General features: G+C 67.2%; 93 protein-coding genes and 18 pseudogenes (2 of these 111 running past the window's edge). 59 read left to right on the plus strand and 52 right to left on the minus strand.

Going from position 1 to position 113706, the window contains the following annotated elements:
* The 4 genes from H0I39_RS13390 to msrQ all read left to right on the plus strand — a co-directional run.
* Nucleotides 1-1357 carry the 3' portion of a cytochrome c biogenesis protein ResB gene (locus H0I39_RS13390; protein WP_308645852.1) on the plus strand. It extends 470 nt beyond the left edge of the window, so the window shows 1357 of its 1827 coding nt (coding positions 471-1827); the start codon falls outside the window, past its left edge; the stop codon is at nucleotides 1355-1357.
* 13 nt (nucleotides 1358-1370) lie between these two features.
* On the plus strand, nucleotides 1371-2720 hold the full coding sequence (gene ccsB, locus H0I39_RS13395; protein ID WP_180550834.1) for a c-type cytochrome biogenesis protein CcsB: 1350 nt from the start codon (nucleotides 1371-1373) through the stop codon (nucleotides 2718-2720).
* Between the two features lie 139 nt (nucleotides 2721-2859).
* A complete protein-coding gene (msrP, locus tag H0I39_RS13400; RefSeq protein ID WP_180550835.1) occupies nucleotides 2860-3855 on the plus strand; it encodes a protein-methionine-sulfoxide reductase catalytic subunit MsrP in 996 nt (331 codons plus the stop codon).
* 172 nt (nucleotides 3856-4027) lie between these two features.
* Nucleotides 4028-4648 (plus strand): protein-methionine-sulfoxide reductase heme-binding subunit MsrQ, encoded by a 621-nt coding sequence (gene msrQ, locus H0I39_RS13405; protein ID WP_308645853.1) that lies wholly within the window; start codon nucleotides 4028-4030, stop codon nucleotides 4646-4648.
* Nucleotides 4649-4851: 203 nt separating this feature from the next.
* On the opposite strand, the gene lysA is transcribed toward msrQ, so the two are convergent.
* Nucleotides 4852-6147, minus strand: a complete 1296-nt coding sequence (lysA, locus tag H0I39_RS13410) for a diaminopimelate decarboxylase (protein ID WP_180550836.1) — start codon at nucleotides 6145-6147, stop codon at nucleotides 4852-4854.
* Between the two features lie 133 nt (nucleotides 6148-6280).
* A pseudogene (lptM, locus tag H0I39_RS24195) lies at nucleotides 6281-6481 on the minus strand (LPS translocon maturation chaperone LptM); the annotation flags it as partial.
* On the opposite strand from lptM, the gene cyaY reads away from it, so the two are divergent.
* Entirely contained in the window at nucleotides 6387-6725 is a 339-nt protein-coding gene (cyaY, locus tag H0I39_RS13420; protein ID WP_180550837.1) for an iron donor protein CyaY, read from the plus strand. The pseudogene lptM and the gene cyaY overlap by 95 nt on opposite strands.
* Before the next feature lie 274 nt (nucleotides 6726-6999).
* On the opposite strand, the pseudogene H0I39_RS13425 reads toward cyaY, so the two are convergent.
* Nucleotides 7000-9398, minus strand: a pseudogene (locus tag H0I39_RS13425) (penicillin-binding protein 1A).
* Between the two features lie 359 nt (nucleotides 9399-9757).
* Here H0I39_RS13425 and H0I39_RS13430 point away from each other — a divergent pair.
* From H0I39_RS13430 to H0I39_RS24205, 15 genes and pseudogenes are all read left to right on the plus strand, one after another.
* The gene (locus H0I39_RS13430; RefSeq protein WP_180550838.1) at nucleotides 9758-10795 is read left to right on the plus strand and encodes a pilus assembly protein PilM; all 1038 of its coding nucleotides are present in this window, start codon (nucleotides 9758-9760) and stop codon (nucleotides 10793-10795) included.
* A complete protein-coding gene (locus H0I39_RS13435) occupies nucleotides 10792-11409 on the plus strand; it encodes a PilN domain-containing protein (protein ID WP_180550839.1) in 618 nt (205 codons plus the stop codon). The genes H0I39_RS13430 and H0I39_RS13435 overlap by 4 nt, the downstream gene beginning before the upstream one ends.
* Before the next feature lie 29 nt (nucleotides 11410-11438).
* Nucleotides 11439-12107 carry a type IV pilus inner membrane component PilO gene (locus H0I39_RS13440; protein WP_373368302.1) on the plus strand — a complete coding sequence of 223 codons (669 nt, stop codon included), beginning with the start codon at nucleotides 11439-11441 and terminating at the stop codon, nucleotides 12105-12107.
* Nucleotides 12104-12645, plus strand: a pseudogene (locus H0I39_RS13445) (pilus assembly protein PilP). Before H0I39_RS13440 ends, H0I39_RS13445 begins: the two are co-directional and overlap by 4 nt.
* Before the next feature lie 17 nt (nucleotides 12646-12662).
* Nucleotides 12663-14806 (plus strand): annotated as a pseudogene (locus H0I39_RS13450) (type IV pilus secretin PilQ).
* Between the two features lie 94 nt (nucleotides 14807-14900).
* Nucleotides 14901-16328 (plus strand): Ig domain-containing protein, encoded by a 1428-nt coding sequence (locus H0I39_RS23745; protein WP_308645854.1) that lies wholly within the window; start codon nucleotides 14901-14903, stop codon nucleotides 16326-16328.
* 112 nt (nucleotides 16329-16440) lie between these two features.
* Nucleotides 16441-16977, plus strand: a complete 537-nt coding sequence (locus tag H0I39_RS13460) for a shikimate kinase (RefSeq protein WP_308645855.1) — start codon at nucleotides 16441-16443, stop codon at nucleotides 16975-16977.
* 42 nt (nucleotides 16978-17019) lie between these two features.
* On the plus strand, nucleotides 17020-18129 hold the full coding sequence (aroB, locus tag H0I39_RS13465) for a 3-dehydroquinate synthase (protein WP_180550841.1): 1110 nt from the start codon (nucleotides 17020-17022) through the stop codon (nucleotides 18127-18129).
* A gap of 200 nt (nucleotides 18130-18329) precedes the next feature.
* Nucleotides 18330-19460, plus strand: a complete 1131-nt coding sequence (locus H0I39_RS13470; RefSeq protein ID WP_180550842.1) for a deoxyguanosinetriphosphate triphosphohydrolase — start codon at nucleotides 18330-18332, stop codon at nucleotides 19458-19460.
* A 121-nt stretch (nucleotides 19461-19581) separates the two neighbouring features.
* On the plus strand, nucleotides 19582-20844 hold the full coding sequence (locus H0I39_RS13475) for an MFS transporter (protein WP_307776820.1): 1263 nt from the start codon (nucleotides 19582-19584) through the stop codon (nucleotides 20842-20844).
* A 35-nt stretch (nucleotides 20845-20879) separates the two neighbouring features.
* Nucleotides 20880-21464 (plus strand): DUF1415 domain-containing protein, encoded by a 585-nt coding sequence (locus H0I39_RS13480; RefSeq protein WP_180550843.1) that lies wholly within the window; start codon nucleotides 20880-20882, stop codon nucleotides 21462-21464.
* Nucleotides 21465-21582: 118 nt separating this feature from the next.
* Nucleotides 21583-22023, plus strand: coding sequence for a putative signal transducing protein (locus tag H0I39_RS13485; RefSeq protein ID WP_180550844.1), 441 nt, complete (start codon nucleotides 21583-21585; stop codon nucleotides 22021-22023).
* Nucleotides 22020-22945 (plus strand): annotated as a pseudogene (locus tag H0I39_RS13490) (class I SAM-dependent methyltransferase); the annotation flags it as partial. The gene H0I39_RS13485 and the pseudogene H0I39_RS13490, both read left to right, overlap by 4 nt.
* Nucleotides 22946-23161: 216 nt before the next feature.
* Nucleotides 23162-23290 (plus strand): annotated as a pseudogene (locus H0I39_RS24200) (SEC-C metal-binding domain-containing protein); the annotation flags it as partial.
* 1691 nt (nucleotides 23291-24981) lie between these two features.
* On the plus strand, nucleotides 24982-25767 hold the full coding sequence (locus H0I39_RS24205; RefSeq protein ID WP_180550845.1) for a YecA/YgfB family protein: 786 nt from the start codon (nucleotides 24982-24984) through the stop codon (nucleotides 25765-25767).
* Here H0I39_RS24205 and prmC read toward each other — a convergent pair.
* From prmC to H0I39_RS13525, 5 genes are all read right to left on the minus strand, one after another.
* Entirely contained in the window at nucleotides 25711-26571 is an 861-nt protein-coding gene (gene prmC, locus H0I39_RS13505) for a peptide chain release factor N(5)-glutamine methyltransferase (protein WP_180550846.1), read from the minus strand. The two genes, H0I39_RS24205 and prmC, sit on opposite strands and share 57 nt — an antisense overlap.
* 216 nt (nucleotides 26572-26787) lie before the next feature.
* Nucleotides 26788-27186, minus strand: coding sequence for a BON domain-containing protein (locus H0I39_RS13510; RefSeq protein WP_180550847.1), 399 nt, complete (start codon nucleotides 27184-27186; stop codon nucleotides 26788-26790).
* 439 nt (nucleotides 27187-27625) lie between these two features.
* Nucleotides 27626-28708 (minus strand): peptide chain release factor 1, encoded by a 1083-nt coding sequence (gene prfA, locus H0I39_RS13515; RefSeq protein WP_180551815.1) that lies wholly within the window; start codon nucleotides 28706-28708, stop codon nucleotides 27626-27628.
* 89 nt (nucleotides 28709-28797) lie between these two features.
* On the minus strand, nucleotides 28798-29199 hold the full coding sequence (locus H0I39_RS13520) for a type IV pilin protein (RefSeq protein ID WP_180550848.1): 402 nt from the start codon (nucleotides 29197-29199) through the stop codon (nucleotides 28798-28800).
* A 44-nt stretch (nucleotides 29200-29243) separates the two neighbouring features.
* Nucleotides 29244-30962, minus strand: coding sequence for a pilus assembly protein (locus H0I39_RS13525; RefSeq protein ID WP_180551816.1), 1719 nt, complete (start codon nucleotides 30960-30962; stop codon nucleotides 29244-29246).
* Between the two features lie 117 nt (nucleotides 30963-31079).
* Between H0I39_RS13525 and H0I39_RS13530 the strand changes: the two genes are divergently transcribed.
* Nucleotides 31080-31313: a hypothetical protein gene (locus H0I39_RS13530; RefSeq protein WP_180550849.1), complete on the plus strand. Its 234-nt coding sequence runs from the start codon at nucleotides 31080-31082 to the stop codon at nucleotides 31311-31313.
* Between the two features lie 256 nt (nucleotides 31314-31569).
* Here H0I39_RS13530 and H0I39_RS13535 read toward each other — a convergent pair whose 3' ends face one another.
* From H0I39_RS13535 to H0I39_RS22350, 4 genes are all read right to left on the minus strand, one after another.
* A complete protein-coding gene (locus tag H0I39_RS13535) occupies nucleotides 31570-32757 on the minus strand; it encodes a hypothetical protein (protein WP_180550850.1) in 1188 nt (395 codons plus the stop codon).
* 57 nt (nucleotides 32758-32814) lie between these two features.
* Nucleotides 32815-33468, minus strand: coding sequence for a pilus assembly PilX family protein (locus H0I39_RS13540; RefSeq protein ID WP_257645791.1), 654 nt, complete (start codon nucleotides 33466-33468; stop codon nucleotides 32815-32817).
* A gap of 134 nt (nucleotides 33469-33602) precedes the next feature.
* Nucleotides 33603-34025 (minus strand): PilW family protein, encoded by a 423-nt coding sequence (locus H0I39_RS23405; RefSeq protein ID WP_308645856.1) that lies wholly within the window; start codon nucleotides 34023-34025, stop codon nucleotides 33603-33605.
* Entirely contained in the window at nucleotides 34025-34453 is a 429-nt protein-coding gene (locus tag H0I39_RS22350; protein WP_373368345.1) for a PilW family protein, read from the minus strand. The genes H0I39_RS23405 and H0I39_RS22350 overlap by 1 nt, the downstream gene beginning before the upstream one ends.
* A gap of 106 nt (nucleotides 34454-34559) precedes the next feature.
* Between H0I39_RS22350 and H0I39_RS13550 the strand changes: the two genes are divergently transcribed.
* Nucleotides 34560-34736 carry a hypothetical protein gene (locus tag H0I39_RS13550; RefSeq protein WP_180550851.1) on the plus strand — a complete coding sequence of 59 codons (177 nt, stop codon included), beginning with the start codon at nucleotides 34560-34562 and terminating at the stop codon, nucleotides 34734-34736.
* On the opposite strand, the gene pilV is transcribed toward H0I39_RS13550, so the two are convergent.
* The 3 genes from pilV to hemA form a co-directional block, all read right to left on the minus strand.
* A complete protein-coding gene (gene pilV, locus H0I39_RS13555; protein WP_257645793.1) occupies nucleotides 34703-35101 on the minus strand; it encodes a type IV pilus modification protein PilV in 399 nt (132 codons plus the stop codon). The two genes, H0I39_RS13550 and pilV, sit on opposite strands and share 34 nt — an antisense overlap.
* Nucleotides 35052-35702, minus strand: coding sequence for a GspH/FimT family pseudopilin (locus H0I39_RS13560; RefSeq protein WP_373368303.1), 651 nt, complete (start codon nucleotides 35700-35702; stop codon nucleotides 35052-35054). The genes pilV and H0I39_RS13560 overlap by 50 nt, the downstream gene beginning before the upstream one ends.
* A 65-nt stretch (nucleotides 35703-35767) precedes the next feature.
* The gene (gene hemA, locus H0I39_RS13570) at nucleotides 35768-37078 is read right to left on the minus strand and encodes a glutamyl-tRNA reductase (RefSeq protein WP_180550854.1); all 1311 of its coding nucleotides are present in this window, start codon (nucleotides 37076-37078) and stop codon (nucleotides 35768-35770) included.
* Nucleotides 37079-37149: 71 nt separating this feature from the next.
* Here hemA and H0I39_RS13575 point away from each other — a divergent pair, with 71 nt between their 5' ends.
* Complete coding sequence (locus tag H0I39_RS13575; RefSeq protein ID WP_180550855.1) at nucleotides 37150-37422, plus strand: hypothetical protein; 273 nt, start codon at nucleotides 37150-37152, stop codon at nucleotides 37420-37422.
* A gap of 27 nt (nucleotides 37423-37449) precedes the next feature.
* On the opposite strand, the gene ugpQ is transcribed toward H0I39_RS13575, so the two are convergent.
* The 5 genes from ugpQ to ugpB all read right to left on the minus strand — a co-directional run bounded on the left by ugpQ (nucleotide 37450) and on the right by ugpB (nucleotide 42871).
* Nucleotides 37450-38187, minus strand: coding sequence for a glycerophosphodiester phosphodiesterase (gene ugpQ / locus H0I39_RS13580; protein WP_180550856.1), 738 nt, complete (start codon nucleotides 38185-38187; stop codon nucleotides 37450-37452).
* Between the two features lie 73 nt (nucleotides 38188-38260).
* The gene (ugpC, locus tag H0I39_RS13585) at nucleotides 38261-39283 is read right to left on the minus strand and encodes a sn-glycerol-3-phosphate ABC transporter ATP-binding protein UgpC (protein WP_180550857.1); all 1023 of its coding nucleotides are present in this window, start codon (nucleotides 39281-39283) and stop codon (nucleotides 38261-38263) included.
* A 127-nt stretch (nucleotides 39284-39410) separates the two neighbouring features.
* The gene (ugpE, locus tag H0I39_RS13590; RefSeq protein ID WP_180550858.1) at nucleotides 39411-40268 is read right to left on the minus strand and encodes a sn-glycerol-3-phosphate ABC transporter permease UgpE; all 858 of its coding nucleotides are present in this window, start codon (nucleotides 40266-40268) and stop codon (nucleotides 39411-39413) included.
* A gap of 120 nt (nucleotides 40269-40388) precedes the next feature.
* The gene (gene ugpA / locus H0I39_RS13595; RefSeq protein WP_180550859.1) at nucleotides 40389-41273 is read right to left on the minus strand and encodes a sn-glycerol-3-phosphate ABC transporter permease UgpA; all 885 of its coding nucleotides are present in this window, start codon (nucleotides 41271-41273) and stop codon (nucleotides 40389-40391) included.
* 284 nt (nucleotides 41274-41557) lie between these two features.
* Nucleotides 41558-42871, minus strand: a complete 1314-nt coding sequence (gene ugpB / locus H0I39_RS13600) for a sn-glycerol-3-phosphate ABC transporter substrate-binding protein UgpB (RefSeq protein WP_180550860.1) — start codon at nucleotides 42869-42871, stop codon at nucleotides 41558-41560.
* A 320-nt stretch (nucleotides 42872-43191) separates the two neighbouring features.
* Between ugpB and H0I39_RS13605 the strand changes: the two genes are divergently transcribed.
* Nucleotides 43192-47073 carry a DUF3683 domain-containing protein gene (locus H0I39_RS13605; protein WP_180550861.1) on the plus strand — a complete coding sequence of 1294 codons (3882 nt, stop codon included), beginning with the start codon at nucleotides 43192-43194 and terminating at the stop codon, nucleotides 47071-47073.
* Nucleotides 47074-47216: 143 nt separating this feature from the next.
* On the opposite strand, the gene H0I39_RS13610 is transcribed toward H0I39_RS13605, so the two are convergent.
* On the minus strand, nucleotides 47217-48464 hold the full coding sequence (locus tag H0I39_RS13610) for an AI-2E family transporter (protein ID WP_257645794.1): 1248 nt from the start codon (nucleotides 48462-48464) through the stop codon (nucleotides 47217-47219).
* A gap of 152 nt (nucleotides 48465-48616) precedes the next feature.
* On the opposite strand from H0I39_RS13610, the gene H0I39_RS13615 reads away from it, so the two are divergent.
* From H0I39_RS13615 to H0I39_RS13690, 16 genes are all read left to right on the plus strand, one after another.
* Nucleotides 48617-48985, plus strand: a complete 369-nt coding sequence (locus tag H0I39_RS13615) for a gamma-butyrobetaine hydroxylase family protein (protein WP_373368304.1) — start codon at nucleotides 48617-48619, stop codon at nucleotides 48983-48985.
* A 105-nt stretch (nucleotides 48986-49090) separates the two neighbouring features.
* Nucleotides 49091-49825 (plus strand): bifunctional demethylmenaquinone methyltransferase/2-methoxy-6-polyprenyl-1,4-benzoquinol methylase UbiE, encoded by a 735-nt coding sequence (gene ubiE / locus H0I39_RS13620; RefSeq protein ID WP_180550863.1) that lies wholly within the window; start codon nucleotides 49091-49093, stop codon nucleotides 49823-49825.
* A gap of 57 nt (nucleotides 49826-49882) precedes the next feature.
* Nucleotides 49883-50884 (plus strand): Tim44 domain-containing protein, encoded by a 1002-nt coding sequence (locus H0I39_RS13625; protein WP_180550864.1) that lies wholly within the window; start codon nucleotides 49883-49885, stop codon nucleotides 50882-50884.
* A 174-nt stretch (nucleotides 50885-51058) separates the two neighbouring features.
* The gene (locus H0I39_RS13630) at nucleotides 51059-51598 is read left to right on the plus strand and encodes a ubiquinone biosynthesis accessory factor UbiJ (RefSeq protein ID WP_180550865.1); all 540 of its coding nucleotides are present in this window, start codon (nucleotides 51059-51061) and stop codon (nucleotides 51596-51598) included.
* Nucleotides 51595-53163 carry a ubiquinone biosynthesis regulatory protein kinase UbiB gene (ubiB, locus tag H0I39_RS13635; protein WP_180550866.1) on the plus strand — a complete coding sequence of 523 codons (1569 nt, stop codon included), beginning with the start codon at nucleotides 51595-51597 and terminating at the stop codon, nucleotides 53161-53163. Before H0I39_RS13630 ends, ubiB begins: the two co-directional genes overlap by 4 nt.
* A 212-nt stretch (nucleotides 53164-53375) precedes the next feature.
* Nucleotides 53376-54836: a high affinity choline transporter 1 gene (locus H0I39_RS13640; RefSeq protein ID WP_180550867.1), complete on the plus strand. Its 1461-nt coding sequence runs from the start codon at nucleotides 53376-53378 to the stop codon at nucleotides 54834-54836.
* Nucleotides 54837-54919: 83 nt separating this feature from the next.
* Nucleotides 54920-55249, plus strand: coding sequence for an FmdB family zinc ribbon protein (locus tag H0I39_RS13645; RefSeq protein WP_180550868.1), 330 nt, complete (start codon nucleotides 54920-54922; stop codon nucleotides 55247-55249).
* A 25-nt stretch (nucleotides 55250-55274) separates the two neighbouring features.
* The gene (locus tag H0I39_RS13650) at nucleotides 55275-56042 is read left to right on the plus strand and encodes a DUF502 domain-containing protein (RefSeq protein ID WP_180550869.1); all 768 of its coding nucleotides are present in this window, start codon (nucleotides 55275-55277) and stop codon (nucleotides 56040-56042) included.
* A 22-nt stretch (nucleotides 56043-56064) separates the two neighbouring features.
* Nucleotides 56065-57855 (plus strand): aspartate--tRNA ligase, encoded by a 1791-nt coding sequence (gene aspS / locus H0I39_RS13655; RefSeq protein WP_180550870.1) that lies wholly within the window; start codon nucleotides 56065-56067, stop codon nucleotides 57853-57855.
* 213 nt (nucleotides 57856-58068) lie between these two features.
* Complete coding sequence (locus tag H0I39_RS13660; protein ID WP_180550871.1) at nucleotides 58069-58395, plus strand: ElaB/YgaM/YqjD family protein; 327 nt, start codon at nucleotides 58069-58071, stop codon at nucleotides 58393-58395.
* 37 nt (nucleotides 58396-58432) lie between these two features.
* Complete coding sequence (locus H0I39_RS13665; RefSeq protein WP_180550872.1) at nucleotides 58433-58816, plus strand: phage holin family protein; 384 nt, start codon at nucleotides 58433-58435, stop codon at nucleotides 58814-58816.
* Complete coding sequence (locus tag H0I39_RS13670; RefSeq protein ID WP_180550873.1) at nucleotides 58813-59139, plus strand: YqjK family protein; 327 nt, start codon at nucleotides 58813-58815, stop codon at nucleotides 59137-59139. The genes H0I39_RS13665 and H0I39_RS13670 overlap by 4 nt, the downstream gene beginning before the upstream one ends.
* A 41-nt stretch (nucleotides 59140-59180) precedes the next feature.
* A complete protein-coding gene (gene nudB, locus H0I39_RS13675; protein WP_180550874.1) occupies nucleotides 59181-59666 on the plus strand; it encodes a dihydroneopterin triphosphate diphosphatase in 486 nt (161 codons plus the stop codon).
* The gene (locus tag H0I39_RS13680; protein WP_180550875.1) at nucleotides 59663-60436 is read left to right on the plus strand and encodes an endonuclease/exonuclease/phosphatase family protein; all 774 of its coding nucleotides are present in this window, start codon (nucleotides 59663-59665) and stop codon (nucleotides 60434-60436) included. The genes nudB and H0I39_RS13680 overlap by 4 nt, the downstream gene beginning before the upstream one ends.
* Before the next feature lie 79 nt (nucleotides 60437-60515).
* The gene (gene folE, locus H0I39_RS13685; protein WP_180550876.1) at nucleotides 60516-61241 is read left to right on the plus strand and encodes a GTP cyclohydrolase I; all 726 of its coding nucleotides are present in this window, start codon (nucleotides 60516-60518) and stop codon (nucleotides 61239-61241) included.
* Nucleotides 61242-61400: 159 nt separating this feature from the next.
* On the plus strand, nucleotides 61401-61823 hold the full coding sequence (locus H0I39_RS13690) for a BLUF domain-containing protein (protein WP_180550877.1): 423 nt from the start codon (nucleotides 61401-61403) through the stop codon (nucleotides 61821-61823).
* 282 nt (nucleotides 61824-62105) lie between these two features.
* Here the strand turns inward: H0I39_RS13690 and H0I39_RS13695 are convergent, their stop codons facing one another.
* The gene (locus H0I39_RS13695; protein WP_180550878.1) at nucleotides 62106-63806 is read right to left on the minus strand and encodes a SulP family inorganic anion transporter; all 1701 of its coding nucleotides are present in this window, start codon (nucleotides 63804-63806) and stop codon (nucleotides 62106-62108) included.
* Between the two features lie 125 nt (nucleotides 63807-63931).
* Between H0I39_RS13695 and H0I39_RS13700 the strand changes: the two genes are divergently transcribed.
* Complete coding sequence (locus H0I39_RS13700; RefSeq protein ID WP_180550879.1) at nucleotides 63932-64558, plus strand: DUF4124 domain-containing protein; 627 nt, start codon at nucleotides 63932-63934, stop codon at nucleotides 64556-64558.
* A 33-nt stretch (nucleotides 64559-64591) separates the two neighbouring features.
* On the opposite strand, the gene H0I39_RS13705 is transcribed toward H0I39_RS13700, so the two are convergent.
* The 3 genes and pseudogenes from H0I39_RS13705 to H0I39_RS13715 form a co-directional block, all read right to left on the minus strand.
* Nucleotides 64592-65929 carry a sulfatase family protein gene (locus tag H0I39_RS13705; RefSeq protein ID WP_180550880.1) on the minus strand — a complete coding sequence of 446 codons (1338 nt, stop codon included), beginning with the start codon at nucleotides 65927-65929 and terminating at the stop codon, nucleotides 64592-64594.
* A 52-nt stretch (nucleotides 65930-65981) separates the two neighbouring features.
* Nucleotides 65982-66980: a Bug family tripartite tricarboxylate transporter substrate binding protein gene (locus H0I39_RS13710; RefSeq protein WP_180550881.1), complete on the minus strand. Its 999-nt coding sequence runs from the start codon at nucleotides 66978-66980 to the stop codon at nucleotides 65982-65984.
* 132 nt (nucleotides 66981-67112) lie between these two features.
* Nucleotides 67113-68077, minus strand: a pseudogene (locus tag H0I39_RS13715) (tripartite tricarboxylate transporter substrate-binding protein).
* Between the two features lie 92 nt (nucleotides 68078-68169).
* On the opposite strand from H0I39_RS13715, the gene H0I39_RS13720 reads away from it, so the two are divergent.
* Nucleotides 68170-68634, plus strand: coding sequence for a MarR family winged helix-turn-helix transcriptional regulator (locus H0I39_RS13720; protein WP_180550882.1), 465 nt, complete (start codon nucleotides 68170-68172; stop codon nucleotides 68632-68634).
* Nucleotides 68635-68924: 290 nt separating this feature from the next.
* Here the strand turns inward: H0I39_RS13720 and H0I39_RS13725 are convergent, their stop codons facing one another.
* Both H0I39_RS13725 and H0I39_RS13730 read right to left on the minus strand, forming a co-directional pair.
* Complete coding sequence (locus tag H0I39_RS13725) at nucleotides 68925-69302, minus strand: glycine zipper domain-containing protein (protein ID WP_180550883.1); 378 nt, start codon at nucleotides 69300-69302, stop codon at nucleotides 68925-68927.
* Between the two features lie 122 nt (nucleotides 69303-69424).
* Nucleotides 69425-70795, minus strand: coding sequence for a CHASE3 domain-containing protein (locus H0I39_RS13730; protein ID WP_180550884.1), 1371 nt, complete (start codon nucleotides 70793-70795; stop codon nucleotides 69425-69427).
* 184 nt (nucleotides 70796-70979) lie between these two features.
* On the opposite strand from H0I39_RS13730, the gene H0I39_RS13735 reads away from it, so the two are divergent.
* Nucleotides 70980-71612: a response regulator gene (locus H0I39_RS13735; protein WP_180550885.1), complete on the plus strand. Its 633-nt coding sequence runs from the start codon at nucleotides 70980-70982 to the stop codon at nucleotides 71610-71612.
* 96 nt (nucleotides 71613-71708) lie between these two features.
* Here the strand turns inward: H0I39_RS13735 and H0I39_RS13740 are convergent, their stop codons facing one another.
* The 4 genes from H0I39_RS13740 to gpmA form a co-directional block, all read right to left on the minus strand.
* The gene (locus H0I39_RS13740; RefSeq protein WP_180550886.1) at nucleotides 71709-72080 is read right to left on the minus strand and encodes a response regulator; all 372 of its coding nucleotides are present in this window, start codon (nucleotides 72078-72080) and stop codon (nucleotides 71709-71711) included.
* A 144-nt stretch (nucleotides 72081-72224) separates the two neighbouring features.
* Complete coding sequence (locus tag H0I39_RS13745; RefSeq protein WP_180550887.1) at nucleotides 72225-72983, minus strand: HesA/MoeB/ThiF family protein; 759 nt, start codon at nucleotides 72981-72983, stop codon at nucleotides 72225-72227.
* Between the two features lie 37 nt (nucleotides 72984-73020).
* Entirely contained in the window at nucleotides 73021-74454 is a 1434-nt protein-coding gene (locus H0I39_RS13750; protein ID WP_180550888.1) for a S41 family peptidase, read from the minus strand.
* A 127-nt stretch (nucleotides 74455-74581) separates the two neighbouring features.
* Nucleotides 74582-75325: a 2,3-diphosphoglycerate-dependent phosphoglycerate mutase gene (gene gpmA / locus H0I39_RS13755; protein ID WP_180550889.1), complete on the minus strand. Its 744-nt coding sequence runs from the start codon at nucleotides 75323-75325 to the stop codon at nucleotides 74582-74584.
* A 150-nt stretch (nucleotides 75326-75475) separates the two neighbouring features.
* Here gpmA and H0I39_RS13760 point away from each other — a divergent pair, with 150 nt between their 5' ends.
* From H0I39_RS13760 to H0I39_RS13775, 4 genes and pseudogenes are all read left to right on the plus strand, one after another.
* Nucleotides 75476-75859, plus strand: a complete 384-nt coding sequence (locus tag H0I39_RS13760; RefSeq protein WP_257646164.1) for a rhodanese-like domain-containing protein — start codon at nucleotides 75476-75478, stop codon at nucleotides 75857-75859.
* A gap of 19 nt (nucleotides 75860-75878) precedes the next feature.
* Nucleotides 75879-76123: pseudogene (gene grxC, locus H0I39_RS13765) on the plus strand (glutaredoxin 3).
* Nucleotides 76124-76231: 108 nt separating this feature from the next.
* Nucleotides 76232-76683 (plus strand): annotated as a pseudogene (secB, locus tag H0I39_RS13770) (protein-export chaperone SecB).
* Between the two features lie 45 nt (nucleotides 76684-76728).
* Entirely contained in the window at nucleotides 76729-77793 is a 1065-nt protein-coding gene (locus H0I39_RS13775) for an NAD(P)H-dependent glycerol-3-phosphate dehydrogenase (RefSeq protein WP_180550891.1), read from the plus strand.
* A 161-nt stretch (nucleotides 77794-77954) separates the two neighbouring features.
* Here the strand turns inward: H0I39_RS13775 and panC are convergent, their stop codons facing one another.
* The 4 genes and pseudogenes from panC to H0I39_RS13795 form a co-directional block, all read right to left on the minus strand.
* Entirely contained in the window at nucleotides 77955-78812 is an 858-nt protein-coding gene (panC, locus tag H0I39_RS13780; protein WP_180550892.1) for a pantoate--beta-alanine ligase, read from the minus strand.
* Between the two features lie 31 nt (nucleotides 78813-78843).
* Nucleotides 78844-79732 (minus strand): annotated as a pseudogene (gene panB / locus H0I39_RS13785) (3-methyl-2-oxobutanoate hydroxymethyltransferase).
* A gap of 304 nt (nucleotides 79733-80036) precedes the next feature.
* Complete coding sequence (locus H0I39_RS13790; protein ID WP_180550893.1) at nucleotides 80037-80888, minus strand: segregation and condensation protein A; 852 nt, start codon at nucleotides 80886-80888, stop codon at nucleotides 80037-80039.
* Between the two features lie 114 nt (nucleotides 80889-81002).
* On the minus strand, nucleotides 81003-81224 hold the full coding sequence (locus tag H0I39_RS13795; protein ID WP_180550894.1) for a DUF3460 family protein: 222 nt from the start codon (nucleotides 81222-81224) through the stop codon (nucleotides 81003-81005).
* Nucleotides 81225-81318: 94 nt separating this feature from the next.
* On the opposite strand from H0I39_RS13795, the gene H0I39_RS13800 reads away from it, so the two are divergent.
* Nucleotides 81319-81840: an outer membrane protein assembly factor BamE gene (locus tag H0I39_RS13800; RefSeq protein WP_180550895.1), complete on the plus strand. Its 522-nt coding sequence runs from the start codon at nucleotides 81319-81321 to the stop codon at nucleotides 81838-81840.
* Nucleotides 81841-81972: 132 nt separating this feature from the next.
* Here H0I39_RS13800 and H0I39_RS13805 read toward each other — a convergent pair whose 3' ends face one another.
* The 3 genes and pseudogenes from H0I39_RS13805 to H0I39_RS13815 all read right to left on the minus strand — a co-directional run bounded on the left by H0I39_RS13805 (nucleotide 81973) and on the right by H0I39_RS13815 (nucleotide 87213).
* Nucleotides 81973-83694, minus strand: coding sequence for a SulP family inorganic anion transporter (locus H0I39_RS13805; RefSeq protein WP_180550896.1), 1722 nt, complete (start codon nucleotides 83692-83694; stop codon nucleotides 81973-81975).
* Between the two features lie 110 nt (nucleotides 83695-83804).
* A pseudogene (gene metG / locus H0I39_RS13810) lies at nucleotides 83805-85917 on the minus strand (methionine--tRNA ligase).
* A 69-nt stretch (nucleotides 85918-85986) separates the two neighbouring features.
* Entirely contained in the window at nucleotides 85987-87213 is a 1227-nt protein-coding gene (locus H0I39_RS13815; protein ID WP_180550897.1) for a patatin-like phospholipase family protein, read from the minus strand.
* Between the two features lie 84 nt (nucleotides 87214-87297).
* On the opposite strand from H0I39_RS13815, the gene apbC reads away from it, so the two are divergent.
* On the plus strand, nucleotides 87298-88389 hold the full coding sequence (gene apbC, locus H0I39_RS13820) for an iron-sulfur cluster carrier protein ApbC (protein ID WP_180550898.1): 1092 nt from the start codon (nucleotides 87298-87300) through the stop codon (nucleotides 88387-88389).
* A gap of 171 nt (nucleotides 88390-88560) precedes the next feature.
* Entirely contained in the window at nucleotides 88561-89337 is a 777-nt protein-coding gene (locus H0I39_RS13825; protein WP_180550899.1) for a DUF2726 domain-containing protein, read from the plus strand.
* 339 nt (nucleotides 89338-89676) lie between these two features.
* Here H0I39_RS13825 and H0I39_RS13830 read toward each other — a convergent pair whose 3' ends face one another.
* Nucleotides 89677-91254: a benzoate-CoA ligase family protein gene (locus tag H0I39_RS13830; protein ID WP_180550900.1), complete on the minus strand. Its 1578-nt coding sequence runs from the start codon at nucleotides 91252-91254 to the stop codon at nucleotides 89677-89679.
* Nucleotides 91255-91420: 166 nt separating this feature from the next.
* Between H0I39_RS13830 and H0I39_RS13835 the strand changes: the two genes are divergently transcribed.
* The 4 genes and pseudogenes from H0I39_RS13835 to boxA all read left to right on the plus strand — a co-directional run bounded on the left by H0I39_RS13835 (nucleotide 91421) and on the right by boxA (nucleotide 97147).
* Nucleotides 91421-92338, plus strand: a complete 918-nt coding sequence (locus H0I39_RS13835) for a helix-turn-helix transcriptional regulator (RefSeq protein ID WP_180551818.1) — start codon at nucleotides 91421-91423, stop codon at nucleotides 92336-92338.
* A 123-nt stretch (nucleotides 92339-92461) separates the two neighbouring features.
* Nucleotides 92462-94123 carry a 2,3-epoxybenzoyl-CoA dihydrolase gene (gene boxC, locus H0I39_RS13840; RefSeq protein ID WP_180550901.1) on the plus strand — a complete coding sequence of 554 codons (1662 nt, stop codon included), beginning with the start codon at nucleotides 92462-92464 and terminating at the stop codon, nucleotides 94121-94123.
* 147 nt (nucleotides 94124-94270) lie between these two features.
* Nucleotides 94271-95698 (plus strand): benzoyl-CoA 2,3-epoxidase subunit BoxB, encoded by a 1428-nt coding sequence (gene boxB / locus H0I39_RS13845; RefSeq protein ID WP_180550902.1) that lies wholly within the window; start codon nucleotides 94271-94273, stop codon nucleotides 95696-95698.
* A gap of 139 nt (nucleotides 95699-95837) precedes the next feature.
* A pseudogene (gene boxA, locus H0I39_RS13850) lies at nucleotides 95838-97147 on the plus strand (benzoyl-CoA 2,3-epoxidase subunit BoxA).
* A 279-nt stretch (nucleotides 97148-97426) separates the two neighbouring features.
* Here the strand turns inward: boxA and H0I39_RS13855 are convergent.
* The 13 genes and pseudogenes from H0I39_RS13855 to H0I39_RS13910 all read right to left on the minus strand — a co-directional run bounded on the left by H0I39_RS13855 (nucleotide 97427) and on the right by H0I39_RS13910 (nucleotide 107739).
* Complete coding sequence (locus H0I39_RS13855) at nucleotides 97427-97990, minus strand: DUF1439 domain-containing protein (RefSeq protein ID WP_180550903.1); 564 nt, start codon at nucleotides 97988-97990, stop codon at nucleotides 97427-97429.
* A 339-nt stretch (nucleotides 97991-98329) separates the two neighbouring features.
* Nucleotides 98330-98548: a hemin uptake protein HemP gene (gene hemP, locus H0I39_RS13860; protein WP_257645796.1), complete on the minus strand. Its 219-nt coding sequence runs from the start codon at nucleotides 98546-98548 to the stop codon at nucleotides 98330-98332.
* Nucleotides 98545-98961, minus strand: coding sequence for an ExbD/TolR family protein (locus H0I39_RS13865; protein WP_180550904.1), 417 nt, complete (start codon nucleotides 98959-98961; stop codon nucleotides 98545-98547). The genes hemP and H0I39_RS13865 overlap by 4 nt, the downstream gene beginning before the upstream one ends.
* 2 nt (nucleotides 98962-98963) lie before the next feature.
* Nucleotides 98964-99680, minus strand: coding sequence for a MotA/TolQ/ExbB proton channel family protein (locus tag H0I39_RS13870; RefSeq protein WP_180550905.1), 717 nt, complete (start codon nucleotides 99678-99680; stop codon nucleotides 98964-98966).
* A 6-nt stretch (nucleotides 99681-99686) separates the two neighbouring features.
* Nucleotides 99687-100445 carry an energy transducer TonB gene (locus H0I39_RS13875; protein WP_180550906.1) on the minus strand — a complete coding sequence of 253 codons (759 nt, stop codon included), beginning with the start codon at nucleotides 100443-100445 and terminating at the stop codon, nucleotides 99687-99689.
* Between the two features lie 66 nt (nucleotides 100446-100511).
* Nucleotides 100512-100625 carry an LPXTG cell wall anchor domain-containing protein gene (locus H0I39_RS13880; RefSeq protein WP_180550907.1) on the minus strand — a complete coding sequence of 38 codons (114 nt, stop codon included), beginning with the start codon at nucleotides 100623-100625 and terminating at the stop codon, nucleotides 100512-100514.
* Nucleotides 100622-100845: pseudogene (locus H0I39_RS13885) on the minus strand ((2Fe-2S)-binding protein). Before H0I39_RS13885 ends, H0I39_RS13880 begins: the two are co-directional and overlap by 4 nt.
* Nucleotides 100846-101139: 294 nt before the next feature.
* Nucleotides 101140-102257: pseudogene (locus H0I39_RS13890) on the minus strand (alpha-hydroxy acid oxidase).
* Nucleotides 102258-102510: 253 nt separating this feature from the next.
* Nucleotides 102511-103206, minus strand: a complete 696-nt coding sequence (locus H0I39_RS13895; protein WP_180550908.1) for a Fe2+-dependent dioxygenase — start codon at nucleotides 103204-103206, stop codon at nucleotides 102511-102513.
* 119 nt (nucleotides 103207-103325) lie between these two features.
* Nucleotides 103326-104575: pseudogene (locus tag H0I39_RS23410) on the minus strand (TonB-dependent receptor).
* Nucleotides 104458-105561, minus strand: a complete 1104-nt coding sequence (locus H0I39_RS23420; RefSeq protein ID WP_307776821.1) for a TonB-dependent receptor — start codon at nucleotides 105559-105561, stop codon at nucleotides 104458-104460. The pseudogene H0I39_RS23410 and the gene H0I39_RS23420 overlap by 118 nt, the downstream one beginning before the upstream one ends.
* A 688-nt stretch (nucleotides 105562-106249) precedes the next feature.
* On the minus strand, nucleotides 106250-106726 hold the full coding sequence (gene bfr, locus H0I39_RS13905) for a bacterioferritin (RefSeq protein WP_180550909.1): 477 nt from the start codon (nucleotides 106724-106726) through the stop codon (nucleotides 106250-106252).
* Nucleotides 106727-106822: 96 nt separating this feature from the next.
* Nucleotides 106823-107739, minus strand: a pseudogene (locus H0I39_RS13910) (amino acid ABC transporter substrate-binding protein).
* A gap of 80 nt (nucleotides 107740-107819) precedes the next feature.
* Here H0I39_RS13910 and H0I39_RS13915 point away from each other — a divergent pair.
* From H0I39_RS13915 to H0I39_RS22360, 5 genes and pseudogenes are all read left to right on the plus strand, one after another.
* Nucleotides 107820-109535: pseudogene (locus tag H0I39_RS13915) on the plus strand (NADH-ubiquinone oxidoreductase-F iron-sulfur binding region domain-containing protein).
* A pseudogene (locus H0I39_RS22355) lies at nucleotides 109532-109882 on the plus strand (2Fe-2S iron-sulfur cluster-binding protein); the annotation flags it as partial. The pseudogenes H0I39_RS13915 and H0I39_RS22355, both read left to right, overlap by 4 nt.
* Nucleotides 109883-110031: 149 nt before the next feature.
* A complete protein-coding gene (locus H0I39_RS13925) occupies nucleotides 110032-112791 on the plus strand; it encodes a molybdopterin-dependent oxidoreductase (protein ID WP_444547279.1) in 2760 nt (919 codons plus the stop codon).
* 22 nt (nucleotides 112792-112813) lie between these two features.
* Nucleotides 112814-113272: a DUF2721 domain-containing protein gene (locus tag H0I39_RS13930; RefSeq protein WP_180550911.1), complete on the plus strand. Its 459-nt coding sequence runs from the start codon at nucleotides 112814-112816 to the stop codon at nucleotides 113270-113272.
* Nucleotides 113273-113276: 4 nt separating this feature from the next.
* Nucleotides 113277-113706, plus strand: the 5' portion of a protein-coding gene (locus H0I39_RS22360; RefSeq protein WP_257645798.1) for a hypothetical protein. 278 nt of this gene lie beyond the right edge of the window; only the first 430 of its 708 coding nucleotides appear in the window; the start codon lies at nucleotides 113277-113279; its stop codon lies beyond the right edge, outside the window.

A 113706-nucleotide genomic window follows, 5' to 3' on the forward strand; every position in this document is an offset into this window, starting at 1 on the left:
CCTGAGCCAGTCCGACGGCATCCTGCTGCAGGAACTGCCCTTCGCGGTCGAACTGAAGAAGTTCATCGTCGAGTACTACCCCACCGGCATGCCCAAGCTGTTCGCCAGCGACATCGTCATCCACGACAAGGAAACCGGCGAGTCGAAGGAGGAGCGCATCGAGGTCAACCACCCGGCCAGCTATCGTGGAGTGCAGATCTACCAGAGCAGCTTCGACGACGGCGGCTCGCGCGTGAAGCTGAAGGCGCTGCCCATGGCCGGCGGCGCCAAATCGTTCGAGGTCGAAGGCACCATCGGCAGTTCGTCGCAGATCACCAACGGCGACGAGAAGCTGACGCTGGAATACACCGCGCTGCGCGTCATCAACGTCGAGAACATGACCAACGACGCCGGCGGCAGCGGTGCCGACGTGCGCAAGGTCGACCTGCGCCAGGCGCTCAACAGCCGGCTGGGCGCGGCCGACAAGACCCCGACGCAGCGCGAGATGCGCAACGTCGGCCCCAGCATCACCTACAAGCTGCGCGACGAGGCCGGCCAGGCGCGCGAGTTCCACAACTACATGCTGCCGGTGGACACCGGCGACGGCACGCCGGTGTTCCTGCTGGGCGTGCGCACCGCCACGTCCGAGCCGTTCCGCTACCTGCGCCTGCCGGCCGACGAGGACGGGTCGATGGAAGGCTTCGTGCGCCTGCGCGCGGCGCTGCACGATCCGGCCATGCGCGAGCGCGCGGTGCGCCGCTACGTGCTGAAGGCCGTCGATCCGCAGCGGCCGGAGCTGGTGGAGCAGCTGACGGCGTCCGCCTCGCGCGCGGTGGGCCTGTTTGCCGGCGCCGAGACGGTGGGCGGCAGGCAGGTCAGTGGCCTGCAGGCCATCTCCGACTTCATGGAAACCGCCGTGCCCGAGGCCGAGCGCGAGCGCGCCGCCGAGGTGCTGCTGCGCATCCTGAACGGCACGCTGCTCGAGCTGAGCACGCTGGCGCGCGAAACACAGGGCAAGCCGCCGCTGGTCGAGAGCGAAGCCACCGCCCGCTTCATGACGCAGGGCGTGCTGGCGCTGTCCGACATCAGCCTGTACCCGGCGCCGGTCACCTTCCAGCTGGACGACTTCACCCAGGTGCAGGCCAGCGTGTTCCAGGTGGCGCGTGCCCCGGGCAAGAACGTGGTCTATCTGGGCTGCCTGTTGCTGATTCTGGGCGTCTTTGCCATGCTCTACGTGCGCGAACGGCGCCTGTGGGTGTGGGTGGCCCCCGATGGCACCGGCGCCAAGGCCACAATGGCGCTTTCCACCAACCGCAAGACGCTGGATGCCGACCGCGAGTTCGAGCAACTGCGTTCCAAACTCTTGACCATCCCCTGAAGGGAGCCCGGCCATGAACACCACGACCCTTGCCCACAATGGCACCCTGACCCTCAACGAAGGCTACTTCGCCCGCCGCACCTGGGGCGACTGGCTGTTCGCGCTGCTCGCCGTCGTCGGCGCCGTGATCGCCTTCCAGCGCTACCACGGCGCGATGGACATCTACGAGAAGTGGATCCTGGCCGGCACCGTGCCGGTCGTCATCTGGCTCGGCTGGTTCTGGCGCCCGGTGCGCAACCTGATTCTGGTGGTGGCGGCGCTGACGCTGCTGGCCATCTTCAGCTACCAGGGCGATGCCGGGGCCGACCTGCGGCGCGGCGACACGGTGTTCTGGCTCAAGTACTTCCTGTCGAGCCAGTCGGCCATCCTGTGGATGAGCATGATCTTCTTCATGAGCACGGTGTTCTACTGGGGCGGCATGTTCATCCGCAGCCAGCAGGACGCGCTGGAAGGCCTGGGCAGCAAGCTGGCCTGGGTGGCCGTGGGCCTGGCGCTGATCGGCACCATGGTGCGCTGGTACGAAAGCCACCAGATCGGCCCCGACATCGGCCACATCCCGGTCAGCAACCTGTACGAAGTGTTCGTCATGTTCTGCTGGATGACGGCGCTGTTCTACCTGTACTACGAGGCGCAGTACAAAACCCGCGCCATGGGCGCCTTCGTGATGCTGGTGGTCAGCGCCGCGGTGGGCTTTCTGCTGTGGTACACGCTGGTGCGCGAGGCGCACGAAATCCAGCCGCTGATTCCCGCGCTGCAAAGCTGGTGGATGAAGCTGCACGTGCCGGCCAACTTCATTGGCTACGGCACCTTCGCGCTGGCGGCCATGCTGGGCTTTGCCTACCTCATCAAGCAGCAGGCCGACGAGAAGCGCTGGTACAAGCTGGCGCCGATCTGGATCTTCGGCATCGCCCTGTGCTTCGTGCCCATCGCCTTCCGCCAGCGTGGCGTGGGCGAGGCCGGCGGCAGCTACTGGCTGGGCTATGCGCTGATCGCGGCGATGATCGTGGGCGGCATCCTGCTGGGCCGCAAGCGCATTGCCGAGCGGCTGCCCAGCTTCGAGGTGCTGGACGACGTGATGTACAAGTCCATCGCCGTCGGCTTCGCCTTCTTCACCATCGCCACCGTGCTGGGCGCGCTGTGGGCGGCCGAGGCCTGGGGCGGCTACTGGAGCTGGGACCCGAAGGAAACCTGGGCCCTGATCGTGTGGCTGAACTACGCCGCCTGGCTGCACATGCGCCTGATGAAGGGGCTGCGCGGCACCGTCGCCTCGTGGTGGGCGCTGGCCGGGCTGGCGATCACCACCTTCGCCTTCATCGGCGTCAACATGTTCCTGTCGGGCCTGCACAGCTACGGTTCGCTGTAAGCGGCTGGCCGGCATGGCTGGCCATGGCGGGCGCTATCAATAACCATAGCTGCCTGCGCTTGCTGTGCAAGGGTTTCAGGTCGATTTGACTTGAAACGATTGTGCAGCCTGCGCAAGCCACTATCAAAAGGATATCGCCATGCCAATCCACATCCCGCGCCACGGCTTTGACCACGCCACGCCCAGCGACATCACGCCGCGCGCCATCTACGAGCAGCGGCGTGACCTGATCAAGCTGCTGGCCGGTGGCGCCGCCGGCGCCGTGCTGGCCGGCTGGGCGGCGCGCGACGCCATGGCGCAGACGCCGCGCCCCGGCAAACTGGCGGCCTTGCCCGGCGCCCGTTCTGCGGTGGCCGGCGCGGTGACGATGGAGAAGCTCACTGACTACGGCGACGTCACCGGCTACAACAACTTCTACGAATTCGGCACCGACAAGGCCGACCCGGCGCGCCACGCGCACGCCTTGCAGACCAGCCCGTGGAGCGTCGAAATCGAGGGCCTGGTGAACAAGCCCGGCCGTTACGCGCTGGAAGACCTGCTCAAGCTCAGCCCGATGGAAGAGCGCATCTACCGCCTGCGCTGTGTCGAGGGCTGGTCGATGGTGATTCCGTGGGTCGGTTACTCGCTGTCGGCGCTCATCAAGCGCGTGGAGCCGCAGGGCAGCGCCAGATACGTCGAGTTCGTCACCCTGGCCGACCCGAAGCAGATGCCCGGCCTGCGCTCGCGCGTGCTCGACTGGCCCTACACCGAGGCGCTGCGCCTGGACGAAGCGCTGCACCCGCTGACGCTGCTGACCTTCGGCATGTACGGCGAGGTGCTGCCGAAGCAGAACGGCGCGCCGGTGCGGCTGGTGGTGCCGTGGAAGTACGGCTTCAAGTCGGCCAAGTCGATCGTCAAGATTCGCTTCATCGAGCAGGAACCGCGCACGGCCTGGAACAAGGCGGCCGCCAACGAATACGGCTTCTATTCCAACGTGAACCCGGACGTGGACCACCCACGCTGGAGCCAGGCCACCGAGCGCCGCATCGGCGAGGACGGCCTGTTCGCCAAGAAGCGCAAGACGCTGCTGTTCAATGGCTACGAGGCGCAGGTGGGGCAGCTGTATGCGGGCATGGACTTGCGCAAGAACTATTGATGCGGTGTGTTGGGTAGCCGAACAGCCGAACAGCCGAACAGCCGGACGCAGAGGACGCAGAGATTTCGCAGAGGACGCAGAAAAACCTTGAAAAATTTTTCTTTGGATTCTTTTGCGTCCTCTGCGAATCCTTTGCGTCCTCTGCGTCCGGCTGTTGATTTTCTGAATTCCCGTGACCCTCCGATCCGCCCTGCTGCACCCGCTGGCCAAGCCGCTGGTCTTCGTGCTCTGTCTGTTGCCGCTGGCCTGGCTGGTGTGGGGTGCCGCCACCGACCAGTTGGGTGCTAACCCGGCTGAGGCGCTGATTCGCGGCCTGGGCGACTGGACGCTGCGATTTCTGTGCCTGGCGCTGGCAGTCACGCCGCTGCGGCTGCACACGCGCACGCCGCAACTGGCGCGGTATCGGCGCATGCTCGGGCTGTTCGTGTTTTTCTACGCCTGCCTGCACCTGCTGGCCTACGGCTGGCTGGACATGGGACTCCAAGTCGCCGACATCGGCCGCGACATCCTCAAGCGGCCGTTCATCCTGGTCGGCTTTGCCTGCTGGCTGCTGTTGTTGCCGCTGGCGCTGACGTCCACCAACCGCGCCGTGCGCGCGCTGGGCGGGCGCGCATGGCAGACGCTGCATCGGCTGGTGTATCTGGTCGCCGGGCTGGCGCTGCTGCACTTCTTCTGGATGCGCAGCGGCAAGAACGACTACGCTGAAGTGGCGCTGTACGCCGCCATCATCGGTGTGCTGCTGCTGGAGCGGCTGTTCCGCTACCTCAAGCCGCGTGGGGTGGCCAGCCGTTAAGTGCTTCTATCTTGATAGTGGCTTGCGCTTGCCACACAATCGCTTCAAGCGAAAAGTGCCTGAAAATGGCTAACGACGAGCGCAAACAGCTATCAAATTAGTATTGATGGGGTTGTGGGAGCGGGCTTGCCCGCGATGCGGCCGTTGTGCTTCACATGCCATTCATCGCGGCCCAGGCCGCTCCCGCGGGCGCCCGTCGCGGCTCAGACCGATTCGCCGCGCCACAAGTCCTGCACCGCCTCGCGCTGGCGGATCACGCGGGCGCTGGCGCCGTCGACCAGCACCTCGGCCGCGCGCGGCCGGGTGTTGTAGTTGCTGGCCATGCTCATGCAGTACGCACCGGCCGACAGCACGGCCAGCACGTCGCCTTGCTGCACCACCGCCAGCGCGCGGTCGCGTCCCAGCCAGTCGCCGCTTTCGCATACCGGGCCGACGACGTCGTAGGTGGTGGTCTGTGCGGCCGGGTTTGCTTCAGCCAGCGGCACGATGCGATGGAAGGCCTCGTACAGCGCGGGGCGCGGCAGGTCGTTCATGGCGGCGTCGACGATGCAGAAGTTCTTCTGCTCGCCGGGCTTGAGGAACAGCACCTCGGTCAGGCACACGCCGGCGTTGCCCACCAGCGAGCGGCCGGGCTCGATCATGATCTTGCGGTTGCCGAAGCCGCGCGCGTCCAGCTTGCCCAGCAGCTGTTGCCACAGCACATCGGCCGCGGGCGGCGTGTCGCCGTTGTAGTCGATGCCCAGGCCGCCGCCGAAGTCGATGTGGTGGATGGGGATGCCCGCCGCCTCGATCTGCGTCACCAGGTCCAGCACGCGGTCCATGGCCTCCAGGTAGGGCGCCGATTCGGTGATCTGCGAACCGATGTGGCAATCGATGCCCACCACGCGCAGGCCGGGCAGGCTGGCGGCGTGGCGGTAGGCGGCCAGCGCCTCGTCGTGCGAGATGCCGAACTTGTTGCCCTTTAGGCCGGTGGAGATGTAGGGGTGCGTCTTGGCGTCGACGTTGGGGTTGACGCGGATGCTGACGGGCGCCGTCTGGCCGCAGGCCACGGCCACGTCGCTCAGCACGTCCAGCTCGGCCATGCTCTCGATGTTGAAGCAGCCCACGCCGGCTTCCAGGGCGCGGCGCATCTCGGCGCGCGTCTTGCCGACGCCCGAGAACACGATCTTCGACGGCGTGGCGCCGGCGGCCAGGGCGCGCTCCAGTTCGCCGGCCGAGACGATGTCGAAGCCGCAGCCGGCATCGGCCAGCAGCTTGAGGATGGCGAGCGACGAGTTGGCCTTCATGGCGTAGCAGATCAGCGCCTCGCGCCCGGCCAGCCCGCGCTGGTAGGCGGCCAGCGCGGCCAGGATGGCGGCCTTGGAATAGACGAACAGCGGCGTGCCGTGCTGGCGCGCCAGCTCGGACAGGGCCACGCCTTCGACCATCAGCTGGCCGTTTTGATAGCACACGAAAGGCGCGCCGGGCAGGGGTGCGGCGTTGGCGGACAGGGAGGTCATTCGATCTCGGGCAGATTCGGCAGTGCCAGCGGCGGTGCCTGGGTGGGGAGGAGGCGGCCTGAGCGGGGCGCGAGCCTCCGAAGACCGTTTGCGGCAGGGTGGCGCGCTGCGCCGCCGCGGGTGTTTCAGGGATGTAGAGCGGCCCTTTCTGGCCGCAGCCGCCCAGCATGGCCGCCAGCGTCAGGGCGCTGACTAGAATGGATCGATGCAGTGGCTGGAACGACATGGGTGAAATTGTAATGACCGACCTGGAATACTTGGACCGCGCCGAGGCGCTGCTGCGCGCCATCGAATCGCGCTGCGACGAACTCAACGACAGCACCGACGCCGACATCGACAACCAGCGCGTGGGCGGGATGATCACGATGGTGTTTCCGGACGGCAGCCAGATCGTCGTCAACCTGCAGAAGCCGCTGCACGAGGTGTGGCTGGCGGCCCGTTCGGGCGGCTACCACTACACCTTTGCCGACGGCGCCTGGCGCGACACCAAGACGGGCGAGGAGTTCTTCGCGCGCCTGTCGCTGGCCGCCAGCGAGCACGCGGGGCAGGCGCTGCGCTTCGACCCGGGCGCGGGGTGAGGGCGGGGCGCAACGCCGACGCTCTATATACTCCCTATATGCTGCCGGCCAGCGCCCGTCCATAAAGCGTTGCGCAGTGATACTCCCCTGATTCTGATTTGACGGCTGCCGGCAGCACCGCGGCCGCGGCACCACCACGTTCCAATTCCCGATCAAAACAGCAAGAAATTCGTCATTCCGGCGAAAGCCGGAATCCAGGCGACGTGTGCAAGAACACATGGAGCCCGGCATTCGCCGGGATGACGGTTGTTCGCGTTTTGAAGTGCAGGCGGCATCAGTTCTTGAACAGGTCGAGGATGCGGTTGCGTTCTTCGGACGCCGCGGGCGTGCCGTTCTCGGGCGCCAGTTCGGGCTCGGGCCGCGGTGCCAGGCCGGCCCCGCCCAGGTTGCTGATGCCGCCGCCGCGGGCGTATTCCTCGTAGTACCAGTCGCCGCCCACGCGCACCACGCCCTCGGGCGGTTTCGGCTCGGCCACCGGCACGCCCTTGAGGGCGGTGCGCATGTAGTTGATCCAGATCGGCAGGCTCAGGCCACCGCCGGTTTCGCGCGCGCCCAGGTTGCGCGGGGTGTCGTAGCCCATCCACACGGCCGCCACCAGCGTGGGCTGGTAGCCGGCGAACCAGGCGTCCATCGAATCGTTGGTGGTGCCGGTCTTGCCGCCCAGGTCGGGCCGGCCCAGCGCCGCGCTGGCCTTGGCCGCCGTGCCGCTGCGCACCACGTCGTTGAGCATGGTGTGGGTGATGAAGGCGTTGCGCGCGTCGATGGCGCGGTTGGCCTCGCTGGGGCCGGCGGGCTGGCTCTCGACCAGCACGCGGCCGGTGTGGTCGGTGATGCGGGTGATCAGGAACGGGTTGACGCGGTAGCCGCCGTTGGCGAACACGGCAAAACCCGTGGCCAGCTGCATGGGGGTGACCGAGCCGGCGCCCAGCGCCATCGTCAGGTAGGGCGGGTGCTTGTCGGCGTCGAAGCCGAAGCGCGTGACCCATTCCTGGCCGTACTGCGGCGTGATGGTCTGCAGGATGCGGATGGAGATCATGTTGCGCGAGCGGGCCAGGCCGCGCTTCATGGTCATGGGGCCTTCGAAGCCGCCTTCGTAGTTCTTCGGCTCCCAGGGCTGGCCGCCGGTGACGCTGCTGTCGAAGAACAGCGGCGTGTCGTTGATCATGGTGGTGGGCGAGAAGCCTTTTTCGAGCGCGGCCGAGTAGATGAAGGGCTTGAAGCTGGAGCCAGGCTGGCGCCACGCCTGCGTGACGTGGTTGAACTTGTTCTTGTCGTAGTCGAAGCCACCCACCAGCGCCTTGACGGCGCCGTTGCGCGGATCGAGGGCCACCAGCGCGCCTTCCACTTCGGGCAGTTGCGTCAGCTCCCAGTCGCCGCGGCTCGTCTTGAGCACGCGCACCACGGCGCCGGGGCGGATGCGGATGTTCGGCCCGGCCTTGGCCGCCAGGCCGGACGACACCGGGCGCAGGCCTGCGCCCGTGATGTCGACCACTTCGCCGCCGCGGCGCATCACGGTGACCTTGCGCGCGCTGGCCTGCGTGACCACCGCTGCAAACAGCTCGCCGGCATCGGGGTGGCTGGCCAGGGCATCGTCCACCGCTTCGCCCAGCTCCTGCGCATCCTTGGGCAGATCGATGAACTTCTCGGGGCCGCGGTAGGCCTGGCGGCGGTCGTAGTCGAGGATGCCCCGACGCAGCGCCGCGTAGGCAGCGTTCTGGTCGTCGGTGGCGATGGAGGTGTAGACGTTCAGGCCGCGGCTGTAGGTTTCTTCGCCGTACTGCGCGAACATCATCTGCCGCACCATCTCGGCCACGTATTCGGCGTGCACGCGGGTGGCATCGCTGCTGGGGCGGATCACCAGTTCCTGCTGCTTGGCGGCGGCGGCCTGCTCGGCGGTGATGAAGTTGTTTTCCTGCATGCGGTCGATGATGTGGAGCTGTCGCTCACGAGCGCGTGCAAAGTTGGCGATGGGGTTGACGCTGGACGGAAACTTGGGGATGCCGGCCAGCATGGCGGCCTCGGCCACCGTCACGTCCTTCAGCGGCTTGCCGAAATAGGTTTCGGCGGCCGCGGCAAAACCATAGGCGCGGTTGCCCAGGAAGATCTGGTTCATGTAGATCTCGAGGATCTGATCCTTCGTCAGCATGTGCTCCAGCTTGAAGGTCAGCAGCACCTCGTAGATCTTGCGGGTGTAGGTTTTCTCGGAAGACAGGTAGACGTTGCGCGCGACCTGCATCGTGATGGTCGAAGCGCCCTGCGCCTTTTCGCGCCCCAGGTTGGCCAGCGCGGCACGCGCCACGCCGACGTAGTCGACCCCGCCGTGCTCGTAGAAGCGGGCATCCTCAATGGCCAGGACGGCGTCCTTCATCACCTTCGGGATCTCGCGGATGGGGTGAGGTTGCGGCGCTCCTCGCCGAACTCGCTGATCAGGTTGCCCTCGGCGGTGTACACGCGCAGCGGCAGCTTGGGCCGGTAGTTGGACAACTCGGACACATCCGGCAGGTTGGGGTAGGCGATGGCCAGCGCCATCAGGCCGGCCATGGCCACGCTCAGGGCGATGGCCAGCAGCGTCCCACCCATCCACGCCAGACCCTTGAGAACCCAGACCAGCCAGCGCGAGCCGGCGGGGCTTGTGCGCTTGTTCACGGCACCGGGCGAATTTTCAGTGGACATAAGACAACATTGGTAAGTTAGTGGGTACTTTCATGAGACATTCGCTGCTGTCTGTAGGACACAAGCGGTAGCATTTGTCGGTGCCGGTACCCGGTGACGCATTGTCCCGCGAGTCGCCAAGGGCCGCCAGCAGCCGGGCAGATACGGTGTTGGCGCGTGCTGCGCGGCGTAACCAAGTGTCGGCAAACGTTAGTTTTTGACAACGAGCGGCCCAGCTTGCGACGGGCTTTTTCTTTGCCCGACAAGGGGCTTACTGCTAGCATTCAAGTGAATTCTTAAGTGTGTTCGACTTCTGCAATAAAAAGTAACGGGATACTGTCTTGAACACTGGGTCGTTGTTCAGCCGTCAACCGGCGCCCATGATCGGGCTCGACATCAGTTCCTCCAGCGCCAAGCTGGTGGAGCTGGGGCAGGATCGTTCCGGCAATCTGACGCTGGAGCGGTGTGGCATCGAGCCGCTGGAGCGCGGCTGGATCAGTGACGGCAATATCGAGAAATTCGACGAAGTCGTGGAGGCGACGCGCCGCCTCGTGGGCAAAAGCGGCACCAAAGCCAAGCACGTGGCCATGGCGCTGCCTGCGTCGGTGGTCATCAGCAAGAAGATCATTTTACCGGGCGGCCTGAGTGAGCGGGAGATGGAGGTCCAGGTCGAATCCGAGGCCAACCAGTACATCCCGTTCTCACTGGACGAAGTGAGTCTGGACTTCTGCGTCGTTGGCCCCAGCACCACGTCGGCGGGTGATGTCGAGGTGGTGATTGCCGCCTCCCGCAAGGAAAAGGTGGAGGACCGTCAGGGGCTGGCCGAAGCCGCCGGCCTGGTGCCCGTGGTGCTGGACGTGGAAAGCTATGCGTCGCGCCTGGCGGCCAGCCGCGTGATCGGACGCCTGCCGGGTGGCGGCGTCGATGCGCTGATCGCGCTGTTCGAAATCGGCGCGATGACCTCCACCATGCAGGTGCTGCGCAATGATGATCTGATCTATGAGCGCGACCAGGTGTTCGGCGGTGAGCAGCTGACGCAGATGCTGGTTCGCCAATACGGCTTCACGCAGGACGAGGCCGAAACCAAGAAGCGCGCCGGTGAACTGCCCGACGACTACGGGACGGTGGTGCTGCAGCCCTATGTGGAATCGCTTGCCCAGGAACTGGAGCGGGCGCTGAAGTTCTTCTTCACCAGCACGCCGCACAACCGTGTCGACTACATCCTGCTGGCAGGCGGCACCGCCGGCATTCCCGGCCTGACCGAAGCCATCACGCGGCACACCTCGTTCCCGTGCCAGGTGGTCAACCCCTTCGACGGCATGGAGGTCGGGCGCGCCGTGCGCGAGAAGAAGATGCTGCGTGAGGCGCCTTCGTACCTGACAGCCTGTGGCCTGGCCATGCGGAGGTTTCTGCGGTGATACTGATCAACCTGCTCCCGCACCGGGAGATGGCGCGCAAGCGGGCGCGCCAGCTTTTCAATGCATCGCTGGGCATGTCGGCGGTGCTGGGCGCCCTGATTGCCGGCGGCATCTACCTCTGGTACCAGAACGAGATATCGACGCAGCAGGATCGCAACGCCTTCCTGACCAGCGAGATCAAGAAGCTGGATGAGGAAATCAAGGAGGTGGCCACGCTGCAAGAGGAGATCGCCGCCCTGAAGGCGCGGCAGCAGGCCGTGGAGAACCTCCAAGCCGACCGCAACCTGCCGGTGCACCTGCTCAATGAATCCGTCATGCAGCTGCCGGACGGCATCTACCTGAAGGGTATCAAGCAGGAGAACCAGAATGTGCTGCTGTCGGGCGTGGCGCAGTCCAACGAGCGCGTGTCCGAATTGCTGCGCAACCTGTCGCGCAACAGCGAGTGGGTGTCGAAGCCCGAACTGATCGAGATCGTGGCTTCGAACCTCGCGCTGAGCCCGCGCGAGCAGCGCCGTGTCTACAACTTCACGGTGCGGGTGCAGTTGCAACGCGCCAGCGATGCGCTGGCGGCAGCCTCTGCGGCGTCGGCCGCGGCGCGCGGCGCCAAGTCATGAGCGGGCGGTAGACGATGGCTCGAAAGAATATGGATGTTTCCCAGTCGTTCCGGGATCTCGGGGCGCAGTTCCGTGGCCTGGATTCGCGTGACCCGTCCTCGTGGCCGGCGATTCCGCGGTATGTGCTGCTGGCGGCGGTGGCTTTGCTGGTGCTGGGCGCCCTTTGGTATTTCTGGGTGAGTGGTGCAGCAGAAGAGCTGGAGGGCGAGCGTGCCAAAGAGGTCACGCTCCGCGCGGATTACAAGACGAAGCTGCAGCGCGCCGTCAGCCTCGAGGAGTTGAAGAAGCAGCGCGCCCAGGTGATGCAGTACGTGAACCTGCTGGAAAAGCAACTGCCCAGCAAGGCGGAAATGGATGCCTTGCTCTCCGACATCAACCAGGCTGGGTTGGGCCGCAGCCTGCAGTTCGACCTGTTCAGGCCGGGCCAGCTGGTGGTGAAGGACTATTACGCGGAATTGCCGATCGCACTGAAGGTCACGGGTCGGTATCACGACATCGGCGCCTTCACGGCCGATATCGCCAATCTTTCGCGCATTGTGACCCTGAACAATCTGTCGATTGCACCGAGTTCGGACAAGGACAAGGTGGGAGCCTTGACCTTGGAGGCAACGGCCAAGACCTATCGTTACCTGGATCCTGAGGAAATCGCCGCGCAGCGGGCTGCAGCGTCCAAGACCCAAGGAAAGGGCAAGAAATGACCCGTTCTTTCTGGATCATGCTGCTGGCGGCTGGGGTTGGCGGGTTGACGGCCTGTGCGACCAGCCACGAGGACTTGCAGCAATGGATGGCGGAGCAACGGCGCCAGACTGTTCCCAAAGTCACGCCCTTGACCGAGCCGACGCGCTATGTGCCGCTGGCGTATGTCGGTGGCACAGCGGCAGATGCATTCGGCAGCGACCGCCTGACGCAAGTGTTGCGCCGCGAAACCGGGCCATTGAGCGTGAGCGCCTCCTGGTCGCCCCGGAGCTGAATCGCCGCAAGGAGCCGCTGGAGGCGTATCCGCTGGACGCCATGACGATGGTGGGCAGCTTGGACCGTGCGGGCCAGAAAGTGGCACTGGTGAAGGTCGATCAACTGCTGCACCAGGTCCGCCAAGGCAACTACCTGGGGCAGAACTACGGGCGTGTGATGCGAATCTCGGAAAGCGATATCACCTTGAGGGAAATCGTTCAGGATGCGGCCGGTGAATGGATAGAGCGCAGCACGACTCTGCAGCTGCAGGAGAATACGAAATGAGGATGTGGGTCAAATCAATGGTGCGCCGTGTGGGCTTTCGGGGGATTGGCGTCCTTCTGCTGGGCGTGGCGAGTTTGAGCCATGCCGAGCCGCGCATTCAGTCGATCAGCAGCTCCATCCAGGGCGGTGCCGAGGTGGTCAGGATCGACCTCAGCGAGCCACTGGCGGCGGTGCCGGCGGGCTTTGTCGTGCAATCGCCGGCACGCATCGCGCTGGACTTCCCCGGCGTGGGCAGCGAGCTTCAGCGCAACGCCGTGGAACTCAACCAGGGCAACCTGCGCATGGCGCATGTGGTTCAGGCAGCCGACCGAACCCGCGTGGTGCTCAACCTGAACCAGCCCACCAACTACCAGGCCGAGGTGCAGGGCCGCTCGCTGCTGGTGTCGCTGGCGCCGGTGGCCTCGGCCGCTGCGGTTGCGGCAGCACCCGCCAGTGTGTTTGCGGAAAGCCGCAACGACGGGGCGCTTCCGCTGCGCGACATCGATTTCCGCCGGGGCGTCGAGAATGCCGGCCGCGTGATCGTCGACCTGGCCAACAACCAGGTGGGTGTCGACATTCGCCAACAAGGGCAGAACCTGGTGGTCGAGTTCTTGCGCACCAGCCTGCCGGAGGGCTTGCGTCGCCGTCTCGACGTTACCGATTTCGGTACGCCCGTGCAGACCATCTCCACCGTGCAGTCGGGTGATCGGGTGCGCATGGTGATCGAACCGAAAGGCCTGTGGGAGCACAGTGCCTATCAGAGCGACAACCAGCTCGTGGTCGAGGTGAGGCAGCAAAAACCAGCCCTGACAAGCTGACGCAAGGGCCCGGGTACCGTGGAGAAAAGCTGTCGCTCAACTTCCAGAACATCGATGTGCGTTCGCTGCTGCAGGTGATCGCGGACTTCACCAACTTCAACATCGTCACCTCCGACACGGTCCAGGGCAGCCTGACGCTGCGGCTGAAGGACGTCCCCTGGGATCAGGCCCTGGACATCATTCTGCAAGCCAAGAATCTGGGCATGAAACGCAGCGGCAACGTGCTGCAAATTGCGCCCAAGGACGAACTGGCGGCGAAGGAGAAGGCTGAACTGGAAGCGCAAGCGGCCATTAGGGATCTGGAGCCGTTGCGCACGCAGTCTTTTCAGTTGAACTACACCAAGGCGCCCGAAATCGCCGCGCAGCTGACGGCCAACACCGGTTCGAGCGGAGGTGGTGGGGGCGCCGCTGGCGGTCGAACAAGCAGCCTTTTGAGCCAAAGAGGCTCGGTGATCGCCGAGCCCAGGACCAACCAACTGTTCGTGTCGGACATTCCGTCGCGACTGGTGCAGATCGAGGAAATGATTGCCAAGCTCGATGTGCCGGTGCGCCAGGTGCTGATCGAGGCGCGCATCGTCGAGGCGACCGACACCTTCGGCAAGTCGCTTGGCGTCAAACTGGGTACCGCGGACATGCGTGGCATTCGCGGTGGCGACGCTGGTTACCACGTCGGCGGGGGCAATCGGGTTGCTTTTGGCGGCAACTACAACGCCATCGGTGCCACAACGGGTGCGTTTGAGGCTTCGGGCCTGTCAACACTGACTTCCCAGATGGTCAATCTGCCGGCGCAAAGCCTCGGCGGCATATCGCCCACCAACTTTGCGATCTCGTTGTTCAGCTCGGCGGCTAACCGCTTCCTGAACCTGGAAATATCCGCATTGGAAGCCGATGGCAAGGGCCGGGTGGTGTCGAGCCCGCGCGTGGTGACCGCTGATCAGACCAAGGCACTGATCGAACAGGGTACGGAGTTCCCGTATCAGCAGGCGACGTCGAGTGGCGCCACCTCCATCGCGTTCCGCAAGGCCGTTCTCAAGCTTGAAGTCACGCCTCAGATTACCCCCGAGGGCAACATCATTCTTGACTTGGACGTCAACAAGGACAGCCCGGGCACGCCCGTGGAAGGCGGCATGTCGATCAACACCAAGCGGGTCAGGACGCAGGTGCTGGTTGAAAATGGCGGTACCGTGGTGATCGGTGGCATTTTCGAGCTGAACGAGCGCGAGAGCGAAAACAAGGTGCCGGTGCTGGGTGATATTCCGGTGGTCGGCAACCTGTTCAAGCAGCGGACCCGCCAGGCGGAAAAGCAGGAAATGCTGGTGTTCATCACGCCCAAGATGATCTCGGACCGCGGTTCCGTTCGCTGATTAGATTTTTTAGCCCTTCTTTTAATACATAGGTTGGTAATATGCGAAAGCTAGGCTTGGCTCTCGGATTTGCGGTTGCGGCATTGGTGACTGCGTGTGGCGGTGGTGGTGGCAGCCCGGGGATACCCACGAGGCATACAGCATTACGCTGCGCGCGGACAAGAAGCAGTTGCCGATCAATATTCAGCATTACCCGGCCGGGATCGGTGCGTACGCGCCTTACACGACCACGCTGTACGTGGAAGCCCGAGAAGGCAGCAGGCCGATCCAAGGGGGCGAGGAGATCTTTGCCTGCAACATCGTGCAGGGGTTCGAGTCGGGTGCCTTGTACTACCTAGATGGTGACGAAGACCATGAGGATGACGACGGCAACCCGCTGGCTTATCGCTCGGTCGTGCTCGGCTCCAACGCAGGAGCTGCCACATTCCACTTCCATGCCAGCAACAAGGCCGGTACGGCACGTGTGATGTGCTCCGTCACCAATCCGCGCGATAACCAAGTGAGCAGCGCCGCGGTGGATATCGTGGTGGGGGCCAGTACAGGCATGCCGGCCAGCGTGAACGCCATTGCCCAGCAGCCTGGCTACCTGGGCTCGCAGTTCAACCCGAACAGCATTCGCAACAACGTCGGCATCCAGGCGTTCGTGATGGACGACGCCAATCAGCCCATTCCCAATCCTGCGGGCGGCGCGCCCAACCTTCAGGTGAGGATTGTTCCGACGGCAGCGTCCGAGGGCGCGCGCATCATGGCCGGTAGCCAGCCCTACATCAACCTGCTGCACATCAGCACCAACGGCGGCGTTGGGTTGCTCTCGCTGTCGAGTGGCCCGAACAAAGGCGTGATTCTGCTGGAGTTCATGACCGACCGTTACGACAATAACGTCAGCAATGGCATCCAGGATCCTGTTGTGCAACTGATGGCGGTGCCCGTGGTCGACGCCGTTGCGCAGACACCATTGACCATCGCGGATGCTGAGTTGTCTGCAACAAACGGCGTGCCGTATGCGTACGCACTTCAGGCAGAGGGCGGCGTGCCTCCGTACACATGGACCGCGCTTGGTGGTTTGCCTTCGGGACTTACCTTGAATCCTTCAGGTGTCATCAGCGGCACGCCGAAAGCCCCTGCCGGCGATTACACGGTTGCTGTGCAAGTGACAGATGCAACGGGCAAGCCCGTGACTGCCAACCTGACGCTCACGTTGGGTGGCGCGATGCCCTTGGATCCGTTGGCCATCGTGGGTTGCACCGGTGCGATTAACGAGCCGTGCAAGCTGCCCGAGGCTGAAAAAGACGAGCCCTACACTTACATTCTGTCGACCTCGGGTGGTGACTCTGCTCAAGTGCCGGCCTGGACGTTTACGCTGCCCGGGCCCACAAATGGCTTGACGTTTGCGGACACAGGCATCATCCACGGAACGCCAACCGCCTGTGGCGTCCATACCTTTGTCGCCTCGGTCAAACAAGGCACGCTGACCGTGACGCGCCAGATGTCCATTGAAGTTGTGGGCACCACTTGCCCATGATCGGGAAACCTTTCGAACCTGAGCGGTCATCCCGCTCAGGTTTTCGAAAGCTCGGCATCGTGAATCAAACTGCCGTTTCAAACGAAGCCCCGGCCAGCCTGGGGCTTTTTCCGTGGTCGTGCTTGTGGGCATGCCGGGCAGTGGCAAGTCCACCATTGCGCGTGCCCTGTCGCGCAGACTGCAACTGGCGCTGGCCGATTCGGATCAGGCCATCGAGCAGCGGCTCGGCTGCACCATTCGCAGCTACTTCGACAGCCATGGCGAGGCGGCTTTCCGGGACGTCGAGGAGGCGGTGATCGACGAACTGACCCGGGGCGGCGCGTCGCAGGTGCTGGCCACCGGTGGCGGCGCCGTGTTGCGGCCGATCAACCGCCAGCGCCTGCGTGAACGCGGCACGGTGATCTACCTGCGCTCGTCGCCCGAGCAACTGTTCAAGCGCCTGCGGCACGACACCAAGCGGCCGCTGCTGCAGGTGGCCGATCCGCTCAAGCGGCTGCGGGCCTTGTATGACGAGCGCGATCCGCTGTACCGCGAGTGCGCGCATTTCGTCGTCGATACGCACGGCTCGTCGTTGCCGATGCTGGTCAATCGCATCATGATGCAGCTCGACCTGATGCCGCCGCCTGCGCCGCCGCCACCGGCACCCTGAACGGCGGGCGAGGGTGGGGCCCAAGGCTCTACACTCGCCGACATGCACGGTTTCTCATCTTCTGAGCGCGTCCGTATTCCGCTGGACGACCGCAGTTACGACATTGCGATTGGCACCGGCCTGCTGGACGATCCGGCGGCCTACGAGGCGGCCCGCCCGGGTTCGCAGGCGCTGATCGTCACCAACACCACCGTCGGCCCGCTGTACGCCGAGCGGCTGGCCAGCGTGCTGGCACGGCGGCACGCCAAGGTGTTGCGCATCGAGCTGCCCGATGGCGAGCAATACAAGACTTGGGAATCGCTCAACCTGATCTTCGACGCCCTGCTGGGCGGCGGCGCCGACCGCAAGACCACGCTATACGCGCTGGGCGGCGGCGTGGTGGGCGACATGACAGGCTTTGCCGCCGCCTGCTACATGCGCGGCGTGCCCTTCGTGCAGGTGCCGACCACGCTGCTGGCGCAGGTCGATTCCTCGGTCGGCGGCAAGACCGCCATCAACCACCCGCTGGGCAAGAACATGATCGGCGCCTTCCACCAGCCGCTGGCGGTGGTGTGCGATCTCGACGTGCTCAAGACCCTGCCGCCGCGCGAGCTGTCGGCGGGGCTGGCCGAGGTGATCAAGTACGGGCCGATCGCCGACATGGCCTTCCTGGACTGGATCGAAGCGAACATCGACGCCCTGCGCGCGTGCGAACCCGCGGCGCTGGCGCATGCCGTCAAGCGCAGCTGCCAGATCAAGGCCGACGTGGTGGGCCAGGACGAGCGCGAAGCCGGCCTGCGCGCCATCCTCAACTTCGGCCACACCTTCGGCCACGCCATCGAGGCGGGCATGGGTTATGGCGCTTGGCTGCACGGCGAGGCGGTGGGCGCTGGCATGGTGATGGCGGCCGAGCTGTCGCGCGGGTTGGGGCTGGTGGATGCGGCCTTCGTGCAGCGCCTCACCCGGTTGATCCAGCGCGCCGGGTTGCCCACGCGCGGCGCCGTGATCGACACTCATGACAACGCCGGCCGCTACCTGCAGCTGATGCGCGTCGACAAGAAGGCCGAGGGCGGCGAGATCCGCTTCGTCGTCATCGACGGCCCGGGCCGGGCCGCTGTGCGTGCGGCGCCGGATGCGCTGGTGCGGCAGGTGATCGACCGTTGCTGTGCATGAGCGGGCAGGGCGGGCCGGCGGCGATGAGGCGCGCAGCGTGGATGTCCGTTCAACCCGGCTCTTCAATAAAAGTAGCTGCCTGCGCCCGTCTTTAAAGGATTTCAGGTTCGAATGCATTTGAAATCCATGTATAACAGGCGCAAACAGCTATTAAATTCATTGCAGCCAAGCCGCCGCAAGGCGCACCGGGTGCCCCGCCCATGACCCTGGCCCCCTACGCCTGCGACCCTGCCCAGTCGCGCGGCCGGCGCCATCCGGTCACGCCGGCGCCCACGCGCGACGACTTCCAGCGCGACCGCGACCGCATCGTGCACTCCACCGCGTTCCGCCGGCTGGTCTACAAAACGCAGGTGTTCCTGAACCACGAGGGCGACCTGTTCCGCACCCGGCTCACGCATTCGCTGGAGGTGGCGCAACTTGCCCGCTCCATCGCCCGCTCGCTGCGGCTGAACGAAGACCTGACCGAGACCATCGCCCTGGCGCACGACCTCGGCCACACGCCCTTCGGCCACGCCGGGCAGGATGCGCTCAACGACTGCATGGCTGCGCACGGCGGCTTCGAGCACAACCTGCAAAGCCTGCGCGTGGTCGACTGGCTGGAGCACCGCTACCCCGACCACGATGGCCTGAACCTGAGCTTCGAGACGCGCGAAGGCATCCTCAAGCACTGCTCCGCCGCCAACGCGCGCCTGCTGGAGGCGGCCGAGCCGGGCGGTGTGGCGCGCCGCTTCATCGACGGCACGCAGCCCAGCCTGGAGGCGCAACTGGCCAACCTGGCCGACGAGATCGCCTACAACGCGCACGACATCGACGACGGCGTGCGCTCGGGCTTGCTCACGCTGACGCAGGTGGCCGAGGTGCCGCTGTTCGCCCGGCACCTGCGCACGGTGCGGGCCGAATACCCGCGGCTGGCCGAGCGCCGCACGCTGTACGAGGCCATCCGCCGCATGCTGTCGGCGCAGATCTACGACGTGATCGACGCCACCGGCGCCGCGCTGGCCGCCGCCGCGCCGCGCAGCGCCGACGATGCGCGCCGTACCGGCCGGCTGGTGCAGTTCAGCGCCGAGATGCGCGCGCAGTCCAGCGCGCTCAAGCGCTTTCTGTTCGCCAACCTGTACCGCCACCCGCAGGTGGTCGACACCACCGCGCAGGCGCGGCAGGTGGTGCGCGAGCTGTTCGCCGCCTACCTCGACCGGCCCGCCGAGCTGCGCCCCAGCTTCGCCGAGCGCCCCGACCGCGAACGCGCCGTGGCCGACTACATCGCCGGTATGACGGACCGCTTCGCCCTGCGCGAGCACGAGCGGCTGACCGGCCAGCGCCTGCTGGCATGAAGCGTTTCAATGTGGGAGCGGCCATGGCCGGGATGGCAGCCATTGAAGAGCGAGACGCGCTGATCGCGGGCAAGCCCGCTCCCACAGTCTGGGTCAACGCGTGCTGGGCAGGGCACGCCTCATGAGCATGTCGCCCGCGTCCCAGCCGCACCCCCACGCGCCGTGGATCGTCATCCTCGCCGGCGTCAGCGCCGCGCTGCACGTGGGCAAGCTGCCGCCGGCCATTCCGGCGCTGCAGGCCGACCTGGGCATCACGCTGGTGCAGGCGGGGTTCCTGCTGTCGCTGGTGCAGCTGGCCTCGATGGCGCTGGGCATCGTCGCCGGGCTGATGGCCGACGGCATCGGCCTGCGGCGCAGCATGCTGGCGGGGCTGGGCATGCTCACCGTGGCCGGCCTGGCCGGCGGCTGGGCGCACGATGCCGCCAGCCTGCTGGTGCTGCGCGCCGTGGAGGGCGTGGGCGTGCTGCTGGTCACCGTGCCGGCGCCCAGCCTAGTGCGGCGCACCGTGGCACCGGCGCAGATGACGCGCATGCTCGGCTTCTGGGGCGCCTTCATGCCGTTCGGCACCGCCGTGGCGTTGCTGCTGGGGCCGCTGGTTATCGGCACCTGGCGCTGGCCGGCGTGGTGGTGGCTCACGGCGGCGCTGACGGCGGCGATGGCGCTGTGGGTGCGCGCCGTCGTCCCGCGCGATCCGCACGCGCACCAGCGCCGCGCCGCCGATGGCGAGCGCTGGCCACAGCGCCTGGCCGCCACGCTGGGCTCGCGCGGGCCGTGGCTGGGCGCGCTCACCTTCGGCGTGTATTCGGCGCAGTGGCTGGCGGTGATCGGCTTTCTGCCGGCGCTGTACCAGCAGTCCGGCTGGGGCGGCGCGCGGGGTGCGGTGCTGACGGCGCTGGTGGCGGCCGTCAACATGCTCGGCAACATCGCCGCCGGGCGCCTACTGCACCGCGGCGTGGCGCCGCAGCGGTTGTTGTGGAGCGGCTTCGGCGCCATGGCACTGGGCGCCTTCCTGGCCTTCGGCACGCTCACGGCCGACGCGCCGGTGGCGCGCTACGTGGGCGCGCTGCTGTTTTCCAGCGTGGGCGGGCTGATCCCCGGCACGCTGTTCGGCCTGGTGTCGCAACTGGCGCCGGGCGAGCGCACCATCGCCACCACAGTCGGCTGGATGCAACAGCTTTCCGCCGTCGGTCAGGTCAGCGGCCCACCGCTGGTGGCCTGGGTGGCGGGCGTGGCGGGGGCTGGCAGCACACCTGGGTGGTCACGGCCAGTTGCTGCGTGGCCGGCGCGCTGCTGGCGGCGCTCATCGGGCGGCAGCTGCGGTCTTATGAATGAAATCGGCCTCTGGCGCCCGTCCACGTTGCGTCAGCAGCTATCATTAGTGTAGTAAATGCCACTCCTAGTCCAAGGCACAATGCCGTCATGAGCACAGCCCGTGATCCCGCTTCCGTACCGCCCGACACTGTGATCGCCGACACCCGCCGCTGGCTCGAGCGCGCGGTGATCGGCCTCAACCTGTGCCCCTTCGCCAAGGCGCCGCACGCCAAGGGGCAGATTCACTACGCCGTGTGCGAGGGCGACGACCGCCAAGCCCTGCTGACGATGCTGCGTGCCGAGCTGCAGGCCCTGGCCGACGCCAGCCCGGATGAGCGCGAAACCACGCTGCTGATCGCCCCGCGCGGCTTCGACGACTTCCTCGACTTCAACGACCTGCTCGATGAGGCCGACGCGGTGGTGACGGCGCTGGACCTGGACGGCACGCTGCAGGTCGCCCCGTTCCATCCGCGCTTTCAGTTCGCCGGCACCGACGAGGATGACATCACCAACGCCACCAACCGCGCGCCGTACCCCACGCTGCACCTTATCCGCGAAGAAAGCATCGACCGCGCCGTCGAAGCCTTCCCCGAGGCCGAGGCGATCTACGAGGCCAACATGGCCACGCTGGAGAAGCTGGGCCATGAAGGCTGGGCGGCGCTGGGCGTGGGGCCCTCCACCGAGGCGCAGTGATGATCGAACTGCGGCTGATGTGCTCTTGATTTGAGAGCTGTTGGCGCCCGATTCATAAGCGCAGCAGCCCGTCATTCTTCAAATTCTCTGGCATGCCACCGCGCACCGTCGGCCCGACATGCTGATCACCGTGCACCGCGAACTCAACCTGCTGACGGCGCACACCGTGCGCGGTCTGCTGGTCAGCGAAGGCATCGCGGCGACGCTTTTCAGCGAGCACATGATTGCGCTCGCATGGTCGAAATCGCTGGCCTACGGCGAAGTTCAGATTCAGGTGCCTTCGATCCAGGCGGACCAGGCCCGCGCCGTGCTCGCGGACTGGCAGCAGGGCGTGTTCGAGGAGGCCCTGGAGGAACAACTGGCGCTGCCTGCCGACCTTTGCCCACGCTGCGCCGCCCGCGATTGGCGGCCTGTGCGTGCCCAGGGCGCACTCTTGGCGTTGCTGGCCTGGACGGTGCTCATGCTCACACTGGTCCCTGCGCCGCCGCCGCTCACCGGTCGCCGCTGCGGTGCCTGCGGCCATGCCGAGCCCTGTCGCGCAAGCGAGAATGCCGCATGAACAAGCGCCACGCCTCACGCAGCCTCTCCTCGAGCGCTTCAAAAACAAAAGCGCCTGGCGCCCATCCAGCAAGCGCCGGCGCCGGAAAAGGTGCTGGGAACCCCGTGCTTGCCGAACTGCGCCCCGGCCAGTCGGTCGAACTGCTGAAGGAACTGCACATCCTCACCCGCGATGGCCGACTGAACCAGGATTCGCGCCGCAAGCTCAAGCAGGTCGAGCACCTGGTGCAGTTCATCGAGAAAATCGTCGCCGAAATCACGCCGCATGCCGGCGAACTGACGCTGGCCGACCACGGCGCCGGCAAGTCGTACCTGGGCTTCATCCTGTACGACCTGCTGCTGAAGGGGCAGGGCAGCGGCGTGGTGCACGGCATCGAGACGCGGCCCGAACTGGTGGAGCGTTCGCGTGCCCTAGCCGGGCGGCTGGGCTTCGAGCGCATGCGCTTCTTGAACATCGCCGCCGCCGATGCCGCGCACGACAGCGCGCTGCCCGAGCGCTTCGACATCGTCACCGCCCTGCACGCCTGCGACACGGCGACCGACGACGCCATTGCCTTTGGCCTGGTCAAAAAGCGCAGGCCATGGTGCTGGTCCCCTGCTGCCAGGCCGAGCTGGCCGCCAACCTGCGGCAGTCGAAGGCGCTGCAACTGTCGCGCACGCCGCTGGCCGAGCTGTGGCGCCACCCGCTGCACACGCGCGAAATGGGCAGCCAGCTGACCAACGTGCTGCGCTGCCTGTACCTCGAATCGCAGGGCTACAGCGTGACGGTGACCGAGCTGGTCGGCTGGGAACACAGCCTGAAGAACGAGCTGATCATTGCCCGCTACACCGGCCACAAGAAGCGCCGCGCCGGCGAGCGGCCGCGGGCATTGCTGGGCGAGTTCGGGTTGGCGTCGTTGCTGCCGCTGCGCTATCCGGCGCTGGCGGATGGCCCATCGTCCCAGGATGCAACCCCGCCACGCAGGATGGAGCATGAGCACTTTCGAGAACCCGCGCCCAGACTCCGGCAAGTTGCTGGAGACCATGGTCAGCCGCCTGCTGCAGGGCGAATCACTGGCCGCGTTCAGCGACTGGTTTGCCAGCCCCGATGGCCCGCTGGCTACCGTGGCCCCCGCACCGACCCGCTGGGTGCCCGGGCCATGGCACGCGCGTTGTGGGCCGCCGTGCCGCTGCCGCAAAACCGCTGGCGCCCGCGCGGGTTGCCCAAGCTGGAGCGCAACGACCCGTGCTACTGCGGATCGGGCCGCAAATACAAGCACTGCTGCGCCGCCTGGGCCGATCTGCCGCTGCCGATCGAGCCCGAGATGCTGATGGCGCTGGCTATTCAGCACGCACCGCCGCAGGCGCTGGATCTGGGCAACCTGCGCACGCTGCCGCCGCACGCGCTGGCGCAGGCGGCCATGTTCTGGATGGAGCAGGGCCGCCCCGAACAGGTCGAGCGCGTGCTGGCGCCGCTGTTCGAGCAGGCCGAGGGCCTGGACGAGCGCCATGAGCCCGCCTTCGACATCCTGATGGATGCCCTGCAAGCGCTGGGCCAGCAGACGCGCCGCCTGGCCCTGGCGCGGCGCATCGGCCAGAGCCGCGACAAGGCGCTGGCCGTTGCCGCGCTGGGCCGCGAGGTGAGCATGCTGGCCGATCAGGGCGACTACCGTGGTGCGTGGGCGGTGTTCAAGCAGGCGCAGCGCGCCGCGCCTGATGACCCGCAACTCTGGCACCTGGAACTGGTCACCCTGCTGGCCGAGGGCCGGGCCGACGAAGCGCGGTTGCGCGGTCCGCTGCTGGCCGCCAAGGCGCGCCGTGGCGGGTTCGATGAACTGGCGCTGGTGCTGCAGGACCTGGCCGAGCACGGCCTGCAGGCTGCGTACGAGCACATGGCCGAAGATGCCGGTGGCTTCGACGCAGAAAGCACGCGCGACTGGCTGGCGCTGTGCGCCCAGGTGCCCGACACGCTGGATGCCGACGCCGTCCGCGCCGCCTACCGCATCGAAACCCAGGGCACGGCCCGCCGGTCCGCCAAGCCGTCAGTAGATGCCGTCAAGGCGCTGACCGCCGGCATGCGCTGGCTGCGCGTGCGCCCCGCCCGGGCGCTGGCGGCGCTGGAGCGGCGCTGGCAGCGGCGTTTTCCGGTCGATAAGCCCATGTCGACCCAGCTGCTGGGCGATGCCGAAGCGCTGATCGAAGACGCCTTCTGGGCTGCCGAATTCCTGCGCCTGAGCCCCGAAGGCTGGATGAGCGTGCAGGTGCTGGACGACTTGCTGCTGGCCGCGCAGGAGCGCGTGCTGATGGACGAATCCGCCGCCGATCTGCAAGCCGCCTGGCGCCTGGCCGAGCACGCGCTGCGCCTGCTGCATGCGCTGTGGCACACCGTGCCCGATGCCGCCAGCGCGCGGCAGGCGCGCCTGGGTGCCGAGTGGGCGCACGCGGGCACCCAGCCGCTGCTGCGTCTGCTGGCGCAAATCATCGACCTCGGCCATGCCTGCCAGCGTGACGTGCTGGCGCTGGCTGAATGGGGCCTGGCGCTGAACCCCGTGGACAACCACGGCTGGCGCGCGCAAGTGACCGATGCCTATATCGCGCAAGGCCGCGCCGCCGATGCGCTGGCCCTGCTCGACCAATACCCCAACGACTGGCCACCCGCGCAGCACCGTCGCGCGCTGGCCTTGTACGTGCTGGGCCGCCCCGACGAAGCCGCCGCCGTGCTGGCGCAGGCCCATGCCGAGTACCCGCGTTCATGCAGGCGCTGTGGCCCGACATGCTGGACGTGCCTGAAGCCGAACAAGGCCCTGGCATGCGCGTGGGCGGCTCCCTCGCGGCCTACGATTACCGCGTCGAAGCCCGCGCCGACTGGGTGCGCACCGGGGCGCTGGCCTGGGCGCGCAGCCTGGCCCTGCCCGTCAAGCCCGCGCGCAAGACCCGCGCCGCCACCAGGAAGCGCGCCGCACCGAAGGGCGCTGCTGGCATGTCGAACCTGCTGGCGGGCGGCACCGGTGCCGACGACCTGGCCCTGCCCGAGAGCGCGCGCCAGCACCTGCGCCGCCACAGCGACTGGCCGCGCCTGCACGGTTTTCTGGCCGCCTTGGCCTGGGCGCCCGATCTCGTCATGCCCGGGCGCTGGCTGCCGGGCGTGCTGGACTGGCGCACCAACGCACTGCCCAAGACCCAAGCCGCTCAGCTCAAGGCGATCAACGCCGACATGGATGCCATCATGCGGCTGTACAACAGCCTGAACGCGCCCCTGGCCAACGCGCAGGCGGGCATGGCCATGCCGCTGCCGGCGCCGGCCTTGGCGCAAGCACTGGGTACGGAAGAGGGCGGTGCGGTGACGGACGAAGCGTGGCACACCTGGGCCGCCGGCTTTGTGCAGGGGGCGGAGCTGAGTGCCGCCGGCTGGCGCCGCCTGGGCCACCCGCTGCAGGCCAAGCCTTTGCGCCGCGCGGGCGCTGCGTCCACCAGCGCCAGCGCGTTCATGGTGCTGCATGCACTGGCTGCCCGTGCGCCGCGCGCCGTGGCGGGGATGAGCCGGCCTGGCAACCCGTGCAGGACGATGGCCAGCCCTTGCTGCTGGGGCTGGACGATACGCCGCAGACCGTGCCCCCGGCGGATCAGATCCAGGGGCGCTGAACCTGCTGTGGCCGTCGGTGCTGGCGGCCCGGCTGGCGCGTCAGAGCGCGTTTGGCGGGGCGGCGATTCAGTTCGACAGCTTTTCGCTGGATTGAGCGCGGCGGTCTGGGTACTGCCCGCCTGAGCCGCGCTCGATGCCCGCCAGGTCGCGCCGCGACTGCACCTGCGCGAACCCCGCGGCACTGAGCAGCGCGCGCACCGCGCCAGCCTGATCCCAGCCGTGCTCCAGCAGCAGCCAGCCGCCGGGCGCCAGGTGCGCAGGCGCCTGCGCCACGATGCGGCGGATGTCGTCCAGCCCATCGGCGCCGCTGACCAAGGCCTGGCGCGGCTCGTGTGCCAGCGCGGGCAGGTGCGGGTCGGTGTCGGCAATGTAGGGCGGGTTGCTGACGATCAGGTCAAGGCGTTCGCCCGCCACTGGCGTCAGCCAGTCGCCCAGGCGCATGTCGACGCGCAGGCCCAGCCGCTCGGCATTGGCGCGCGCCACGGCGAGCGCGTCGGCGCTGGCGTCCACCGCCACCACCTGCGCCAGCGGCCGCTGCTGCGCGATGGCCAGCGCGATGGCGCCGCTGCCCGTGCCCAGGTCGAGCACGCGGCGCGGTGCATCGGCGGGCAGCAGGGCCAGCGCCCAGTCGACCAGCGTCTCGGTATCGTCGCGCGGGTCGAGCACGCGGGCATCGACGCGCAGCGTGAGGCCGTGGAAGGCCTTCTCACCCGTCAGATAGGCCAGCGGCTCGCCCGCCAGCCGGCGCGTGGCCAGCGCCTGCAGGCGTGCGTCGGCTTCGGCGGGCATCGCATCGGTGTCGTGCGCCAGCAGCCAGGCGCGGGCGTGCGTGGGCTGCTCCAGCACGTGCAGCAGCAGCATCTGCGCCTCCAGCCGGGGCAGGCCGCGTGCTTGCCAGTGGCGCAGGGCGTTGGACAGGGTGGTCACTGATTGCTATTGAAAAGGAAGCTGCTTGCGCTGTAGGGACGGGCGCTGGAGGCCTATTTTGCTTGCGGGAAGCATAGGAGTCATCCTGACAAGCAACCTTCATGGGGCGCTTGTGGGAGCGGGCTTGCCCGCGATAGGGCGTCTCATTCTTCGACGCGCCGCCATCGCGGCCAAGGCCGCTCCTACAGTGTCAGCATGGCGCAACGCCCACGAACATCACGGCGCGCTCATCCGATCCACCACGTCGCGCACGCCGGCCACGCTGCGCGCGGTCTGCACGGCCAGGGCGCGGTCGGCCGGGTTGGCCAGTTGCCCGCTCAAAATCACCACGCCGCCTTCGTAGGTGTCGACGCCCAGATTGCTGCCGGCCAGCGCGGGCTGTGCCGCCAGCGCGGCGCGCACCCGGTCGGCCACGCGTTGCGCGCCGGCGGTGGAGCCGGAGGCGCCATCCCACACCTCGGGCGCCTTGCGCAAATCCGGCACAGGAATCTCGATGCGCGTGGGCGTGGCGCCCCAGGGCGTGCCGCCGGTGCCGCAGCCGGCCAGCAGCGACAAGGCCGCCGCGCCTGCCAGCAGCAGGGCAGGGCGGTGCGAGGAGGTGGCGTTCAGGGGCATGGTGTCGGTCCTTTGCTGTGTGAATGTGGTTGTGGCGTCCTGATTCCAGTTCCAGTTCAATGCGTCAATCGCCGTCATCCCGGCGAAGGCCGGATTCATGTTGCTCCGCCCACGGCGTCTGGATCGCGGCTTGCGCCGGAATGACGAGCTATGGCAGCTTCGATCTGGAATTGGAATGAGGCAGGTCTTCGGCACGCAGGGTGGAGGATAGGGATGTCGGAGCCGGAATCAAATCAAGGGGAGTATCGGTTGTTTGCGCTTTATTCACGGGCGCTTGCGGGTTTCATGCAGTGGAGTATGTGATGCATGAAGGGTTGCGTGGCAGCGCTTCGGCGCCAAGCAGCGCGTTCACCCAAGGTGCCGTGCCAGCGTAATGGCCCATGGTATGCGGCCTGGCGCGGCGGCGCAGCCACCCACGGCTTTCCAACGCCGGAACGGCTCAGGCGTTGACCTCCAGCTCGGCAACCTGCTCGGCCTCGCGCGCAGCCTGCAGCGCATCCAGTACATCGGCCAGGTCGCCTTCCATCACCATTGCCACCTTGTACAGCGTCAGGTTGATGCGGTGGTCGGTCAGCCGCCCCTGCGGGAAGTTGTAGGTGCGGATGCGGTCGCTGCGGTCGCCGCTGCCGATCAGGCCCTTGCGCGTGGCGGCCTCCTTGGCGGCGCGCTCGCTGCGCTCCTTCTCCTGCAGGCGCGCCTGCAGCACCTGCAGCGCCTTGGCCTTGTTGGCGTGCTGGCTGCGGCCGTCCTGGCATTCGGCCACCATGCCCGTGGGCAGGTGCACCACGCGCACGGCCGAATCGGTCTTGTTGATGTGCTGCCCGCCCGCGCCGGATGCGCGGAAGGTGTCGATGCGCAGATCGGCCGGGTTTAGCGTGATCGCCTCGGCCGCATCCGGCTCGGGCATCACCGCCACGGTGGCGGCACTGGTGTGGATGCGGCCCTGCGTCTCCGTCACCGGCACGCGCTGCACGCGGTGCCCGCCCGACTCAAAACGCAGCCGGCCATAGGCGCCGTCGCCCTCGATGCGCAGCACCACCTCCTTGTAGCCGCCCAGCTCCGCCGGCGACTCGCTCATCACCTCCACGCGCCAGCCTTCGCCTTGCGCGTAACGCGTGTACATGCGCGCCAGGTCACCCGCGAACAGGGCCGACTCATCACCGCCCGTGCCCGCGCGGATCTCGAGGAAGGCGTTGCGCGCGTCATCGGGGTCCTTGGGCAGCAGCATGCGCTGCAGCTCGGCCTCCAGCTCGGTCAGTTCGGCTTCGGCGGCGGCAATCTCCTCGCGCGCCATGTCGGCCATGTCCGGGTCGTCAAGCAACTCGTTGGCCGCGGCCAGGTCTTTCTCGCGCTGCTGAAAGCGCGCCCAGCGCCCTGCCACCGCGGCCACCTCGGTGTGCTCGCGCGACAGCTTCATGAACTGCCCCATGTCGGCCATAACATCGGGCTGGGTCAGCAGAAAATCCAGCTCGCCCAGGCGATCAGTGTGGCGCTGGAGTTGGTGGCGCAGTGAATCTCGCATCATCAGGGCGAGGATTGTCGCGCAAGAAAAAGCTGGCCATCCATAGGCGGCCAGCTTTTTCAGCTTGAAAGATATACGTGGCTGCGTTCTTATTTGCCCCAGCAATCCTGCACAGTTGCTGTCCCAGATACCCCTCGGACTCCCGCGTTCGTCAGCGTGTAGTTGCCGCATTTGTCACCGGCCTGTGAATTCTTTGGAGTTCCGGTGAGGGTGTACGTGGTGCCGTCTGAAGTCAATGAAATGTCGTAGCGATCGGCCGGAACTTTCTTCAGGCTGTCAGGAAAGTTGGCCGTTAGAGGATAGGTGCCAGTAGCCGTGGCCGCCCGCTCCATCCACTGCGCTGCCTGCAACATCCCGGCACGTGCCTCGGCGCGGTGACCACGTCGAACGTACTCAGCATAACTGGGATACGCGATGGCGGCCAAGATGCCGATCACGGCGACGGTGATCATCAACTCAATCAGTGTGAAGCCGCGCTGGCGCTTCGTCAAAAAGGGCTTCCATTCATGGTGGCCCAATGCACTTTAGTGCGGCGTTATCTCAACTGGCGCCAGTTGGGGCGCAGCAGCAGTTCGGGCAGCTTGGCGAGATTGTCGGCAACGCCATCGCTGCCAGCTCTTCTTTGCTCGAACTTTGAACCTACTCGAAGCTCTTTGGGCGAAGCTGTCATGCGGGCATAGCCAGCATCGATGCTGTTGTAAACCCCCGTGGTGACGCCGTTCGCATCCGTGGTCGTATTGCCGTCCACATTCATCAAGGGTGCACCCGCCGGCAGACCGGTCGTGATGTTCAGCAACGTCCGGAAGTTCTTGACGGAACGGGGCGAAGGCGTGCACACCTCTTCACTGTCTGCGGTCGCGCTGCCCGATGCGGGAACCTCTGTAATGATTTCAAGCAGGTTGCCGCCATCATAAAAATCGATGGATGCCAGTGATCGTTCACCGACTTCGGGCAGATCCATGTACCAGCCTTTCTTCTCGGTGCAGTCTGTGGCGTCCTCAGGGCAGTCATATTTCACCCTGGTCGCCTCCAGTTTCCAGAACGTGCGGCCAGAACTGATCCCGCCACCTGCGCGCTGTGAACCTTCATCCACGGACTGTGATTGCAGTTGTGCACGGGTCACCGTGGCCGGTGTTGGATTGCTGTCCTTGACCTTGACTTTGCCTCGTGAGGCGCCCGCCGCCGTTTCCACTTCATAGCGGGTATTGTCAAGAACGGAGTAGAGGCTTTGCCTAGAAACGTCAGTCCGGTCGCCTTCGGTGAGGTTTCGACCCGTTCCGAAGGCCACCATCAGGCCGCCCACTTCGCGGTTCGGACGGAACACGGGTGGGGTTGTGATGGGCTGCCGGCTGATGCCGCCGCTCGGCGATGTGTAAGTGGCGCGAAACAACTCCTTTCCGCCAAAAGCGACCTTCCATTGCGCAGGGTCGTTGCTGGCGATGTCGAACTTCCACATGTTGCCCCGCAGATCACCAGCGTAGACAAAGTCGGGAATGCCGTCGCCGTTGACGTCAAGGAACTGTGGAGTCGAGAGTCCGTTGGATTTCGCCTCGGCATGGTCGGTGGGTACAGCCGGGATGATTTTCAGCGACTTGTCGCCATCCAGGTACTGGATCAGGAGTACGGGTCGCTCATTCACGCTGTTGTAGCCATTACCCAGAACAACGGCCCAACGGTTGTCGTTTGTACGTGTAATCTGAAGCGCCCGCTGAGTATTGTTTTCAGCAACCACGGGGCCGCCAAAGATGTGTCCAATGTCTTTCCACTTCTCGGGCCAATCGGGGTCGGATGGGTCGGCATTGAACGCTGTCTTGTCCATCACCACCAGACTGCCAGCCTTGGTTTTCACAAAATCCGAGGGCGTCGAACCATCACTGGCGCCTGGATTGGTCACATCCAGCACGAAGAAACCCTTGCCACCCGCACCCAACGTGCCCACCAGATAAGTTGCCCAGTCGGCGGCCGTATTACCAGAGCCGAGTTTCAGGTCGCCGGTAAAGGGCGAGCCATCAACATAATATTGATGATCGTAGTTAGGCCGCGTCAAGGCGGGAAGATTTTTGATGACGCCCTGAGGAACGTAGGCAATCTTCTCGGTGCCATCGGTGGCGGAGAATCCGTGCAGCATGCCATCATTGCCGCCAACATACAGCATCGGCGTGCGCTTGCGCTGAGCTGCGGTGAAGGCGGTATAGCCACCAAACGAGTAGGCACTGGCGGGTTGACCGATGTACCAGACCGCAGAGTTGACGATATCCCCTGCCGAGACTTGCGGGTCCGGAAGGTTCCTCCCGTTTGATCTTGTTCCTTGCTGCGGTCACCGCGGATGAAGTTAACGCGGTCTCGTCCGACGGCATCGGTGTCCGTTCCCTTGAGCAAGGTCTTCTGGGCATCGCTGAGGGGTGACGACGCAGTCAACCATTCAAAGGAAATGCCGGTGCGCGTTTCGTCGTTGAATGAAAGCACCAAACGATCAGGAATGCTCGAGGTTGGAATAGCATCCAATTTATCGGCAGTGGTTAACCCTTGGCCCGCACCGGTCGTGCCCCATGCGGTGTTCGGGGAGACGGTTCCGCTGGTCGAAATGGAATTGGACGCGACGTAACCGTACCATCGATTGGCCAGAGAGTTCTGGTCATCGGCTGCCACATAGCTTGCTTGGTAGGCCGACGTGCCTACGCGACTGATCGAGCCCGAAGCCGAGGTGAAACTGGTCACAGGTTGGCTGGTGTCGGCGATGATCGCGCCAAAATTCGCTCGAAAACGGGTGTCAGATCACCACCGGTCACAGGGAAAACTCTCCACGGCTGTTTATGGCCATGTGCCAGAGTTCTTCAGGACGGTAGCGATCATAATAGGTTTCAGAAAGGGACAGCGTTGTGTCTGTCCAAAATTTCCCCGGTGACCACGTCTGTCAGCCCCGACCCGTACATGCCGCCCGTGAACAGCGGGTTGGTGCCACTGTTGGTCCACTGGCTGGCTGTTTTTCCATAGCCAATGGTGTAGTGCTTCATATGCTGCCAAGTGGCAGGGTTGTTCTTTGGGTTCCAGTACTCTTCAAGCGTCTGCGATCCTGTCGTCGATACAAAAGTCTCGTCACCGGATTGAATAACATCAGGAATGATTTCGTTGGCAATGCTGGGCTGAAGGTCGGTCGACCAGTAATGAAACGCCATGTCCGACAAGGTGGGATAAGCAAAATGGCGAGTCACTGCCCAGCGAGTACATTGCCCTGAGCGATTCCAAGCGTTGCACGGGCTTCCGTCGTTAGGATTCGTGGTAACGTTGTATGTCGTCGTGGCGGTACCACCCCCAGCACCCTGATACACCTGAGTCTGCGGGTCAGTGGTCGAGTACGACTTGCCGTCTGGAAACGTGACGTTCGTGCGATCAGCGTCGGAGATGCGCTCCGCCGAGTCACTTGCCATCTTCGCCTGGAAGCCGAAGGCGTTGAAAGCGGGCGCAATGTCTTCCCTGTATCGGTTCCAGCCACCGTCCGAGAGGAAAATGTGGTAAGCCTTGCGGCAAGTCAGAGGATTATCGTCTGCCGTTCCTGGGACCGTATTCCAAGGATTATCGGCGCCCGTTTTCTTGAGGTATTCGCCGGCGTTCCAAACCATCTTGTGAGACGGGGTCCAGCCGCCTTCTACCAAGCCTGCAACCCAGGTGCTGAAATTGGCCTTGTGCGTGCCAGAGAAAATATTCAAGGCGTTTTTATTCTGACAGCCACCGCTGTTCGACGGAATATTGTCGCAAGTGAATGACTGCCAAGCCAAGCGAAACCTGTTGTCGTAGGTCGACTGGTTGATCAGTGTGTTCTGAAGCCCTTCCTTGAGCCACTGAATTCGCTTCTTGCCGGTGCCGTCCAAGTTGTTCATGCTCCCCGAGTTGTCCACGCTGAGAATGACGTTCGGGGCGGGCATTCTATAGGCGGAGCCAGCAGGATATTGCGCCAAATCCAGAGGGGCACCAAGCAATGGAAGCGGCAAACCGATCGTGGCAACTACTGCCGCAATCACTCTTTTTCTTGGCAGGATAGATTTTTTCATAGCGATCATCCCTAGGTATCTACAGACTATGTGGGTCTTTCCTTAGACCGATCTTGCTTATTCAACAGCCTGCAATGACAAAGTGGACTGCAGAACCACTGTCGTCGTGGGGCGATTGCCTTGAGCGATGGCGGTGATGCGATAAACCCATGGTTTTTTCCGACTGGGTGCGAAACGCTCCACGTTGGAGCCGGGCGGCATGCCGGCTAACAGGGAGACATTGGGGTCTACATAGGGCAGGATTTCCACCCAGTACCAAGCGCGTCGGTTTCCCGCCGTGCCGCTCAAAATGGGGTTGGCGGTAGCCGCAGCATCTGCGCCCGTAAACTGACCGTAATGGGCCGCCACGTTGTCATCCTTCATGGCCGTCAAGGTGGCCGAGTCGTTCCAGAAATCCTGAGGGTCTGCCCGCTTCTGGCAAATGCCCTTGTAGCACTTGAGTGTCGGGCTCCTGTCCTGAATCTCCGAAAGTGTCTGTTCAAGATCTTTCGTCTCGATATCGAAGAAGACAGCCGTGGCGCGGCGACATACATCCTCTTTGGCGGGATCATTGACGCAAATCGAGCCGTCGGGCTGTACGCCACGAATATCGAACTCGGCGTCTTGCAGCATGGCCTGCGCAGCTTCGAAAGTGCGCCGATAGTCGGCGTCGTTGCCGACTACAACTTCACCGAACAAAGCGCTGCGCGACGCCCACAGCGCCAGCAACATGGAGAGCAGCACTAGGACGATAACGACATACAGAGCCACGCCCTTCTGTCGCCTAGCCAGCGATAGCGATAAGGGGATGCTGCGAGTACGGTTCTCGGGCCGTCCTGGCAAAGAAAACAGAGTCATCATGTCACTTACCCCGCCAGTCCCTGGCTGCGCAATTGGTAGGTGCTGCGGAAAACCATCTTGAGGCGGTTGTCGTAGCTGGCGTCTTCGCTATTGCAGTTCTTGTACGTGGCGCCGCTAAGGCCGCCGATGGCTTCCTTGCTGGTGAGCTCCAGGCAAACCTCAACGGCATAAACGCTGTTCCAGTTGGTGATGTCGTCAGGGTTCGTCAGGTACTGCATGGTGGTGGTGCCATGGGGTTGCACGGCATAGCGAACCTGCCAGTCAGTCACGCCGTCAATGATGGCTTGAGTGCCACCGCCACCAGAGCCAGTGCAAACCAACTCGCCGTTGTCGTTCAATGAAAACCGGCTCGAGATCACGGGCGTGGTGGCTGGGCTGGACTTGCCTGGGTTTTGTCCGAGGCAGTCACGTAGCTGCGATTCGGTCACTAAGCTGCCCTCGGGTTTGATCTTTTCGGCGTAGTTTTGGTAACCGACGGTGAACGCGGGTCCCGTGGTTCCGGAAAGTGTGCTGACTCTCCGGTCGAAAGGAGGACGCAAGCCTTCGGGGTCAGGCGCATCAAATGCCACCGGCTGCAGCGCTGCAAAAGTGCCGTCACCACTGTAAAAGACAGGTTCGGATTGAGGTTGAGTTCAACGCTCCCCGCTTGACGAACCTGGCGGCCAATCACACTGAAAGCGTACGAGGCCTGCTGCTGCATGGTCGATGCGTCGGAGATGGTTCCGCTGACGCTGCGGGACGACATCAGCGCGACTGTGGCAACCGCAACCACCATCAACCCCAGTGCAATGCCGACCATCAGTTCGATCAGCGTCACGCCTTTCTGGCGACGGACGGAGGAATTTAGATAGGCCATTTGAGGCAACTCCAAGGCTGGTCAGTTCCGCATCAATTGGGGCAATACAACGCACCACCCCTACGCTCCATGGCGTGCAACGCTGCAGAGGCTGTAGGTACTGCAGATGACAGAGCAGACCATCGGGACATTTGACCTCTCCACCAGCGCTGTCGGTGCCGGTTACGGTGAATACAGATTTGAGTTGGGTGGTTTCGGCCACTGTGCGTTCCTGACCATCGAGGTTGTATTCACCTTCTCGCCAGCCGATCAGTACCCCCAACTGGCGGGCACCGCCACTTGAACGAAAACCTGGGCACTGCCTCCGGGTAAATTGGATATCACGTTCTGACGCCATTGCCAGATGTCGTATTCCGCCAGTTCAGCCGGTGTGCAAGGGGCAGTGCCGCAATCGACCGCTGCGGAAGCAGGTGTGCCGGTGTAGGCCGCCAGGTTGCCCAACGCGTTCGGGTTGTTCTGCATGCGCTCGCCGAGATCCTCGATCAACCGGATAGCTTGGGCGCGGCGCGCGCCGGCCTGCGTGTCCACCAATGTGCGCATCTGTATGCCGAGGAGCCCGAACAGCGCCACAGCGGTAACAACCAGCGCCACAAGGGATTCAATGAGCGTGATGCCGCTCTGGCTGTGACGAGTGCTGCCTGTGCTCATACGTTTCGGGTGGAGGGGATTTACTGGCACGGTGGATCCTCAATGACTTTGACGCGCCCCCGGAACTGACACAGACGCCGCGTGCAGCGGGCGAACTGATACCGCCGCTCACGGGCGTGATGTTGAACCCTTTGGCGTTCAGGCTACCGATGACACCGTTTCGATCCACGGTGAAATACTCGCCGCCGCTGTTGTGCATGACGTTGGTGCGCGCTGCGCCGCTGTAAGTGCGAATCACTTCATTGGCGTCTGGGTTCTTGTCGTTGTTGAGGTCATGAAAGACCACCCAGCCACAGCCCCAACTTTGCTTGGTGCCGGCCAGAGCGCAGTCAGAGGTATTCGATGTTTTCTTGACCACGATGCCACCTCCACGACGCATGGCTTCCGCTCGGGCTAAGTAAACGGTGGAAACCAAAGCCTCCGCTGCGTCGCGCGCGCGCCAGCGCTCAATCAAACTGGTAAAGCTGGGTGCTGCCAAGCTGGCCAAGACAGCCAGCACCGTGATGGCGACCAAGGCTTCGATTAAGGAGAACCCACGATCCTGCCGGTGGTGTAACGCCGATGGCCAGCCATGTTGTGAGCGAGAACACTTGGGTTGCATTGCCTCATAGTAGGCAAGCCACGCTCTATTGGAACGTCTATCGGACGAACGGGAAAAATGCCGGATCAGCGGTCGGGTTTGCCCGACAGCCTGGCGCTGGATGAGCCGGAGGCAGAGCGAAGAAACAACCGCTCCACGGCCTGCGTCGCCTGATCCCGGTGCGCCGGGTCGGCGGCGCGCAGTTCGGCCATGGCGCCGTGCAGCATCTTCTGCGTCAGCCCGCGCGACAGGGCTTCGAGCACGGCCTCGATGTCGTCGCCCTTGGCCAGGCGCTTGCGGGCGCGGGCGAGTTCAAGGGCGCGCCATTCGTCGGCCTGGGCGTTGAGCTGCTGGATCAGGGGCACCACGCCGCCTGCCGGGTCGCGCTGGTCGATCCAGTGCATGAAGCTCTGCACGCCGGCGTCGATGATGGCCTCGGCCTGGGCCACGGCGGCCTGGCGGTTGGCCTGGCCGGTCTGCACCACCTGGGCGAGGTCGTCGACGGTGTAGAGGTAGACGTCGCCCAGGGCCTTCACCTCGGGTTCGATGTCGCGCGGCACGGCCAGGTCGACCATGAAGATGGGGCGGTGGCGACGCTTTTTCAGCGCCCGCTCGACGGCGCCCAGGCCGATGATGGGCAGGGTGCTGGCGGTGCAGCTGACGACGGCGTCGAATTCGTGCAGGCGCTCGGGCAGGTCGGCCAGGCGCATCACCTCGGCACTGAAGCGGGTGGCCAGCTTTTCGCCCCGCTCCAGCGTGCGGTTGGCGATGGCGATGGCCTGCGGCTGGCGCGCGGCGAAGTGGGTGGCGGCCAGCTCGATCATCTCGCCGGCGCCGACGAACAGCACCTTGATCTGGCGCAGGTCCTCGAACAGGTTGCCGGCCAGGCGCACGGCGGCGGCGGCCATGCTGATGGAGTGGGCGCCGATGTCGGTGGAGGTGCGCACCTCCTTGGCGACGGCGAAGCTGCGCTGGAACAGCTGGTTGAGCGTGGTGCCCAGCGCGCCGGCGTCCTCGGCGGCGCGCACGGCGTTCTTCATCTGGCCCAGGATCTGCGCCTCGCCCAGCACCATGCTGTCGAGCCCGCTGGCGACGCGGAAGGCGTGGCGCGCGGCCTGGTCGTTCTGCAGCACATAGGTATGTTCGTGCAGGGCGGCGGGCGATACGTCGCCGGCCTTGGCCAGCCAGCCCAGGGTGTGGTCGATCTGCACGTTGTCGGACGCGCAGTACACCTCGGTGCGGTTGCAGGTGGAGAGGATCGCCGCCTCGGGGTGCCGCAGGTGCGACTGGCGCAGGCCGTGCAGCGCCGGCGCGATCTGGTCGATCGCGAACGCGAAACGGCCGCGCAGATCCAGCGGCGCGGTGTGGTGGTTCAGACCCAAAGCCCAGACAGCCATCTCTCGGATTATAAAATTTGTACGCAATTCGCGGTTTGTGACGTCTCGCGAACTTGACTGGCATCAAGAACATGGACCTGATCGACTTCATCTGGCATCTGGCGGGCTTCGTGGCACCCGCGCTGTTCGTGGCGCCGGTGGTGGTGGGGTTGTCGCATGTTCTGGATCGAAAAAGGGCTGCAGCGCCCAACTGGCGGGCGCGGATAGCTATTAATTTTGCAGTATGCCTGGCGGTGCTGATGCTGGGCCTGGCGCTGCTGGGGCAGGACGGGCGGATGCTGACCTACGGTGCGCTGGTGCTGGCCAGCGCGGCGGCCGAAGCCTGGCGGCCGGCGCGCGGCTGAAGGGCCCGGTGCGGCTGGGTCAGGTGCTCAGGCTGGGCTGAACAGATCGACCCGGTCGGTCACGATGCCGTCGGTGCCCAGCGCAATCAGGCGCTCGGCCGCCCATTCGTCGTTCACGGTGTAGCTCAGGGCGCGCAGGCCCATGCTGTGCACGCGGGCGACCAGGGCCGCGTCCCACAGCGCGTGGTTGCAGACGATGGCGGCGCATTGCAGGCGCGTGGCGATGTCGGCCCAGCCGTCCCACAGTGTGTCCAGCAGCAGGCCGCGCGGCAGGTGCGGCGCCACGGCCAGCGCGCCGAACAGTGACTCAGGCCGGAACGAGGTGAGCAGCGGCGGCACCGGTGCGCCCTGCCACAGGCGCGCGGCCAGTTCGGCCACGGCGCGGCCGGTTTGCTCTTCCACGCCCGGGGTGGGCTTGATCTCGATGTCGAGCAGGCAGCGGTTGGCCAGGCACCAGCGGGCCAGGTTCTGCAGCGTCGGGATCGGCTCGCCGGCGTAGGCGCGCGAGTGCCAGCCGCCGGCATCCAGCTGCGCCAGGGCCGACCAGGGCAGGTCACCGGCCGTCCCGTGGCTGCTGGTGGTGCGCTCCAGCGTGCTGTCGTGCAGCAGAAACACCACGCCGTCGGCCGACAGCTTGGCGTCGCATTCGGCCATGCGGTAGCCATGCTGCGCGCCCAGGCGGAAGGCGGCCAGCGTGTTCTCGGGCGCCAGCTTGCCGGCGCCGCGGTGCGCGATCCAGAAGGGGTAGGGCCAGGGCGGGAGCATGTCTGGTTTATGGGTCAAATTGGCCTCCAGCGCCCTTCCAATAAGCACAGACAGCTATCAATAGGTGAGTAATTCAGGCTTCCAGCCGCACGCCGGTTTCGGCGTCGAAGCCGTGCACGCGGTCTTCCAGCGGCAGCACGTGCAGCGTCTGGCCAGGGGCGGGCGGTGCCTCGATCTCGTTCATGCGCAGAATCGTCCACGGCCCCTGCGCGCCGCCCAGGCGGCCGTACACCAGGCGCTCGGCGCCCAGCATTTCCACCGTTTCCACGGCCAGTGGCCAGCCGCCCGAATCGACCACGCGCAGGTGCTCGGGGCGGATGCCCAGGGTCACACCGTCGCGCACGCCTTCCACGCCGCTCAGCAGGTTCATCGGCGGCGCGCCGATGAAGCTGGCGACGAAGGTGGTGGCGGGGCGGTGGTACACCTCTTCGGGCGTGCCGAACTGCTCCATGCGGCCGGCGTTCATCACCATCATGCGCTGCGCCAGCGTCATGGCCTCCACTTGGTCGTGGGTGACGAACAGGCTGGTAATGCCCAGTTCGCGGTGCAGCTTCTCGATCTCCAGCCGGGTCTGGGCGCGCAGCTTGGCGTCGAGGTTGGACAGTGGCTCGTCGAACAGAAACACCTGCGGCTGGCGCACGATGGCGCGGCCCATGGCTACGCGCTGGCGCTGCCCGCCCGACAGTTCGCGCGGCTTGCGCTGCAGAAAGCTGCCCAGCTCCAGAATCTTGGCCGCCTTGTCCACCCGCGCCCTGATCTCGTCGGGCGGCACCTTCTTGATCTTCAGGCCGTAGGCCATGTTGTCGAACACGCTCATGTGCGGGTAGAGCGCGTAGTTCTGGAACACCATGGCGATGTCGCGCTCGGCCGGCTCCAGGTTGTTCACCACGCGGCCGCCGATGCTGATGGTGCCCTCGGTGATCTCCTCCAGCCCCGCCACCATGCGCAGCAGCGTGGATTTGCCGCAGCCCGAGGGGCCGACGATGACGACGAACTCGCCGTCCTTCACCTCGGCGCTCACGCCGTGGATGACCTGGTTGGCCTTGGGGCCGGTGCCGTAGCGCTTGATGACGTTGTTGAATTCGATGGAGGCCATGGGAAGTCAAATACCGGACGCAGAGGACGCAAAGGATTCGCAGACGACGCAAAAAGACATTCAGAACGGTTTCTTCTGCGTCCTCTGCGAAGTTTCAGCGTTCTCTGCATCCGGCTGTTGAGGATGTTCATTTCTCGGTGTCCACCAAGCCCTTGACGAACCACTTCTGCATCAGCACCACCACCAGCGCCGGCGGGATCATGGCCAGGATGGCGGTGGCCATGATGACGTTCCACTCGTTGGCCGCGTCGCCACCGGCGAACATGCGCTTGATGCCCATCACCACCGGGTACATGTCCTCGCTGGTGGTCATCAGCAGCGGCCACAGGTACTGGTTCCAGCCGTAGATGAACTGGATCACGAACAACGCCGCCATGCTGGTCTTGGACAGCGGCAGCAGCACATCCTTGAAGAAGCGCAGCGGGCCGGCACCGTCGATGCGGGCGGCCTCGGCCAGCTCGTCGGGCACCGTCAGGAAGAACTGGCGGAACAGGAAGGTGGCGGTGGCCGAGGCGATGAGCGGCAGCGTGAGGCCGGTGTAGGTGTTCAGCAGGTTCAGGTCGGCCACCACCTTGTAGGTGGGCAGGATGCGCACTTCCACCGGCAGCATCAGGGTGATGAAGATCATCCAGAACACCAGGCCACGGAAGGGGAAGCGGAAGTACACCACCGCAAAGGCCGACAGCATGGAGATGGCGATCTTGCCGACGGCGATGACCATGGCGGTGACGAAGCTCACCCACAGCATGCGCCCGGCCGGCGGAATGCGGCTGCCGTAGCTGGTCTCGCCGCCGAACAGGGCCAGCCGGTAGGTGTCGATCATGTGCTGGCCGGGCAGCATCGACATGGGCACGTTCTGCACGATCTCGGCCGAGGTCTGCGTGGAGGCGATGAAGGCCAGGTAGACCGGAAAGCCCACCGCCAGCACCCCGAGCAGCAGCACGGCATGGGCGATGAAGGTGGTGCCGGGGCGGTTTTCAATCACGGGCGGGCTCCGGATGGCCTCGACTCAACACGGCGACGGCGCGCCGAGGACAGCCGGCCCTCACCCCAGCCCTCTCCCGCGGGCGGGAGAGGGGGCCAGACCGGGCTGTGCGCTGGAGCCTCATTGGTACTGCACCCTTCTTTCGATGTAGCGGAACTGCACCACCGTCAGCAGGATGACGATGGCCATCAGCACCACCGACTGCGCGGCTGAGCCGCCCAGGTCCAGCCCCTTGAAGCCGTCGAAGTAGACCTTGTAGACCAGGATGGCCGTGTCCTTGCCCGGCCCGCCGTGCGTGGCCGCGTCGACGATGCCGAAGGTGTCGAAGAAGGCGTAGATGACGTTCATCACCAGCAGGAAGAAGGTGGTGGGCGACAGCAGCGGGAACTGCACGCTCCAGAAGCGGCGCCACGGCCCGGCGCCGTCGATGGCGGCGGCCTCGATCAGGCTCCTGGGCACCGACTGCAGGCCGGCCAGGAAGAACAGGAAGTTGTACGAAATCTGCTTCCACACCGCCGCCATCACGATCAGCGCCATGGCGTGCGTGCCGTCCAGCAGGTGGTTCCAGTTGAAGCCGATCTGCCGCAGGCCCCAGGCCACCACGCCGATGGAGGGCGCGAACATGAACAGCCACAGCACGCCGGCCACGGCGGGCGCCACGGCGTAGGGCCAGATCAGCAGGGTCTTGTAGCCGGTGGCACCCTTGATGACGCGGTCGGCCATCACCGCCAGCACCAGCGAAATGCTCAGCCCCAGCACCGCCACCAGCACCGAGAAGATCAGCGTGGTCTTGAACGAGGCGAGGTAGGAGGGGTCGTTGAACAGCTGCGTGAAGTTCTCCAGCCCGACGAACTCGGTGCTGGTGCCGAAGGCGTCCTCGCGCAGAAAGCTCTGGTAGATGGCCTGCCCCGCCGGCCAGAAGAAGAACACGATGACGATGGCCAACTGCGGCGCCACCAGCAGCCACGGCAGCCAGGCAGACTTGAAGCGGACGCGCTTTTCCATGGCGGGCGATTATGGGGGCGGCGGGCCTTGCGCAGCGGGTGGGTAGGCGATCTTCTGAAAAATGATAGCGGCTTGCGCAGTGTTCATAAGGTTTTCAAGCAAATTGTGCTTGAAATTGCCGTCTGGTATGCGCAGGCAGCTATCTTTGTAGGAGCGGCGGAAGCCGCGAAGGCAGTGCTGGCCCAGAGGAGCGCCCTTCGCGGCTTACGCCGCTCCTGCATCGAGAAGCTCAGCGGCCCCGCCCGCCGGGTGGGCGCGGACCGCACTGTCTTGCAGGGCGCCGGTCAGCCGCGGTTGGCTTTCTGGAAGCGCTCCAACTGCTCGTTGCCGCGCTTGACGGCGGCGTCGAGGGCTTCCTTGGCGCTCTTCTTGCCGCCCCACACGCCTTCCAGCTCCTCGTCGACGATGGTGCGGATCTGCACGAAGTTGCCCAGGCGCACGCCGCGCGACTTGTCGGTGGTCTTGCGGATCATCTGCGTCACGCTCACATCCGTGCCGGGGTTCTTCTTGTAGAAGCCCGACTGGTCGGTCAGCTCGAACGACTTCAGGGTGACCGGCAGGTAGCCGGTGCGCTGGTGGCTCTTGGCCGCCACCTCGGGCTGGCTCAGGAAGGCGAAGAACTGGCCGATGCCCTTGTATTCATCCGGCTTCTTGCCGGCCATGGCCCACAGGCTGGCGCCGCCGATGACGGTGTTCTGCGGTGCGCCCGGCACGTCGGGGTAGTAGGGCAGGGTGCCGATGCCGTAGGCGAACTTGCCGTTGCGCGTGACGTTGCCGTACAGCGCCGACGAGCCGGTGGTCATGGCGCATTCGCCCGACACGAAGGTGGCATCGGCCGCGTTGCCGCGCCCCTTGTAGACGAACAGGCCCTGCTTGGCCATGTTGCCCAGGTTCTCGATGTGGCGCACGTGCAGCGGCGTGTTGATGGCCAGGCGCGTGCCGGTGCCGCCGAAGCCGTTGTTCAGCGTCGAGAACAGCACGTTGTGCCAGGCGCTGAAGCTCTCCAGCTGCGTCCAGCTGATCCAGCTGGTGGTGAACGGGCACTTGTGGCCGCTGGCCTTCAGCTTGGCGGCGGCGCTGGCCACTTCGGGCCAGGTGGTTGGCGGCTTCTCGGGGTCGAGGCCGGCGGCCTTGAAGGCGTCCTTGTTGTAGTGGAATACCGGCGTGGAACTGTTGAACGGGAAGCTCAGCATCTGGCCGTTGGGCGCGGTGTAGTAGCCGGCCACGGCGGGCACGTAGGCCTTGGGATCGAACGGCACGCCGGCCTGCTTCATCACCTCGCCCACGGGCTTGATGGCGCCCTTGCTGGCCATCATGGTGGCGGTGCCCACTTCGAACACCTGCAGGATGTGCGGCGCGTTGCCGGCGCGGAAGGCGGCGATGGCGGCGGTCATCGACTCGTCGTAGCTGCCCTTGAAGGTGGGCGTGACCTTGTACGCGCTCTGGCTGGCGTTGAACTCCTTGGCCAGGTCGTTCACCCATTCGCCCAGGGCGCCGCCCATGGAGTGCCACCACTGGATTTCGGTCTGGGCGTGGGCGGGCAGGGCGGTGAACGCGGCCACGGAGGTGGCGGCCAGGGCAAAACGTCGGATGGTCATGGGGTTCCCTCTGGGTTTGAAAAAGTGCAGCACGCAGCTTGGCGGGCGAGTGTGACACCGCAATGTCATGTTTCCGTCATTTTGCGTGCGCGCCACGGCTTTGACGACCGGGCGGGCTCAGGGATTACCCGTTGGCCGGCGCGAGGCCGTGCAGGCGGCAGCAGGCCGGGCGGCGGCATGACCGGGTTGGGCGTGCGTGCTTTGCCGCGCCAGCAGCCAGAATGCTGCAGCGCAGTAAAATCGCGGGCCAGCCGGACAGCCTGTGCCATCGCCCATTCCGAGCTGGGCCGCAATCCCCCGGATTCGTCACGGATGCCCGCATGAACGCTCCCGCCACGCTCAATCAACTCATGGCCAGTGCCGACACGGCACCGCGCCTGCGCGAGATTCCCTACAACTACACCAGCTTCTCCGACCGCGAGATCGTGCTGCGGCTGATGGGCGAGCGCGCCTGGGACATCCTGAACCAGCTGCGCGGCGAGCGCCACACCGGCCGCTCGGCGCGCATGCTGTACGAGGTGCTGGGCGACATCTGGGTGGTGCGCCGCAACCCGTATCTGCAGGACGACCTGCTGGACAATCCGCGCCGCCAGCGCATGCTGGTGGAGGCGCTGAACCACCGCCTGGCCGAGGTCGAGAAGCGCCGCACCCCTGACGACGACGCCGGGCGTGACGCCATGGTGGCCGAGCTGCTGGTGGCCGCGCGCCGCGTGGTCGAGGCCTTCGACCGCTCGTTCGGCAAAGTGGCCGAGCTGCGCCGCCGCACCGCCAAGGCACTGGGCAGGCACACGCACAAGGACAACATCAAGTTCGACGGCCTGAGCCGCGTCAGCCACGTGACCGACGCCACCGACTGGCGCGTCGAGTTTCCGCTGGTGGTGCTGACGCCCGACACCGAGGAAGAGATGGCCGGCCTGGTCAAGGGCTGCATCGAGCTGGGCCTGACCATCATCCCGCGCGGCGGCGGCACCGGCTACACCGGCGGCGCCATTCCGCTGGACTGGAAGACGGCCGTCATCAACACCGAGAAGCTGATCACCCTGGGCCAGGTGGAGCGCATGCCCATCCCCGGCGTGGACGGCGAGGTGCCCACCATCCACACCGAGGCCGGCGTGGTGACCCAGCGCGTGGCCGACGCGGCCGAGGCCGCGGGCCTGGTGTTCGCCTGCGACCCGACCAGTGCCGAGGCCAGCTGCATCGGCGGCAACATCGCCATGAACGCCGGCGGCAAGAAGGCCGTGCTGTGGGGCACCGCGCTGGACAACCTGGTGAGCTGGCGCATGGTGACGCCGGATGCCGAGTGGCTGGAAGTCACCCGCATCGGCCACAACCTGGGCAAGATCCACGACGCCGAGCTGGCCAGCTTCGAGCTGAAGTACTTCGACGCCAGCGGCAAGAGGGAACTGCGCCGCGAACGCCTCGACATTCCCGGCGCCACCTTCCGCAAGGCCGGCCTGGGCAAGGACGTGACCGACAAGTTCCTGGCCGGCCTGCCGGGCGTGCAGAAGGAGGGCTGCGACGGCCTGATCACCAGCGCGCGCTGGGTGCTGCACCGCATGCCCGAGCACACGCGCACCGTGTGCCTGGAGTTCTTCGGCCACGCCAAGGACGCGGTGCCCAGCATCGTCGAGATCAAGGACTTCATGTTCGCTGAAGCAGCGCGCAGCGGCACGCTGCTGGCCGGGCTGGAGCACCTGGACGACCGCTACCTGCGCGCCGTGGGCTACAGCACCAAGAGCAAACGCGGCGGCCTGCCCAAGATGGTGCTGATCGGCGACATCGCCGGCGACGACCCCGACGCCGTGGCGCGCGCCACCAGCGAGGTGGTGCGCATCGCCAACAGCCGCAGCGGCGAGGGCTTCATCGCCGTCGACGCCGGCGCGCGCAAGAAGTTCTGGGCCGACCGCAAGCGCACGGCAGCCATCAGCCGCCACACCAACGCCTTCAAGATCAACGAGGACGTGGTGATTCCGCTGCCGCGCATGGCCGAATACACCGATGGCATCGAGCGCATCAACATCGAGCTGTCGCTGCGCAACAAGATCGAGACCGCCGACGAGCTGGAGGCCTTCCTGGCGCGCGGCAACCTGCCGCTGGCGCAGGCGCCGGACGGCTCGGTGCTGGGCTCGCCCGAGCTGCTGGGCGACAAGGTGCCGCTGGCGCTGGACGTGATCCGCGAAGTACGCACGTTGTGGCAGGGCTGGTTGCGCGACATCGACACGCTGTTCCCGCAGCTGCAGGACCACAGCCTGCGCGCCAGCTGGAAGACGCAGATCCGCGAGCCGCTGGCCGACATCTTCACCGGCAGCGGCTTCGAGCCGCTGATGAAGGCGCTGGGCGAGGTGCAGCAGCGCGTGCTGAAAGGCCGCGTGTGGATCGCCCTGCACATGCACGCCGGCGACGGCAACGTGCACACCAACATCCCCGTGCACAGCGACAACTACCAGATGCTGCAGACCGCGCACGAGGCGGTGGACCGCGTGATGGTGCTGGCGCGCAGCCTGGATGGCGTCATCAGCGGCGAGCACGGCATCGGCATCACCAAGCTCGAATACCTGACCGACGAGGAGATTGCCCCGTTCGCCGACTACAAGCAGCGCGTCGACCCCGAAGGGCGCTTCAACCGCGGAAAGCTGCTGCGAAACAAGGAGCTGCCCGCGCACCCTGGGCGCCGCCTGCGCTCGGATCTGAGCAACGCCTACACGCCCAGCTTCGGGCTGATGGGGCACGAGTCGATCATCATGCAGCAGAGCGACATCGGCGCCATTGCCGATTCGATCAAGGACTGCCTGCGCTGCGGCAAGTGCAAGCCCGACTGCAGCACACACGTGCCGCGCGCCAACCTGCTGTACAGCCCGCGCAACAAGATCCTGGCCACCTCGCTGCTGGTCGAGGCCTTCCTGTACGAGGAGCAGACGCGCCGCGGCGTGAGCCTGAAGCACTGGCAGGAGTTCGAGGACGTGGCCGACCACTGCACCGTGTGCCACAAGTGCCTGGCGCCGTGCCCGGTCAACATCGACTTCGGCGACGTGACCATGAACATGCGCAACCTGCTGCGCAAGATGGGCAAGCAGAGCTTCCGCCCCGGCAAGGCGGCCAGCATGTTCTTCCTCAACGCCACCGAGCCGGCGGTCATCAACGCCACCAAGCTGGGGCTGACCGCCGCCTTCACGGCGCAGCGCGCAGCGGTGGACCTGTTCAAGGTGGCCGGCCGCCACCAGACGAAGCACCCACCCGCCACCGTGGGCAAGCCGCCGCTGCGCGAAGAGGTGATCCACTTCGTCAACAAGAAGCTGCCGGGCGGCCTGCCGACCAAGACGGCGCGCGCGCTGCTCGACATCGAGGACCGCGCCTACGTGCCGGTGATCCGCAACCCCAAGGCCACCACGGTCGACAGCGAGGCGGTGTTCTACTTCCCCGGCTGCGGCTCCGAGCGCCTGTTCAGCCAGGTCGGCCTGGCCACGCAGGCCATGCTGTGGCATGCAGGCGTGCAGACCGTGCTGCCGCCGGGCTACGTGTGCTGCGGCTATCCGCAGCGTGGCAGCGGCCAGTTCGACACGGCCGAGAAGATGATCACCGACAACCGCGTGCTGTTCCACCGCGTGGCGACGACGCTCAACTACCTCGACATCAAGACGGTGGTGGTGAGCTGCGGCACCTGCTACGACCAGATTGCGGGCTACGATTTCGAGAGCATCTTCCCGGGCAGCCGGATCATCGACATCCACGAATACCTGCTCGAAAAAGGCATCACCCTGCCCGAGGCCGACCGCGGCGCCTACCTGTACCACGAGCCCTGCCACAACCCGATGAAGCTGCAGGATTCGACCAAGACCGTGAAGGCGCTGCTGGGCGACCAGGTGCTGAAGAGCAACCGCTGCTGCGGCGAAAGCGGCACGCTGGGCGTGACGCGGCCCGATGTGTCGACCCAGGTGCGCTTCCGCAAGGAAGAGGAAATCCGCAAGGGCGAGGCCGAACTGCGCGCCTCGGGCGCGGTGGGCGAGCAGCAGAACGTGAAGATCCTCACCAGCTGCCCCAGCTGCCTGCAGGGCCTGAGCCGCTATCAGGACGATCTGAGCAACGGCCTGCTGGAGGCCGACTACATCGTCATCGAGATGGCGCGCAGCATCCTGGGCGAGAACTGGATGCGCGAGTACGTGGACCGGGCCAACGCGGGCGGCATCGAGCGCGTGCTGGTGTAGACGGGCGCCGGGCGGGGCGACGTCGGCATCAAGGGGTGCATACCCCCTATATCCAGCTGACAGCGCCCGTCAATCGGGCGCAAACGGCGCATACTCCCCTTGTTTTCTTCTAATGGCGGCCGACGGCGCGTGCGCCGCCATGCTCAGGCTGGCCGTTCGTCCGCCGGGCGGTCCAGCGGCACGGTGTCGGGGCCGGTGTCGCGCGGCGGCGGCTCGGCGGCGGGCGCCACGGCCGGCGGCGCGAGCGGCCCCGGCATGGTCATCGGCGCCGCGTGCACCACGCGGCGGCCTGCGCCGTCATTCAACCCGTCCTCATCGTCCTCGTCCTCGTCGTCATCCGGCGGAATCTCGTCGCCGCTCTGGAACAGTGCCCAGCAGGCCATGAACATGGCGGCGATGGTGGGGCCGATGACGAAGCCGTTGATGCCGAACAGCGACATGCCGCCCAGCGTGGTGATGAGCACCACGTAGTCGGGCAGCTTGGTGTCCTTGCCCACCAGGATGGGGCGCAGCACGTTGTCCGACAGGCCGATCACCACCACGCCCCAGACGATCAGCGCCACGCCTTGCCACACCGCGCCGGTGGCCAGCAGGTAGATGGCCACGGGCGCCCACACCAGCGCCGCGCCCACGGCCGGCAGCAGCGACAGGAACGCCATCACCACGCCCCAGAACACCGCGCCGCCAATGCCCAGCGCCCACAGCGCCAGGCCGCCCAGCGCGCCCTGCACCACGGCCACCACCACGTTGCCCTTGACGGTGGCGCGCACCACGGTGGCGAACTTCTGCAGCAGGTAGCGCGTGTGGCCTGGCGCCAGCGGTGCCGAGGTGCGCAGCAGCCGCGCCAGCGGCATGCCGTCGCGCAGCAGAAAGAACAGCAGATACAGCATCACCGCGAACTGCACCAGGAACTGGAAGGTGTTCTGCCCGATGGCCAGCGCACGCGTGGCCACCAGCTGGCCGCCCTGCAGCAGGCCGCTGGAGATGCGGTCGATGACGCTTTCGAGGTTGAGAAAGCCCAGCCGCTCCAGCCAGGCCGTGGCCCAGCCCGGCAGCGCCGCCACGATCTGGTTGAAATAGGTGCGCAGGTTGATGTCGCCCGCGCGCATGCGCTGCACGATGGAGGTCATGTCGTCCACCAGCGAGCCGGCCACCATGATCATGGGCAGGATCACGATCACCAGCGCGATCAGCAGCGTGAGCAGCGCCGCCAGGTTGGCGCGCCCGCCCAGGCGCCGGCGCAGGCGCTGGAACAGCGGGTTGAACAGCATCGCCAGGGCGATGGCCCAGAACACGGCGCCGAAGAACGGCGTCAGCACCCACAGAAACGCCAGCGTGCTGCCCGCCAGCAGCAGAAGGAAGACGGCGCGTTGCAGGGCAGGGGTGTTCATGGCGGCAGCCACTATAACTGTGCGCTGCGCAGGGGCACGTAGGACGCCGCTGGCGGCGCGGGCACGGGGTGCGGGCACAATCGGGCGCTTGTCTTCCGCTTGATTGCCATGACCACGTCTGCACCGCTGCACCCCCGCCCCAGAACCTGACCGTGCACGCCAAGTCGCGCGTGCTGGAGCTGGCCTGGCCCGACGGCGCGCACTTCAGCATCCCGTTCGAGCTGCTGCGCATCTATTCGCCCTCGGCCGAGGTACAGGGCCACGGCCCGGGGCAGGAGGTGCTGCAGACCGGCAAGCGCGAGGTCGGCATCACCGCCATCGCGCCGGTGGGCAACTACGCCGTGCAACCCACCTTCTCGGACGGGCACGACAGCGGCATCTTCACCTGGGACTACCTGTACCACCTGGGCGCGCAGCAGCAGCAGCTGTGGCAGCAGTACGAAGAGCGCCTGGCCGCCGCCGGCGTGGACCGCGACGCGCTCATGGCGCCCAAGGCCGGCGGTGCCTGCGGGGCGCATTGACCGCTGCGCCGGTTACTCATGTTTTGATAGCTGTCAGCGCTTTCTGCATCAGCGCAAAAGCCGTTTTTCACTGATATTTCCGGGCACCTGAGGATTCACACCACCATGGCCACCACGCATTTCGGTTACCAGTCGGTCGACGAGCAGGACAAGGCGCGCCGCGTGCGTGGCGTGTTCGATTCGGTCGCCGGCAAGTACGACCTGATGAACGACCTCATGTCGGGCGGGCTGCACCGCGCCTGGAAGGCCTACACCGTGATGGTGGCGAACCTGCGCGAGGGCCAGCGCGTGCTCGACATCGCCGGCGGCACGGGCGATCTGGCGCTGGCCTTCAGCAAGAAGGTGGGCCGCACCGGCCAGGTGGTGCACACCGACATCAACGAAGCCATGCTGCGCACCGGGCGCGACCGCCTGCTGGATGCCGGCGTGATCCTGCCCACCACCGTGTGCGACGCCGAGAAGCTGCCGTTCCCGGACGGCCACTTCGACGCCGTCAGCGTCGCCTTCGGCCTGCGCAACATGACCCACAAGGACGCCGCCCTGCGCGAAATGGCCCGCGTGCTGAAGCCCGGCGGCAAGCTGCTGGTGCTGGAGTTCTCGCAGGTCGCCGGGCCGCTGCGCAAGGCCTACGACCTGTATTCCTTCAAGGTGCTGCCGCGCCTGGGCAGCCTGGTGGCCGGCGACGCCGAGAGCTACCGCTACCTGGCCGAATCCATCCGCATGCACCCCAATCAGCAGGAACTAAAAGCGCTGATGAAGTCCAACGGCTTCGGCCATGTCGATTTCCACAACATGACGGCGGGGGTTGTAGCGCTTCATGTTGGCCTCAAATGCAGTTAGGCCTTATAAATCGTCTGGTCCAGTCCAACCTTTATTGATCACAGGAGATTTCGTCGGATGAAACTGAGTCACATTGCTTCGCGTCTCTTCACGCTGCTGCTCGCAGTCGTGTTGGTCGGCGTGTTCACGTTCGATGCCGAGGCGCGGCGCTTGGGTGGCGGCAAATCCATGGGCCGCCAGTCCAGCAATGTGACGCAGCGCCAGGCCACGCCGCCCGCCGCGGCACCGGGCAACCCGTCGCAATCGGCCGCCACCGCGGGCGCGGCTGGCGCCGGCACCGCAGCCGCTGGCGCCGCCGCGCGCAAGCCCTGGGGCGCCATGGTCGGTGGCCTGGCCGCCGGCCTGGGCCTGGCTTGGCTGGCGCATTCGCTCGGCCTGGGCCCGGCGTTCGCCAACTTCCTGCTGTTCATGCTGCTGGGCGTGGTGATCCTGGCCGTCATCGGCATGATCCGCCGCTCGCGTGCGGGCGCCCAGGGCCAGGGGCTGGCTTATCAGGGCGCCGGTGCGGCCAACCCGGTCACGCCGCGCCAGTACAACCCCACCAAGGTCGGCAACGACGCCTCGGCCCGCCCCTGGGAAGGCCAGGCGGCGCAGTTCGACGCCGGCGCCGCCGGTGCAGCGGGCGGCTCGATGATCGGCTCGGCCCTGAGCGGCTCGCAAAGCTGGGGCGTGCCGGCCGACTTCGACATCGCCGGCTTCACCGAGGCCGCCAAGCGCAACTTCATCACCCTGCAGGACGCCTGGGACCGCTCCGACATCCCGGCCCTGCGCGCCATGATGACCGACGACATGCTGACCGAGATCCAGTCGCAGTTGGCCGAGCGCGAGCGCACCGCCACGCCGGGCCAGGTCAACAAGACCGACGTGGTGATGCTGGAGGCGCAGCTGCTGGGCATCGAGGAACTGGATGACGCCTACATGGCCAGCGTCGAGTTCAGCGGCATGATCCGCGAAGAGCCCTCCGCCGGCCCGAGCCCGTTCCGCGAGGTCTGGAACATGACCAAGCCGCGCAGCGGCCGTGGCGGCTGGCTGGTGGCCGGGGTGCAGGCGCTGCAATGACCGCCGGGCCTGCCGGCCCGGCATGACCTTGCCGCTGCGCGGCATCGATGACGGCGCTGCGCGCCATGATCACAAAGGCCCGCTGATCGCGGGCCTTTTCCTTTGTCATTGACGCCGCGTGGCGGCGACGTCAGCGCGCGAAGCGCGGTCATTTGTCATCAATAATCGGACACCATGGCAACACAGTCCCCCTTTTCCATGCTGGCCGACGCCCTCGGCAAGCTCACCGAGAACCTCAAGGCCCCCACCTGGCTGGTCGACGAGGCGCAGCAGCGCCTGGTGCTGTTCCTGAACCACGTGCTGATGCAGGAGCCCGAGGCGCAGGCGCGTCTGGCGCGCCAGAAAGGGCGCGTGGTGCGCCTGCAGTGGCGCGATTTCAGCATGCAGCTGGCGGCCACGCCGGCCGGGCTGTGGGAGCTGGCACCGGCGGCCACGCCCGACCTGCTGCTCACCGTCACCGACACCTCGCCGTTCGACCTGGCGAAGAACGCCCTCAAGGGCGACAAGCCCGGCGTGCGCATCGAGGGCGACGTGCAGTTCGCCGGCGAGGTGAACTGGCTGATCGAGCACGTGCGCTGGGACGCCGAGGAAGACCTGTCGCGTTTCATCGGTGACGCGCCGGCCCACACCATCGCCAACATCGGCCGCGGCATGGCGCAGGCCCTGCGCAACTTCGTCGGCAAGCTGCCCGGTCAGGACAAGGCCGGTTCATGAGGCGTTTTCTGCGCGCCACCACCATCGTGTGGGTGGCCCTGCGCTACGGGCTGGACGAGCTGGTGCTGACCAGCTTCCGCCATCCGTGGTTGCGGCTGATCGCGCGCATCGCTTCCATCGGGCGCGACCTGTCGGCCCCGCGCGGGCAGCGCCTGCGCGAGGCGCTGGAGCGCCTGGGCCCCATCTTCGTCAAGTTCGGCCAGGTGCTGTCGACCCGGCGCGATCTGCTGCCGGCCGACATCGCCGACGAACTGGCGCTGCTGCAGGACCGCGTGCCGCCCTTTCCCGGCGACGAGGCGGTGGTGATCATCGAGCGCGCCTTCGGCCAGCCGATCGACGCGCTGTTCACCAGCTTCGACCGCGCGCCGGTGGCCAGCGCCTCGATCGCGCAGGTGCACTTCGCCATCACCACCGACAAGCACGGCCGCGAGCGCGAAGTCGCCGTCAAGGTGCTGCGCCCCGGCATGCTGAAGGTGATCGACCAGGATCTGGCGCTGATCCGCATGATGGCCGGCTGGGTGGAACGCCTGGCGCCCGATGGCCGGCGCCTGAAGCCGCGCGAGGTGGCGGCCGAGTTCGACAAGTACCTGCACGACGAGCTGGACCTGGTGCGCGAGGCCGCCAGCGCCGCGCAGCTGCGGCGCAACATGGCCGACGTGGGGCTGGTGCTGATCCCCGAGATGTTCTGGGACATGATCCGCCCCGAGGTGCTGGTGATGGAGCGCATGAAGGGCGTGCCCGTCAACCAGATCGAGCGCCTGCGCGCCGCCGGCGTCGACATCCCCAAGCTGGCGCGCGACGGCGTCACCATCTTCTTCACCCAGGTGTTCCGCGACGGCTTCTTCCATGCCGACATGCACCCGGGCAACATCATGGTCAGCGTGGAGCCGGCCACCTTCGGGCGCTACATCTCGGTGGACTTCGGCATCGTCGGCACGCTGACGCAGGTCGACAAGGAATACCTGGCGCAGAACTTCGCCGCCTTCTTCCGCCGCGATTACAAGCGCGTGGCCGAGCTGCACGTCGAAAGCGGCTGGGTGCCGGCCGACACGCGCATCGACGAGCTGGAGGCCGGCATCCGCAGCGTGTGCGAGCCGTACTTCGACCGGCCGCTGAAGGACATCTCGCTCGGCATGGTGCTGCTGCGGCTGTTCCAGATCTCGCGCCGCTTCAACGTCGTCATCCAGCCGCAACTGGTGCTGCTGCAGAAGACGCTGCTGAACGTGGAAGGCCTGGGCCGCCAGCTCGACCCCGACCTGGACCTGTGGTCCACGGCCAAGCCGTTTTTAGAGAAGTGGATGCTCGAGCAGATCGGCCCGCGCCGCTTCTGGACCGAACTGAAGGACCAGGCGCCGTATTACGCCAAGATGCTGCCCGACCTGCCGCGCCTGCTGCACGGCTACCTGCAGCAGCGGCCGATGGACGATCTGCGGCAGGAGCTGCGCGAGCTGGTGCGCGAGCAGCAGCGCACCAACAGCCTGCTGCAGAAGATCGTCTACGGCGGCATCGGCTTCGCGCTGGGGCTGATCGTGATGCAGATCGTGGTGCGCGTGCGGCTGTTCTAGCCACCAGGGCCGCAATCAAAATCGTAGCTGCTTGCGCTCGTCCGCAAAGGTTTTCAGGTTGAAATGAACCTGAAACCCTTGATGGAAAAGCGCCAGAAGCTCTTTTTTGATTTATCCAACACTTGGCCGCCGCCTGTCTCCCAACGGCGCGCGCCGCGGGCGATCAGGGATAATCCGCCGTTTTTCGAGCCACACCAGCGGAGGGGAAGGCCGTGCTGATCAGCTTCATCGTCCTGTACCTGATGGCGTCGATCGCCATCGGCCTGTACGCCGCCACGCGGGTGAAGAACACGGCCGACTACGCCGTGGCGGGCCGCAGCCTGCCGCTGGCGGTGGTCATCGCCACCACCTTCGCCACCTGGTTCGGCTCCGAGACGGTGCTGGGCGTGCCCGGCCAGTTCGTCAAGGAGAACCTGGGCGGCATCGTCGAAGACCCGTTCGGCGCCGGCATGTGCCTGATCCTGGTGGGCTTCTTCTTCGCGCGCAAGCTGTACCGGCGCAACATCATCACCATCGGCGACTACTACCGCCAGCGCTACGGCACGCTGATCGAGGTGCTGTGTTCGATCATCATCATCTTCAGCTACCTCGGCTGGGTGGGCGCGCAGGTGACGGCGCTGGGGCTGGTGTTCAACCTGCTCAGCCAGGGCGCCATCTCGCTGGCCTGGGGCATGACCATCGGCACGCTGGTGGTGCTGGTCTACACACTGTACGGCGGCATGTGGTCGGTGGCGCTGACCGACTTCGTACAGATGATCGTCATCACCGTCGGCCTGCTGGCCATTGCCTGGTACGCCAGCAGCATGGCCGGCGGCGCCGACAAGGTGATCGACTACGCGGCGCGCGAGGGCAAGTTCCAGTTCCTGCCCACCGGCGGGCTGAAGGAGTGGCTGTTCTTCATCGGCGCCGCCATCACCATGATGCTGGGCTCGGTGCCGCAGCAGGACGTGTTCCAGCGCGTCATGTCATCCAAGGACGAGGACACCGCGGTGCGCGGGCCCATCATCGGCGGCTCGCTCTACATCCTGTTCGCCTTCGTGCCCATGTTCATCGTGCTGGCCGCGCTGATGGTGTTGCCCGAGACCCAGGGCATGCTGGCCGACGACCCGCAGCGCGTGCTGCCCACGCTGGTGCTGGAGCACATGCCGGTGCTGCTGCAGGTGGCCTTCTTCGGCGCGCTGCTGTCGGCCATCATGTCCACCGCCTCGGCCACCATGCTGGCGCCTTCGACCACCTTCGTCGAGAACATCCTGCGCAACCTGCGCCCCGGCATGAGCGACCAGCAGACGCTGAAGGCCATGCGCATCAGCGTGCTGGTGTTCACTGTGTGCGTGCTGGTCTACTCCATCACCATGGAGGGCTCGTCCATCTACGAACTGGTGGCCGGCGCCTACCAGGTGCCGCTGGTCGGCGCCTTCGTGCCGCTGGCGTTCGGGGTGTACTGGAAGCGCGCCACCACCCAGGGCGCGCTGCTGGCGGTGGTGATGGGCCTCGGCGTGTGGCTGCTGTGGGTGGCCAGCCCGATGCTGCACGAAGCCTTCCCGCAGCAGCTGGCCGGCGTGCTGGCGGCCATCACCGGCATGGTGGGCGGCTCGCTGGCGCCGCAGTTCGTGGCCGACCACAAGGGGCACACCCACCATTACGAAGGCAGCCCGGCCGGCAGCGCGGTCTGACGCGGGGGCAGGGGCGCGGCCGGGCGCCGTCGAATCGAGGGGCGGCACCTATAATTGAGGGTTTTTTCCCGGATGCTCCCGCCATGCCCATCTACGCGTACAAGTGCGCATCCTGCGGCTTTGCCAAGGATGTGCTGCAGAAGATCTCCGACGCCCCGCTGACGGTGTGCCCGTCCTGCGGCGAATCCGCGTTCAGCAAGCAGCTCACGGCCGCGGGCTTCCAGCTCAAGGGTTCGGGCTGGTACGTCACCGACTTCCGCGACGGCGGCAAGGGCGCCAGTGCCGGCGCCGGCACGGCCGCTGCGGCCGATGGTGCCGTCAAGTCCGATGCCCCGGCGCCCGCGCCGGCCCCCGCGGCCAGCCCGGCGCCGGGCTCGGGCGGCAGCTCCGGCAGCGGCAGCGCCGGCAGCTGATCGCCGCGTCGCACCACCCCATCCCATGATGTCCCGCCTGCGGCAATACTTCATCACCGGCCTGCTGGTGTGGTTGCCCGTGGGCGTCACGGTGTGGGTGCTGCTGTGGCTGGTCGGCATCCTGGACAGCATCTTCCTGGGGGTGCTGGCGGCGGTCGAGGCGGTGGTGCCCGGCCTCACGCCGCTGGCCGACCAGTTGCGCCGCATCCCCGGCCTGGGGGTGATCCTGGTGGCGGTGGTGGTGGTGAGCACGGGCCTGTTCGTGGCCAACATGTTCGGCCAGTGGTGGCTGCGCCAGTGGGAGCGGCTGATGCACCGCATTCCGGTGGTGCGCAGCATCTACTCCAGCGTCAAGCAGGTGTCGGACACGCTGTTCTCCGGCTCGGGGCAGGCGTTCTCGAAGGCGCTGCTCATCCAGTACCCGCGTCAGGGCGCCTGGACCATCGCCTTCCTGACCGGCAAGCCCGGCGGCGAGGTGGCGCGCCATCTCGACGGCGACTACATCAGCGTCTACGTGCCGACCACGCCCAACCCGACTTCGGGCTTCTTCCTCATGGTGCCGCGCGCCGACGTGGTGGAGCTCAAGATGTCGGTCGACGAGGCGCTCAAGTACATCATCTCCATGGGCGTCGTGGTGCCGCCGCTGCGCGAGCCGCGCCCCGGCGATCCCGTGCCCGCGCCCCAGGTGCCGGGTGTCACGGGGCCGCTGCATCCGCCCGCTGCAACGCCCCCGGCGGCGCCTGATGCCGCCACCACCTTGCCGGAGGCCGCGGCCGCCCGGCCCGAACCCTGAACATTCTTTTCGAAAGCCAGCCATGTCCATGCGTTCCCATTACTGCGGCCTCGTCACCGAGGCACTGACCGGCCAGACCGTGACCCTGTGCGGCTGGGTCAACCGCCGGCGCGACCACGGCGGCGTGATCTTCGTCGACCTGCGCGACCGCGAGGGCTACGTGCAGGTGGTGTGCGACCCCGACCGCCCCGAGATGTTCAAGATCGCCGAAGACCTGCGCAACGAGTTCTGCGTGCAGATCACCGGCCTGGTGCGCGCGCGGCCCGAGGGCACCACCAACGACAACCTCAAGAGCGGCAAGATCGAGGTGCTGTGCCACGAGCTGACGGTGCTCAACGCCTCGGTCACGCCGCCGTTCCAGCTCGACGACGACAACCTGAGCGAGACCACGCGCCTGACGCACCGCGTGCTCGACCTGCGCCGCCCCTACATGCAGAACAACCTGATGCTGCGCTACCGCGTGGCCATGGAGGCGCGCAAGTTCCTCGACGAGCACGGCTTCATCGACATCGAGACGCCCATGCTCACCAAGAGCACGCCCGAGGGCGCGCGCGACTACCTGGTCCCCAGCCGCGTGCACGACGGCCACTTCTTCGCGCTGCCGCAGTCGCCGCAGCTGTTCAAGCAGTTGCTGATGGTGGCCGGCTACGACCGCTACTACCAGATCACCAAGTGCTTCCGTGACGAAGACCTGCGCGCCGACCGCCAGCCCGAGTTCACGCAGATCGACATCGAGACCTCGTTCCTCGGCGAGCAGGAAATCCGCGACCTGTTCCAGCGCATGATCGCGCACGTCTTCCAGCAGGCGCTGGGCGTGGACCTGGGCGAGTTCCCGGTGATGCCCTTCGCCGAGGCCATGCACCGCTTCGGCTCCGACAAGCCCGATCTGCGCGTCAAGCTCGAATTCACCGAGCTGACCGACTTGATGGCCGACGTCGACTTCAAGGTCTTCAGCGGCCCGGCCAGCACGCCGGGCGGCCGCGTGGTCGCGCTGCGCGTGCCGGGCGGCAGCGAGATGAGCCGCGGCGAGATCGACGGCTTCACCGAGTTCGTCAAGATCTACGGCGCCAAGGGCCTGGCGTGGATCAAGGTCAACGACGTGGCCAAGGGCCGCGACGGCCTGCAGTCGCCCATCGTCAAGAACCTGCACGATGCGGCGATTGCCGAAATCCTCAAGCGCAGCGGCGCGGCCAACGGCGACATCCTGTTCTTCGGCGCCGACAAGGCCAAGGTGGTCAACGACGCCATCGGTGCGCTGCGCCTGAAGATCGGCCACGGCGAGTTTGCGAAGAAGGCCGGCCTGTTCGAGGACCGCTGGGCGCCGCTGTGGGTGGTCGACTTCCCGATGTTCGAGTTCGACGAGGACGAGAACCGCTGGAACGCCATGCACCACCCCTTCACCAGCCCGAAGGATGGCCACGAGGACTACATGGATTCCGACCCCGGCAAGTGCATGGCCAAGGCCTACGACATGGTGCTCAACGGCTGGGAGCTGGGCGGCGGCTCGGTGCGTATCCACCGCGCCGAGGTGCAGAGCAAGGTGTTCTCGGCGCTCAAGATCGGGCCCGAGGAAGCGCAGGCCAAGTTCGGCTTCCTGCTGGATGCGCTGCAGTACGGCGCGCCGCCGCACGGCGGGCTGGCCTTCGGGCTGGACCGCCTGGTCACGCTGATGACCAAGGCCGAGTCGATCCGCGACGTCATCGCCTTCCCCAAGACCCAGCGCGCGCAGTGCCTGCTGACGCAGGCGCCCAGCCCGGTGGACGAGAAGCAGTTGCGCGAACTGCACATCCGCCTGCGCAATCCGGTAGCGTGACATCCCCTGAGCGGCGGACGCCGCTTCACCCTTCTTGCCGCGCGAAGGGGGCAATGCCAGCGGCCGGCGCAGGTCGGTCCGCGGCGTTCGCTGGCCGGCCTGTTCCACGGCCTTCGGACTGCGCGCATGCCTGGATGGGGTGCTTTCGGCGCCGTCCTACGCGGGTGGTCCAAGGCCTCTGTTACGATCATTTTTCATCCACTGGAGAACACCATGTCCTACTCTGACCTGGCCGAATCGGCCTCCGAAACCAAAGAGCAACTCGTCGCCAACCTGCGCCGCGTGGTGTCCGATGCCGAAGACCTGCTGGCCGCCACGGCCGGCCAGACCGACACCAAGATCACCGAGCTGCGCGCCCGCGCCAAGGAAAACCTGCACCTGGCCCGCGAGAAGCTGGCCGACGCCGATGCTGCCCTGCGCGCTCGTGCCCGCCAGGCCGCCGAATACACCGACGAATACGTGCACGACAACCCCTGGTCGTCCATCGGCGCCGCCGCCGCGCTGGGCCTGCTGATCGGCGTGCTGCTGGGTCGCCGTTGACCTGTTCCGAACGCTCGCCACTGCGCCTGATCCCGTCATGAGCCTGCCCTCTGCCGACGCCAGCACCGCCGCGCGCGTGCGCGGCCTGTTTGCCGACGTCATCGAACTGGCGCAGGTCCGCTTCGAGCTGTTCACGGTCGAGGCACGCGACGAGCTGTCGCGCCTGGCCCGCATGGCGGTGATGGGGGCGCTGGCGGTGGTGTTCGTCAGCTTCGGGCTGATCTTTCTGGCCATCTTCCTCACCGTGCTGCTGTGGGATTCGCAGCGCCTGCTGGCGCTGGGCGTGTTCACCACGCTGTTCCTCGGTGGCGGTGCCGTGCTGGCGCTGCTGGCCTGGCAGAAGGCCAGGCAGGGCTTTCGCATGTTCGGCGCCACGCGCGACGAACTGCGGCGCGACCAGGAAAGGCTGCGCGCCTCATGAGCGACGAGCCCGCCGTCGACCTGGCCGTGCGGCGCGAGCAGCTGCGCCTGCGTTCGGCCCAGTTGCGCGAGCAGATTGCGGTGCGCACGGCGGTGTTCCGCCCGGTCTTCCATGCCACCGACCGCGTGCGCGGCGGCGTGCGCAGCGTGCAAAGCGCGCGCAAGAGCCATGCGCTGGCCTTGCTGGCCGGCTCGGCCGTGGTGGGCGCCATACTGGTGCGTCCGCGTGCGGCCATGAACCTGGGGCTGCGCGTGTGGTCGGGCTGGCAGATGTTCAGGCGCGTGCAGCCCCTGGTCAACAGGGTGCTGCGCCAGCTGGGCTGAAGGCGGGCGGCGCCGTCGCGCGGCTGAACGTGGACGCGGCCATGCCCACCACATCCGCTGCCCCGGCGTTCAAGATTCCCGAATCGGTGCTGGTGGTCGTGCACACCGCCGCGCTGAATGTGCTGCTGATCCGCCGCGCCGACACCGCGGCCGACTACTGGCAATCCGTCACCGGCAGCAAGGACCATATCGATGAACCCTTCGCGCAGACCGCCGCGCGCGAGGTGCTGGAGGAAACCGGCATTGACGCGGCCGATGCCGCTTGCACCCTGCACGACTGGGCCATCGAGAACGTGTACGACATCTACCCGCGCTGGCGTCACCGCTACGCACCGGGCGTGACGCGCAACCGCGAGCACGTGTTCGGCCTGTGCGTACCCGAGGGCGTGGCGGTGCGCCTGAACCCGCGCGAGCACACGCAGTTCGCCTGGCTTCCGTGGCGCGCCGCGGCCGACCGCTGCTTCTCGCCCTCGAACGCCGAAGCCTGCCTGCTGCTGCCGCGCTTTGCGGCCGAGGTGTGCGCATGAGCCTGGATTCCACCTTCGGCCCGCACGACGTGCTGCGCGTGGCCACCTACAACATCCACAAGGGCGTGCAGGGCATGGGGCCGGCGCGCCGGCTGGAGATCCACAACCTGGCGCTGGCCATCGAGACGCTGGACGCCGACATCGTGTGCCTGCAGGAGGTGCGCGCCGCCAACCGCAAGGAGGCCAGCTACTTCACCGGCTGGCCCGAGCTGCCGCAGGCCGAGTTCCTGGCGCCCGAAGGCTACGAGGCGGCCTACCGCACCAACGCGGTGACCAAGCACGGCGAGCATGGCAACGCCCTGCTGTCGCGTTGGCCCATCATCGCCTGCAAGCACGAGGACGTGTCGGACCACCGCTTCGAGCAGCGCGGCCTGCTGCATGCCGAGCTGCTGGTGGCCGGTGTCAGCGTGCATGCCATCGTGGTGCATTTCGGCTTGATTCCAGCCAGCCGCGTGCGTCAGACCGCGCGCCTCAAGGCCTACATCGCCCGCGAGGTGCCGCCGGGTGCACCGCTGGTGGTGGCGGGCGATTTCAACGACTGGGGCACGCGTGTGCGAACCTTGCTGAACGTGGATTCGCTGCACGCCTTCGAAGGTCCGCGCACGCTGACCTACCCCTCGCGCCTGCCGGTGGCGCAACTCGACCACATCTATGCCCGCGGCCTGCGCCCGCTGAGCCTGCAGGCGCCACGCGGCCGGGTGTGGAGCCGCATGTCGGACCATCTGCCGCTGATTGCCGAGTTCAACCTGCCCGGCGCGAGTGCTACATAAAAATAGCTGCCTGCGCAATGCGGTCGGCGACAACGGACCGATTCGACTCGGATGCTTTGCTGATACCATCGCTTCGCCCATGAAACCTCAACCTGATCTCCCCGTGGCGCCGAGCGCGGCCGATGACGAGGGCACGCCCGTCTCGGTCAAGATTCGCGAGCGTCTGCAGGCGGCGCGCAAGCGCTTCAACGCCAACGACAACATCTCGGAATTCATCGAACCCGGCGAGCTGGAAAAGCTGCTCGACGAAGTCACGCAGAAGATGGAAGGCGTGCTCGACAGCCTGGTGATCGACACCGCGCGCGACCACAACACCAAGGACACGGCGCGGCGCGTGGCCAAGATGTATGTCAATGAGGTGTTCAAGGGCCGCTACGTCAAGCCGCCGGCGATCACCGAGTTTCCCAACGCCGAACGGCTGAACGAGCTGATGATCGTCGGCCCCATCACCGTGCGTTCGGCCTGCAGCCACCACTTCTGCCCGGTCATCGGCACGCTGTGGATCGGCGTGCTGCCCAACGAGCACACCAACGTCATCGGCCTGTCCAAGTACGCCCGCGTGGCCGAATGGATCATGGGCCGCCCGCAGATCCAGGAAGAGGCGGTGGTGCAGTTGGCCGACCTGATCCAGAACAAGACCAAGCCCGACGGCCTGGCCATCGTGATGGAGGCGACGCACTACTGCGTGGCCTGGCGCGGCGTGAAGGACCTCGACAGCAAGATGATCAACTCGGTCATGCGCGGCGTGTTCCTGAAGGACGCCAACCTGCGGCGCGAATTCCTGTCGCTCATTCCCCGGAAATGAAACACCCCTGAGTCGCTGCGCGCCTTCCTCCAGGGGGACAACGCCAGTGGCCGGCGCAGGTCCGTCCACGGCGTTCGCTGGCGTGGCCTGCTCCGCGGCCGGCTGGCTCTCGGCGTTGGACGTGATTCGACTGGCGCATGGCGCCGTGGAGATTTGAAAATGCTAGTTCGCCTTCTGTACGCCAGCCGCGCCGTCGACGCGTCGCCCGCCGCCATCGAGGCCATCCTCACCTCCGCCCGCCAGCACAACCACGAAAGCGGCATCACCGGCATCCTGGTGTATGGCGGCGGCGTGTTCATGCATGGCATGGAGGGCGGGCGCCAGGCCGTGAGCGACCTGTACGGCACCATCCAGCGAGATGCGCGGCACAAGGACGTGGTGCTGCTGCACTACGAGGAAATCGTGGAGCGCCGCTTCGGCGGCTGGACCATGGGCCTGGTGGATGCCAGCCGCGTCAACGCCAGCGTGCTGCTGAAGTATTCGGAGCGCGCCGTGCTCGACCCGTACAGCGTGTCGGGCAAAGTGTCGCTGGCGCTGCTGGAAGAGCTGATGGCGACGGCGAGCATCGTGGGGCATACCTGAGCGCCGGCTGGGCTTGAAGGCAGATACTCCCTCATAGGATGGCCGCCAGCGCCCGCCAGTTAGGCGCAAAACACACATACTCCCCTGTTTTCCCTTGTCGGCTGATCGGCCGACAGTTCTGTGGGAGCGGGCTTGCCCGCGAGGCAGCGCTTGCTGTGGCGGATGCGCTGCCATCGCGGGCGAGCCCGCTCCCACATCGTTGGTGACTGCATACTCCCTGTTGATGTAGCACCCAGCGCCCGCCAGTCGGGCGCAAGACACGCATACTCCCTGATCTGCCGATCAGATCACCAGCGCCGCCAGATCCGCCGGCTCGGCGCGCTGCTCGTCGGCAATCGCCCGCAGCGCCGCCAGCGCCTCGGCGTCGGTGCGGTAGGTGTGCAGCAGCGGGTGCGGCACCAGCGTGCCGGCGGCCTGCAGCATCTTCTCCACCGGCAGCTTCATGCCGGCCAGGTGCAGCGTCACCCGCCGCTGGTGCAGCTGGCTGACCAGCCGCGCAAAGGCCTCGGCGCCGGTGGCGTCCATGCGGTTGATGGCGTGCGCGAACAGGCACACGTGGCGCGTGTGGGGGTGCGCCGTCAGGTACTCGGTCACGTTGCGCTCGAACTGGCTGGCGGTGGCGAAGTCCAGCCCCGCGTCCATGCGCAGCGCGTAGGTGTGCGGCGCCAGCGCTGGCAGCGCCCACAGCTGGCGGTCGCGCAGGCTGCCGTCGGCGTGCAGGCCGACCTCGATGATGCGCGGGTGCAGCCGCTGGTACAGAAAGTACGACAGTGCCATCAGCACGCCCGACAGCACGCCCCAGTACAGCGCCGGCGCGGCGACGATGGTGATGCCGAAGGTGATGGCGGCGATGACCGCCTCGACGCGCGAGATGTGCCACAGCCGCACGAACTCGCGCGGCTTCAGCAGCCCCACCACCGCCGCCACCACGATGGCCGCCAGCACCGCCTGCGGCACGTGCCGCAGCACCGGCGTGAACACCAGCAGCGCCACCAGCACCACCACCACCGAGAACACCGTGGCCCAGCCGGTTTGCGCGCCGGCGTACAGGTTGAGCGCCGAGCGCGAGAACGACGAGCTGGTGGCGAACGCGCCCGAGAAGCCCGATGCGATCTTGGCCAGCCCCTGGCCTATCAGGTCCTGGTCCTGGTCCCAGCGCTCGCCCTTGCGCTGGCTGTCCACCTTGGCGCTGGCGGCCGTTTCCAGAAAGCTCACCAGCGTGATCACCAGCGTGGGCAGCAGCAGCTGACCCAGCATCTGCCAGCCCGGCCAGCCGGGGATGTAGGCCGCCGGCAGCCCGCCCGGCAGCGGCCCGACCACGGCGCCGCCGCGCGACTCATGGCCCAGGGCCCAGCTCAGCGCCGCCGCCGCCACCACGATGACCAGCACCGTGGGAAAGGTCGGCCGCCAGCGCCGCGCCAGCACCAGCAGCGCCAGCGCCGCCAGCCCGAAAGCGGCGGCCAGCGCGTCGATGGACGGTGCGCTCAGCATCTCGGCCCAGCCGACGCGAAAGCCCAGCAGCGCCGGCAGCTGCGAGCTGATGATGAGCACCGCCGCCGCCTGCGTGAAGGCCATCAGCACCGGCGAATTCACCAGATTCAGCAGCCAGCCGAAGCGCGCCGCGCCCAGCACCACCTGCAGCCCGCCCGACAGCAGCGCCAGCCACACCGCCAGCTCCACCCACTCGGGGCTGGCCGGCGCGGCCAGCGGGCTGAGCGAGGCGTAGATCAGCAGGCTGGTCAGCGCCGTCGGCCCCACCGACAGCCGCGCCGAGGCCGAGAACAGCACCGCCACCAGCGCCGGCAGCATCGAGGCGTAGATGCCCGTCACCAGCGGCATGCCCGCCAGCTGGGCATAGGCCACGCCCTGCGGAATCACCATCAGGCCGACCGTGAGGCCGGCCATCGCCTCGCCCCGCAGCAGGGCGGCCGACGGGCGCGGCCAGCGCAGGAAAGGGAGCATGTGCTGGATGCGGGGCGGCATGGGGCGTGATGGTACGGCAGCGGCGCGCGCGCTCAGGCGCCGGCGCCCGTCGGCGTGCCGGGGGCCGCGGGCGTTGTAGTGAAGTTACGATGCCCCTGCATCGCGCTGAATCCGAAAGGCAACCCATGAACCGCACTGTTCTGCTGGCCGCCCTGCTGAGCTTGCCACTGCTGGCCAGCGCGCAGGCCATCCGCTGCACCGACCCGGCCACCGGCAAGACGCTGTACACCGACCAGCCCTGCCAGGGCGGCCAGCTGGTGGTGCCGCCGCGCACAGCCGAAGAGCAGCGCCGCGACGCCGAAAGCGCCGCCGCCGCGCGCGAGCAGGCCCTGCGGCGCGAAGAGCTGACCCTGCAGCGCGAGCAGCAGCGCCTGGACGCCGCCCGCGTGCAGGAGGCGGCCCGCCCGCCCGCATCGCCGGCCGATTCCGAAGCCTGCCGCGCCGCGCGCGCCGAGGCGGCCTTCCGCGCCGGCAGCTTCTCGGCCAGCGAGGAGGAAATCCGCACCGCGCGCCACAACGCCGCCCTGGCCTGCGGCCAGCCGCCGCCGGCCGACATCGTGGTGGTGCAGCCCTATGCGCCGGTGGCGCCCTATCCGCGCCCGCCGCACCGCTACCCGCGCCCCGGCCATGGCGAGTATTCGCCCGGCTGGGGCGGCGGCCCGTTCGGCATGCCGCGCCCGACGCCACGCCCGCGCTACGAACCCGGCACCGAGCCGATCCCGGCCCAGGTGCGCCCGCCGTCGGCGCGCTGAAACACCGATGCCTGAGCCGTAGCGCGCCACGCGTCAACGCTGCGGCATGTCCTTGGCGCCGTAACCCAGGCTGATGGTGGCATCGGGCGGGATGGCGGGCATGCTGGCGTTCCAGTGCTCCCACGCGTCGCGCAGCGCGGCCAGGCGGGCGGGCTCGCGCGCCGCCAGGTTGGCGCGCTCGCGCTCGTCCTGCGGCAGGTTGAACAGGTAGTCGTGGCCGTCCACGCGCAGGTACTTCCAGTCGCCGTCGCGGTGCGCGCGCTGGCCGCGGTGGTTCATGCGCCAGAACAGCGGGCGGTCGAAGCGCTGCGCCGCATCGCCCAGCACCGGCAGCAGCGTGACGCCGTCGAGCGGGTACTCCGGGTGCGCGGCCACGCTGGCGGCATCGAGCATGGTGGCTGACCAGTCCATCGTTATGCACGGCTGCGCGCTCACGCCGCCGGGGGCGATGCGGGCGGGCCAGTGGGCGATCCAGGGCACGCGGATGCCGCCTTCCGTCAGATCCATCTTGCCGCCCACCAGCGGCCAGTTGTCGGAAAAGCGCTCGCCGCCGTTGTCGCTGGTGAAGACGATCAGCGTGTCGTCCAGCAGGCCCTCGGCGCGCAGCGTGTCGACCAGCTTGCCGATGCCTTCGTCCATGTGGTGGATCATGCGGCGGTAGGTGTGGATGTTGCCGCCGTGCAGGTGGAACAGGTTGTCCTTCAGCTCTTCGGCCAGCGCGGCGTCGTCGCGCGTTTCCCACGGCCAGTGCGGCGCGGTGTAGTGCACGCTGAGGAAAAACGGCGCATCGCCGCGCGCACCCGCCGCCATGCGCTGGATGTAGTCGACCGAGCGGTCGGTGATCAGGTCGGTCAGATAGCCTTCTTCGTGGTGCTCGGCATCGCCCAGGTACAAATCGTGCGTGCCGTTGTTACTGCAGTGGGTGAAGTAGTCGACCCCGCCCGAGATGGGGCCGAAGAATTCCTCGTAGCCTGATTTGAGCGGCCCGAACACCGGCGGATAGCCCAGGTGCCATTTGCCCATCAGCGCCGTGCGGTAGCCGGCGTCCTTCAGCAGCGAGGGCAGGGTGGGGTGCTCGGGCGGCAGGCCCAGGGTGGTGCTGCCCTTGCTTTTGCTGCTGATCGGTTCCTCGGCCGCGCCGCGCAGGCGGTACTGGTAGCGCGCGGTGATGAGGCCGAAGCGCGTGGGCGAGCACACGGGCGAGTTGCTGTAGCCCTGCGTGAACTTGACGCCCGCGGCGGCCAGCCGGTCGAGCACGGGCGAGACGGGGCCGAAGGCGGCATCGCGCCCGCCGTAGCAACCCAGGTCGGCAAAGCCCAGGTCGTCCGCGACGATGTAGATGAAGTTGGGGCGTTTGGGGTTTGTGGTCATTTTGGCCTCCAGCGCCCGTGCATCAAGCGCAAGCAGCTATTGAAATGATAGCTTATTCGACCTTCATGCCAGTGGCCTGGATGACCTTGCCATAGCGCAACGACAGGTCGGCCAGGCGGCGCACGGCGTCGGCGCCGGTCAGGCCTTCGTAGAACAGGTCCAGGTTGGCCAGGCGCTGCTTCACCTCGGGCTGGGCCAGCGCCTCGGCAAAGGCTTTTTCCAGCGTCTGCACCACGGCATCGGGCGTGGCGGCGGGCACCATGGCGATGTAGAGCACTTCCTGCTCCAGGCCCTTGTGGCCGGCCTCGGCCACGGTGGGCACTTCGGGCGCCAGGGTGGAGCGCTGGCGGCTGGTGACGGCCAGCGCCGTGACCTTGCCGGCCTTCACGTGCGGCAGCAGGCCGGGCGTGGCCAGCACGCCGCCGTTGACCTCGCCGCTCAGGATGGCGGTGACGGCGGGCGTGTTGCCCTTGTACGGCACGTGGGTGATCTTCATGCCCGTGGCCTCGTGGAACAGCTCGGCAGCCAGGTGGCCGGGGCTTCCGGCGCCGGCCGAGCTGAAGGTGACGCCCTTGCCCTTGCCGGCGGCCACCAGATCGGCCATGGTCTTGAAGCCGGTGGACGGGTGCGCGCCCACCAGCAGGCCCGACGAGGCCATCACCATGATGGGGCGGAAGTCGGCCGGCTTGAACGGCATGCCCTTGTAGATGTGCGGGTTGACGGTGAAGGTGGTGTCGATGCCGATCAGCACGGTGTAGCCGTCGGGCTTGCTGCGCGCCACCTGGGTGGCGCCGATGTTGCCGGCGGCGCCGGGCTTGTTCTCGACCACCACCGGCTGACTGAAGCGCTTCTGCAGCACGTCGGCCACCGAGCGCGCGATCATGTCCGACGGCCCGCCGGGTGGAAAGTTGTTGACGAAGCTGATCTGCTTGGCCGGGTAGGCCTGCGCGGCGGCGGCACCGGCCAGCAGGGCCAGGCCGGCGGCCACCACGGCGCGGCAGGCGGCGGGGGCGAAGCGGGTGGAGAAGAGAGGGCGGGAAGCGAAGGTCATGGCGTTGCAGGTTGCTTTGGTTTTATAGTGGCTTGCGCCCGTCCACGATTGATTTCAAGAGAAAAGTGTATGAAATGTAGGTGTGACGGGCGCAAACAGCTCATGTTTTCATAGTGATCGGCGCATGCCCCGTCACGGCTGGTAGCCCGACTGGCGCACCACCGGCGCCCATTGCGCGCGGTAGGTTTTCAGCATGGTCGCCGTCTGCGCCGCCGTACTGGCCACGGGGGTCATCCTGGCGTCGACGAACTTGTGCTGCAGGTCGGGCTCGCTCATCACCTCGCGGATGGCGGTGGACAGGCGCTGCACCTGCGCCGCCGGCATGGCGGCGGGGGCGAAGAAGGCGTTCCAGCCCGTGGCCACCAGGTCCAGGCCGGATTCCTTGTACGTCGGGATGTCCTTGGCGAATTGCGAGCGCTTGGCGCCCGAGCTGGCCAGGATGCGGATCTTGCCGCCCTCGTGCTGCGGCAGCAGGGTGTCGAAGGTGTCGAAGGCCACCGGCAGTTGGCCGCCGATGAGATCGCTGATCAGCGGCGCCGAGCCGCGGTAGCCCACCACCTGCGCCTTCACCGCGGCCTTCTCGCCCGTCATCAGCGCAAAGAAATGCGGCAGGCTGCCGGTGGCCGGCACGCCGAAGTTGGCCTGCGCCGGGTTGACGCGCAGCCAGGCCAGCAGGTGCGACAGCTCCTTGACCGGCACGGCCGAGGCCACGGCCAGGCCGAATTCGTACTCGGTCACCTGCGACACGGGCTGGAAGTCCTTGTCGGGGTCGTAGCCGGCGTCTTTGAACACCAGCGGCGCCACCACCATGATGGCCGGGTTGGCAGCAGCAGCACGTTCTGGTTGGCGGGCGCGTTCCTCAGCTGCTGCGCCGCCAGGCGGCCGCCGGCGCCGGTGCGGTTCTCCACCAGCACGGTCTGGCCCAGCCTGGGGCCCAGGCGGTCGGCCACCAGGCGCGCGGCCCGGTCGCTGGAGCCGCCGGCGGCGTAGGGCACGACGATGCGCAGCGGCGCGTCGGCGGACTGGGCGTGAACGTTGCCCGCCGCGCTGGCCAGGGCGGCGGCGCTGGCGGCCAGCAGCAGGTGTCTGCGGTGCATGGGGTATCTCCTCGTCTTTTCCGGCAACAGGGTGGCACTCTAGGTCGTGCGCGCCGAATTGACAAAATCAACTGTTCTCAGGATTTACCCGCATGCCGACGAACCGCTTGACCCAGCCCAAATCCCTGGACGACATGCTGCTGTACGTGCTGTGGCAGCTGCAGGCGGCGGCGCGCCGGCCGGTGGTGCGCCTGTGCGAGGCGGAGTTCGGCATCACGCGGCGCGAATGGCGCATGCTGGCGCAGCTGGCGGATTCGGAGGGCATGCCCTCGTCGGCGCTGGCCGAGCGCGCGGCGCTGGACCGGGCGCAGACCTCGCGCGCCGTGAGCGCGCTGGTGCAGAAAGGCCTGGTGGTGCGCACGCCGCGCCCCGGCAACCGGCGCGAGGTGCTGCTGCACCTGACCGAGCGCGGCCGCGCGCTTTACGCCGCGCTGCTGCCGCGCGTGGCGGCCATCAACCAGGAGCTGCTGTCGGTGCTGAGCGAAACCGAGGTGGCCACGCTGGACGCGCTGGTGCAGCGCCTGCGCGCGCAGGCCGAGCGCATGGTGGAAGACTGAAGTGCGCTGGGCTTTTTGCGCGAATGTGCTTTCAAGAATGACAAATGACTTCGCTGCGCTTCAATGACAAAGAAGACGTTCGGCATCGGTCATGCGGCGGCAGCCCGCGGTTAGTTTCATCGTTCTGAAGGCAAAACGGTATCAGGGTGGTTTTCGGCTTCGGCCCAATGGTGGCAGGCGCTGGTAGCTATATTAAACATAGCTATCGTCCCTTGCCCGGTGCATGAAAAACCCCGCCGGTCTGCATCGGCGGGGCCTGTGGGGCGGGGGCGCGTCAAGCGCGCCGCGCATCAGCGGCGGCGGCGGCCCATCAGCAGCGCCAGCGCGGCGCCGGCCGCGGCGGCCATGGCCATGGACTTGAGCGGCTGCTCGGACACGTAGGCGCTGGTGCGGTCGGTCACGTCGTGCAGCTTGTCGCGCGCCTGGGCCGAGGTCTCGGCGGCGGCGGCCTTGCCGCGGGCGGCCATGTCGTGCACGCGGGCCGACACGGCGTCGATGGCGGGTTGCACGTCCTCGCGCAGGCTGCGCACCTTGGCATCGGCCTTGTCCAGCGCCTCGTTGGCGTACAGGCGGGCGGATTCGACCGTGCGCTCGGCCTTGTCGGCCACTTTGTCGGTGGCGTTCTGTGCGCTGTCGGCGATCTTGTCGACGGCTTGGTGCGTGTTCATTCAGACTTCCTTTCGTGGCGCCCGTGGCGACCGGAGGTGGTGGGACAAAGCGCTTGGCGGCGGTGGCTGGCGCCGTGGCCTGAAGCGTGGGTCAAGCATACGCCACGCAGGGCCGGGGCGCATCAGCGGGCCGCGTCGGGCGGTGTCAGCGGGGCCGGCGATGCCTTGTAGGAATCGGCCGACATGGCGCTGACGGCCGCGGCCAGCTCCTGCTGCTGCTTGGCGCTGCGGCGCGGGATGGTGCCCGACACGCGCGAGCCCCGGCCCGGCTGCGAGTTGACGTCGAGCCGGCCGCCGCTGGCCTCCACCCGGTGGCGCATGCCCACCAGACCGTGCGAGCTCTGCGGCAGGTCGGCCGGGTCGAAGCCCACGCCGTCGTCGGTCACCGACACCTCGGCGTGGTAGACGTAGTTCTTCAGGTTCACGTGCACCTTGTTGGCCTTGGCGTACTTGCCGATGTTGGTCAGCGCCTCCTGCACCAGGCGGTAGATCGTGAGTTCGCTGTTGGCGTCCAGGTCCACCGGCTCCAGCGCCGTCACCACCTCGATGCCCGAGCGGTCGGCGAACTCGCGCGTGAGGATTTCCAGCGATGCGACCAGGCCCAGGTTGGAGAGCGACGAAGGCCGCAGGTCCTCGATGATGCGGCGCTTGAGCGCGATGCCCTGGTTGAGCGTTTCGGTCAGGTGCTGCAGGCGCTCGGTCACGTCGACGGCGTCCTTGGGCAGCTTGGACTTGACGCGCGCCACGTTCAGCTTGGCGGCGGTCAGCAGCGCGCCCAGTTCGTCGTGCAGTTCCCGCGCCAAGTGGGCGCGCTCGTCCTCGACGGCTTGCTGCAGGTAGTTGGCCAGCTCGGTCAGGCGTGCAGTGCGCTCGCGCACCTGCGATTCGAGCGCATCGCGTTCGGCTTCCAGCAACTGCTTCTGGCGGCTGTCGGCTTCGCGCAGCGCGCGGGTCTGGTTGACGTACAGGAAGAAGGCGAAGAAAGCCGCCAGCACGCCCGCCGCCAGCCCGAAGCGCGACACGTTGAGCAGCCGGAACACCTCGGCCCGCTTGGTGGCCACGATGGCCTCGGCCTGGGCGATCAGCGCATCGGCCTGCAGGCTGAAAGCGCGCATCTGCTCCAGCCCGACGTTGGAGGTGACCACGAAGTTGACCACCTCGGGCCGGTCTTCCTGCCGCATGCGCACCGTGAGCGCCATCTCGCCGATCTTCTGCGACAGCAGGTTGCGAAAGCTCAGCATGGCGTCCGAATCCAGCACCTCGCGCGGTGCCCGGGTGTTGAGCTGCTTCAGTAGGCCGTCGATGCTTTCCAGCGCCGCGGTGTAGGGCTCAAGGTAGGCGCGATCGCCGGTCAGGGCGTAGCCGCGCTGGTTCGATTCGGCCTCCACCAGACGTCGCACCAGCATGTTGACGGTGGCGCGCGCCGCATGGCCCTGCTGGATCTCCAGCAGCGTCTGCGTGGCGCGCCGGTGCGTGTCCTCGTTCAGCCACATGATCGCCAGCGCGCACAGCGCGGCGATGATGAGCGTGGCGCGCAGCGACAGCGGGTTGCGGGGCGCGCGCTGTCGCGCGCCGGGGCGGGGGCAAGGGTCACTTCAGGCATGTCGCGGGGCCACTAGAATCGGCAATTGCCCCGCCGCGCCTGGCCGGGCCTTCAATCAGTTGGAAAGGCACGCTGTGATCAGAATCGGTATTGTGGATGACCACGCCATCGTGCGGTCGGGGCTCAAGCAGTTCTTCTCGGAGCACGTGGATCTGCGGGTTGCCGGCGAAGCCGCCAGCGGGCGCGAAGCCATCGACCTGGTGCGCACCACCGAGCTGGACGTGCTGGTGATGGACCTGTCGATGCCCGGGCAGAGCGGCATCGACGCGCTGGCCATGATCCGCGCCAAGGCGCCGGACGTGGGCATCCTGATCCTCTCGGGCTACCCCGAGGAGCACTACGCCATGAACCTGATCCGCCAGGGCGCGAGCGGCTACCTGAACAAGGAGTGCGACCCGAGCGAGATCGTCGAGGCGATCCGCACCATCGCGCTGGGCAAGCGCTACATCACGCCCTCGGTGGCCGAACTGCTGGCCCAGCAACTGGGGCGCAAGGGCGATGCGGCACCGCACGAGCAGCTGTCGGAGCGCGAGTTTCAGGTGTTCCTCAAGCTGGCCAAGGGGCAGACGGCGGGCGACATCGCCGAGTCGCTGTCGCTGTCGGTGAAGACGGTGAGCACCTACCGCACGCGCCTGATGGAGAAGATGGGCCTGAGCTCGAACAGCGACCTGACCTACTACGCGCTGAAGAACAAGCTGATCGATTGATCGGCGCGCCGTGGCGCAGCAGGGGCTGCGCCGGCGACGAAAAAGCCGCCTCGGGGCGGCTTTTTCGTGCGGACGGCTGCGATGGCGCGGAGCCCATCAATCGGTTCCCTTCATTTCCAGGCAGAAGTCGATCAGGGCCTCGATGTCGTTGGATTTGTCGAACACCGCGTCCACGCCCAGCTGGTGGCAGCGCACGCGGATGTCCGGCGTGGCGTAGTTGGTGAGCACGACCACCTTCTGGTCCGGGTTGCGTTCGCGGGTGGCCTGCAGCACACCCAGCCCGCTGCCCTGCTTGAGAAACAGGTCGACGATGGCCAGGTCCCACTGGCTGGTGTGGTTGACCAGCCATTCGCTGCCCTGGTGCTCGGTTTCGGCGTAGCCGACCGGAGCCACCCCACCGAGTTCCTCCAGCGTGGCGATGAGGTTCTCTCGGATGGTGGGGTTGTCTTCGACGAAATAGGCTCGCACTGCAGGGGGCCGGACATGGCTGTGGTCAAGGTGGCTGGTGAAAATCCTTCGAACCGTGGCGCGAGGGAAATACTTGACCAGAGTCTACGGGGACACGGTCTTCGGCCGTGACAGTGTGCAGACTGCCACCGTGTAGGAGCCCGCCTACACCTTGGGTGGGGTGCTACAAACCTGGCAGTCCGGCTGCCGCTGCACCCGCACTTCGGTCCACTCCATGCGGCGGCTGTCGAGCATCAGCAGGCGCCCCACCAGCGGCTGGCCGATGCCGCACAACAGCTTGAGCGCCTCGGCCGCCTGCACCGTGCCGATCAGGCCCACCAGCGGCGCGAACACGCCCATGGTGGCGCAGCGCACTTCCTCGACGGTGTGCGACGGCGGAAACACGCAGGCGTAGCAGGGCGAGTCGGCCTGGCGCAGGTCGTACACCGAGACCTGCCCGTCAAAGCCGATGGCCGCGCCGGCCACCAGCGGCTTGCGGGCGGCCACGCAGGCGCGATTGAGGGCCTGGCGGGTGGCAAAGTTGTCGGTGCAGTCCAGCACCACGTCGGCCTCGGCCACCAGTGGCCGCAGCAGTGCCTCGTCGGCGCGCTGCGCCACGGTGTGGACCTGCACATCGGGGTTGATGGCGGCGATGGCGGCACGCGCCGATTCCACCTTGGGCTGGCCCACGCGCGCCTCGGTGTGCGCGATCTGGCGCTGCAGGTTGGTCAGGTCGACGGTGTCGTCGTCCACCAGCGTGATGCGGCCGACGCCCGCGCTGGCCAGATACAGCGCCACCGGCGAGCCCAGCCCGCCGGCGCCGATGACGAGCGCATGCTCCGCCAGCAGCTTCTCCTGCCCCTCGACACCGATGTCGTCGAGCAGGATGTGGCGTGAATAGCGCAGCAGTTGCCGGTCGTCCATCGGCGCTGTAGCCTGCCGCGCCGGGGCGCGGCAGGCCTTATTCCGTCTTGGTGTCGTCCTTGCGCTCGACCAGGGTCTTGCTGACCTTGACCGGCTGGCCCTTGAGCTTGGCCAGCGCCTGCTGCAGCGGGAAGTCCTTGTCGCTGCCGTACTCGGGCGGACGGCGCTCGGCGGCGGGCTTGCGCGATTCTTCTTCCAGGCGCTTGAGGGCGGCCTCGCGCTCCTTCTCGACGGCGGGGTCCTTCTTCTCGGCCTCGCCGCCGCTCAGGTGCTTCTCCAGGTCGGCTTCGCGCATGCGCAGCACGGCGAACGGGCTGCCCTCGGCGGTGTCGTCGACCATGATGTCGGGCACGATGCCCTTGGCCTGGATGGTGTGGCCGTTGGGCGTGTAGTAGCGGGCGGTGGTGATCTTCAGCGCCGTGTCCGGGCCGAGCGGGCGCACGGTCTGCACCGAACCCTTGCCGAAGGTCTGGCTGCCCATGATGGTGGCGCGCTTGTGGTCCTGCAGCGCGCCGGCCACGATCTCGCTGGCCGAGGCCGAGCCTTCGTTGACCAGCACCACCATCGGCACCGACTTGACGGCCGCGGGCAGGCGCTTGAGCGGATCGGCGCCGCGGCGGCGCAGATAGTCCTCGGGCACGGCCTTGTAGATCGACTTGCTTTCCTCGATCTGGCCGTTGGTGGACACCACGGTCACGCCCTCGGGCAGGAAGGCGGCCGACACGGCCACGGCGGCGTCGAGCAGGCCGCCCGGATCGTTGCGCAGGTCCAGCACCAGACCCTTCAGGCCGGGCTCGCGTTTGTAGATGTCCTCGAGCTTGGTGACGAAGTCCTCCACGGTGCGCTCCTGGAACTGCGACAGGCGCAGCCAGGCGTAGCCCGGCTCGACCACCTTGCTCTTTACCGACTGGGTGCGGATTTCCTCGCGAACGATGGTGACCGGGAAGCTGCGGTTCTCGTCGCGGCGCAGGATGGTGAGGATGACCTTGGTGCCCGGCTCGCCGCGCATGCGCTTGACGGCTTCGTTCAGCGACAGGCCCTTGACGGCGGTGTCGTCCACCTTGGTGATCAGGTCGCCCGGTTTGAGGCCGGCGCGGTCGGCGGGCGAGCCCTCGATGGGCGACACCACGCGGATCAGACCGTCTTCCTGCGTGATCTCGATGCCCACGCCGACGAACCTGCCGGTGGTGCCTTCGCGGAATTCCTTGAAGCTTTTCTTGTCGAAATACTGCGAATGCGGATCGAGACTGGCCACCATGCCCGAGATGGCGTCGGTGATCAGTTTCTTCTCATCCACCGGCTCGACGTAGTCGGACTTGATCATGCCGAACACGGCGGCGAGCTGCTGCAGCTCTTCGAGCGGCAGCGGCGCCAGCGTGCCGCGCGCCACGGTCTGCAGCGACACGGTGGTCAGCGCGCCGGCCAGCGCACCCACGGCAATCCATCCGGCGATCTTGGTTTTCTGGCTCATGTTCAGGAACGTCCTCAAGGCTTGCGCCCAATATAAACCTTGGCAACTGCTTTCGGTTGCGACCGCACCGCGAAGTTCCGTGCCAAACGGGTCATTGCGCCGGCTTTACGTGGGTCCGGGTGGCCTGTCAGGCCTTGCCTTGGCTGGCCACCGCCGCGGCGGCCTTGGCCGCGGCCTCGGCGTCGCCCAGGTAGTAGCTGCGGATCGGCTTCAGTCCGGCGTCCAACTCGTACACCAGCGGGATGCCGTTGGGGATGTTCAGCTCCACGATGTCCGTCTCGGAGATGTTGTCGAGGTACTTGACCAGCGCCCGGATCGAGTTGCCGTGCGCCGACACCACGATGCGCTTGCCGGCCAGGATGGCGGGCGCCATGGATTCGTTCCAGAACGGCAGTACGCGCGCCACGGTGTCCTTCAGGCACTCGGTCAGCGGCACCTCGCCGGGCTGCAGCCTGGCGTAGCGTGGGTCGCCGCGTTCGCTGCGCGGATCGGTCGGCTCCAGCGCGGGCGGCGGCGTGTCGTAGCTGCGGCGCCACACCAGCACCTGCGCGTCGCCGTGCTTCTGGGCGGTTTCGGCCTTGTTCAGGCCCTGCAGGGCGCCGTAGTGGCGCTCGTTCAGGCGCCAGTGCTTGACGGTGGGCAGCCACAGGCGGTCCATCTCGTCCAGCGCCAGGTGCAGGGTGCGGATGGCGCGCGTCAGCACGCTGGTGTAGGCGACGTCGAAATCGTAGCCCTCGGCCTTCAGCAGGCGGCCGGCCTGCTTGGCTTGCTCGACGCCGGTGGGGGTCAGGTCCACGTCGGTCCAGCCGGTGAAGCGGTTTTCGAGGTTCCAGGTGGATTCGCCGTGGCGGATCAGAACGAGCTTGTACATCGGGAGGCAGCCAGTAAGAAGTCAATAACCGCCGGCTGGGCGGGCGCAAACCCATCATTTTAGAATCCCCGCCTGATCGGGGCGCGCTGGCGCCTCTCACTGACGCATTCAAGAAGGATATTGATCGTGGATTTCGTGCTGGCGAACTGGATGTTGATCGCGGTGGCCCTGGTGTCGGGCGGCATGCTGCTGATGCCGATGCTGACCGGCGGCGGGGGTGCGGGGCTGACCCCGGCGGCCGCGGTGCAACTCATCAACCGCGAGAAGGCGGTGGTCATCGACGTGTGCGAGCCGGCCGAATACCAGGCCGGCCACGTGGGCGGCGCCAGGAGCATTCCGCTGGGCGAATTGGAGGCCAAACTGCCCGGCGCCGTGAAGAACAAGGCTACGCCGCTGGTGCTGGTGTGTGCTTCGGGCATGCGCTCGGGCCGCGCGGTGGCCATCGCCAGGAAACTGGGTTACGACAACGCCCAGTCGCTGTCCGGCGGCCTGAAGAGCTGGCGCGAGGCCAGCCTGCCGATCGAGAAGGCCTGAAACCATGCAAAAAGTGAAGATGTACGCCACCGGCACCTGCCCCTACTGCATCCGTGCCAAGCAAATCCTGCAGGCCAAGGGGTGCAGATCGACGAGATCCGCGTCGACCTCGACCCGGCCCAGCGCCAGACCATGATGGACATCACCGGCCGCCGCACCGTGCCGCAGATCTTCATCGGCGACACGCACGTGGGCGGCCACGATGACCTGGTGGCGCTGGATCAACGCGGCGGGCTCGATCCGCTGCTGGCCGGCCAGGCCTGACCGGCGCCCCGGGCGTGTCACGCCCGCCTGAGATAATGACCGTAAGGCAGCGCGCCCAAGGGCCGCTGCCCGTCTTTTTCATCCATCCTTTCCCTTAGCGAGAACCTCATGGCCGACACCGATCCCGTGTTCAACATCCAGCGCGTCTACCTGAAAGAGGCCTCGCTGGAGCAGCCCAATTCGCCCGCCATCCTGCTGGAGCAGGAGCAGCCGGCCGTCGAGATCAACCTGGGCGTGAACGCCGAGAACGTGGCCGAGGGCGTGTTCGAGATCACCGTCACCGCCACCGTGCAGACCAAGATCCAGGACAAGACCGTGTTCCTGTGCGAGTGCAAGCAGGCCGGTATCTTCGAGATCCGCAACATCCCCGAAGACCAGATGGGGGCGTCATCGGCATCGCCTGCCCGCAGATCGTCTACCCCTACCTGCGCGGCAACGTGGCCGACCTGATCCAGCGCGGCGGCTTTCCGCCCGTGCACCTGGCCGAGATCAACTTCCAGTCGATGTACGAGCAGCAGAACGCCGCCCAGGCCGACGCCTCGCCGATCGTCACGCAGTAAGCATCGAATAGGCCTCCAGCGCCCGTCCAGCAAGCGCGAGCAGCTATGAAAATCATAGTTATCGGTGCCGGCGCCTGGGGCACGGCGCTGGCCGTCAGCGCGGCGCGCAACCCGGCCGGGCACCATGTGGTGCTGTGGGCGCGCGACGGGGCGCAGGCCGAGGCCATGGACGACACGCGCGAGAACGCGCGCTACCTGCCGGGCATTCCGCTGCCGCGCGAGTTGAACGTGCGTGGCGGCGACGTGGGCACCCTGATGCAGGCGGTGCCGCAGGCCGACCTGATCATCGTCGCCACCCCTGTCGCGGGCCTGCGCCCCACGCTGGCGCTGCTGCGCGAGGTGCGCGTGCCCATCGGCTGGCTGTGCAAGGGCTTCGAGCCGGCGCAGAACCCGCAGGCACCCAACCCCTTCGGGCTGATGCCGCACGAAATCCAGGCCCAGGTGGCGCCCGCGCTGCAGGCCGGTGCGCTCAGCGGGCCCAGCTTCGCGCAGGAAGTGGCGCGCGGCCAGCCCACCGCGCTTGTGGCCGCCAGCCGCCAGCCGCACGTGCGCCAGGCGCTGGTCGACGGCTTTCACGGCCCCACGCTGCGGGTGTACGGCAATGAGGACTTGACCGGCGTGGAAGTGGGCGGCGCGGTGAAGAACGTGCTGGCCATTGCCACCGGCCTGGCCGATGGCCTGAACCTGGGGCTGAACGCACGTGCCGCCCTCATCACCCGCGGTCTGGCCGAAACGGCGCGTCTGGGCGGGGCGCTGGGCGCGCAGGCCGAGACCTTCATGGGCCTCTCGGGCCTGGGCGACCTGGTGCTGACGGCCACGGGCGATTTGAGCCGCAACCGCCGCGTCGGCCTGCTGCTGGCCGAGGGCCAGACGCTGGACGAGGCCGTGCAGTCGCTCGGTCACGTGGCCGAGGGCGTGTACAGCGCCCGCACCGTGCTGCAGCGCGCGCGCCATCTGGGCGTGGAGATGCCGATCACCGAATGCGTGGTGGCGCTGCTGGACGGGCAGCTGAAGCCCGTGGAGGCCGTGGCCGCGCTGATGGGGCGCGATCCGAAGGGGAACTGCTGTGAGCGGATGGGTGCAGCATACTCCCTGGTTGATGCCCTGTAGCGCCCGGATTCAGGGCGCTAGGTAGGCATACTCCACTGTACTCTCTGTGGGAGCGGGCTTGCCCGCGATGTAGCGCCGCTACTGTGGCGAGGCCCCATCGCGGGCAAGCCCGCTCCCACAAGGCAGCCAGACTCGAAGTCCCGTCCGCCACGCGCCGGCCTTCAGATCTCCAGGTTGTCGATCAGCCGCGTGCCGCCCAGGCGCGCCGCGCCCAGCGCCACCAAGTCACCGCTGCCATCGCCCGCCTGCGGCGGCAGCAGGTCGGCGCGGCGGCGCACCGTGAGGTAGTCGGGCAGCCAGCCGCGTGCGGCCAGCGCCTGCATCGCCGCCGCTTCCAGCGCCGGCAGTTGCGCGGGCAGGGCGTGCGCGGCGGCCAGGGCGTCGCGCGACAGGGCGCGCAGCGCCAGTGACAGCTGCAAGGCCTCGGCGCGCTCGGCCTCGCTCAGGTAACTGTTGCGCGAGCTGAGCGCCAGGCCATCGGCGCTGCGCTCGGTGCCGTGGCCGACGATCTCGATGGGCAGCGCGAACTGCTGCACCATGCGGCGGATCACCATCAGCTGCTGGTAGTCCTTCTTGCCGAAAACGCCGAAGCCGTGCGGCTTGCCGGCGAACACGGCCATGAAGAGTTTCATCACCACGGTGGCCACGCCGGTGAAGAAGCCGGGGCGGAACTCGCCCTCCAGCAGGTCGGCCAGCGCTGGGTCGGGCAGCACCTTGAAGGTCTGCGGCTCGGGGTACAGGTCGCGCTCGCGCGGGGCGAACAGCAGGTCGCAGCCGGCCTCGCGCAGTTTGGCGCAGTCGGCCTCGAAGGTGCGCGGGTAGCTGTCGAAATCCTCGTGCGGCAGAAACTGCAGCCGGTTGACGAAGATGCTGGCCACGGTGGCATCGCCCAGCGGGCGGGCCTGTTCGACCAGCGCCAGGTGGCCGGCGTGCAGGTTGCCCATGGTGGGCACGAAGGCGGGGCGCTGCGCGTGCCGCAGGGCGTGGCGCAGTTCGGGAAGGGTGTGGACGATGTGCATGGTGGGTGGGCGGATCAATGGGGGCGGCGGCTTACCAGGCGTGCAGGGCGTCGTCGGGAAGCTGCCGTCCTTCACCGCCCGCACATAGGCCTCGATGGCGGCCTTCACGCTGCCGCTGCCGTCCATGAAGTTGCGCACGAACTTCGGGTTCTTGCCCAGGTTCACGCCCAGCATGTCGTGCATCACCAGCACCTGCCCGGCGGTGCCCTTGCCGGCACCGATGCCGATGGTGGCGCAGCGCGGCAGCTCCTGCGTCAGCTGCGCCGAGAGCAGGGCGGGCACCATTTCCAGCACCAGCATGGCGGCGCCGGCGTCCTGCAGTTCCAGCGCGTGCTGGCGCAGCGTCTGCGCCGCCTCGTCGCCCCGGCCCTGCACGCGGTAGCCGCCCAGCGCGTGCACGGTCTGCGGCGTCAGGCCCAGGTGCGCGCACACGGGAATGCCGCGCTCGACCAGGAAGCGCACCGTCGGCGCCGTCCAGCCGCCGCCTTCCAGCTTGACCATGTGCGCGCCCGCCTGCATCAGCGTGGTGGCGCTGCGCAGCGCCTGCTCGGGCGATTCGTGGTAGCTGCCGAAGGGCAGGTCGGCGATCAGCCAAGCCGTGCCCTGCACACGGTGCAGCCCGCGCGAGACGCTCTCGGTGTGGTAACGCATGGCCTCCAGCGTCACGCCCACGGTGGAGGGCAGCCCCTGGCACACCATGCCCAGCGAATCACCCACCAGCAGGCATTCCACCCCGCCGCATCGGCCACGGCGGCAAAGGTGGCGTCGTAGGCGGTCAGCATGGTGATCTTCTCGCCGTCGGCGCGCAGCTGTGCCAGCCGCGGCAGGCTGACCGGCTTGCGCTGCGGCAGCGGCGATGCGGGCGGCAGCGTGCCGTAGGGCGAGCCGGGCGATGGGGTGGAGGACGATGGTGTGGTCATGCGGTGGCGCTCCGTCAGGCAAACAAACGCGCCGAGTCTATGCGCAAGCTGCACAGCCGCTGGAACGGCCTTGTGGGAGCGGGCTTGCCCGCGATAAGCGCCTTGCCCCCAGTCGTCGCTGCATCGCGGGCAAGCCCGCTCCCACATCCTTGGCGGTGGCGCGCGCCACCATCTGGCGGCCGCGGAGCAGGCCATGCGGGGCACCCGCGGAAGGGCTTGGCCCGCCCGCTGGGTGCGTCCCCTTCCCCGCCGCGCAGCGGCAAGAGAGAAGGGGAAGCGGCGTCAGCCGCTCAGGGGATGCCTCTTAATTCGGTGTGAACGCCAGCCGCACGTAAATCGGCGCATAGGCCTCGGCCTGGGTGATCTCCACCAGGTTCTCCTTGGCCAGTTCCAGCAGTGCGATCAGCGTGACCACCAGCACGGGCACGCCCTTGGCGGGGTCGAACAGGTCCTCGAACGGCGCGAAGCGGCGGCCCTGCAGCTTTTTCAGCACGATGGACATGTGCTCGCGCACGCTCAGTTCCTCGCGGCTGATCCTGTGGTGCTGCACCAGCTTGGCGCGCCGCAGGATGTCGGCCCAGGCCGATTGCAGATCGGCCAGTTCCACGTCGGGAAAGCGCGGCTTCAGCGCCTGCTCGACGTACACCTGCGCCTTCAGGAAGTCGCGGCCGTACTGCGGCACTTCCGACAGGTGCGTGGCGGCCAGTTTCATCTGCTCGTATTCGAGCAGGCGGCGCACCAGCTCGGCGCGCGGGTCTTCGGGCTCCTCGCCCTCGGCCGTCTTCTTGGGCGGCAGCAGCATGCGCGACTTGATCTCGATGAGCATCGCCGCCATCAGCAGGTATTCGGCCGCCAACTCCAGGTTCCGGCTGCGAATTTCGTCGACATAGCTCAGGTACTGGCGCGTCACGTTCGCCATCGGAATGTCGAGGATGTTGAAGTTCTGCTTGCGGATCAGGTACAGCAGCAGGTCCAGCGGGCCTTCGAAGGCCTCGAGGAACACCTCCAGCGCGTCGGGCGGGATGTACAGGTCGGTCGGCAGCGCGAACAGCGGCTCGCCGTACAGGCGCGCCACGGCCACGTGGTCCACCACCTCGGGCAGCGGCGCCTGCGCCGGGCCTTCGGCCAGCAGCTGATCGGGGTCGGCAACCGACATGGAATGCTATCTAAATATGAGCTATCAGCGCTTGCGGGATAAGCGCTGGAGGCCGATTTGGCTTGTGATCAATGGCAGGTCAGTGGCGGGCGCTCGGGGCGAGCGCCGGCGCGCTCAGTCCTGCGTCGGCGCGGTCTGGTAGACGTAGGGCGCCTGCTTCACGCGGCCGGCCTTGAATTCGGCCTGCAGCTCGCGGTCGATCTGCTTGTCCCACAGCAGGGCGCGGCCCTGGCGCTGCTGCAGGTCGAGCTCCGGGCGCGACTGCTTGAGGTCGTCCAGGAACTGCGTGACCTCGGAACGGTAGTGCGGGCGCTGGAAGATGCGGGCGAGCGACATAAACTTGGGATTCCTTTGTGGGACTGGTCCGACGGCGCACACAGCGCGTGCGGCGTTACAACACAGTTTTCATTCATTTTACCGGGCACCACCTATGACGCTCCGTTTCGACCGACTTCGCACCCTGGGCCTGGGCGGCCTGCTGGGCAGCGCCCTCTGGCTGGCCGCCTGCGACCCGCAGGCCATCAAGGAGCTGGAGGAGGGCGTGGCCACCGAGGCCGACGTGGTGCAGCGCTTCGGCCAGCCCGAGCGCGTGTGGCCCGAGGCCGGCGGCGCCAAGACCTTCGAATACAACCGCCAGCCCGAGGGCCTGCGCAACTACATGATCACCATCGGCCCCGATGGCCGCATGAGCGCGCTGCGCCAGGTGCTGACGCCTGACAACTTCCGCCGTGTTCAGCCGGGCATGGGGGTGGAAGACGTGCGCCGCATGCTGGGCAAGCCGGCCAAGCAGGTGCCCTACCAGCTGCAGAACCAGATCGTGTGGACCTGGAAGTTCCTGGAGCAGCCGAACGAGACGCGCGGCTTCAACGTGGTCTTCAGCCCGGATTACCGCGTGATCCGCACCGAGGTGGGGCCCGACCCGGACGGCCCCGACATGCGCGGCGGCGGCTGAACGGCAAGCGCCGAGCCGCTTGAAAGGCAGCGCCATCGGGCGCTGTTTTTTGTGCAAAATCGGGCTTCAGCGCCCGCCAGTCAAGCGCAGGCAGCTATCAAATCGAGAGTATTTGCTGACGGCGCAGGCGATTCAGGCGCCCGAATAGCCCATCTCCGCCGCGTCGTCCGGCCGCGGCGGCAGGCCCGCCACGGCAGCTTCGATGGCGTGGGCCACGTCGGGCTGCAAGTCGTCCGGCGACTGGGCGGTGATCAGCTCGAGCAGGCCGGTGCGCCGCGCGATGTCGTGCGGCTGGTTGATCAGCCCGCTCACCACCAGGCGCACGCCTTGCTTGCGGCAGGTCCTGACCAGGTTCTCCAGCGCCTCGGCGCCGGTCGAGTCGACGTAGATCACGTTCTTCAGATCCAGCACCAGGGTGTGCGGCGGCAGGTGGTCTTCCAGTTCCTCCACCAGCTTGGTGGCGCCGAAGAAGATCGCGCCATACAGGCGCCAGGCCTGCATCTGCTCGCCGCGGCCAGCCAGTTCGACTTCATCGGACGCGCCCAGCCGCTCGGCGCGCGACAGGCTGGAAATGCGGTAGATGAAGGTGATGCAGGCGGCGAAGATGCCGAACTCCACCGCCACCGTCAGGTCGAAGATCACCGTCAGCAGGAACACCGCCACCAGTGTCACGCGATACGGCATGCGGTAATTCTTCAGATGGGCGAACTCGCGCCATTCGCCCATGTTCCAGGCCACGAACATCAGGATGGCCGCCAGGCAGGCCAGCGGAATCGAGCCGGCCAGCGGCGCTGCCACCAGAATCACCAGCAGCAGCGCCAGCGCATGCACCATGCCGGCCACCGGGCTGGTGGCGCCGCTCTTCACGTTGGTCATGGTGCGGGCAATGGTGCCGGTGGCCGGCATGCCGCCGAAGAAGGGCGTGACGAAGTTGGCCGCGCCCTGCGCCATCAACTCCTGGTTGGGGTCATGCCGGTCGCCGATCACGCCGTCGGCCACGCGCGCGCACAGCAGCGACTCGATGGCGCCCAGCAGCGCCAGCGTGATGGTGGGCATCAGCAGAAAGCGCGCCGATTCCCAGCTGAAATTGGGCAGCTGGAATGCCGGCAGCGCGGCCGGAATGCCGCCGAACTTGCTGCCGATGGTCTCCACCGGCAGCTTGAACACGCCCACCACCAGCGTGGCCACCACCAGCGCCACGATGGAGCCGGGCACCGTGCTGAGCTTGCCCGAGAACTGCACCTTGGGCCCCAGGCTGGGCAGCCAGCGCTGCCAGCCGATGACGATGGCCAGCGACACCACCGCCACGCCCACGGCCCACCAGTTCACCGTGTGCAGGTGGCCGTACAGCGCGCCTAGGATGCCGAAGAAATCGCCCGGCATCTTGGGCACGGTGAGGCCCAGGAAGTCCTTCACCTGCGACAGCGCGATCAGCACCGCGATGCCGTTGGTGAAGCCGATGATCACCGAGATGGGGATGAAGCGCACCAGCGTGCCCAGCTTGAACAGCCCCATCAGGAACAGCAGCACGCCCGACATGGCGGTGGCGATGATCAGGTTGCCCACGCCGTAGCGCTCGACGATGCCGTAGACGATGACGATGAACGCGCCCGCCGGCCCGCCGATCTGCACCCGGCTGCCGCCCAGCGCGGAGATGATGAAGCCGGCGATGATGGCGGTGAACAGCCCGGCCTCGGGCTTCAGCCCCGAGGCGATGGCGAAGGCCATGGCCAGCGGCAGCGCCACCACCGCCACCGTCAGCCCGGCGGCGAAGTCCTTGGCGAAGCGCGCCCTGTCGTAGCCTTGCAGGGCGTTGAACAGGCGGGGGCGGAAGGGGGCAATCGGCAAGGCCATGGCGATTTATGTGAATTCAATTCGAATTTTATGTTAATGCCCGGGCGTCGGTCACGAAAAAGCGCGGCCCGCTCTCACGGTACCGCGCTTTGATGGCCAGAGCGAGTCGGTCAGCGCACGCGCATACCGGGCTGCGCGCCGGCCGTGGGCTCCAGCACGTATATGCCGGGGTGGGCCTTTTCGTCGCCGTGGCTGGCGGCCAGCACCATGCCTTCGCTGATGCCGAACTTCATCTTGCGCGGCGCCAGGTTGGCGACCAGCACGGTGAGCTTGCCCCGCAGGTCTGCGGGCTGGTAGGCGCTGGCAATGCCGCTGAAGACGTTGCGCAGCTTCGGTTGACCGTCGTCGCTGGTCTCGCCCACGTCCAGCGTCAGGCGCAGCAGCTTGGTACTGCCTTCCACGGGTTCGCAGTTCACGATCTTCGCGATGCGCAGGTCGATCTTGACGAAGTCGTCGATGGTGATGGAGGGGCCAGTGGCTCGCCACCCGGCGCCGGTGTGGTGCTGGGCGCTTCCGTTTTCATAGCTGCCAGCGCTTGTGGGGCGGGCGCTGGAGGCTCAAACAGTGCATCCAATTGCTTGACGTCCACGCGCTGCATCAGGTGCTGGTATTCGCCGATCTGCGCGCCTTCGCCCAGCGGCGTCTTCACGTCGTCGAAGCTCTCGGGCGGCACCATCAGGAAGAAGGCCACGTCGGCGGCCAGCTTGGGCAGGATGGGTTTCAGATAGATCGTGAGGATGCGGAACGCCTCGATGGAGGTGCTGCACACGTCGTGCAGGCGGCCCTCCATGCCCTCCTTCTTGGCCAGCTCCCAGGGCTTGTTGGCGTCCACGTAGCCGTTCACGCGGTCGCACAGCGCCATCACCTCGCGCACCACCTTGCCGGTTTCGCGCTCGGCGTACAGCTCGGTGATCTGGGGCAGGGCGTCGCGCAGGTGCGTCAGCAACTGGTCGCCGTCGGGCGAAATCGCGCCCAGACGGCCGCCGAACTTCTTGCTGATGAAGCCGGCCGCGCGCGAGGCAATGTTGACGTACTTGCCGATCAGGTCGGCGTTCACGCGCGCCATGAAGTCATCGGCGTTGAAGTCGATGTCCTCGTTGCGGCCCGACAGTTTGGCCGCCAGGTAGTAGCGCAGCCACTCGGGGTTCATCTTCAGGGACAGGTATTTCAGCGGGTCGAGGCCCGTGCCGCGGCTCTTGCTCATCTTCTCGCCGTTGTTCACGGTGAGGAAGCCGTGCACGAACACCTTGTCGGGCACCTTGCGGCCGCTGAACTTCAGCATGGCCGGCCAGAACAGCGTGTGGAAGGTGATGATGTCCTTGCCGATGAAGTGGTACTGCTCGGTCGCCGGGTCGGCGATGAACTGCTCGTAGCTCTGCGGCTGGCCGCTGGCGGTCTTGCCGGCTCCTTTATCGAACAGGTTCTTCAGGCTGGCCAGGTAGCCAATGGGGGCGTCGAGCCAGACGTAGAAGTACTTGCCCGGCGCGTCCGGGATCTCGATGCCGAAGTAGGGCGCGTCGCGGCTGATGTCCCAGTCGCCCATCTTGGGCTTGCCGTCTTCGCCGGGGGCGATCCACTCGGTGATCTTGTTCAGTACCTCGGGCTGCACGGCGCCGCTGGTGGTCCACTCGCGCAAAACTCGATGCAACGCGGGTCGGACAGCTTGAAGAAGAAGTGCTCGCTGCTCTTCAGCTCAGGCTTGGCGCCGCTGAGGGCCGAGTACGGCTCGATCAGCTCGGTGGGCGCATAGACGGCGCCGCATACCTCGCAGTTGTCGCCGTACTGGTCCTTGGCATGGCAGTTGGGGCACTCGCCCTTGATGAAGCGGTCGGGCAGGAACATGCCCTTCTCGGGGTCGAAGAACTGCTCGATGGTGCGGGTCTCGATCAGGCCATTGGCCTTCAAATCCTTGTAGATGGCCTGCGAGATGGCGGTGTTCTCGGGGCTGTGCGTGGAGTGCCAGTTGTCGAAGCTGATCAGGAAGCCGTCCAGGTACTGCTGGCGCCCGGCGGCGATGTCGGCCACAAACTGCTCGGGCGTCTTGCCCGCCTTTTCGGCGGCGATCATGATCGGCGCGCCGTGCGCGTCGTCGGCGCCGACGAAGTTCACCGCGTGGCCCTGCATGCGCTGAAAGCGTACCCAGATGTCGGCCTGGATGTATTCCATGATGTGGCCGATGTGGAAGGTGCCGTTGGCGTACGGCAGGGCGGTGGTGACGAAGATCTGGCGGGGGCGGGCATGCGGAACACTCTCACTGGGGTCAACCCGCCATTTTAGGCAGCGCGCCCCGGCTCAGCCCACATCGCCCGGCCGATGGCGCCAGCCGAAGAACTGGCAGATGGCCGCACGCTGCGCCAGCGCGTCGGCACGCCCCAGCGCCATCAGGGCGCGTGTGTAGCCCGACTCGAACAGCAGGTAGCTGGCCAGCGCCGCGTTGCGCTCGTCGTGCACGTTGTCGCGCTCGCCCAGAATGCCCAGCAGCGCCTGCGCCGCTTGCGGCAGTGCGTGCAGGTGCCGGCCGGCCAGCTCGTCGAGCCGCTGCGATGGCGTGATGGCCAGCAACTCGATGTGCCGCAGCCGGGTCTGGCCGCGCTGCGCCGGTGGCACCAGCGACAGCGTGTGGTTGACGCGCTGCAGCCGCTCCACGTCGGACGCCAGGGTGTCGAGAAAGATGGCCGACAGCGCGTGGCCCGCCACCTGGGCCAGCGTGGGGTAGTCGCCGGCATGCGGGTCGGTGGCCACCGCGGGCTGGTGCGCACGGCCGGCGCCTACCACGAACACGCGCTCGGCCCCGAGGTGGATCACCGGCGCGATCGGCGCCATCTGCCGCATCGAGCCGTCGCCGTAGTAGGCCGTGCGGTCGTCCACCGACAGGCGTGCCGCCGGAAAGATGAAGGGGATGGCGGCCGAGGCCATCAGGTGCTCGACGCCGATGCGCGCCCGCACGGCGCGGCGCTGCGCGCGTGCCCAGTCCTGCATGTCGTCGATGGCGTCGTAGAAGGTCACGTGCTCGCCGCTGACGTAGCTGGACGCGGTGACGGCAAAGCCGCGCAGGTGGCCGCCGGCCAGCAGCTGCGGCAGGCGCTCGAACGGCAGGTGCGCCTGCAGCAGGCGGCGCAGGGGCTGGTTGTCGAGCAGCGAGTAGGGCTGCAGCCGTGCCGAGCGCGCCAGCGCCCAGCCCATCGACAGCAGGCGGATCCAGCGGGCACCGGCTCGGGCGGCGTCCAGTGCGTCGGCGCGGTACACCTGCGCCGCGTGAAAGCCGCGCCAGATGCGCGACAGCCGCGCCACCGCGTGGCTGAAATGGTCGGCGCCGGTGGCCACCGCCGCGGCGTTCATGGCGCCGGCCGAGGTGCCGACGATGATGTCGAACGGCGAGCCGCGGTGCGCCGGCTCGCCGTGGCGCCGCAGGGCCGCCAGCGCCTGCAGCACACCCACCTGGTAGGCCGCGCGCGCGCCGCCCGTCAGCAGCAGCGCGGTGCCGGGGCGGGCGGGCGAGGGGGCGGCGGGCCTATTCATCGGTGCGGGGTGAGGTTTTGGCCGTGTACCAGCGGTGCGCCACGGTGGCGCGACTAGACTACCGGCTCCACCGGAAGAGAGCAAATGAGCATTCAGCAACAAGACGTACTGCAGGCCATCGCGGCCGTGATCGACCCCAACACCGGCAAGGACTTTGTCTCGACCAAGCAGGTCAAGAACCTGCAGCTGAACGGCGGCGATGTGTCCTTCGACGTCGAGCTGGGCTACCCGGCCAAGAGCCAGATTCCGGCGCTGCGCCAGGCGTTGATCAACGCCGCGCGCGGCGTGCCGGGCGTGGGCAACGTGTCGGTCAACGTGGTGACGAAAGTGATCGCTCACGCCGTGCAGCGCGGCGTGCAGCTGATGCCGCAGGTCAAGAACATCATCGCCGTGGCCTCGGGCAAGGGCGGTGTGGGCAAGAGCACCACCGCCGTCAACCTGGCGCTGGCGCTGGCGGCCGAGGGCGCCAGCGTCGGCTTGCTGGACGCCGACATCTACGGCCCCAGCATGCCGATCATGATGGGCATCAGCGGCCGCCCCGAAAGCCTGGATGGCCAGAACATGGAGCCGATGGAAAACTACGGCGTGCAGGTCAGCTCCATCGGCTTCCTGGTCGACCCGGACGAGGCCATGATCTGGCGCGGCCCCATGGCGAGCCAGGCGCTCGACCAGCTGCTGCGCCAGACCAACTGGAAGGATCTGGATTACCTGATCGTCGACATGCCGCCCGGCACGGGCGACATCCAGCTGTCGCTGTCGCAGCGCGTGCCGCTGACGGGCGCCGTCATCGTCACCACGCCGCAGGACATCGCCCTGGCCGACGCGCGCAAGGGCGTGGCCATGTTCGAGAAGGTGGGCGTGCCCATCCTGGGCCTGGTGGAGAACATGGCCGTGCACGTGTGCAGCAACTGCGGCCATGTCGAGCACATCTTCGGCGCCGAGGGCGGCAAGCGCTACGCGGCCGAGAAGGGCATCGAGTACCTGGGCGCGCTGCCGTTGGCGATGTCGATCCGCGAACAGGCCGATTCGGGCCGCCCCAGCGTGGTGGCCGACCCGGATGGCCAGGCGGCAACCAATTACAAGGCCATTGCGCGGCAGGTGGCCATCAAGGTGGCGGCGCGGGCCAAGGATTTCTCGGCCAAGTTTCCGTCCATCACCATTTCAAGGGATACCTGAGCCGGCTCGGTTCACTTCCGATTTGATAGCTGGCAACGCCCGTGGGATATATACCCACGGGCGTTTCAATTTGTAATTACAACGTATTCAACCGGGCGGACGGCATCCGCCAAATGGGTGATTGTCAGACGTGCCGCAAGAGCGTAAGGTGCCCCGACAGGGAGCACGACAATGAACTGGTTCAATTCAGACTGGCTGGCGTCTTGGGCCGGCCTGGACGGCGCCGACGCGATGCCGCTGGTGAGCACGCTGGTGGCCGTGGTGGCGCTGATGCTGCTGTGGCGCGTGCTGCGCCGCGGCGGCGCGGGCGGCCGAGCGGCGCGCGATTACGACGCCAGCGGCGACCAGTTCGCGCAGTCGGCCCCCATCAACGAAGAGCAGGTGCGGCTGCTGCACTACCTGCAGCAGGCCTTTCCCGATGGTGCGGTGCTGTTCCAGCCGCGGCTGGCGCGCTTTCTGATGGTGCGCAAGAGCCGCCACCGCCTGGATGCGCAGCAGCGCCTGGGCGATACGCACGTGGACTTTCTGGTCTGCGCCGACGACGGCAAGCCGCTGTTCGCGTTCGAGGTGGATGCGTTCAAGGCCAAGGGCGATGCGGGCCTGGCGCGCAGCGCGGCCGAGAAGAACGGCATGCTCAAGAGCGCCGGCATCCGCCTGATCCGGCTGAAGGGCGCGCAGCCCCAGTGGCCGCCGCCCGAGGTGCTGCGCATGCGCCTGCTGGCCGCGCAGCGCACGCCACCGCCGGCGCCCGAGGCGCGGCCCTCGGGCTTCGAGCCCTCGGCCTTCGGCCCGCCGTCCGACTTTGCGCCCTCGCGCAGCGCACCCGATTCGGGCGTGATGAGCCTGACCGGCCTGATGGGGCTGAGCGCCGGCAGCGACGACCCTGGGCATCGGTGCGCAAGCGCTGAGGCGCGCGCGGGCCGGGCAGTGTCGCTATGGTTGATATAGCTGCTTGCGCACGACGGGCAATGATTTCAGATTGATTTGGCTTGAAAATGGCGCCAATCGGGCGCAATAAGATATTTATTGAATAGCAACCTGCGGCCATCTCGCGCTGCCGGCATTCGGGGCGCACGCTCCGCTGAACAGCTCTTCAGCACCGCAGGTTCAGCCGTCGCCGGGAAGACTCTGGCGCTGCAAGGACAGTCATGCCATCTTTCCAATCGATACGGCATGAATCTCGTCATTCCGGCGAAAGCCGGAATCCAGACAGCGCGCGTGCGGTGAGGCATGGGTCCCGGCTCTCGCCGGGATGACGATGGTCAACGTTCTGAAGCGGAAACGGAATCAGTCCACCGACTGCTCGCGCAGCTTGAAGCGCTGGATCTTGCCGGTGGCGGTCTTCGGCAGTTCGTGCACGAACTCGATGAAGCGCGGGTATTTGTAGGGCGCCAGGCGATCCTTCACGAAGGCCTTCAGTTCGTCCTCGGTGGCCTCGGCGCCGGGCTTCAGGATCACGAAGGCCTTGGTCTTGGTCAGGCCGTCGCTGTCCTGCTTGCCGACCACGGCGGCCTCGAGCACGGCGGGGTGCTGCACCAGCGTGGCCTCGACCTCGAACGGCGACACGTAGATGCCGCTCACCTTCAGCATGTCGTCGCTGCGGCCGCCGTAGGTGTAGCTGCCGTCGGCGTTGCGCACGTACTTGTCGCCGCTCTTCGTCCAGCCGCCCTGGAAGGTCTCGCGCGTCTTGCTGCGGTTGCCCCAGTACATCATGGCGGCGCTGGGGCCGGCGATGTAGAGGTCGCCCGGCTCGCCGTCGGGCACGGGGCCGCCGTCGTCGCCGCGCAGTTCGATGGTGTAGCCCGGCACCGGCCAGCCGGTGGTGCCGTAGCGCACCTTGTCGGGCCGGTTGGAGAGGAAGATGTGCAGCATCTCGGTGGAGCCGATGCCGTCCACGATGTCGATGCCGAAATGCGCCTTGAAGCGTTCGCCGATCTCGGCCGGCAGCGCCTCGCCGGCCGACGAGGCCAGGCGCATCGCCACCTCGTCGCGCTTGGGCAACTGCGGATGCGCCAGCATGCCGGCAAAGCCGGTGGGTGCGCCGAAGAACACGGTGGGCTTGAGGCCGCCCACGCCACCGGTCCAGCGCTTGAAGGTGGCCTCAGGCGTGGGGCGCTCGCCCATCAGGATGGTGGTGGCGCCCACGCTCATGGGGAAGGTGAGGCCGTTGCCCAGCCCGTAGGCGAAGAACAGCTTGGCGGCCGAGAAGCACACGTCCCGCTCGGTCAGGCCCAGCACGGCCTTGCCGTACAGCTCGCAGGTCCAGTACGGGTTGGCGTGCGAATGCACCGTGCCCTTGGGGCGGCCGGTGGAGCCGCTGGAGTAGAGCCAGAAGGCCGGGTCGTCCGGGCCGGTGGGCGCGGCCTTGTCCATCGGCGCATGGGCCTTCAGGAAGGCCTCGAACTCCACCTCGGACGGGTGCAGCGGCGCCTGCGGGTGCGAGACGATGACCTTCTGCACCTCGTGGTCGCTCTTGACCATGGCGGTGGTCAACGTGGGCAGCAGCGCGCCCGACACCAGCACCGCTTGCGCGCGTGAGTGCTCCAGCATGTAGGCGTAATCGTCGGGCGTGAGCAGGGTGTTGACGGCCACCGGCACCAGGCCGGCGTACAGGCTGCCGAGGAAGGCCACCGGCCAATCGGTGCCGTCGTGCATCAGCACCAGCACGCGTTCTTCGCGGCGCAGGTACAGGCTGCGCAGCGCGGCGGCCATGCGGCGCACGCGCTCGTCCAGTGCGCCGTAGGTGAGCGTGCCGTGGTCGTCCACGAAGGCCGGCTTGGCCCCGCGGGTGCTGTTCAGCGCCAGCAGATGCTCGGCAAAGTTGAAGCGCTCGGGCGGCGGCGCGACGTTGGCAGCGGTGTTCATGGGGTCTCCGTGGGGCTGTGTCGAGGGCTGGGCCCACGCGGCGCGCATTGCGCTTTTGCCCGCTGCGTGGTGAAATGCATTATTCTGCCTGTCATCGTACATGCATTAAAGTGCATGTCAAGAGGGCGCACCCGGTGCTCTCGCAGGCCGACAACACGTGAACATGATGCTTGAAGAGTTGGTGCATCCGCCGGCCGCCCCGCCCGCCGAGGCCGCGCGACATCCCTTTCTGGTGGCCCTGGGCGAGCGGGTGCGCACGCTGCGCTCGCGCCGCGGCCTCACGCGCAAGGCGGTGGCGCAGGCGGCCAATGTGTCCGAGCGGCACCTGGCCAATCTTGAATACGGCACCGGCAACGCCTCCATTCTGGTGCTGCTGCAGGTGGCCCATGCCCTGCACGCCGAGCTGAGCGAGCTGCTGGGCGACGTGACCACCTCGTCGCCCGAGTGGCTGATGATCCGCGAACTGCTGGAGCACCGCAACGAGGCAGATCTGCGCCGCGCGCGGCAGGCGCTGTCCGAGCTGTTCCACGCGCCGGGCGATGCCGACCGCGCGCGCACCACGCGCATCGCGCTGATCGGCCTGCGCGGTGCCGGCAAGTCGTCGCTGGGCCAGCGCCTGGCGGACGATCTGGGCTACGCCTTCATCGAGCTGAGCCGCGAGATCGAGCAGTTTGCTGGCTGCAGCATCCACGAGATCCACAACCTGTACGGCACCAACGCCTACCGTCGCTACGAGCGCCGCGCGCTGGAAGAAGCCATCCAGATCTACCCCGAGGTGGTCATCGCCACGCCCGGCGGCCTGGTGTCGGACGCGGCCAACTTCAACCTGCTGCTGCAGCACTGCTACACCATCTGGCTGCAGGCCGACCCGGCCGACCACATGTCGCGCGTGGCGGCGCAGGGCGACATGCGCCCCATGGCCGCCAGCCCCGAGGCCATGGACGACCTCAAGCGCATCCTGGCCGGCCGCGCGGCGTTCTACGCCAAGGCCGACCTGCGCTTCGACACCAGCGCCTACACCGAGGAGCAGGCGCACCGCGAGCTGCGGCGGCAGGTGCGGCAGGTGATCGGCCTGCCGGTTTGAGGGCATGCATTAAAGTGCATTGACCTTGCCGGATTTATGCACTATTATTCATCTAATGCCAGCCGCGAAGGCGGGCACAGACCGGGCAGTCGCCCCTGACACCACCACCCAAGGATTCATCGCATGAGCCAGCCGAACCCCCAAGTCGACTACCGCACCGAGCCGAGCCAGTACCGCCACATCCAGCTGTCGTTCGATGGCCCGGTGGCCAAACTGGCCATCGACATCGACGAGGACGCCGGCATCCGCCCCGGCTACAAGCTCAAGCTGAACAGCTACGACCTGGGCGTGGACATCGAACTGCACGACGCGCTGCAGCGCATCCGCTTCGAACACCCCGAAGTGCGCACCGTGGTGGTCACCAGCGGCAAGGACCGCGTGTTCTGCTCCGGCGCCAACATCTTCATGCTGGGCCTGTCCAGCCATGCGTGGAAGGTCAACTTCTGCAAGTTCACCAACGAGACCCGCAACGGCATAGAGGACAGCAGCCAACACAGCGGCCTGAAATTCATCGCCGCGCTGAACGGCGCCTGCGCCGGCGGCGGCTACGAGCTGGCCCTGGCCTGCGACGACATCGTGCTGGTCGACGACCGCAGCAGCAGCGTCAGCCTGCCTGAAGTGCCGCTGCTGGGCGTGCTGCCGGGCACCGGCGGCCTGACCCGCGTGACCGACAAGCGCCACGTGCGCCACGACCTGGCCGACATCTTCTGCACCACCAGCGAAGGCGTGCGCGGCCAGAAGGCCGTGGACTGGCGTCTGGTCGATGCCGTGGTCAAGCCGCAGCAGTTCGACGGCTTCGTGGCCGAGCGTGCTGCCAAGCTGGCCGAGGGCAGCGACCGCCCCGCTGGCGCCAAGGGCGTGCAGCTGCCGAAGGTGGAGCGCACCGAAAGCGCCGACGGCATTGCCTACAAATATGTGAATGTCGCCATCGACCGCGCCAAGCGCGTCGCCACCTTCACCGTGCAGGCACCGAGCGGCGCGCAGCCGACCGACATCGCCGGCATCGAGGCTCTAGGCGCCGCTTGGTACCCGCTGCAGATGGCGCGCGAGCTGGATGACGCAATCCTCAACATGCGCACCAACGAGCTGGATATCGGCGCCTGGGTGCTGAAGACCGAGGGCGATGCCGCCGCCGTGCTGGCCAACGACGCGCTGATGCTGGCCAACCAGAAGCACTGGTTCGTGCGCGAGACGCTGGGCATGCTGCGCCGCACGCTGGCGCGCCTGGACGTGTCGTCGCGCAGCCTGTTCGCGCTGATCGAGCCGGGCTCGTGCTTCGCCGGCACGCTGGCCGAGCTGGCTTTCTGCGCCGACCGCGCCTACCAGCTGGTGCTGCCCGACGAGCCGGCCAAGGCCCCCACGCTGACGCTGCACGAGGTCAACTTCGGCAGCTACCCCATGGTCAACGGCCAGTCGCGCCTGGCGCGCCGCTTCTATGAAGAAGAAGCGCCGCTGGCCGCCGCCAAGGCCGCCATCGGTCAGGCGCTGGGTGGTGAAGCCGCCGAGAAGCTGGGCCTGATCACCGCCGCGCCCGACGACATCGACTGGGCCGACGAAGTGCGCATCGCGCTGGAAGAGCGTGCCGCCATGAGCCCCGACGCGCTCACCGGCCTGGAAGCCAACCTGCGCTTTGCCCAGCAGGAGAACATGTTCACCCGCATCTTCGGCCGCCTGTCCGCCTGGCAGAACTGGATCTTCCAGCGCCCCAACGCCGTCGGCGACAAGGGCGCGCTGAAGGTCTACGGCAAGGGCGACAAGGCGCAGTTCGACATGAATCGCGTCTGATCCTGATGACGAAATGACATCGCTTCGCTTTCATGACGCGGCTTCGCCGCATGAAGTTTTCCGTCATTTCGTCATGCCTGTGCCGAAGGCACGCAGTCATTGAGCGGCAGGGCCGCGAAGTCATTGTTTCATTGCAAGGAGACCACCATGAGCAGCATCAACTACAGCGAGAAGATCCCCAACAACGTCAACCTGTCGGAAGACCGCACGCTGCAGCGCGCGCTCGAGCAGTGGCAGCCCAACTACCTGCAGTGGTGGCAGGACATGGGCCCCGAGGGCTCGGTGGATTACGACGTGTACCTGCGCACCGCGGTCAGCGTCGATCCGGCGGGCTGGGCGCAGTTCGGCTACGTCAAGATGCCCGACTACCGCTGGGGCATCTTCCTGAACCCGGCCGAGCAAGACCGCAAGATCCACTTCGGCGACCACATGGGTGAAGCCGCCTGGCAGGACGTGCCCGGCGAGCACCGCGCCAACCTGCGCCGCATCATCGTCACCCAGGGCGACACCGAGCCGGCCAGCGTGGAGCAGCAGCGCCACCTGGGCCTGACCTGCCCCAGCCAGTACGACCTGCGCAACCTGTTCCAGGTCAACGTCGAGGAAGGCCGCCACCTGTGGGCCATGGTCTACCTGCTGCACAAGTACTTCGGCCGCGACGGCCGCGAGGAGGGCGAGGCGCTGCTGGAGCGCCGCAGCGGCGACCAGGACAATCCCCGCATCCTGCAGGCCTTCAACGAGAAGACGCCCGACTGGCTGAGCTTCTTCATGTTCACCTACTTCACCGACCGCGACGGCAAGTTCCAGCTGTGCGCGCTGGCTGAATCCGGCTTCGATCCGCTGGCCCGCACCACCAAGTTCATGCTGACCGAAGAGGCGCACCACATGTTCGTGGGCGAATCCGGCGTGGGCCGCGTGATCCAGCGCACCGTCGACATGATGAACCAGCTCAAGACCGACGACGTGCAGAAGCTGCGCAACGCCGGCGTGATCGACCTGCCGACGATCCAGCGCTACCTGAACTTCCACTTCTCGGTCACCATCGACCTGTTCGGTGCCGACGAGTCGAGCAACGCCGCCACCTTCTACTCGACGGGTCTGAAGGGCCGCTTCGAGGAGGGCAAGCGCACCGACGACCACGTGCTGAAGGGTCAGACCTACAAGGTGCTGAACGTGGTCGACGGCAAGCTGATCGAGAAGGAAGTGCCGATGCTCAACGCGCTGAACGAAGTGCTGCGCGACGACTACATCAAGGATTCCATCGGCGGCGTCGAGCGCTGGAACCGCATCATCGAGAAGGGTGGCATCCCGTTCAAGCTGAAGGTGCCGCACAAGGCCTTCCACCGCAACATCGGCGCGCTGTCGGGCGTCAAGGTCAGCCCCGAGGGCCAGGTGGTGAGCGATGCCGAGTGGAACGCCAAGGCCAAGGACTGGCTGCCCACGCCGGAAGACCGCGCCTACGTCGCCAGCCTGATGGGCCGCGTAGTCGAGCCGGGCAAGTTCGCCAACTGGATCGCGCCGCCGGTGATGGGCATCAACCGCCAGCCGGTCGATTTCGAATACGTGCGTTTCAACTGACACTGTCGAAAACCGGACGCAGAGGACGCAGAAATCACGCAGAGGACGCAAAGGAAACAGCCGAAAACTTCTTCCTGGATTTTTGCGTCCTCTGCGAATCCTTTGCGTCCTCTGCGTCCGGCTGTTTTAATGAGTTTCCATGGCCGCAACCGACACCACCATCCTCAAGCAGCACCTGATCGACGCCGCCATCTGCATCCGCTGCGGCGCGTGCGAGGCGGCGTGCCCCATCGACGCCATCACGCACGACTCGAACAACTACGTGGTCAGTGCCGACACCTGCAAGATGTGCATGAACTGCGTGCCGGTGTGCCCCACCGGCGCCATCGACAGCTGGCGCCTGGTGCCCAAGGCCAAGCCCTACACGCTGGAAGAGCAGTTCAGCTGGTTCGAGCTGCCCGAAGAGCTGACGCCCGCGCAACTGGCCGAAGCCGGCGTGGCCGAAGACGCACTGGCGGGCGATGAGCAGGCCGACGACGCCCTGCAGACCCAGGCGCAGGCCGAGGCCGCCGCCATCGACCCTACGCAGCCCGGCACTGGCGCGGCACCCGCCAGCTATGGCGCCACCATCCCGCCCTGGTCGGCCGCGCACGCCTACACCAACCTCTACGGCGCGCGCGCCGCCGAAAGACGGTGACGGCCACCGTCGCCGGCAACGTGCGCGTCACCGACGTGGGCACCGAATACGACACGCACCACATCATCCTGGACTTCGGCACCATGCCCTTCCCGGTGCTGGAGGGCCAATCCATCGGCATCGTGCCGCCGGGCACCGACGAGCGCGGCAAGCCGCACTTTGCGCGCCAGTACAGCATCGCCAGCCCGCGCAACGGCGAGCGGCCGGGCTACAACAACCTGTCGCTCACCATCAAGCGCGTGCTCGAAGACCACCAGGGAAACCCGGTGCGTGGCGTCGGCAGCAACTACATGTGCGACCTGAAGGTGGGCGACAAGGTGCAGGTCATCGGGCCGTTCGGCGCCACCTTCCTGATGCCGAACCACCCCAAGTCGAACATCGTGATGATCTGCACCGGTACCGGCTCGGCTCCCATGCGCGCCATGACGGAATGGCGCCGCCGCCTGCGCAAGAGCGGCAAGTTCGAGGGCGGCAAGCTGATGCTGTTCTTCGGCGCCCGCACCAAGGAAGAGTTGCCCTACTTCGGCCCGCTGCAAAGCCTGCCGAAGGATTTTATCGACATCAACTTCGCCTTCAGCCGCACGCCCCACCAGCCCAAGAAGTACGTGCAGGACGCGATGCGCGAGCGCGCCGCCGACCTGGCGGCGCTGCTGCAGGACCCCAACACCTTCTTCTATGTGTGCGGCCTGAAGAGCATGGAAGAAGGCGTGGTGCTGGCGCTGCGCGACGTGGCGCAGGGCGCCGGCCTGAACTGGGACGAGATCGGCCAGCGCCTGAAGAAGGAAGGGCGGCTGCACCTGGAAACGTATTGAGGCGCGGGGCAATGGTCCCCGGATGATTCAATAAAGATAGCTGCTTGCGCCCGGTATACAATGGTTTCAGATAGAAAGCTCTCTGAAATCAAGTTATATCAAGCGTAAGCAGCTATCATTTTTCATTGATTCGCAACAAGTCTCAGACAGCGCTGCAGGAGCGGGCTTGCCCGCGATGAGGCGCTTCGTTGCAGCCAGCGCTTGATTGCGGGCAAGCGCGTTGCCACACGGCGGATGTGGTCCGCGCGTCCTCCGGGACGTCTTGATCATCAAGCGCCTTCAATCACGCCACCTGAGCAGGCTCACCCGAAACCGGCCATCCGCCACCCGCACGTCACGCACCGCCCAGCGCGCCAGCGCCCCGGCGGTGGTGCTGGTGTCGATCACGTACACCGGCCGGTCGCGCAGCGCCGCCTGCACCGCCTGCGGCCCGTGCGCGCGCACCAGCGCGGCGTAGCGCTCGGGCACGCCGTCCAACGCAAAGTCGGTCACCGTCAGATCGTCGATGTAGAACGCGCCGGCCGCCTGCTCGTAGCGCAGCCGGCCCGCCAAGCCCGCCCGGCCCGGAAACTCGCGCCCGCCGGCCTGCACGGCCAGCTGGGTGTCCAGCTGCAGCCGGTCGCCCCCGGCCGGCAGGCTGAGCTGCGGCGCGCGGAACTCCACACAGGCCAGCACCAGCTGGCAGTTGCGGACCGGAAAGCGCTCGGCCAGGTGCTGCTGCAGCGTGGCGGGTTCCAGGTTCAATGCCAGCTCGCCCACGAAGCGCTGAAACGCCCACCACGCCCCCGCCGCCAGGGCCAGCAGAACGAGCAGGATGGTGAGGACAGAGCGAAGTCGGCGCATGCGCAGGTGGGGGCTGATACAGGTTCGCTGCAAAAATGACGAATGACGAATGACGAATGACGAATGACTTCGCTGCGCTTCAATGACAAATGGGGTATTTGTCACGGGTCATGCGGCGCCAGCCGCAGTCATTGGTCATGGTTTTGAGCGCGAAACGGTATGAGGCAGGGGTGCATCTTGCCACGGTGCAAACCCATGCTTATTGCTATTGATTGAATAGCTGTCAGCGCTTTATCAGAAGGCGCTGGCGGCCTGATGGCAGCATGAAAAAAAGAGCTGGCTGGGCACTGCCTGGCTGACTCTGTCAATAGCGCCGCACGGGCGCTTCCCACGATGAAGCTATTTGGTCAGGATCAGCTTGCCCAGCTTGGTGGCCTGCAGTCGATAGACCGCGCCGTTGTGGCTGATCTCGATGGCGCGGCGGCCTTGCAGCAGGCGGTGGCTCGGCACCGGGCCGCCGCTGGGTTCGGGCGGCGTGGTGTCGACGGGCTCCGTGCCGGATCGGCACGCGTCGGGCGACGTTGCGGCGCGCGTGGTCATGGGCGGGCGCATCGTCATGGCGCGCGCGGCGGCTCGGTCACGAAGCCGATCTTGCCCAGGCCCGCCTGCTGCGCCGCCGCCATGGCCTGGGCCACGCGCTCGTAGCGCACGTCGCGGTCGCCGCGGATGTGCAGGTCGGGCTGCGGCTGCTGCCGCGCGGCGGCCTGCAGCCGGGCGCCCAGCTGATCGTCGGCGATCTTCTCCTCGCCCAGCACGTAGCTGCCGTCGGCCTGCACCGCCAGCAGCACCGTCTCGGGCTTGATCTGCTCCTTCTCGTTGGCCGCGCGCGGCAGCTCCACGTTCACGGCGTGCTTCATCACCGGCACGGTGATGATGAAGATGATCAGCAGCACCAGCATCACGTCGATGAACGGGACCATGTTGATCTCGCTCATCACCTCGTCGTGCTCGTCGGCGATGAATCCGGCCATGCTCAACTCCGCTTCAGAGCCACCACGTTGCCGTCGCCGCTGGCCGCCGTCACGCGCGCGCCGGTCAGTTGGTAGGCATGCAGGTCGTGCGCAAAGCGGCCCAGCTTGGCCAGGATGTGCTTGTTGCCGCGCACCAGCGCGTTGTAGCCCAGCACGGCCGGGATGGCCACGGCCAGGCCCAGCGCGGTCATGATCAGCGCCTCGCCGATCGGGCCGGCCACCTGGTCGATGCTGGCCTGGCCGGCGGCGCCGATCTTCATCAGCGCGTGGTAGATGCCCCAGACGGTGCCAAACAGGCCGACGAAGGGCGCGGTGGAGCCGACCGAGGCCAGGATGGCCAGGCCGGCCTGCAACTTCCCGGTGGTGCTGTCGATGCTGTTGCGAAGCGCGCGCGAGATCCAGTCGCTCGCGTCCAGCGAATCGTGCAATTGCGCCCTGGTGGCGCGGTGGTGGGCGGCGGCTTCGCGGCCTTCCACGGCGAGCTGGCGGAACGGGTTGGCGTCATCGTCGCCCAGCTTGGCCAGCCCTTCGGCCATGTCGGCCGAATGCCAGAAGCCTTCCACCCGCGCCGCCTGGCGCTTGGCCTGCACCACGCCCAGTGCCTTCATCAGGATCACGATCCACGAGGCCAGCGACATCAGCAGCAGCGCCGCGAACACGCTGCGCGTGACCCAGTCGCCCTGGGCCCAGACGTGCAGCAGACCTAATTCATTGTTCATTTGACTTCACTCCAGAACGAAATTGAGGGGGACGTTGAACCACATGGCCTCGGGCACGCCGTTGCGGGTGCCGGGCACGTAGCGCCAGCGGTCGCGCGCGGTTTCCAGCGCCACCTGGTCCAGGCGGTCGAAGCCGCTGGAGCGCTGGAGGCGCGCGTCCTGCGCGCGGCCATCGGGGCCGATCAGCACGCGCACCACCACGCGGCCGCTCTCGCCCAGGCGCTTGCTCATGGCGGGGTAGGTGGGCGCGGGGTTGTTCAGGTGCGCGGCGCTGGTGGACGGCTGCACGATGACGGGCGGTGCGGGCGGCGCCGGTGGGCTGGGCGCGGGCGCCGCCGGTGCCGCTGCGGCCGCGGGCGACGGCGTGGGTTCGGGCGCTGCCGGCACGGGCGCCGGAGCGGTGGGGGCGGGCGCCACCACGGGCGCTGCGGGGCGTGGCTGCACCACCGGGGCCGGCCGCGGCGGCGCTGCGCGTGGCTTGGGTGGGGGCGGTGCGGGCCGGGGTTTGGGCGGCGGCGGCGATGCCGGGGCCGGTGGCGCGGGCGGCGGCGGTGTGGGCGCAGGCGGCGCGGCGGGTGGCGGCGGCGGGGCAATCAGCTCGGCCAGGATCTGCGCCGGCACGATCACCTCGGCCGGCGGGCGCACCAGCCCGCGCTGCAGCGCCCACAGCGCCACCGCATGCAGCAACACAACGCTGCCGACGATGACGGCGGTACGGCCCGGAGGTGGCACGGTGGAAGCAGGCGAGAGCGAAGTCGCGAACATGATACGAAAGCGGGATGGCGCGGCGCAGCGGGCAGGCCGCTGGCGGCAACGATGCGGGGTGCGGGGTCAGAGGCGTGACGGGCGGCGGCGCAGGCCGCCGAAGACCCAGGCCAGGGCGATGAGCACGCCCACCAGGCCGCCGAGCGCAGCCCACAGTGCGGCGCTGGCGCCGGTCATCATGCGCGGGCCCCGTGCGGGCCGGTGGCCAGGCCGGCGTGGTGCAGCGCCGCCACCGGGTGGCCCGGTGCGCACTGCGCCACGATGTCGCGCGCGCAGCCTCGCAGCGGCCGCAGCAGGTGGCCACGCCCAGCTCGAGTTGGATGTCGTCGAAGCTCATGCCGGCACGGGCTTGCCGGGTGATTTCGCGGTCGGAGATGCGGTTGCAGACGCAGACGATCATGGGGCGGAAGTCCTGGGAACGCGACAGTGATGAGAGATGTATATTAAATGCGAACCATTCTCATTGTCAATCACTATTTTGGCGATAGGCGTTTTTCCGGCAGTGCGGCCCATGTCGTTTTGCTTTCAAAACGATGACCCATGACCGCGGCTGGCGCCGCATGACAAACGACGAACGATGTCTTGGTCACTGAGGCGCAGCGAAGTCATATATTTGTTGGATGTGCCACCCGTCTCGGACAGCGCTGTGGAAGCGGGCTGGCCCGCGATCAAGCGTGGGTGGCGACGAAACCCTTCATCGCGGGCCAGCCTGCTCCCACACAGCGGCGGTGGCGGGATCAAGCAGGTGAGCGCCCGCTTCGGCCAACGTGCGGCAGCCGGTGAGGGCCATGGCCATCTCCAGCTCGTCGCGCAGCAGGCGCAGCATGCGCGCCACGCCCAGCGCGCCGCCCGCCGCCAGGGCGTGCGCCACGGGGCGGCCCACCATGACGGCGTTGGCGCCCAGGGCGATGGCCTTGAGCACGTCGGTCCCGCGGCGGATGCCGCCGTCGACGACGAGCGGCAACGCATCGCCCGCGGCGGCGCGCACCCGGGGCAGCGCCTGCGCAGTGGCGGGCGCGGTGTCGAGAGTGCGGCCGCCGTGGTTGCTGACGATGAGGCCGGCCACGCCCAGCGCCTGCGCGGCGCGCGCATCGGCCGGGTGCAGCAAGCCCTTGAGCCACACCGGCAGCCGCGTCTGCGCGCGCAGCCAAGCCACGTCGTCCCAGGTGGGGGCGTGGGCGGGCAGGCCGGCGCAGTAGGTGCCGTCGGCCGGTGGCACGGCGGGTGCATCCTGCAGGTGCACGGCGTGCACGCCGGGCGGCAGGGCAAAGCCGGCGCGGCGCTCGCGGTCGCGCACGCCCTGCACGGGGGCGTCGACGGTGAGCACGATGGCCTCGAAGCCCGCCGCCTCGGCGCGCTGCACCAGCGCGCGGTTGAAGCCGCGGTCGGCCTGCCAGTAGAGCTGGAACCACAGCGGGCCGCGCCCGGGGTCGGCCAGCACGGCTTCGGCGACCTGCTCCATCGGCACGTTCGATTGCGTGCCGAGCACATAGCCCGCACCCTGCGCGGCGGCGGCCAGCGCACTGGCCCATTCGCCATCGGGGTGGGCCAGCCGCTGGTGCGCCACCGGGGCCAGCAGGATGGGGTGCGCCAGCTCGTGCCCGGCCAGTGCTACGCGCGTGTGCCCGCCGGCCAGCGGCTGCAGTACGCGCGGCCACAGGGCAGCGCCTGCCAGGCGGCGGCGTTGGCGTGCAGCGTGGCCTCGTCGCCCGCACCGCCGTTGAAGTAGGCCCAGGTGGCGGCGTCCAGCGCCTGTTCGGCGGCCAGGGCGAAGTCGGCCAGGGTGTGGGGCGCTGGGGCGGGCGATGCCATGGTGCGGAGGGTTTTGGAGTGGGGTATATGTGTTCAGCGCTTGTATATCAAGCGCTGGCGGATAGGTGTATGGGGAGTATGTGTTGGTGTGCAGCCTGGCGTGTGGGAGCGGGCTGGCCCGCGATGCGGCCTGTGCGCGGTGCCACCGCTGCATCGCGGGCCAGCCCGCTCCTGCATCCGGGGTGCTTCAATAAACATAGCTGCTTGCGCTTAATGGGCGGGCGTTGCAGGGTATTCTGATCATGAGCGCAAGTCAGGTGCTGGCCCATTGCCGCAGCAGGTTGTGGTACACGCCGGTCAGGCGCGTGGCTTCGGGGCTTTCGCCGTGGCGCTGGCGCAGGGCAAGCAGGGCCATGTCCATCTCGAACAGCAGGCGGCGCTGCTCGCCCGAGCGCACCATGCTCTCGATCCACAGAAAGCTGGCCAGGCGCTCGCCTCGGGTGACGGGTGTGACCTCGTGCACGCTGGTGCCGGGGTAGAGGATGGCGTCGCCCGCGGGCAGCTTGATGCGCTGCGCGGCCTCGCCGGGCGCGCCGTGCACCACCAGCTCGCCGCCGTCGTAGTCGGCCGGGTCGCTGAAGAACACGGTGCACGACAGGTCGCTGCGCACCCATTCGCCGCTGGCGGTGGAATGCATGACGGCACCGTCGACGTGGGCGCCGTAGCGGTCGGCACCGCTGCCGTAGCGGTTGAACAGCGGGTTGAAAATCTTGCGCGGCAGCGCGGCCGACAGCACCAGCGCATCGCGCTGCAGCGCGCCCAGCACCAGCGCGCGCAGCGTGGCGGCGGTGGTGCTGTCCTGCGCCAGCTGCTGGTTCTGTTTGACGCCCACGGCCTGCGCGCCGGCGCTGTGGCGGCCGTCGCGCCACGGGGCATCGGGTGCGGTGAGCAGCGCGCGGCCCTGGACCAGCTCGTCGGGGGTGAGCAGGTGTTGGAGGTGGATCAGCATGAGGTTATTCGATGACGAAATGACTTTGCCGCTGGCGCGGCGTCAATGACGAAATGACGGGCACAGTCATGGCGGCGCAGCCGCCGTCATCGAAGCGCAGCGAGGTCATTTCTTCATGCTCAGAACAGGTGCTTCAGCGTCAACTGCACCCGCCGCGGCTGCCCCGGCCCATAGAAGCCGCGGTACAGCGTGTCGGCGTAGAGCTTGTCGGTGAGGTTGGTGACGTTGAGCTTGAGGGTGGTCATCTCGGTGAAGCTGTATTCGGCCATGGCGTCGAAGGTGACGAAGCCGGCGGCCTTCACCGCGCGGCTGCCTTCGGGGCTTTGGCTGCTGCGGTAGTTGGCGCCCAGGCCCAGGCGCAGCTTCGGGAAGACGCGGTAGGTGCTCCACACGCTGCCGCTGTGGCGCGGCGTGAGGCCGGGGCGGTCGCCCTGCACCTGGGCGCCGCCGCCACTGGCGGCCAACTGCTGGTTGCTGCGGCTGATCTTGGCGACGGGGATCCAGGTGTGGTTCCAGAACATCTCCCACTTCGGCGTGATGCGGCCGGCGGCGTTGAACTCCATGCCGGCGGCGTGGCGCTTGCCCGAGAGCAGGAACTGCTGGGCCACGCTGTCGGGGTCCTGGTTGCGCTCGTTGTACTTCTCTGAATAGAACAGCGCCGTGCCCACCGACAGGCGCTGGTCGAACAGCTCCCACTTGCCGCCGATCTCGAGGTTGCGGCTCTTCTCGGCCGGGGTGTTGGCCAGCGTCTGGTTGGGGCTGCTGGGCGTGAACTGGTAGGCATCGCCCGAGGTGTTGTACGAGGTGCCGTAAGAGACGTAATACGACGCGGTATCGCTCGGCTGCCACAGCAGGCCGACGCGCGGGCTCCACAGGCTTTCGGTCTTGCTGAAGCTGTAGCCGGGCGTGACGGTGCCGTTGGCGGCGGTGCTGGCCACAGTGTCGTAGCTTCCTTGAAATGGTCGAAGCGCAGGCCGGCCACCAGCTTCAGCGTGTCGGTCATGGCCACCGTGTCCTGCACGTACACGCCGATGTTGCGCGCGTCGAAGGTGTTGTAGGCGGGGGCGCCGCGCGGGTCGGCACGCCAGTCGCCGTTGTTGGGCTGGCCCACGGTGGTGGTCAGGCCGCTGGCGGGGCCGGCGAAGTTGTTCACGCGGCGCGCGTCATCGACGTAGAAATCCACCCCGGCCAGGATCTGGTGCTTGCGCCCGCCCCAGTCGAAGGTGTTGCTGTAGTCGCTTTGCAGCTGGGTCAGGTCGCTGCGGCCGATGCGGCCCTTGGGGAGCGGGTGATGATCGTCTGGGGGCCCCAGTTGTCGATGGTGGTGGGCGCGCCGTCGGTCTGGCCGAAACGGATCACGCTGGCCCACAGGTCGCGCTCGTAGCGGCCGTGGCGCAGCTGCGTCTTTAGCTGGCCGCCGTCGGCAAAGCGGTGCGTGTGGGCCAGCGTGACGTAGGTGGACGAGCTGTCCTGCTTGTCGCTGTCGAGCCCGTAAAAATTGCGCGCCGGCAGCGTGGGCACGATCCTGCCGTCACGGATGAACCAAGGGTGGTTGTAGTTGCCGCGACCGTCCACGTCGAGGTGGTACAGGCCCACCGAGAACTCGTTGCGCGTGCCAATGCCCCAGCGGAAGGTGGGCGCGATGCCGACCTTGCGCTGCCGGGCGCCCCAGTTGTCGGCGTCGTGGCCCATCAGGTTCAGGCGCAGCGCGGCGTCTTGCCCGGTGTGCCAGTTGAAGTCGCCATGCACGCGCTTTTCGTTGCCGTTGCCGATGGTCACGCTGGCTTCGTGTTGCGTCATCAAGAAAGGCTGCTTGCTGACCTGGTTGACCACCCCGCCGGTGCTGCCCTTGCCGAACAGCATCGACGCCGAGCCCTTGATGACTTCCACGCGGTCGTCGTTGAAGGTGTCGCGCTCGATCAGCGGCGCATCGCGCAGGCCGTCGCGGTAGATGTCGCCGGCGGTGCCCAGCGAGAAGCCACGCAGGCGCACGTCTTCCTCGCCCGTCTCGCCGGCCAGGAAGGTGACGCCGGCGGTGGTGCGCAGCACGTCGCGGAAGTCGTCGAGGTTGCGGTCTTGCATGAGCTTTTCGGTCATCACCGTCACGCTCTGCGGGATGTCGCGCAGCGCCTGGTTGCCCTTGCCGATCTCGGTGCGGGTGGCGCGCAGTTGCGCCTTGCTGTTGGTTGACCCGTCGCCCACCGCCGAATCGCGCACGGTGACGGTGGAAAGCGTGCCGGCCACCGGCGCCTGCTGCGCCGCGGGGGCCGATGCAGCCGCTGCCGGCGCGGCCGGCTGCGCCAGCGCCGTGCTGCCCAGCGAGCCGGCCAGCAGCATGGCGCCCAGCGGCAGCAAGGGTTTGGAGGGTTTGTGCAGCTATTGAATCAATAGCTGCTTGCGCTTGTGCGGCGGGTGCGCAGGGGGTTGGCTTGAAAACGTGGTCAACGGACATGGCAGGGCCCAGCAAAGTGTGGAGAAGAACTTCGGCTGGCTACCTGGGCGCTGCGTGCAGAGGGCTGGACCCTTCACGGCGCTGTTCGCTGGCGTGTGATGAAAGTCGGTGATTCTATATGCAAATGAGAATGATTGTTATTGGCTGTGGCGATGGGGCGACAGCGGGGCGCAGCGCTTGCTGCGTCGAGAGGGGCAGCGTCGTGCGTTCGGCAGACGGTGCAGGGGCGGTGGAAGCCGCCCATGGGCTGGCGTGGGGCGAAGCGCTGGTTCGCGGCTGCCGCCGCTCCTGCGGCGCGGGGGCGCAGCTCAAGGGAGTCTGTCAGGAGGGCAGGTGGCTTGGGGGATGGCAGTCTTGCGGCCGCCATTCGCTTGAGGAGCGTGCGGCCACCATGCCTGTGGGAGCGGGCTTGCCCGCGATGGGCTCCTCGGGCGAGGCAGGCGCTGCATCGCGGGCAAGCCCGCTCCCACAGCAGCGTGGAGCATGGTCATAGGGAGTATAGGTCGTCAGCGCCCACCAACAGGGCGCTGGCGGATCGATGGGCAGGGAGTATATGGTTCGCCCACCCTCTTCCCTGGCTCGTGCGCCGCCTCAGCCGACCTCGCCCATCTGGCTTTGCAGGTAGTTGGGCAGCCCCACCTTCTCGACCAGCTCAAGCTGCGTTTCCAGAAAGTCGATGTGCTCCTCGGTGTCGTCCAGGATGTGCTGCAGCAGGTCGCGCGAGACGTAGTCGCGCACGCTTTCGCAGTGGGCGATGCCGTCCTTGATGGTGGCCTGCGCGGCGCGCTCCATCTTCAGGTCGCAGGCCAGGATTTCGGGCACGTCCTCGCCGACCAGCAGCTTGCCCAGGTCCTGCAGGTTGGGCAGGCCGTCCAGCATGAAGATGCGGTCCATCAGCAGGTCGGCGTGCTTCATCTCGCCGATGGATTCGTCGTACTCCTTCTTCGCCAGCTTGTCGAAGCCCCAGTGCTTGAGCATCCGGTAGTGCAGAAAGTACTGGTTGATGGCCGTCAGCTCGTTCTTCAGCTGGGCCTGCAGGCATTCGATGGCCTTGGGGTCGCCTTTCATGGGGGTGGTGCTCCTTGTGCGGTGGGCGGTGGGCGGTGGGCGGTGGGCGGTGGGCGGTGGGCGGTGGGCGGTGGGCGGTGGATTCTAGTTGATCGGTCAGCGCTTGTTGTAGCTCTCGATCGGGTCGTCGTTGGGCTGGGCGAACAGCGCTTTCAGCTCGTCCGACAGCGGCAGGTTCAGCGCCACGTTGCGCGGCGGAATGGGCTGCATGAACCACTTGTCGTAGTGCCTGGCCATTTCGCCCGAGGCCATCATGGCCTTCAGCTCGCCATCCACCGCCTGCTTGAAGGCGGGGTCGTCCTTGCGGAACAGGATGGCGATGGGCTCGGACTGCAGCGAGGTACCGGCCAGCTTGTACAGCTTCGGATCGCGCGAGTTGGCCACCACGCCGGCCAGCAGGTTGTCGTCCAGCACGAAGGCGGCGGCGCGGCCGTTCTCGACCGACATCAGGCTCTCCAGGTTGTCCTTCTGCTGCGCCACGTTGATCTTGATGTCGAGGTCGCGCTCAAACGGCGCAGCAGCTGCACGGCGGTGGTGCCGGTGGTGGCCGAGACGGTCTTGCCGTCCAGCTGCTTCCAGTCGGTGATGCCCGAATCGGCCCGCACCGCCATGCGCACCTGGCTCAGGTAGGTGGTGACGGCAAACGCCAACTGCTGCTGGCGCGTGAGGTTGTTGGTGGCCGGGCCGCAGCCGATGTCCACCGTGCCGTTCTGCACCAGCGGCATGGTGTTCTGCGGCGTCATGGCGAAGTACTCCAGCCTGGCCTGCGGCACCAGCTTGCGGATGATGCGCTCGCACAGCTCGACGTGGTAGCCGGTGAAGTTGGTGTTGGCGCCCAGCGCATAGGCCATGGGCGGCGAGGCCTCGCGCACGCCGATGACGGCCTTGCCGCTGCTGCGGATCTTGGCCAGGGTGTCGTTGCCGGCCTGCGCCATGGCGGGCGAGCCGAGGGCGGTCAGCGCGCCCAGCGCCAGGGCGGCGGCCACGGTGCGAAGCGGGTGGAAGGGGTTCATGGCTTGTCTCCTTGAACTTATGGTTGGAACTGGCAGTATGCCGAGGTCGCCCGCACCAGTGCGGCGGCGTTTGCACAATAATGCATGTCATGCCCACCGAGACAAGCATCAAAATTCATCCTCGGCGCCCGCGCCACCAGCTGAAGGGGCGCCAGCCGAGCGATGCGGCCCGCGCCGAAGTGCGCGCGTTGATCGGCCCGCCGCCGGCCGAGGGGCACCGGCGCGATCTGCTGATCGAGCACCTGCATGCGCTGAACGACCACTGGCACGGCCTGTTCGAGCGGCACCTGGTGGCGCTGGCGGCCGAGATGCGGCTGTCGATGGCCGAGGTGTATGAGGTGGCGAGCTTCTACCACCACTTCGAGCTGCTGCGCGACGACGCCGCGGCGCCGCGGCTGACGGTGCGAGTGTGCCAGTCGCTCAGCTGCCAGCTGGCGGGGGCCGGGGACTTGCTGGCGCGGCTGCCCGCGCTACTGGGCACGGACGTGCAGGTGGTGCCCGCGCCCTGCATCGGCCGTTGCGAGCAGGCGCCGGCCGCGCTGGTGGGGCAACGCGCGCTGGGCTATGCGACGGCGCAGGACATCGTTTCAATGTCAAGCAAGGCTTCAGCGCCCGCCAGTCAAGCGCAAGCAGCTCCTGAAGTGATAGCTTTCGAGGCCTATCACCAAGGCGGCGGCTACGCGCTGGCGCAGGCCGTGGCGCGCGGCGAGCGCGATGCCGAGGGCGTGATGGCCGCGCTGGAGCACGCCGGCCTGCGCGGCCTGGGCGGCGCGGGCTTTCCGGCCGGGCGCAAGTGGCGCATCGTGCGGGGCTTTGATGCCCCCGGTTGATGGCGGTCAACATTGACGAAGGCGAGCCGGGCACCTTCAAGGACCGCTTCTATCTGGAGCGCGACCCGCACCGCTTTCTGGAAGGTGTGCTGATCGCCGCGCACGTGGTCGGTTGCGAAGCCGTCTACATCTACCTGCGCGACGAGTACCCCGAATGTCGCGCCATTCTGACGCAGGCGCTTGCCGAGCTGCAAGCCGCGCCGGAGCTGCGCGGGCAGCTCCCGAAAATGGAGCTGCGCCGCGGCGCCGGTGCCTACATCTGCGGCGAAGAGTCGGCCATGATCGAAAGCATCGAAGGCAAGCGCGGCGAGCCGCGCCTGCGCCCGCCCTACATCGCCGAGCGCGGTTTGTTCGGCCGCCCGACGCTGGAGCACAACTTCGAAACGCTGTATTGGGTGCGCGAGATTCTGGAGCGCGGCCCCGAGTGGTTCGCCAGCCAAGGACGCCATGGCCGCAAGGGCTGCGCAGCTACAGCGTGAGCGGCCGGGTGAAGCAGCCGGGCGTGAAGCTGGCCCCGGCCGGCATCACGCTGCGCGAGCTGGTCGACGAGTACTGCGGCGGCATGGCTGAGGACACGCGCTGTACGCCTACCTGCCCGGCGGCGCCAGCGGCGGCATCCTGCCCGCGCGCCTGGCCGATGTGCCGCTGGACTTCGACACGCTGCAGCCGCACGGCTGCTTCATCGGCAGCGCGGCGGTGATCGTGCTGAGCCAGCACGACAAGGCGCGTGACGCGGCGCTGAACATGATGCGCTTCTTCGCCGATGAAAGCTGCGGCCAGTGCACGCCCTGCCGCGTCGGCACCGTGAAGGCTGCGCAGCTGATGGAAGCGCCCGTGTGGGACGCGGCCACGCTGAATGACCTGAGCGCCGTGATGGTCGATGCCTCGATCTGCGGCCTGGGCCAGGCGGCGCCCAATCCCATGCTGTGCGTGCAGCGCTACTTTCCGCACGAGGTGGAGCCATGAATGCACCGCTGAAACCCCCAGCGCTGGCCAGCGTGGCGTTCGAACTCGACGGTCGGCCCGTGGAGGCGTTCGAGGGCGAAACCATCCTGAAGGCCGCCGAACGACACGGCGTCGAGATTCCGCGCCTTTGTTATACGGACGGTCTGCGCGCCGACGGCAACTGCCGCGCTTGCGTGGTCGAGATCGAGGGCGAGCGCGTGCTGGCCCCCAGTTGCTGCCGCGCCGTGCAGCCGGGCATGAAGGTGAAGGCCACGAGCGAGCGGGCGCGCAAGTCGCAGAACCTGGTCGTCGAGATGCTGATGGCGGAGATGCCGGAAGCCGGCTTCAAGTGGAACGATGACGAAGCTCCTTCCCCGCTGGGGAAGGCCGGGATGGGGGCCATCCACGTTGGACGAGGGCGCGCCGCCGGCCCCACCCCAACCCTCCCCAGCGGGGGAGGGCACCACCCCAACCCTCTCCCGCGCGCGGGAGAGGGGCAACAGCCCCAAGCGCGCACATCGCGGCTACCGGCACGGATGCCCCCTCTCCCGCCAGGCGGGAGGGCAAGGGTGAGGGCGCGGCCCCCATCGGCCAGCACGGCGAACTCAGCGCCTGGGCCCATCGCATGGGCATCACGGTACGCCCCGCGCTGCAAGCCCTGAAGCGCGCCCAACCCGCGCCCGACCTCAGCCACCCCGCCATGGCCGTCAACCTCAGCGCCTGCATCCAGTGCACGCGCTGCGTGCGCGCCTGCCGCGAGGCGCAGGTGAACGACGTGATCGGCTACGCGGGGCGCGGCAGCCACGCGCGCATCGTGTTCGACCTGGAGGACCCGATGGGCGCCAGCACCTGCGTGGCCTGCGGCGAATGCGTGCAGACCTGCCCCACGGGCGCGCTGATGCCGAAGGCGCACATCGGCCCGCAGAAGGTGGACCGGCAGGTCGATTCGGTCTGCCCGTTCTGTGGCGTCGGCTGCCAGATCACCTACCACGTGCGCGATGAGCAGATCGTCAGCGTGACTGGCCGCGACGGCCCGGCCAACGAAGGCCGGCTGTGCGTGAAAGGGCGGTTCGGCTTCGATTACGTGGCCAGCCCGGAACGCATCACGAGGCCGCTGATCCGGCGCGCCGACGCACCCAAGAACGTCGAGCATTGCGAGCAGCACCCCGACTGGCGCAGCGTGTTCCGCGAGGCGACTTGGGAAGAAGCCCTCGACCTGGCCGCCGGCAAGCTGGTCGAGTTGAAAGCGCAGCACGGCCCGAAAGCGCTGGCCGGCTTCGGCAGCGCCAAGGGCAGCAACGAAGAGGCCTACCTGTTCCAGAAGCTGGTGCGCACCGGCTTCGGCAGCAACAACGTCGACCACTGCACGCGGCTGTGCCATGCGTCCAGCGTGGCGGCGCTGCTGGAGGGCGTGGGCTCGGGCGCGGTCAGCAACCCGGTGAAGGACGTGGAGCACGCCGAACTGATCCTCATCATCGGCTCCAACCCCACGGCCAACCACCCGGTGGCGGCCACGTGGATGAAGAACGCGGCGCAGCGCGGCGCGAAGATCGTGCTGGCCGACCCGCGCGTGACCGACATCGCGCGCCACGCCTGGCGCGTGCTGCCCTTCAAGCCGGGTGCCGACGTGGCGATGCTGAACGCGCTGCTGCACGTGATCGTCACCGAGGGGCTGTGCGACGAGGCATTCCTGCGCGAGCGCGCCGACAACTTCGAGGCCTTGAAGCAGAACGTGCAGGGCTATTCGCCCGAGGCGATGGCACCGATCTGCGGCATCCCGGCCGCCACGCTGCGCGAAGTGGCGCGCGCCTACGCCACGGCCAGGACGGCGATCATCCTGTGGGGCATGGGCGTGAGCCAGCACGTGCACGGCACCGACAACGTGCGCTGCCTGATCGCCCTGGCCACCTGCACCGGCCAGATCGGCCGCCCCGGCACCGGCCTGCACCCGCTGCGCGGCCAGAACAACGTGCAGGGCGCCAGCGATGCGGGGTTGATCCCCATGATGTACCCCAACTACCAGCACGTGGCCGATGCATCGGCGCGTGAATGGTTCGAAGACTTCTGGGGCCAGCCGCTCGACCCGAATCCGGGCTACACGGTGGTGGAGATCATGCACAAGGCGCTGGCCGACGACAGCGACCCGCACAAAGTGCGCGGCATGTACATCATGGGCGAGAACCCCGCGATGAGCGACCCCGACCTGAACCACGCGCGCCATGCGCTCAGCAGCCTGGAGCACCTGGTGGTGCAGGACATCTTCCTCACCGAAACCGCCTGGCTGGCCGACGTGGTGCTGCCTGCGTCGGCGTGGCCCGAGAAGACCGGCACCGTGAGCAACACGGATCGCATGGTGCAGCTGGGCCAGCAGGCGCTGCAGCCGCCGGGCGAGGCACGCGCTGACCTGTGGATCATCCAGCAGATGGCGCAGCGCCTGGGGCTGGACTGGCGCTATGAAAACGAGACTCCCTCCCGCGCTGGGGAGAGCCTGCCCCGGACGCGATCCGGGGCTGGGGTGGGGGCCGGCGGCGGTGAATGTGAATACGCCGCCGGCCCTCACCCCCACCCTCTCCCCAGAGGGGCGAGGGAGCAAGGACCCACACACGCCGACCGCAGCGCCCAGAAACGCCCTCTCCCGCTGGCGGGAGAGGGCAGGGGTGAGCGTGCGGCCGCCTACCACGGCGTCGCCGCCGTCTACGACGAGATGCGCCGCGCCATGCACGGCGCCATCGCCGGCATCACGTGGGAGCGCCTGCAGCGCGAAAGCAGCGTGACCTACCCGTGCCTCGCCGAAGACGACCCCGGCCAGCCCATCGTCTTCACCGACAGCGTGCCCACGGCCAGCGGACGCATTCAGCTGGTGCCGGCCGACATCATCCCGCCCGACGAGCGGCCCGATGCCGATTACCCCATGGTGCTGATCACCGGCCGCCAGCTGGAGCACTGGCACACCGGCGCCATGACGCGCCGCTCCGAGGTGCTGCACGCCATCGAGCCCGGCCCCACCGTCAGCATGCACGGCGACGACCTGGCGCGCCTGGGCCTGCAGCCCGGCGCCACCGCGCGCGTGCAATCGCGCCGGGGCGAGGTGGCGCTGACGGTGCGCCGCGACGACGGCACGCCGCCCGGCAGCGTGTTCATTCCCTTCGCTTACCGCGAGGCGGCGGCCAACCTGCTGACCAACGCCGCGCTCGACCCGTTCGGCAAGATTCCGGAGTTCAAGTACTGCGCGGTCCGGGTCGAGCGGGTGGGTTCGCCAGCGCTGCCAGCAGCGTGATCGCAGCGGGCAGAATCGCGCCATGGCCCTGCCCGAAATCAACATCACCAACGTCAGCCAGGCCATCCAGCTGGCGCTGACTCCCGTGTTCCTGCTCACGGGCATCGGCGGCCTGCTCAACGTCATGACCGGGCGGCTGGCACGCATCATCGACCGCGGGCGCTACCTGGCCGAGACGCCGCCGCCCACGCTGGCGGGTAGTGCGCGCCTGGAGCGTGAATTCCATGATCTGGAGAAGCGCCGTCGCCTGGCCAGCGGCGCCATCACGGCCTGCACCTTCGCGGCACTGACCACCTGCCTGGTCATCGTGCTGCTGTTTCTGGAGGTGATGGGCTCGCTGCGCATCATGTGGTTGGTCGGGCTGACTTTCATGCTCTCCACGCTGGCGCTGGTCATCAGCCTGGCGCTGTTCCTGCGCGAGGTGCATCTGGCCACGTACACCGTGCGCATCGCGCAGCACAGCGGCCAGACGAGGTTCTGACGCGGTGGACGATCCGGTGCGCGAATTCAAGCGCGGCCCCTGGTGGTCCTGGTCGCGCTTCCAGGCCTTTCTGCGCACCGAGCTGGGGCACCTGACCACCGTGCACGCCAGCGACCGCCCCTGGCAGATGCCACTGGCAGCGGCGCTGGCCTCGGGCCTGCCGCTGATGGTGGGTGCGTGGTTCAACCGGCTGGATTACGGCCTGGCCTCTTCGCTGGGTGGCCTGGTGTTCCTCTACGTGCCGCGCACCGCGCTGCACCACCGCATGGTCACGCTGATGGCCTGCGCCTTCGGCATGTCGGCGTGCTACGCGCTGGGGTTGATGAGCCACTTCTATCCAGCGCTGATGGCGCTGTCGCTGGCCGTCATCACCCTGCTGGCCACCATGGTGTGCCGCTTCTACGCCGTGGGGCCGCCGGGCAGCTTCTTCTTCG

The organism is Ottowia beijingensis (assembly GCF_013423955.1).
Taxonomy (GTDB): Bacteria; Pseudomonadota; Gammaproteobacteria; order Burkholderiales; family Burkholderiaceae_C; genus Ottowia; species Ottowia beijingensis.

What these genes read in the sequence shown, in the direction of transcription:
- panC (WP_180550892.1), bottom strand. Translation starts at nt 78,812, where the DNA reads ATGCACATCGTCCACACCCTTCCCGAACTGCGCCACGCCCTGCGGCAC.
- H0I39_RS13680 (WP_180550875.1), top strand. Translation starts at nt 59,663, where the DNA reads ATGAGCCTGGATTCCACCTTCGGCCCGCACGACGTGCTGCGCGTGGCC.
- H0I39_RS13510 (WP_180550847.1), bottom strand. Translation starts at nt 27,186, where the DNA reads ATGCCCCTGAACGCCACCTCCTCGCACCGCCCTGCCCTGCTGCTGGCA.
- H0I39_RS13560 (WP_373368303.1), bottom strand. Translation starts at nt 35,702, where the DNA reads ATGCAACCCAAGTGTTCTCGCTCACAACATGGCTGGCCATCGGCGTTA.
- boxC (WP_180550901.1), top strand. Translation starts at nt 92,462, where the DNA reads ATGAGCCAGCCGAACCCCCAAGTCGACTACCGCACCGAGCCGAGCCAG.
- H0I39_RS13775 (WP_180550891.1), top strand. Translation starts at nt 76,729, where the DNA reads ATGAAAATCATAGTTATCGGTGCCGGCGCCTGGGGCACGGCGCTGGCC.
- H0I39_RS13695 (WP_180550878.1), bottom strand. Translation starts at nt 63,806, where the DNA reads ATGCCGCCCCGCATCCAGCACATGCTCCCTTTCCTGCGCTGGCCGCGC.
- ugpC (WP_180550857.1), bottom strand. Translation starts at nt 39,283, where the DNA reads ATGGCCTCCATCGAATTCAACAACGTCATCAAGCGCTACGGCACCGGC.
- H0I39_RS13575 (WP_180550855.1), top strand. Translation starts at nt 37,150, where the DNA reads ATGGACCTGATCGACTTCATCTGGCATCTGGCGGGCTTCGTGGCACCC.
- aroB (WP_180550841.1), top strand. Translation starts at nt 17,020, where the DNA reads ATGCACGGTTTCTCATCTTCTGAGCGCGTCCGTATTCCGCTGGACGAC.
- H0I39_RS13475 (WP_307776820.1), top strand. Translation starts at nt 19,582, where the DNA reads ATGAGCATGTCGCCCGCGTCCCAGCCGCACCCCCACGCGCCGTGGATC.
- H0I39_RS13440 (WP_373368302.1), top strand. Translation starts at nt 11,439, where the DNA reads ATGGATGTTTCCCAGTCGTTCCGGGATCTCGGGGCGCAGTTCCGTGGC.
- gpmA (WP_180550889.1), bottom strand. Translation starts at nt 75,325, where the DNA reads ATGTACAAGCTCGTTCTGATCCGCCACGGCGAATCCACCTGGAACCTC.
- H0I39_RS13480 (WP_180550843.1), top strand. Translation starts at nt 20,880, where the DNA reads ATGAGCACAGCCCGTGATCCCGCTTCCGTACCGCCCGACACTGTGATC.
- H0I39_RS13625 (WP_180550864.1), top strand. Translation starts at nt 49,883, where the DNA reads ATGAAACTGAGTCACATTGCTTCGCGTCTCTTCACGCTGCTGCTCGCA.
- H0I39_RS13700 (WP_180550879.1), top strand. Translation starts at nt 63,932, where the DNA reads ATGAACCGCACTGTTCTGCTGGCCGCCCTGCTGAGCTTGCCACTGCTG.
- H0I39_RS22350 (WP_373368345.1), bottom strand. Translation starts at nt 34,453, where the DNA reads ATGGCCTATCTAAATTCCTCCGTCCGTCGCCAGAAAGGCGTGACGCTG.
- H0I39_RS13760 (WP_257646164.1), top strand. Translation starts at nt 75,476, where the DNA reads ATGTTGATCGCGGTGGCCCTGGTGTCGGGCGGCATGCTGCTGATGCCG.
- H0I39_RS13470 (WP_180550842.1), top strand. Translation starts at nt 18,330, where the DNA reads ATGACCCTGGCCCCCTACGCCTGCGACCCTGCCCAGTCGCGCGGCCGG.
- H0I39_RS13710 (WP_180550881.1), bottom strand. Translation starts at nt 66,980, where the DNA reads ATGACCTTCGCTTCCCGCCCTCTCTTCTCCACCCGCTTCGCCCCCGCC.
- ubiE (WP_180550863.1), top strand. Translation starts at nt 49,091, where the DNA reads ATGGCCACCACGCATTTCGGTTACCAGTCGGTCGACGAGCAGGACAAG.
- H0I39_RS13665 (WP_180550872.1), top strand. Translation starts at nt 58,433, where the DNA reads ATGAGCCTGCCCTCTGCCGACGCCAGCACCGCCGCGCGCGTGCGCGGC.
- H0I39_RS13550 (WP_180550851.1), top strand. Translation starts at nt 34,560, where the DNA reads ATGACAGAGCAGACCATCGGGACATTTGACCTCTCCACCAGCGCTGTC.
- H0I39_RS13875 (WP_180550906.1), bottom strand. Translation starts at nt 100,445, where the DNA reads ATGTTCGCGACTTCGCTCTCGCCTGCTTCCACCGTGCCACCTCCGGGC.
- pilV (WP_257645793.1), bottom strand. Translation starts at nt 35,101, where the DNA reads ATGAGCACAGGCAGCACTCGTCACAGCCAGAGCGGCATCACGCTCATT.
- H0I39_RS13540 (WP_257645791.1), bottom strand. Translation starts at nt 33,468, where the DNA reads ATGTTGCTGGCGCTGTGGGCGTCGCGCAGCGCTTTGTTCGGTGAAGTT.
- H0I39_RS13800 (WP_180550895.1), top strand. Translation starts at nt 81,319, where the DNA reads ATGACGCTCCGTTTCGACCGACTTCGCACCCTGGGCCTGGGCGGCCTG.
- bfr (WP_180550909.1), bottom strand. Translation starts at nt 106,726, where the DNA reads ATGAAAGGCGACCCCAAGGCCATCGAATGCCTGCAGGCCCAGCTGAAG.
- H0I39_RS13745 (WP_180550887.1), bottom strand. Translation starts at nt 72,983, where the DNA reads ATGGACGACCGGCAACTGCTGCGCTATTCACGCCACATCCTGCTCGAC.
- ubiB (WP_180550866.1), top strand. Translation starts at nt 51,595, where the DNA reads ATGAGGCGTTTTCTGCGCGCCACCACCATCGTGTGGGTGGCCCTGCGC.
- boxB (WP_180550902.1), top strand. Translation starts at nt 94,271, where the DNA reads ATGAGCAGCATCAACTACAGCGAGAAGATCCCCAACAACGTCAACCTG.
- H0I39_RS13805 (WP_180550896.1), bottom strand. Translation starts at nt 83,694, where the DNA reads ATGGCCTTGCCGATTGCCCCCTTCCGCCCCCGCCTGTTCAACGCCCTG.
- H0I39_RS13880 (WP_180550907.1), bottom strand. Translation starts at nt 100,625, where the DNA reads ATGATGACCGGCGCCAGCGCCGCACTGTGGGCTGCGCTCGGCGGCCTG.
- H0I39_RS13895 (WP_180550908.1), bottom strand. Translation starts at nt 103,206, where the DNA reads ATGCTGATCCACCTCCAACACCTGCTCACCCCCGACGAGCTGGTCCAG.
- hemP (WP_257645796.1), bottom strand. Translation starts at nt 98,548, where the DNA reads ATGACGATGCGCCCGCCCATGACCACGCGCGCCGCAACGTCGCCCGAC.
- H0I39_RS13750 (WP_180550888.1), bottom strand. Translation starts at nt 74,454, where the DNA reads ATGAGCCAGAAAACCAAGATCGCCGGATGGATTGCCGTGGGTGCGCTG.
- H0I39_RS13830 (WP_180550900.1), bottom strand. Translation starts at nt 91,254, where the DNA reads ATGAACACCGCTGCCAACGTCGCGCCGCCGCCCGAGCGCTTCAACTTT.
- H0I39_RS13790 (WP_180550893.1), bottom strand. Translation starts at nt 80,888, where the DNA reads ATGTCGGTTGCCGACCCCGATCAGCTGCTGGCCGAAGGCCCGGCGCAG.
- H0I39_RS13605 (WP_180550861.1), top strand. Translation starts at nt 43,192, where the DNA reads ATGAACGCTCCCGCCACGCTCAATCAACTCATGGCCAGTGCCGACACG.
- cyaY (WP_180550837.1), top strand. Translation starts at nt 6,387, where the DNA reads ATGACCGACCTGGAATACTTGGACCGCGCCGAGGCGCTGCTGCGCGCC.
- apbC (WP_180550898.1), top strand. Translation starts at nt 87,298, where the DNA reads ATGAGCATTCAGCAACAAGACGTACTGCAGGCCATCGCGGCCGTGATC.
- H0I39_RS13670 (WP_180550873.1), top strand. Translation starts at nt 58,813, where the DNA reads ATGAGCGACGAGCCCGCCGTCGACCTGGCCGTGCGGCGCGAGCAGCTG.
- H0I39_RS13705 (WP_180550880.1), bottom strand. Translation starts at nt 65,929, where the DNA reads ATGACCACAAACCCCAAACGCCCCAACTTCATCTACATCGTCGCGGAC.
- ugpA (WP_180550859.1), bottom strand. Translation starts at nt 41,273, where the DNA reads ATGGAAAAGCGCGTCCGCTTCAAGTCTGCCTGGCTGCCGTGGCTGCTG.
- H0I39_RS13485 (WP_180550844.1), top strand. Translation starts at nt 21,583, where the DNA reads ATGCTGATCACCGTGCACCGCGAACTCAACCTGCTGACGGCGCACACC.
- prfA (WP_180551815.1), bottom strand. Translation starts at nt 28,708, where the DNA reads ATGCGAGATTCACTGCGCCACCAACTCCAGCGCCACACTGATCGCCTG.
- H0I39_RS13725 (WP_180550883.1), bottom strand. Translation starts at nt 69,302, where the DNA reads ATGAACACGCACCAAGCCGTCGACAAGATCGCCGACAGCGCACAGAAC.
- H0I39_RS24205 (WP_180550845.1), top strand. Translation starts at nt 24,982, where the DNA reads ATGTCGAACCTGCTGGCGGGCGGCACCGGTGCCGACGACCTGGCCCTG.
- H0I39_RS13535 (WP_180550850.1), bottom strand. Translation starts at nt 32,757, where the DNA reads ATGAAAAAATCTATCCTGCCAAGAAAAAGAGTGATTGCGGCAGTAGTT.
- H0I39_RS13825 (WP_180550899.1), top strand. Translation starts at nt 88,561, where the DNA reads ATGAACTGGTTCAATTCAGACTGGCTGGCGTCTTGGGCCGGCCTGGAC.
- ugpQ (WP_180550856.1), bottom strand. Translation starts at nt 38,187, where the DNA reads ATGCTCCCGCCCTGGCCCTACCCCTTCTGGATCGCGCACCGCGGCGCC.
- H0I39_RS13650 (WP_180550869.1), top strand. Translation starts at nt 55,275, where the DNA reads ATGATGTCCCGCCTGCGGCAATACTTCATCACCGGCCTGCTGGTGTGG.
- H0I39_RS13855 (WP_180550903.1), bottom strand. Translation starts at nt 97,990, where the DNA reads ATGCGCCGACTTCGCTCTGTCCTCACCATCCTGCTCGTTCTGCTGGCC.
- H0I39_RS13660 (WP_180550871.1), top strand. Translation starts at nt 58,069, where the DNA reads ATGTCCTACTCTGACCTGGCCGAATCGGCCTCCGAAACCAAAGAGCAA.
- H0I39_RS13430 (WP_180550838.1), top strand. Translation starts at nt 9,758, where the DNA reads ATGATCGGGCTCGACATCAGTTCCTCCAGCGCCAAGCTGGTGGAGCTG.
- nudB (WP_180550874.1), top strand. Translation starts at nt 59,181, where the DNA reads ATGCCCACCACATCCGCTGCCCCGGCGTTCAAGATTCCCGAATCGGTG.
- aspS (WP_180550870.1), top strand. Translation starts at nt 56,065, where the DNA reads ATGTCCATGCGTTCCCATTACTGCGGCCTCGTCACCGAGGCACTGACC.
- lysA (WP_180550836.1), bottom strand. Translation starts at nt 6,147, where the DNA reads ATGACCTCCCTGTCCGCCAACGCCGCACCCCTGCCCGGCGCGCCTTTC.
- hemA (WP_180550854.1), bottom strand. Translation starts at nt 37,078, where the DNA reads ATGGCTGTCTGGGCTTTGGGTCTGAACCACCACACCGCGCCGCTGGAT.
- msrP (WP_180550835.1), top strand. Translation starts at nt 2,860, where the DNA reads ATGCCAATCCACATCCCGCGCCACGGCTTTGACCACGCCACGCCCAGC.
- H0I39_RS13610 (WP_257645794.1), bottom strand. Translation starts at nt 48,464, where the DNA reads ATGAACACCCCTGCCCTGCAACGCGCCGTCTTCCTTCTGCTGCTGGCG.
- ccsB (WP_180550834.1), top strand. Translation starts at nt 1,371, where the DNA reads ATGAACACCACGACCCTTGCCCACAATGGCACCCTGACCCTCAACGAA.
- folE (WP_180550876.1), top strand. Translation starts at nt 60,516, where the DNA reads ATGAAACCTCAACCTGATCTCCCCGTGGCGCCGAGCGCGGCCGATGAC.
- H0I39_RS13865 (WP_180550904.1), bottom strand. Translation starts at nt 98,961, where the DNA reads ATGGCCGGATTCATCGCCGACGAGCACGACGAGGTGATGAGCGAGATC.
- H0I39_RS13835 (WP_180551818.1), top strand. Translation starts at nt 91,421, where the DNA reads ATGCTTGAAGAGTTGGTGCATCCGCCGGCCGCCCCGCCCGCCGAGGCC.
- H0I39_RS13870 (WP_180550905.1), bottom strand. Translation starts at nt 99,680, where the DNA reads ATGAACAATGAATTAGGTCTGCTGCACGTCTGGGCCCAGGGCGACTGG.
- H0I39_RS13795 (WP_180550894.1), bottom strand. Translation starts at nt 81,224, where the DNA reads ATGTCGCTCGCCCGCATCTTCCAGCGCCCGCACTACCGTTCCGAGGTC.
- ugpB (WP_180550860.1), bottom strand. Translation starts at nt 42,871, where the DNA reads ATGACCATCCGACGTTTTGCCCTGGCCGCCACCTCCGTGGCCGCGTTC.
- H0I39_RS13720 (WP_180550882.1), top strand. Translation starts at nt 68,170, where the DNA reads ATGCCGACGAACCGCTTGACCCAGCCCAAATCCCTGGACGACATGCTG.
- H0I39_RS13630 (WP_180550865.1), top strand. Translation starts at nt 51,059, where the DNA reads ATGGCAACACAGTCCCCCTTTTCCATGCTGGCCGACGCCCTCGGCAAG.
- H0I39_RS13730 (WP_180550884.1), bottom strand. Translation starts at nt 70,795, where the DNA reads ATGTGGCTGAACGAGGACACGCACCGGCGCGCCACGCAGACGCTGCTG.
- H0I39_RS13815 (WP_180550897.1), bottom strand. Translation starts at nt 87,213, where the DNA reads ATGAATAGGCCCGCCGCCCCCTCGCCCGCCCGCCCCGGCACCGCGCTG.
- H0I39_RS13930 (WP_180550911.1), top strand. Translation starts at nt 112,814, where the DNA reads ATGGCCCTGCCCGAAATCAACATCACCAACGTCAGCCAGGCCATCCAG.
- H0I39_RS13645 (WP_180550868.1), top strand. Translation starts at nt 54,920, where the DNA reads ATGCCCATCTACGCGTACAAGTGCGCATCCTGCGGCTTTGCCAAGGAT.
- H0I39_RS13690 (WP_180550877.1), top strand. Translation starts at nt 61,401, where the DNA reads ATGCTAGTTCGCCTTCTGTACGCCAGCCGCGCCGTCGACGCGTCGCCC.